We start from the raw sequence: 112,495 nt of genomic DNA on the forward strand, positions 1-112,495 counted from the left end.
GTCAACGGTGAACAGACCAGCAGTGGATCCGTTCCATCACTCGGAGCGGACGCAGCCGCGTGTCTTGACGCTGAGTACATCACGACCGACGGCGACACCGCTAGCGTCTCGTTCACCGTCGAAGAGGGCTGTGAACTCACGTTGAGTCTCGTGAGCTACGAGAAGCCTGGTGCAGGCTTCGACCGAAGTGTCACTCAGGAGATGGTCGATGCATCGACCAGCACCTTCGGTCCAGGTGAGTACACGCTCACCGTTGACGTGCCGACATCGGACGACGATACGGCCTAGTCAGACGCATCCGAGACAGACGCAGTCGAGTCTGCGTCACGTCTCGCACCTTCCACCTCGCTAGATGGACCGTCACAAGCCGAAATGGCGGCTCCAACGAGCTTTTTTAATTGCACGTAGGCGCTTCGCCCCAGTCCAACGAGCGAGCGCAGCGAGGAGAGCGAGGACACAGCACCGTCCTCAATAATGTTCACCCACTGCTCGTATGCGGCCGTGGATATTGACAGCGGTTTCGGTACTGCTGGCGCTCCCCACGTCGTAGTTGCGTTAGAAATCTTTCACACGCCGGACGGTCCTCTTTCCCCATTTCCAGTTGACTTCAGTCGAATAGAGATCGGCAATTACACGTCATACGGCGTTGTCATCCTCCCGCGCCCAAAGTCGCAAGTATTAGCCTAGCAATCGCTATAATTGCCATTATGGCCTGTTGATAGGAACTGCCACACTGCCGCCAGCCCATCTGTCTGTTTCTGAAGAACAAACTTTCATTATAGATTATATTATATTTAGATTAGTAATGCTATTCAGTAACTATCTGTCTGAACCTCCTATCGTTAGTATTACCAACCTTTTCTGTCTGGGTAGGTACTCGCCTGCAATACACTAACCGCCCCAATAATGTAGACCAACCAGAATTTATACATTTCATGGCGTTGTTCGCGTGGCATGGGGGGATACGACCCGAATGAGCTGTCGAAAAGCGCTGCGTACACTATACTTGCCGATGACCGTCGGCGAATTCTCGTCGGGATACTGCTGGAGGATCAGGGCGAATGGGAAGTAGCAGAACTGACGGCAGAATATGTCGCTCGTACGCGCGACACAGCAGTTGATCGCCTCACGGACGAGATGACACGAAGGGGAAGAATCGAACTCGAACACGTTCACCTTCCCCGGCTCAACGATCATGGCGTGATCTCATACTCCCACCGGCAACCCCTCATCGTCACTGAGAACTCGATTGCAGATTTAGAGCCCTTAGTTTGACGTCCTCCCCACGCTGAAGCGCGAGGATTTCCGACCGCACCGCAGTGTGGGAATATTAGGGTCTACGCCGCACGCACTTCTCGCGGGGCGAACGCCCCGCTCTCACGGTCGAAGTGGTACACCGAAGGCTGCGTCAACCAGCCGGTACTCCTATCCTCGCCACGAGGACTCGGAGGTACTTGCTCCAGTTCATGGCGGATATTCTCCGCCCGTCCACATCAGCGTTCGAGACGACACCACACGCGTCACACACGCACAACCCACGCTCGACACCATTCGCCTTCCGCGCTCGGCCAGAACACGCTCATGACCTGGATATGCCGCGCTCAACGACCTTCGTGACCGAGATGCCTGCCATCTCCGCTTTGTACGTGAGAAACCGCGTGACCCCGAGGTTGTGAACTCTTTAGGAGCACCTACGGCGAGAGGGTAATCGTACGGTCCATCGAAATCGTGACATCGTAGCCGCAGTAGCGGAACGTCACACTCCCCTCTAGTAACGGAGCACCCCGAGGGCATCGAAAGAGGCGATTGAGAGCGTCTGGATTGAGAACGTCATACAGGAGTACTGGAAGTCGATGAGGTTCACAGCCTTCTGCGGTCGCTATCACGCGCACGACAGCACAAATAGCTGACTCCCCGTCTCGAATTTCGTCTTCGTGTTCAGCACGCGGTAGCGCGAAGCCTCGGTCCTCAAGCGCGAGCGAAGCGAGCGGTAGGGCCGAGAGGAAGCGCGTTCGACTAGCCTTAATACAGGCCCGTGACGTACCCTGTCGTACTGCCGTCCTCGCACACGCCGGGGTCGCGAGGAGCCACCAGTAGACTGGCTCCTGTGGTGCGATTTCAACGCACCCTGCACTCGGGAACGACGACCGCGAGCGGGTTCGACTCCCGCCCCTCGCTTAAGGGCAGAGCGCGAGGACACCGAGAATTATATCGGCGGGACAATCCATGCGGACGTTCAAAGGCGGGCCTGAAATCCCCCGCCCGAAGCGTGGACGGTAAGAGGAAACCGGGCCGCGCCCACGCATGGGGTCGCGGGACACACAATGTCGTTGCGGCAAAAGCCCCGTCCTCAAGGAGTGACTGACTGCCGCAAGGCGGGAGGGAGCGAGTAGGGCGGGGTAGTTTACGCGATACCTGGTGATTTATACATGAGCATATCCCATTTGAATGGCGAATGTAGTTCTTGTATGAGAGAATAAAAAGGAAAACCGTGCAATGTGAGCAACGACGGCGGTATGCGCACAAGAGCGGTGAACTTCATCACAGTAGAGAGAACCAGAAGATTGCTGAGACTCGCAGAATCTGTTCCCTTACCTCACCGCTGAATCCTGAACTTCTTAGTTCAGTGATTAATTCCGTTTTCTTACTGTCTAATTAGATTAGAAAAATTCAATATCACTTCCGATAAGTATGATCTGTATGTCCGACAACAAGGTTACAGCGTTCCTCGGCAAGAATCCCAAGATGACCGGCGTCCTGTTCACGATTCTCCTCATCCTCAGTACTGGTGAGGCTTCTGCAGCCTTTGGAAACACGATTGCGGGCCCGTAACGCGTCACATTACCTGAACGAGGATGACGCGGAGACATGCGAGTCACCTCGACTTGGAGGCCAGCGAGACGTCAGCGGCCCCGTGTGTTCACTCGACGGAATAGCTGGCTACATCGCGCTCTGAGGATTCCTCGCGCGTCAGCGCGGGGAAGATGTCAATATTGGGGCGTCGTCGACTTCGTAGCGTGTTCCGCGTCCTCGACTGTCACTGACGCACACGAGCTGATGGTGAAGACGAGTCCGCGGAAGTTGAATGACACAGTACCATCGAGAGGAGTGTCGTCCGCGCGAGCCCCAAAGAGTGCGTCAAGCGCGTCTGGATCCACTACGTCGTACAACCGAGGACCATCGGCTCCGAATAGTCGACTCCACTCTTCCATCAATGCCTCACCCGGCGTTTCCTGCCTGCTGCGGTCCGTCACTTGGGTCTGCTGTTGTGCGCTCATGGATGTTCTTCCTCCCTACGCGTGATTGAGGACCACTATCACATATAGTTTTGTGTGACATTCTTTTGGAATTGATGTAAGCACGCAAGAAACGATACTTGAGTGACACGGCGGAACAGCGGCTTCCGACGACTAGAATTGTGGGCACCCCTATCTCCGTTCCCCCGGGAGTAGGAACAACCGTTCTGGGACATTTATTCAGCTTTCCAAGTCTGTATCGACATCTGAACCTAGTGAAGCCACACGACTTCGCGGGTCGGGCTAGAGATTTTGCATGGGGACTCCCCGTTCGCCAGCATCATTCACACGATAAGAAATATACTCTACTCCATTATATAAAACGAGAAATTCTTGCAGTAATGATTATATTGATTGCTACAATAACCTCTGCCATGCAAGTCAGTACTGAAACACTGCTTACAGATCTTAGCCGGCTCGAAGAGTCGCTCGGTCGAACCCCGACTGCGAACGATGTGATTCGAGACAGCGACCATTCGGTGAATACCTACTACAAACGATTCGGCCACCAGTGGAGTGCTGTCGTCCGTTCATACGAGGACTGGAAAGAGTCTGGTGAGCTTCCTCCGGAACCAGAGCCGTTCGACTGGCGCTCACTCCATGGGAATGAATCGACTCACATCCGTTGATGGCCCTATCAGATATGTCGACTGTTGGCCGACTCTACAGGCGGCCCAGGCCGAGTGCCTCGGGCCACACCATCATCCCAACTGGGATCGGGATTTGTCCGCGTTTACGCGGGGAGGATATCAAGCGTCAAGTCGTTCAAAGTTCTCCCATGGGCGAAGAAGGATCCATGATGTCGCATTCGAGACGTTGAGTGCAGACCCACATCCTCTGGCGCGCGGGGGAGTCAACGCTCTGATGCACCTCCCTGTGGGGAACCCCCAAGTAGTGTCTCTGTGTTATAACCACTACGGAGAGTTATAATATCCGAAGAATTATCTATTTTCGCATATATGATTGCATGATCGACTACTATGGGGGAGAAAACGGGATGCAGCGAATGCGGGCAGTTGCGTGGCAGTAGCGATGTTGCGAGCGCGCTTCAGACGCTCAAACGAAACGGATCGACACTCCTGGTGACGGGTGCAGTCAGTGATACCGTTCGCGCAGCTGTGACGCGCAATCTCATGGGCCATCCCGAAGAGAATCGCCGCCGCATTCTCGCATTGATCGATGCGGAGCGGAGCCAACCAGCCGATTATCTCCCAGCAGGCATTGCGACTGAGGACGACGAAACCGAAGTCTTGGACTTTCGGTCGGATATTCGGGCTGCAACTCAGGTTCAGTCGGCGTCCTCTACGGCTCGTCCTCCGCGACGATCGACGGAAGTGATTCGAGCGCATCTCCTAGACGCTATCACGCGAGCTCGGTATGAAGAATCATTAGCACCAGGGGAACTTCGCGTGGGAGTGGTCTCGCTCGGGCCTCTGCTCGATGAAGAATCACTCACAGATGTCCTGGACTTCGTGCGATTATTAGGAAACGAGATTCGCCGCCTGAACGGGATGGGTCACTTCCACCTTCCGAGCGAGGACAGTGAGCTCATTTCGACCCTCATGAGCAGTATCGATGCTCGCATCGAACTCTGCTCACCTGACCGTACCGCGCCGATACACCGCTTTCACCTCTCGGTTATCGGTGAAACGACACCCTGGATGAGGCTCTGAGGAAGACTATGTCGAAAGGGCTCTCTCTCGTTCCGTTGTCCGACCCTGTCGGGGTCCGTATCCTCGATGATATCCAGGGCGTCACGACGGACCTTTGGACCAATACAGCAGTGTCCCTTTCACCCTGTTCTCCTGATGCGTTCTGCTTCCCCGTCGATAGTGCATATGATCTCAATGTTGAGGAGGTCCGTCTCCCGACCGAGGTCAACGTCATCATTCGCGCTCGAGACGCGACTGTTCTTGGAACAGCGATGAACAAAGAGGAGACGTTCATCGGATCGGATCAGCGTGGGCGACGTCCACTCACGGCTGAGGTCGCGTCTCAAAAAGTCAATCTGTACTTTAGCGCTCGCGGTGGGCTGCAAACCACGCTTCGGGATGGCGAGCGTCACATCAGCACCGAGAACGGAGAACCACTGCGTATCGGAATCCGATCGCGCCACGAGTACCCTGAAGCAACGATTACAACCGATTCCTCACCGCGCAGTCTCATGCGAGCTGTCTCAGCATTCGGATCGGCGCTTAAAACAGACTCACCCGAGCGCTCCTGGCCAACGATGCGCGGGTTTCCCCCGCTGGTTGAGGTCCGTGATGGCGGCCAACAGTTCGACGACCCGGCCAATCTGGAGATTACAGCCGCTGAGAGTGACGTTCGAATCGAGGTATTCCCAACGCATGAGGCTGTATTCCACGTCGCGTCGCTCGCGTACTATCTTGGCGTGCCAGTGGTTCCCCTCCCACAGTCCGCTCGGACGGACATCAGTTCACCCGGCCGATTAATCGTTGGGTCCTCAACCGTAGAACTCGGCACGGGCACCCACCCGCATGAGCGAGTCACTGAGGTGCTCCAGCAAGTGTTCACCTTGGACTGTGTCACGCGAACAGAGGGCCTGTACCCGATCGATCTCAATGTTCGAAATGCGCTTGAGGGTCGTGGGATCTGCTTTGACTGGCATGCCCTCTATCACGACCCACTCTCCGAACGGCTCCAGACGTACCTTTCGGTGCCGTATTCACGTCTCGAAGATCTCGTCCCCCGATGGAAGCTCACCGCAGACATTGATTCAACCCCGGAACATGCAGAACAGCTTCCGTTTCTCGTGAGTGAGTTGGCGGAAGTGAGACGGGCAGGGAACGGTGCAGTCACAACAGCTGCGAACACACTGGACGTAGTCGGAGAGTTCTACCGAGAACGGCGATTGGCCGCCCCGATAGACGGGGGACCGTTACGGGCACTGCCATCCCGCGACGTCCGTAACGAAGCCAGCCTGAATGAACAGATCATCACGACAGCACCGACGGAATCGATACAGCATCTGTGGCTGAGTGATGGTGTGCCAGCAGGGGCAGCAAAGCCGACAATCGAGGCGTTCAAACGGCGTATCGATGAACAGCCGTCCGGGGATGTTCGCGTCGCAGTTGTGGTGAACGACGCGGAGATGCACGATGAGTTATCAGTTCAAGATCTTTACGGCCTTCGTGACTTCATCTCGTTCGAGGTCGATATCCACGAGAATCTGACACAACGAGAGTTGGCGATACTGCTCGCCGAGGAACGCGACTTCGTGCATTACGTCGGGCACGTCGACGAGCGAGGCATCCAGTGTGCGGATGGGTGGCTGGACGCTCGGTCGCTCACCACGGTCAATACACGTGCGTTCGTCCTCAACGCGTGTAAATCGTATGATCAGGGGGCTGCACTCATCGAAGCCGGTGCGATTGGTGGTGTCGTGACGCTCCGTCTCGTCCCAAACGAGCCTGCAACCCGCATCGGGCGGACGCTTGCACGACTCCTCAATGCTGGGTTTTCACTCGGGAGTGCACTCGATTTGCTGGTTGATGACACGATCACTGCACAACAGTATACGGTCGTTGGCGATCCGATGGTGTCGGTCGCAGATGGCAAGAGCGGGACACCAATCAGTGGGTCTATTGAACGACGTGGAGAGGATCGATTCGCTCTCACTGTCTCTGCGTATCCTTCTGAGTGGGCGAACCTGGGGGCGACCTACCTGCCGAGTGTGAGTAAAGACGGGGTTCAGTATCTCAACTCAGGGGTCTTAGATACGTTTGAACTCACAGGTGACGAGCTACGTGAGGGATTCAGTCGAGAGCGCTTCCCAGTCATCGTGAATGGGAGAATTCACTGGAGTGACTGCCTCTCCCTTGATGAGATCTTCTGAGGATTGGCATCCTTCCCACCCTGACGGGCGAGGATTCCCGACCGCAGGTAGGATACTATGGTTTACGACGTGACCTGCTCTCGCGGTGCAAAGCAGCCGCTCTCTGAATCGAACAGGTACTTCGATGGCTGTGCCAACCAGCCGGTACTCCTATCCTCAGCAGGACTCGGAGTTACTTTTCGTCGAATGTTCTCCGCACCACCCACATCCGCGTTCGCTACCACGCCGCATGAATCACAGACGTACAACCCGCGCTCCACGCGGCTCCCACCACGGTTCCGACCACACGCAGAACAGGACATCGACGTGGCTCGTTCGGAGACGAGGCTCACCTCGATGCTCTGCGCTTCGGCTTTGTAGTCGAGCATGTCGGTGACCCGGACAACACCCACGAGTGCAAATCGAGGTTGCCGTGAGATCCCCAGTTCTTCGCCAGCCCCGTCTCCTCGTCATCACGGATCCCACCGAGGTCGCCCACGATGAGTTCACCCACGTTCTGCTCGACACATCGGTCGACGGTGTGTTTCGACAGCGCGTGAAAGTAGTGGGTTCGCCGCTCTGAGAGTATGGTGTTCAACCGCGTGGCCTGTTCTGACTCAGCGTCCTCACACCGAGCAATCTCCTTGCGGAAGTAGTAGTCGTCTTCCTTGAGGCAGTTCAACGGGTACAACTCCCCGTGGACGTCTTCATAGGCGAGCGCGGCGAACGTGCAGATGCCGAGGTCGATACCCACAGTGTTCTCGCCGGGGCCCTCCTCAGCGTCGAGGGAGACCTTGCAGACGAAGTGGAGCTCCCACTCATCGCCCGTCCAGACGGCGCGGACCTGCTGGACGCTCTCGACGGTCGAGAGATCGACGTCGGGGCGAGTCTGGTACTCACACCGCACGAAATCAGACCAGTAGTCTTTGGTGTTCTCACCTTTCGAGAGGCGAACGCGTTGATTTGTCGTGTCGAGTTTGAAGCCAGCGGCTTTGAACGTGACCGTTGAACGTGGGTGATAAAGATACGAGCGCATACCCCCGTCTTCAGGCGGGGGTCAAGCGGACCATAGCCTACACACCCACCGACGACGCCACGGCTGGATTTCCCACCGTTCTATCGGTAGTATTAACCCACCGGCGAACTATAGTGTGCAACACGGATGAAGACCACACGGCACGCGACCTACAACCTCAACTACCACATAGTGTGGGTGCCGAAGTACCGCCAGTCGGCACTCGTCAACGAGGTCGCCAGTCGTGTCCGGTCTATCCTTCACGAAATAGCCGACGACAAAGGCGTCGAAATCCTCGACCTCACCGTACAGCCCGACCACGTTCACCTTTTTGTCAGTAGCCCGCCCAAGAACGAACCGGCGCTACTCGCCAACTGGTTCAAGGGTATCTCCTCGCGCAAGTACAACCACCGATACGCCGACCACGACGGCGAGAAAATCGGATGGGCGCGAGGATACTACGCAGGGACCGCCGGGCACGTTTCGAGTGAGACAGTCGAGAACTACATCCAGCAACACAAGGAGGGCGATTCGTGACCGAACTCACGAAGACGCTGGAACTCAAACTTGTGGACCCGAACGCACACAAGCGGAGGAAACTCCGTGAGACGCGAGAGGCATACCAGCAAGCCCTCCAAGACGCTTTCGACGCCCGATGTACCACGCAGACCGAAGCGAACGACGTGGTAGTCAACTACGACCTGAGTGGGTACGCGAAGAACGCGCTCAAGAAGTACGTCCCACAACTCACGACAACCTACAACGCGGGCGAACTTCATGACGACCACCCTGTCCACTTCACCAACGAAGGGCTACGGCTCGACCACAAGCCCGAGAACGCAATTGAGTGGTACGTCAAAATCCCGCACCACGAGGACTACCACCTCTGGATGCCCGCACAACCGAATCCCGAACAGCGGGACTGGTTGGAAGCGTTGCACGCTGACGACGCGACGATGGGAGAGAGTCGGCTGTTCGAGCGGGACGGGACGTGGTATCTCCACGTCACCACCACCCGCGACGTAGAGGAACGCTCCGATGTGTCCGCCGAAGAACGGACGCCCCTTGGAGTGGACATCGGGGAAGCGTCACTCGTCACGGTGTGTCACCGCGACGGCCACGGTTCTCCTACCGCGCCCGAACTGTGGGCCGACGAAGGTAAGACTGTCCGTCGGCTCCGCAAGACCTACTTCACCGCTACGCGCCGACTCCAGACGCGCGGAAGCGAGCATATCGCAGAGTCCTTCGGGGACGATATATGGTGCCAGATAGACGACGTGTTCCACCGCGTCACCCGTGAGGTCGTGGAGTACGCAGAGTCCGTCGAGAACCCGGTTCTCGTTCTGGAAGACCTGACGTACATACGGGAGTCGATAGACTACGGCGACTTCATGAATCGGCGTCTCCACGGATGGGGATTCGCCAAACTCCACGCACAGATACGATACAAGACCATCGAGAAGGGTATCCCCGTCGAGACGGTGAACCCGCGTAACACGTCGAAGGAGTGCCACGCTTGCGGTGAAGTGGGGTATCGCCCGCGACAGGCGACGTTCAAGTGTACGAACGACGCTTGCTGGATGGGTGAGTACCAAGCGGACGTGAACGGCGCGATAAACATCGCAGACCGCTACCTCAGCGGAGAGAGCCATTCAAGAGAACACACGGATGGCAATGACTCGGCTGAGGATGGGGGGCGTTTGACCGCCCCACAAGACACCCAAGCCGATGCTACCACGCAGGAGACGCTTGGGACGTATGCGTCTTGAAACCATAGAGCCACACTCAGCCTGAAATCCCGTGGTGGGATTCCCGCGTCTTTAGGCGCGGGAGGAGGTCAACCTGAGGTACGCCCGTTCAACTCCCGATGGGAAGTATCCCATGTCGTAGTCTGCAACAACCGAGCTTGGGGCATACTCGGGTTGTGATCGCACCACAGAAAATCGAGCACTCCCCTCAAGCCGATGGGCAATCTGGTCGAGTATATCGTAGTCGATTGCACCGCTTTCTGGAGGCTCCCCACTGTCCCTATCTTCCCGTAAGTACTTAGGTACGTACGTACCTAACAAGACTGCCGATGGGGACAATCAAATTCGACGTTCCGGATGAGTTGGAAGATCGCTTCAGAGAGTGGGCGATGAAGCGATTTGGCCACAAACGAGGGTCGCTTGGAAAAGCAGGAGAGGAGGCCGTCTCAGTGTGGGTCGCTGAGCAGGACATCGACCTCGAGATTACACCTGCGCAGAACCCGATTCTGAGCAAACGTGGGGCCCTCAGTCAGGTCGAGGCGTCAAGTACCGACCTCAAACATTCTGTTGGAGAAATGTTGCTTGAGGAACACCGGGCCAAACGAGACACAGACGAATGATTATCGACCAAGGAATCTTTCTCGAGTACTACCTTGATGATACGTATGCGACGGAGTGCGAGACGATTATCGAGGATTTGACCACCGGCGACATTGAGGGATATCTCACCGACTTTCATCTGCACGGCGTGTGTACGATTTTCAACACCTACTTCCAAGAGTCTGCACCAGACGAGATACAGGATTTCGTCTACTCGGTGGCTGCCGCTGAAGGGCTTGAGCTGTATCGGCTCTCGCTTGGTGATAAAATCAACATCTGTGAGTGGCAGCGAGACAGCGCGTTCGATTTCGACGATGCAACGCTCGTGTATGTCGCAGATATCCTCGAAGACGAAACTATCGTCTCGATAGATGAACACTTGGACCGAGACGGCGACATCAGCTTCGAACGGCTTCATCCACGGGACTACTAGCTCCAGAGGGTGGGGCTGCCGTGGCGTCGCCACGGGAGCGGTGGGGGGAGGAGGGGTCGTGGGCACTGGGACTCACAAACAAAAAACAAACCGCGCAGCGAGTGTCTCTCGCGTTCTGAGACGATTAGGGGAACACCACTGCCGACCAGCCCGTCAACGCGACCGAGACGCGCTCACCATACCAGTTCCACGCGACGTTCCGTAGTCTGACTATCTCGCCTTCTGCCAGCCAGGGCTGGTTGCTCTTCGCCCAACTGGTGAACTTGACCGTCCCTGTTTCATCCTCGATCAGGCCGACTTGCGCGATCGATGGGTGTGATGGTGTCCACAATGTCTTCACCCGGCCCTCGATATCGACCTCACTGCGTCCGACCGTTTCGATCTCGTCGAGAGGCACGATCGCTCCGGGAGTCGCGTTCACCTCTTCAAGAGTGTCGAGGACGGCCGTCTGCAGATCCGCTCCGGCGTTCATCCGCGATGCAATCCGGACCTCGATACCCGACTGAGCCATCCCGCCACGCACCCGCTCGGCGATTCGCGCTGCCTGCGTCTCAACCGCTACTCGCGTCTCTTCATCCAGTGCAGCCATCTGGTCAGCCCGTTCAACATCGTCTCGACCACACTGTGTGACCGACATCCCACGACACACCGCCTCGCGCTTGGATGTCTGGGACCGGTCACTCCGTTCACGTGTCTTCCGCACCTCCAACTCACGGGCTTCCCACCGTTCCTGAGCTTCGAGCGTCATCCCGAACGGCCGCTCACGCTCATCCCGCTCAACTGCCGCTGCTGCCTCGATGACGTCCGAATCGATGGTCGCCTGCACCTCCAATGCCACCGTCGCTCTCATCTCGACTCGTTCATCGACTTCCCACCGAACCTCAGAATCCGCAGTTCGTTCACTGGCGTCGCTACCTTCTTCACTCCCGCTGATCTTGCTACTCATGGTCATTAGGACCGACGGCACTCACGCGCCCGACAACCGCGACCCTTACATCGCGGTTTTCTCACCGACTGACCGTCTTCAGTCACAACGTCGTCTGCGCTCGCTCGCGCCGTCGAGCGCCCATCGGGCGCGAGCGAGCGCTTCTCTTAGACTAACCCACCAGCCCCGCGCGCTGGGCCAGCCGACACGAGCGGCCAGCACACAAGCCGGTGGCGTGTCTGCTCTGCAGACCGACAGCGCGCTTGGTGCTGGCGCACCGAGAGGGTGCGAGCGAGTGAGTGAGCGAGTGCAACGAGCGGTGTGGTCGGCTGGCTGAGAAGCGAGCGGGGTGTGCCAGACTGAGAGTGGTTTCCTCCCCGCTGTGTACAGCGGGAGTCGCCTCCTGCTACAGATGGTAGACACACCGAACGCGGGTATCGATCGGAGTCGATGATGGGTCTTCAGAATATCAATGGTGCCAACAGTCCGGAAGATGTACAGAGACTACAAACAGTACTACTGGACAGAGCGACGCTGGGAGGGATATTTCACGTCGTATCGTGCTGGGGAGACGACATCTGGACATTGGTGAAGTCGAAACGGGCACCGCCATCGGATCCTTCTCGTATGTCCACGTCCCAGCCGTGAGCAAGAGCTATCTGATGGATACTCGCCAGTCCTGTCCCGGTTCCATCTTTTTTCGTCGTGTACTCAGGCTCGAAGACTTTTTCGCGCTCCTCTACGGGAATGCCCGGTCCATTATCTTCGACATAGAACCCATCCGCGAGAGAACCGACACGCACCGTTGCCGTGTCTGTTCCGTGTTCGAACGCATTGCGAATGAGATTCTCGAACATCCGCTGTAGTGCCATTTCGTTGGCTTGAATCTGAATTCCTTCCTCGACTTCATCCGTTGCCTTTGCTGTTGCCTGTGACCGCCACGCTTGATCGAATACATCGTCCAGGCGAATCATGGAAACCTCATCCACGAGACGACCAGCCTGCATTGCCGTTGTTAGTTCCCCCAGCATAGCCGCTGCTCTGTCTATCGAGTCATCGACGGCCTCAAAGTGCTCTTCATGGCCCGTCTCGCGAGACAATTCGAGACGCCCTTTCGCAATCTGTAGGATGTTCCCGAGGTCGTGTGAGAGAACACGGCCAAACCCTTCGAGTTGCTTGATAGTCGCTTGGAGTGTCTGGCTCTTCCGCTTTTGAGCAGTGGTATCAGATAAGACCGCGACGACGTTTTCGATTTCGTTCTGCTCGTTCCAGAGTGGAGCGGCGTTTATCGAGACCCAAACGACGTCCCCCTCTGCCCGTCTGATACCATGTTCTACATTGTACACTGGTTCCCCCGTCTCCCGAACGCGGTTAAACGGAAGCGCGTTGTCCGAGATCAGCGTCCCCTCCTCGTCGACAACGTCCCAATGGGCGTCATCGAACGTTCGGTTGAGGAGCTGCGATTCACAGAGACCGAGTATCGTTTCAGCTCGCTCGTTGGCCCGCACAATCCCACCGTATTCATCCAGAACGACGATAGCCGATGGGTTGAGATTTAGTACGCGAGAGAAGAACTCTCGGCTGCGCTCAAGTTCGCGCTCGGTGTAATATCGGTCGACGTTGTTCCGAATTCGGTTCGTTAGTACCTCGCACTGTTCGATGCCACCCGTTTTCTGCAAGTAATCGGTGACACTACGACTGATCGCTGTGCTGGCGGATCTCTTCGCTTCCCTTGCCGGCAAACAGGATAAACGGGATTTCGGGGTACGATTCCTGAACGGCCTCCAGAAATTCTAGGCCGTTCCTTCCCGGCATATCGTAATCGCAGACGACACAGTCGATTCTGCTCTGTTCGAGCCGGTCGAGCCCGTCGGCCACGCACGTCTCGGAGACGACCTCGAAGGTCCCCTCCTCACGTTTGAGGAATATCGATACAAGCTCACCAAAGTCTGCATCATCATCAACGTGAAGGATTCGTGTAGCATCTCTCGCCATAGTAAGTATCACCATTGTTTGGGAAGTCTTGTCTAGATATTTCCATGCCACTTATCGGTACACATAATCATATTAGATAAGATAACATATCCTATTGATACAGAGAGAGGCCACCCCTATCGAGCTGGAGGGCGCGATTTCTCAACGTCAGTCCTCTGTATCGAGCGATTTGCTAGACTACCGTTTTGAGAGCCGTCGGTTGCAGAGACGTGCCGAATTTGCAGTATGCGCTCTCCTACGGCCACTGGTAAGAGGTTGAACCAGACCGAGGATATCGGTTCAAGTAGCGACCGTTCATTCTGTGGTGATTACCATCAGCAGAACACCCAACCCAAGGCTCTCTTGTATCCTCTATTTCTGATAGAACCACGTGTCTTGCGAGCACTACTACAACTACATCATGATTTGATATCGTAACGAAGCTATCAGCCGAACTGCGTCCACAGCGCCACTAGCAACTGAATTGACGGGAATAGCGAGACAACCATGGGCATTATTACCACGCCCTTCTGCGACCCGAATTAGTGGCATCAGACAATACCCAAAATTCAGATATATTCGGCGATTGGAACGAGCGATCCGCCATCGAAATCACGCCAACGACCGATTCATTAGATCCGATACAGGTCGTTCGCCACCTCAAGCGGTGTCACTCGGTTCTCGATGAGGAAATCTTGGAGTGGCAACTCATCCTCGATGGGGGAGGGTGCACCTACCGCATCAGTGCACCTCCGAGGGTTCTCGATGATATTCACCCGATACTCCGCGAGGCGCTCGCTGGGTACGCACTCAGACGGGTCGAGATCATGGAGCCATTGCCAATCGATGAAGCGTCGCTGTGTGGCGTCGAATTCGAGGGCCACGGTGCCCGGAAGAATGACTGGCAGACTGGACTTCGGCCACTCATCACCGATACCACACCTGCCCACAACGCACCCGCTCACAATGCACCCGCACGTGACACGAAGCCGGCGTTCACCTCGCTCGTCAACTCACTTGCAGAGACCGAGGCGACCGTCGTCTATCAGGCGCTTCTCACGGCAAGAGACGACTGGACACATCTCGCCGATGACCGCCGCTATCAGCTGAAACACAACCTCGATACTGTAGCCATGCGCTTGGGGAACTTCCTGTTTCCCCCGGATCCCGAGGCAGACATCGAACCGTATGAGGGACACGAAGACCGCATCGAGCGCATCACATCGATGGACACCAGGTGCTCGTTTACGGTTGCCGCTCGAGCGATTGCGTGGGGACCCGAAAGCGACCATGCACTCAAGAGCCTCACGTCTGCGCTCAACACATCGAGGGGGAAATACTACGAGCCAGTCGGTGTCCACAGCGATCAGCCACTGCAGCTCGCTGAGCGGATGGGCGCGCGCACGATTCCGACCTGCACGATGCTGATGCGACTGTTTATCTGGCTTCTCGGCAGTAGTGTTCGTCCGACGCTGGTTGCAGATGCCCGATCGCTTGCCCATTTCTGTACCATCGATGGTGGCCAACTCACGTCGAACGGACGGCGCAGAATTGCTGCAACACCACCAGAACGAACAGGCCTCCCCCAGCCAGCCGAGAACATCCTCGACCAGTACAAGTCGGGCTTTCCACTCGGAACTGCGCTCTCGAGTGATGGCGAGCCGACCCAACAGATAGCACTCCCACCGTCGATGCAATCACGACATATCCTGATTCTTGGGAAGTCAGGTGCCGGGAAGACGATTTTCGGGGAGTCTGGTATGCTCAATAACCAGCCGCGTCAATCCGACGCGACCGATGGGAGGTCACCTCGCCAACTCGGGGCGTCGATTATCATCGATGGGAAGGGAGATGGGATGCCCCAGGAGTACCTTCAGGCGCATTATGCGAAGCATGGAACGCTCGATGGTGTCTATTACTTCAAGTGTGCGGAGATACTCCCTGCGGTCTCGTTTTTCGATATCGAACCAGCCCTTTCCTCGAACATACCACGAGAGCAAGCCGTCGAGGATATCGCCGACCACTACATCGAGATCCTCGAAATCATTATGGGCACCGAGCGATTCCACCAGGCGGTAAAATCGCCCTCGGCAATCCGCTATCTCATCAAGGCACTGTTCGACCCAGTCCATGGGGGCGATGCGTTCTCACACGATGCCCTGGAGAAGGCAGCAGTGGACATGAAAGCGACAGAGGATGCCCCTCCGGTAAGCGATGAGAATCTCAAGCGAATGCTGGGGAGTATCACCTCCGATACAACCCAGACTATCGAGATGGTGATGGGTGGCGCAGAGACCCGCATCAACAAGATTCCCGAAGACAGCCGACTCAAAAAGCTCTTCACGCACGTTCCGGAGGAGGGTGATGCCCAGTTCGCATTTAGCGATGTCCTCGATGATGAGAACGCCACGATCATCTTCGACACCAGCGGCTTTCGGTCACGGTCACAACGAGCCCTCACGCTCGTCTTGCTCTCGAAGCTCTGGACCGCGCTCAAACACCGGGCAACCAACCAGATGGGGGACAATCCAATCGTCAGCCTCTACATCGAAGAGGCGGCCGACGTCGCCTCCACGCGCCTCATGACCGACCTGCTCAGCAAAGGTCGTGGGTTCGACCTCTCGGTCGTGCTGTCGATGCAGTTTCCCAAACAGGTACGCGCGGCCAGTACCCGCGGCTATGCCGAGCTCCTCAACAACATCTCGACGCTCATCTCGGGGAACGTTGCGGTCGATGCTGACCTCGCTACCCGGTTTGCAACCTCGGATATGTCCGCCACTGAGGCTGGAAACCGACTCCGCTCGCTCAAGCGTGGAGAGTGGCTCGCCAGCCTGCCCAGTGAATTCGGCGTTCCAGAGCCACGGCCATTCACACTCCAGTCGCCCTCACTTCCCGATGGGCATCCCGAGAGCGACCGGCCACTGACGCCAGCGATGCAGGCGGGATTCGATGGCCTGTTCGACTTACTCCGCGAGGATACCCTCGATCAGTACGGTATCGATATCACGGACACTGAGAGAGCCTCCGCAGCCCCCAGCAGCGAGCCAACGGTGACACCTGACCACGCTCACGTGTTAGAATACACGAAGCGCTTCCCGGAGGGCATCGAATACGACGCTACCGCAGAGGTGATCGTCTGCTCACACTGTGAGACGCGCTATAAGACATCACTCGATGGCTTGCTTATGGCTGTCGAGTGCTGCTATGGCCTCGACCGTCTCGACCGTGAGGACGTCCCGCTCTGTTCGCTGTCAACCAAGCTCTCGCCGGATGAGCGGGCAGCAACGGGCTATTCCAACCAGCAGGTGTTCTTCCTCCAGGCGGTCTATGACGCTCACCAACAGCGCGTCGACTCCGACTGGGAGTACAACCTCATCTGGGATTCGATGGTCAGACTTCAGGAGTACACTGGCGTTACGCAGCACCATGTGAATGAGCTCATCGACGACGGTCTTCTATCGAAAGACACGGATTATCCGCACCGACTGTTCACGGTTACTGCTGGGGGCCGCTCCCTACTGAATGAGGCGCATAAATCCGGAATCGCATTCGGTGATGGAGAAGGAGACCTTGGCGAGTCGAGTTTCCATGTCGCGATGGTTCTCCTCGGGATGATGTTGCTCCAGCGCAACTACGTCGAAAGCCCAGATTCGGCGGCAACACACGTCCAGGCATACTACGATATCGGCGGGAGCTCACGACTCGATGCAGTGGCGTTGAACGACGATGGAGAGGTCATCGTCACGTTCGAGGCCGAGCGACTCAACCACGATATCGCCGAAGCCGTTCCAAGCGACTACGATAAGATGGGAGCGTTCGACCCGGAAGAGGCGATCTGGCTCGTCGAAAGCCGGAAAGCCGCCCACAAGCTCCTCAACACCCTCAATGACCCAAACGAGGGGCCACAACGTGTCGAGCAAACCTACAGTGAATCGACGGCGCCGCGAGACTTCATTATCGACACGCCCGGACTGACCCAGGTGTACACGTTCCGTGACGTGCGTGATATGCTCGCCGAGGACACCGAGTAGTCGGGCCCTGCTACCTGATTCAAGGAGAGCGTCCCGGCCTTCAGGTCGGGCGTGATACCAACCGCGTTCAGTCCGAACCACGCGGTCATGCTGGCCGGGGTCGTCTCTCGGGTGACTCAACGCGGAAAACTGGAGGTGGTTTGGCGTTCCTCCCGTCGGCGTGGTCGATAACACACCGTCGACCGGATTCACGTCCACCGACGCACCCGCCGAAAGGCGGGCATCAAAAACGCGAGCCTGCCGCGCCTGAGCCGGTCCACCGTGGCAGAAAGGACAGGCCGGTCGATGGCACGACCCGTGCCCGGACGCGAAGAAATCGACCGCAGAGACATCAACACGTCGAGAGCCACCATGCACGGCTCGCCACAGAGCCCGCCGGGCAACCCCGCGTTCTCTCGGTTGAGACTGCTGAGCGACGAGCAGCTAGCAACCCACGAGGAGCGGCTTCTCAACGACCTGGATTACCTCGAAAAGGGTATCGAGCAGTTCACCAACGAGACGAACTAGTCCTCGCTGGCGGCCAGCGCGGTGTACCCCCCGACGAGATTGCCGACGTCGCTAGTGTGAATCGCCTCGGTCTAGGCCCGAATCACTCGCCTTGGCTTCCTGAAGAAGTGGACATCTGGTCACGTCTCGCCGACCGAGTGAGCACCCACCACTGTCAGCGCACTCCCAAGCGTGCGTCACCATCCTGTCATTCTGCCAGCGCGAAGCCGCCTCACTCTCCATCGCCGAGACTCACACCCACCCCTCAGGAGAGCCCGATAGCTGAAGATGTGTCATGACAGTCCCGACTCGACGGATGCCATCGAGCACCCACTGTTCCACACATGGCCCCAACCCCCGGTAGATAGCGTTACTCTCCAGTGTGTGGGCACTCACCGCCGTCAGGCCAACCGATCGATAGCCACGGGTGACGGCCCGACCAGCGTGGCTCAGTAAGCCCTCCGAAAACAGCGGGTACAGCCACTAACACGACCACCTGCAAAGCCGCTCATGACCATACGCCACAGGCGAAAACCGATAGACTGCGGCCATGTGTGGAACGCTGTATCCCCGTCCAGTCAGCCGGTAGGCGCCGTTCAGTAGTATTCACCAGCACCAGCGATTCACCCGCCAGCGTGCAGTACGACCTCTCAGACAGTGAATTTCGACCCCCACTATGCCACCGTCAGAAACGCAATCCCCAGGTATTCACACATGCATAATCGCACGAGGGCGTCCATGTGTGGAACTACTCTCCCCTCAGGGAACACGAATCGCAGTGGCACTCCACCCAAGCGCAGCACAGTCACGACCCGTACTCGGCCGCAAGACGGCCAGTAGCCCCCATATATCGCTGTTTTCGGACTCACCGGCGACTACTCGGACACACCGGGGGGAGGGCGTCCCACGGACCAGCTACAGACACCAGTCGCCACATACCGCAATAGAGGGCATCTACCGGTCTTTTAGTCCATGTGTGGAGATTCGTTCATCCATGGAAACACGAAGCGGTGCCCGTCCATCCGATCTAGTCAGTGAGCAATCGTGAGTGCTGTCGGTCGAACGGCATTCTGCAACACGACATCAGGGAATAATGTTCGCCAACGCTGGTCATTGCTCGTTCCGCGAAGCGGGCTCGAGTAGGATGGTGCGCATTCACGCCGCAGGTCGAAAGTCTCCATATGTCCACTTTCCCAGGTGGGACTCTGCAGCCGGATTGGCGCTGTCAATCAGCTTGTGCAGAGCATTTCGGAGAGCGCCCCAACGTCAATCGCGGGTGTGCGCACCGTCGTACTCAAGCAGCTGATAGAGACAGCGAAGGAATCTCAGATAGACACGGCGAGAGCCTCAGGGCGTGAACAGCGAGCGTCGAAACGAACCAGTCGGACGCTTTCACCAACGGGAGAGGGTTACGCTAATAACCGCACTAGACCGGTCCAGAACCCTCCTGCAAGCGTGCAGTTCTGAGCCGGTGCCATCACCTTGCGCCACGCGGAGCAGAGACTACTGCGGTACCGCCACATGCACCTACCCTGCAATCCACGGCTGTTTTACTCAAACACAATGGTGGGCTCAGGGAGGCGAGTGACTCGGCGACTGATGGCCACAGGGGTTGTGATAGCCGTCTTTAGCGTCGCTCTCGCAATCCGTGCGCTGTCGCTTTATCAGAGTCCGCTTCCGTTCATCGTCGATGGCGTAGAGTATGCTGGCCAAGCCACTGACACGGTCGTGACCAGTTCGTTTCCACTAGAGGACCTCACGACCGACGAGATTGCCTTCACATAGCTTATTGCCGTCGTCAGCCGGGCGACCGGCATCCCACCACTCTACATAACACAACCACTCAGCGTCGTCATCGGGGCGCTTCCAATCCTCGTCGTCCTCTCGCTCGTCATCCATCTCGGGAAGCGCTGGGGGTGGTCACCTCTCCGGCGAGAGACTGCCGCGGCTGTCTCCGGCTTACTGCTCGGTCTCAACTGCGGGTTTTTACAGCGATCCTATGCCACTGATGAGCAAACGCTCGCCCTGTTTCTTGTACCACTGCTTGGGATTGCAGCGATAACCGCTCTCGAGACTCGTGACTGGCGTTGGGGCGGACTGGCGACGCTTCTACTCCTCGTCTTCCCCACTGCACACCCTTTCGAGTCTGGTCGCTGCACTCCTCCTCACCAGCATCCTGTTCTACACAGTAGTGAACACCGACTCTCCTCCGGCAACTGCGATGGCGACAATCGGGTTAATCGGGGCTGCCATGTTCGTCTGGGTGTATTCACTTGGCTATCATCCGTTTGCAGTACGAGCGATGGGCCTACATATCGTCCAATCAGAGCGGCTGGTTCGAGCACCGGGGTTGTTCGTGGCCTGGGTTGTGCTCATTGGCGTCGGTATTGGCTGGCTGCCGAATACGAACCGGCTGACGCATCTTCTCATCGCAATCGGAACACTGGGGGTTGGGTTCGTTCTGCTCGTTGCCGATACAGCGCAGTCACTCTACCCAGGGACGTCGACGATTCCACCATTGACGATGTACCTCCTCTTGCCCTTGGTGGTTCCAGTAGCCATCGCAGGAGGAGGGCTCGCTCTGGTCAAAAATCGAAGTTGGCCCAAAGTCACGATCCTTTCGCTGTTCGTCGCACCCCTTGTGATCATCGGGTTTTCACTGACGGCTGGCGTGACTATTGACTACTTCTTCACGCTAATTCGAACCCATCTGTTCTTGTACCTGCCAGTGATGGCGCTGGCTGGGGCTGGCGTCGGCTGGTATCTGCTCGGTCCGTCGTCATCGAGATGGCGTGCAGCAAAACGAGGAGCCATCTGTGTCATCGTGCTCTGCGCTGCAATCTCGGCACCGGTCTCATTTCTCGGGCCTGAGACCCGCATCATTGAGGGAACGACGACAACCGCTGAGTTCGAGAGTATCGAGTTCGCCGACGAGCACGTCACCGGCCAGTGGGCAACGGACGGACACCTCGCCCGAGTAGCCTTGTATCAAAATCCTCCGAAGAGTCGGAAGGTCTCTGGAGAGCCACTCCCGCCCCAATCCACGCCGATAGCCATCAGTCACTGGACCCACGCTGGCGAAAAATTCGGGCATATATAGATTAAAAACACCATCTCAAAACGCCAACACATCCGTCACTCTTATGTGACAATTCAATGAAATCCACATAACAATTATGACGAGAGGAGGGTCGGGAATGGCGGCACCAGCGTGTCCAGAGTGTGGGAGCTTTCGAATCAGCGTCTCAATCACACCAGCGGGTGAGGAGGTGCCAGTCAGATGTGGACAGTGTGGCTGGCGGCGACAAACCGAGTGAAGTCCCCCGCACTGAACCACAGGGGACTCTGCTTGACTCTCTGTAGCGGCACTCGCATCCACCGTAGCCAAACCCTCAATATTGTATCATCTATTCACTACTCTCCCGGCCAGAGAGATGAATTTAAGTAGAAACGTGCGCTGGTAACTCACTACTGCCGTACTGGTGGTGTAGCACTACGCCATCGGAGGGCGGCACTATTGGATTCCACCGCGCCTCACGTGGCGGACTCCTCTTCGTAGCGCCGGAATCAACGGCTGTGGCAACTCCGAACTCGCCCAAAGAGTGGGAGATTACCCACTCGGGACGGGGGGTGTCATGGATGTGTCATCGTGGTAATGATACAATCTCGAGGGGCGCCATCAACGGGGCCTGGAGAAATCGAGGGATGGCCGGGACGCCATTACCACCGCGGCGTGACCGGCCTGGGGAGTTTGTGTGCCAGAGAGGGGCGGTCGTCGGAACCGCGTCAGAACCTACTCAGCCACAGATAGTGGGCTTTCAGGTGGGACAAATCCCAGTTGTACTCACGCGACGTTCACGGCGGTGCTAATATACCCCGTTGGACAGTCGCCCACCCCTCCGTCACAGTTCTCGAGGGAAGAGGCAATGTCTGCACAACAGCGTCGATCGAGGATTGACATCCTCCACGCGCCTGAAGGCGAAGGCATGCGCTTGATTATATGTCACCCATCCACCTGGCGACCGCTTCCGACGACGCAGATGCGAACGGTTCTCGCCCAAACGATTCGTCAACCTGGCACGGCCACCAATCACACGCCCCAACAATAGTGTCGCAATCGGTACCTGCGAATCGCACACATCAGATAGCCAGACCTGACTGGCAAATGAGTCCAGACTGCGCCCAGTACCCAATTGAGCGATATCGATGGTACCACTATATCGGGGGTGCTGTCTCCAACACATATTTCACCACAGAACTTATGGTGAAATATACAGTCGGTGGAGCGATTGCAATGCTCCCGCTCGGCTGAGTACCGCTTGCCATGCTAGCACCAGCGAGTGAAAGCCTGCCACTCGCTGGTTCGCGGTACTGTGCACTCTCGAGGGGTGTCTATGTTCTCCCCGAGATCATCGAGCCCCACTCACACTCTCGCGAACTACAGAAGTGAGGAACGCTCAGGTCAGAATCCCCCTTTGCTTGTCACCCGTGAGACGGTCTCTCGTTCACAGATTCACAACTTAAGGTATATATTCACTCAGAGCGGAGTTAAGATATCGCGGCCCGGTTTCGCTTCCTCTCGGTTCGGTGCTCTCTGGGTGCAGCGAGGTTCGATATCAATGTGGCAAGAGTACATTATCACCGCAGTGACGCTCGTTTTGACGGTCTCGGTTCTCCCGACGATTCGCGACCGACACGCACACATCCCGCTTACGACGTTTTGGGTTGACGACGGCAGGCCTCTTCGTGAAGACGCTGACGTTCGGGTCGATGGGGATGACGTATCCAGCAGTCGGCGCTGGGCTGGGCTGTTTGATGTGGGCGCTGCTCGCCTACCTGCGGTCGGGCATCCGTGACCGGCTCGTTCCGTCGTCGTCCGTGACACCAGACTCGTCGGTCGCCGAGTTCGCCGTCGGCGATGACTGACGGCGAGCAAGACACGTCCATCACAGTAGAATTTGGAGTTGGTCAGTCGCCCCCCCCCCTCTTGAGACGCGAACCGCTCCCAGCAGTCCGCATTCGGTAGCCAACGACTGTCTGTGTGACAGCTACTGACCACCACAGAAGTCGTGTGGGTGACAACCCATCAGACACTTCCAGTTAGACAATCTTATCTGTTGTCAGAACGTGCATTTCCGTGGGTGCGGCGAAAGGGAAAACGGCTGTCAGAGGCACTGCTTTCCCAGTAGGCCCACTCGCCCGGGGGCGGGGCAGGAACCGCTTCCACCTTCCACATCCATTTCTGCACACTGACGTGCGAGCAGGCCCACTAACTACGGCGACACCTACCTACTTAACATTTCAGGGTTTATTAAGCAGATTAAAATGTCTGACAAATGATTTTGAGTAGTAATGTATTAGTGGTGTGCGGGAAAAAGGTGGTAAGAAGCAGTAGATGACTGATTCGCTCGCGGCACACCCTAACAGCAGATTGCCCTCCACCAGTACCTGAAGACGCGGGTCTGCGCTTAATTCTCTACTAGACGAGTCGCGGTGAAAGAACGTGCTATACAGAGAAGGTGGTATCCGCACCCAGCCTATCGACACACTTCCACCGCCCACAATGGAATCCGAATTGTCACCTCGAGTCACCCACTACCACCGAATTCTAACGAGGTTCCTGGAGCGACAGGAGAGTCACTAACGGTCAGTCGTGAATTCAAGAGAGGAAACCCTCCCTGACACGAGATTCAGTAACTATTAGCTGGAGACATATCATCACCACTCCGAGCCATTCTCGAGCTGGATACTTTATTACTACCAGATAAGTGTAAGTAGCGAGGCTTCCTGAGTACTCTGCATGGTCGGGAGAGGGCCGAAGCGAGCGCGTGGCAAACGAAATCGCCGTCAGTTCTTACTCGCTACGGGCGCCGGGATTATCACGATAAGCGGGGGCCCTCAAAGCGGTCGGGTTCACCACTGGAAACGTCGATAGGGATGCTGCTATCTCTGTCGCCAATGACTCTTCGGCGGTTATTGGGATTGAACGCGCTGAGTCCGTCGCTGTGGGCCTGAGCGGGCAGCGCCTTGCGACAATTACGAACGGATTTCACTCGCGTGCGACACTACGCGTCACATTCGATGATGAGGCGCAGGGGTACGTTGAGAACACTCCCCTTGAGGTCGAACCGGGGGAAGTCGTCGAGATACAGTGCTCAGTCGACGATGCAGCGACCAGCGGCACGGTCTCATTCACAATCTCGCTGGCAACGATCGACCAGTCGACACGCGCCGAGCTTCAACGCTCGGTCCCAGTAAGTGAGTCCTCTCCCGAATTCTGGTGGACCATCGTAGATCGCACGAAAAACAGCGTGGCGAAGTACACCATTCAGTACGATGCAAGGGGACTTGCCGGCTTCGACTCACTCGATATCGAATTTGTCAACCAGGAACTTGACTACGACTCTGCCAATCCGACTCTCCCGTCCTCGCCCACCACGGACGAGCGTGGGAGCCTCACGCTGCGGGATGGAATTGGCGGTGCTGAGAATACCGAGTACGCCATTACGATACGAGCGTACGATGCCAGTGGGGCCGTGATCTTTGCGGAGACGCGAATGGATGTCGCAGGCGTAGACGACTCTGGTGGGTCTTCACCACCAGCACTGAACGCCGGTACGATTGACTCAGTCACTGTTCGAGATGAATTGGAGCACAACAGCGGATGGCTCTATATCGACTACGACGTCTCGGAGACGAACGACCACTATCAATACGTCGAGGTGGAGTACGAGAATCTCACCAACGATTGGGCCAGCAAGGTCTCGACCAAGCAGAGCGAGTCAGGTACGATTGACGTCGACTTGGGTGGGCAGGAAGGCAATGACGTCGTCATCACCGTTCGCGTCATCGATACTACCGGACTGACGGCTGATTCCGTTCGACTCGAGCATACCATCGGCCAGGCTGACGTCCTGGCTTGGCCATAGCCCCAACGGTTGGTCCAGAGGGCCAACACTGGTGGTTGACATCCTCCCCGCCGTGAATGGCGAGGCGTGCGCCTCGCGACTTTCCGTCACTGGTTGTGTGCCCCGATTCGACAGTCGCTACCCCCGTTCGGACGAGTACACCCTGAACGTTGCAGGACATCACGAACCGCGCCCACACCGCATCCAGCTTATTCCAAACATTCTGTGGCAGTTCCAGCATGCCTTTGGCGTTACGCTCCTCAAGAAACACCGCGTCGTACTCGCGGACGAGCCACCAAGAGAGCTTACTGAAAATCCTCGACTACCACCTCCACTCGCGGACTCGACCGTACCCACCGAGCAGAGACGTTCTTCATGGCCCACTACTCAGCGAGTGCAGCGCTCGTCGCCTCAGCCAGTTCGCACAGGCGGCCCGGCGCAATGGGGAACACTGCTTCGGGCGTGCCGGCCGCCGCCCACACCATCTCGTAGTCCAGCAGCATCTCGTCCATGTAGACAGGTACATCCGCGTCGTGACAGAGCGGCGGGACTCCGCCGATGGACCAGCCGAGCGTCTCACGGATGACGTCGGCGTCGGCCATCCCCACGTCTGCCACGGGGACATCTCGGAGGGCGGCAACGGCGGCCATGTCGACGCGGTTCGCTCCGCTGGTGACGCAGACGATGAGGTCCGACCCGGCCCGTACGGCGATGGCGCTCGCGATCTGGCCGACGTCACAGCCCACCGCGTCGGCCGCCGCGGCGGCCGTCTTGGTCCCGGCTTCGAACTCGTGGACGTCGACCGAGACTCCGTACTGGTCGCTGGCGCGCGCGGCGAACTCCTCGGCACGTGGATGCATACGGGCCGACTGTGACCGGCGGTGACAAAGAGCTACGGGAAGTTCGAGCGAGGCGTTCGGTCGCGTACGTAGCCGGTGCCGGTGATTCCATCAATATCTGGCTGTGGAGGCCTCGAGTCGGTCGTGAGTTGGCGTGGTTCAAACGACTCTCTGTTGCTCCCAAACGGCCTTTTTTTTTTACCAGCTACAAGGGCGTGTATGGACCGACGAACGTTCATCGGTACGGTCGGTGCGGGCATCGCTGCCACGATCGCTGGCTGTACCGACGCCGGGTCAGGCGGCGACGGGGACGGTGGTGGCGACGGTGGTGATGGGCAAACCGGGACCGACGCGACCGGGACGACAACCGGAACCGAACGCACAGAGACACCGACTGACCCCACCGAAACGACGGGAAGTGGTGAGACAACTGACGCTGACGGGACGACCGACGACACCTCGACTGAGTCGACGCCCGACACGACAGCAGAGTCGCCCGGAACGGGCACTGATGAGGGTACCGGCACGGCGAGCGGGTCGCTCGCCGTCGTCGACACCTCCTTCGAAGTGACGAGCAGCGAGTGTGGTGGTGGCGTCAGCGAGGCGACGGTCTCGGTTGACAGCGACACCGTCAGTATCGACGGCACCATCGGTGGCCGGAACGGCTGTGACACCGCCCGAATTGCCGGGACGACGGTAGAGAGTGGCACGCTCACGGTCTCGGTCGAACGGTACACCCCCGAGTCCGAGGACCCGACCGCGTGCGTGGACTGCCTCACCGACATCGAGTACACCTCCTCGGTCACCATCGAAGGGACGCCCGATACCGTCGTCGTGAACCACGGCGACGAACAAGTCGCCAAGACATCGGCCTGAGGGCGAGGTATCGGGGCCAGCCGATCCACTGCCCCGAACGGGAGTCTCTTCTGCCATCCCAACGAATCACCGGCGTGTCTCCGAGTCCGCGCGTCGCCATCGTGCAGTGTCCGGTCGACGACCTCGACATCGACGCGAACCTCGACCGCCTCCATCGACGCGTCGCGGCGCTCCCCAACGACGTCTCGCTGGCCGTCTTCCCCGAGACATCGCTCACGGGCTACGTTCCGGACGAGCGACTCCACGAGGTCGCCCTTCGCAGTGCCGGTCCGACACTCGACGCAGTCCGGTCGGTCGCCGCGGAACACGACCTGGACCTCCTCGTCGGCTACGTCGAACGCAACGGGGAGACACTCTCCAACGCGACGGCATACGTGACGCCGGACCAGACCACCCACGAGACGACCGTCTATCGCAAGCGTCACCTCTGGGGGAGCGAACGAGAGTGGCTCACGCCGGGGGACGAGCGCGTGACCGTTGAGACGCCCGTCGGTCGGGCCGCACTGCTGACCTGCTATGACCTCAACTTCGTCGCGGAGAGCCACGCACACCTCGACGAACGCGTCGTCGCCCTCCTCGTGCCGGGGGCGTGGCCAGCCGAACACGATGCGAACTGGCGACTGCTCGCTCGTGCCCGAGCCCTCGACGGCGTCCGCTGGTGTCTCGCAGCCGGACGGACCGGTTCGCGTGACGTCCCCGACGCCCAGGACACAGTCTACAACGGACGGTCGCTGGTCGTCCGGCCGGACGGCAGTATCTCGATGGCACTCGACCGGAGTGCCCAGAACCTGGTCGCGACGCTCGACAAGGCGGTGCTCGACCGGGCACGGGAGACGGTGGGGGTGTTCGGCGAATGAATGAAACGAAGCCGAAAACGCGAACTCGATTTTAGGTTCTCCAAAGAATTCTTTCTCACATGGAAACGGTTAAGTGGAGGGCGTCCGAACACTGAGACGAGATGAGCCACCAGGAAGAGAGTTCGATACGGCAGCGTGCGGACGAAGTGGAGCCGAACGCGCTCCGTATCGACACCGACCGAGCCGAACAGATTATCGAGGCGCTGAACACGGACCTCGCGAACGCCTATGTTCTCTACCACCAGTTGAAGAAACACCACTGGACCGTCGAGGGTGCGGAGTTCCTCGAACTCCACGTGTTCCTCGAAGAGGCGTACGAACACGTCGAAGTCGGTGCCGACCTCATCGCCGAGCGTGCCCAAGCCCTCGGCGGCGTCCCCGTCTCCGGGATGGAGGCACTCAGTGACCGCGCGACGGTCGAACACGAGGGCGAGGACGTCTACGACGTCCGGACCTCGCTCGAGAGCGACCTCGCCATTTACGGCGACATCATCGAGGACCTCCGCGACCACATCGAACTCGCCGACAACCTCGGTGATTACACGACCAAGGAGATCCTCCAGCACGACGTGCTGAAGAAGGTCGAGGAGGACGCCCACCACATCGAGCACTACCTCGAAGACGATACGCTCGTCCTCGAAGAAGCGACCCACTGAGCGGCTCTCCGCTCTGAACTGAAGGGCAACGCTCTATCTCTCTTCATTCTCCGCGCGCTACGAGCCAAGAGCTATGACCTCGTCGGTACGAGCTCCATAAATCAAGTGACCGGTGGCAGGAAGCGCGTGAGACTGTCCGTTACAGCGCGACCCAGTCGGTAGAGACGTCGGCCTCGTGGAGGTGCCAGCGCTGTTCGACGTGTCGGGCCCCGGCAGGGAGCTGGACCTCGATGGTCCCATCGAACAGGTCGGCGAACCGTGCTGCGGCCTCGCCGCCACGTTCGACTGGGAAGTGGACGTGGCACATCCCGTCAACGTCGCGGACGGCGGTGAGCACGTTGTCGAGGAACCGCTCGACCTCGGCTGGGTCGTGGCCGTCGACCAGCGTCCGGAGCGAGTCGAGACAGACGCGGAGTTCACCGGGGTCGAGCCCACCCGCTTCGCGCTCGATGGACTCGACGGCCGCGATAATCTCGCGTTCGAGCGTCACGAGGTCTGACGGCCCGTCACCAGCGGGCGACGCCGACGCCGTCGCGCCGCGGGTCACGGGCCGACGATCGATGACCCGGACCGACTCGTCGTCGGTGCGGTCTGCTGCGCCTGGGACGCCATCGGTGAGGACGACGAGTCTGTGGCGTAGCTGGTCGCTCCCGTCGCCGAGGAGTCGACGGCAGGCGGCCAGATGCGTCTCCTGGGCGGCCGCCCCGACGACGAGCAAACCGCTCCCGTGGCGCTTCAGAGACGCCAGCGCCTGTGTGAACGTACCGATGGAATCGCCTGCCATACGGATTCTTTCTAATCCTCGGTTGGGGTAGATAATAAGATTTGCGCAAGTAAATAGGGCGGTAGATGTTTTGCCGGGTACCTCCTCGGACGAGACATGAGCAGACGGTCCGACGACGATCTCTCCGCCCTCCTCGACGAGCTGTCGGGGACGCTCGACCGGCTCCAGACGGAGCTCGACGACGACCGTGGCCGACGCGGGCGCGGCGAGCGACGAGGCGACCGGGACGGGAATCGCCGTGACAGGGGCCGCCGTGACAACCCCGAGGAGCGACGAGCGCCACGACGTCGACGGGAGCGGAGCGGTCCCCAGATTCCCCGACCAGGCACGTTCCTCAAGTTCACCGAGGAGTACACGATTCCCGCACTCATCGCGTTCCTCGAAGCGAACGTTCGCGCGCTCGAACTCCTCCAGGGACTGCTCCGCCTCCTTCGCGGGGGCGAGGTCTCCGAGAGCCACGTCGAGTCGGTCGGTCGGCGGACACTCGGACAGGTCGATGGCCTCCTCTCGGACGTGCAGGGCGCACTGGAGGGCCAGCCGTCGAACCCGGAGGCGCGCGACCTCCTCGACGAGGCGCGGTCGCTCCGCGGGGAGATAGACGACCGTATCGCCGGCGGCGCGATTCGCCGTGAAGGAGAGCGAGGCGGACGTACCAGCGGGCGAGACGACGACCGTCCGACCGGGAACGACCGCAGGAGTGACCGGCAGGGTCGCAGCGCTCCGGTCGCTATCGACGTCTCCGACGACGACGGACGGGGGAACGACCGCCGTGGAGACGAGAGTCGGGGGAGCGACCGGCGACCGAGCGACCAAGACCGCGAGGAACGACGGGGCGAGGACCGCCGCGACGGCGAACGCGCCCGCCGCGACGAGGTGGACGTGGATTCGGAACTCGACTCGCTCCGCAGGCAGGTCCGGGGCGACGCGGACGACGACACGAGCAACGACGTCGATGCTGCTGGTAGCGACGACTCGGGAGGCGACGACGCGGACGACGGAGACGGCGAGTAACTGGACGGCGCAGAAGGTAAAGAGTGGTATCGAGACCTGTTCTCAGACCGGGTCGAACCGGTAGCCGTCCCACGACTGGCTAGTCGGTTCGCGGATGCCCGCGTCGGGGTCGCGCAGTTCGCCAGCGAACACCGGTTCGACCTCGTCGCCGATGCTCACGTCGCCGGTCGTGAGCTGGCCGAGCGCGCGGACCGGTTCGCCCTCGACGTCGAACTCGACGATGGCGAGGTGGTTCGGCGAGCGGACGCCCGGCGGCGGCGACGTGGCGGTCGTCCACGTCACTATCGTGGCCGTGTAGTCGCTCAGGTCGACGGTTCCGACCGGTTCGTTCCCGTCCGGGCCGACCGGGTGACCGGGGTAGCCGAGACTGCCGTCGCTGTACCGAACCGCCTCCAGTGGCGGGTAGGCGACATCGCCCTCGCCGTCCGTGGCGTCGTCGTGGGCGGACTCGTCGCTCATCGCTCCGCCTCCAGGATGGTCGTCGTCACGCAGTTCCCGAACCCGCCGACGTTACACGCGAGACCGACGTCGCAGTCGACCTGTCGCGGTCCCGCCTCGCCGCGTAACTGCTGGACGAGTTCGTACACCTGCGCGACCCCGCTCGCGCCGAGCGGGTGGCCCTTCGACTTCAGGCCACCCGAGGTGTTGATGGGTAACTCGCCGTCGCGGTCGGTCTTGCCCTCCTCGACCGCTTCCCACGCCTTCCCTTTCTCGAAGAAGCCGAGGTCTTCGCTCTGGAGGAACTCGAGGATGGTGAACATGTCGTGGAGTTCGGCGACGTCGACGTCCTCCGGGCCGCGGTCGGCCATCGCGTACGCGCGTTCACTGCTCTCGACGACGGCACCCATCGTCGTCGGGTCCGCACGTTCGTGGACGACGTGGGTGTCCGTCGCGCCCGCGACGCCCGTGACGCGGACGTACGGCTCGCCACGCGCTTCGGCCTCCTCGACCGAGCAGAACAGCAGGGCAGCCGACCCGTCGGTGATGGGGCAGAAGTCGTACAGGCGGAGCGGGTCGGCGACGACCGGCGAGTCGAGTGCCGTCTCGACGTCGATCTCCTTCTGGAACTGGGCGTGGGGGTTGTCGACGCCGTTGCGGTGGTTCTTCACGGCGACCTTCGCCAGCGACTCGCGCGGCGCGTCGTACGTGTCCAGGTAGAGGCGAGCCGTGAGGCCCGCGAAACTCGGGAGCGTGACGCCCTGCTTGTACTCGACCGGGTGAGTGAGCGACGCGATGACGTCGGTCGCCTCCGCGGTGGAGCGGTGGGTCATCTTCTCGCCGCCGACGAGCAGCGTCATCTCGCTCGCGCCGCTGGCGACGGACTGCCACGCGGCGAACACGCCCGCGCCACCCGACGAGGAGGTCTGGTCGATGCGCTGGGTGTACGCCGGGACCGCGGCGAGGTCGTGGGCGAGCATGTTCGGGACGCCGGTCTGTCCCTCGAACTCCCCCGACGCCATGTTCGAGACGTAGAGGTGGTCGAGTTCGTGCGGCGCGACGCTGGCGTCGTCCAGACAGTCCTTGCCCGCCTCCGCGAGCAGGTCGCGTATCCACTCGCCCTCTCGCGTGCCGAACTTCGTCATCGACGCGCCGACGATGGCGACGTCGGTCATCCGCGGCCACCGGGCCGTCCGGCCCTCGTGCGATGGTGCATCTCGGGGAGTGGTGCAACCGCGGACGGGTTAAGTGTCGTGGATGGGAGTCACACGCGCGCGTAGCGGTGGGAAGCAACGAGAGTGGACCGGACCAAAGGAGTGCCCCGTTCAGACGCGGTCGACCGACAGGATGCCGAGCGACCCGTCGAGTTCGACGCGCAGGGAGTCTCCCTCGTGGTCGATGGTGACGGTGAGTCGCCACGGGTCGCGGGAGACGACCTCGGTGTGGTCGTCGCGGACGCACCACGACAGCGTCCAGTAGGGGGTGCTGGAGAGGTCCACGTCGTGGTCAGCGTAGAACGCGACGACGGGGGACTTGTCGAGCAGGGAGAGACCGACCGTCGAACAGAGCGTGTGGCCGCACTGCTGGCAGACGTGGTCCGCGCGCAGGCCGTCGCCGAGACAGCAGTTGCCCTCCTCGGCGAGTTCGGTAACCATTCGACCGCTGCACTCGGGGCAGACGCCGTCGGCGGCCAGACAGTGCAGGTGGCGGACGCGCTGGTCGAACGCGCGCGCGATCTCGTCGTCCGTGCGGTCGTTCAGGCCGCCGGGGGGGAACGAGTAGCTGCCGTGCTGGCGGTCGCAGTCCCGACAGACGACGGTGAGCATCTCGTCGTCGTAGCGCGCTTCGAGGGTGCCGTCGCACCACGCGCACGACCCCTCCACGGTGAACGGGTCGAGGCGTGGATGTTCGTTGAACGACCCCGAGATGATGGCCCGGACCACCTTCTCGCCCGCGTGGCGCAGGTCGTATCCGGTCCCGTCGCCGTTCTCGACCTTCACGACGTACTGGTCGGTGAGCTTCGAGAGGTGGTAGTTGAACTGGGCGCTGTCGCGCATCCCGACCGCGCTTCGAAGCTCGGAGAAGCGAACGGGCCGGGCGTCCGCCTGCCAGAGGGCTTCGAGGATCGAGAGTCGCGTCTCGTTGGCGATGAGTGAGAACGCCTCCGCGGGCGCGACACACTCCTCGCACTCCTGGAGACTCGTCTCGGACGCGTCGCTCATATCCGAGCATGTGTTCCCCGGTGGCTAAAGCGTTGGCACCAGAGAGAGCAGTTCTCCCGACAGAACGCCACTACCACCGCCGCGGGTCACTCCGAGCGACGGACCAGGTCGACGGGGTAGCGCTCCCCGTCCTCGTACCAGTACCGTTCGCCCGCCTCCTCGTCGCGCGCCGCCTCGTGGGAGGCGTCACAGAACGGGGGATCCTCGGTGAGCCCGCACCGACAGATGGCGATGTCACCTTTCTCGTCGTCGATGTCGCTCTCGTCCAGACGGACCGGGCCAGTCGCGTCGTGTTCGACCAGTCGTGACATGCGCTACCAGACGAGTCACCGACAGAGATGGTGTAAGGAACCAGAAACATTCGCCGCCTCCTCTGCAGTAGCCCCTCGCATTCGGTATAGCAATATACAATTTACGTGTCCGGATTCGGTCGCAGATATTGTTGCTACAGAGGCAACGTAATACCGGAAGTAGTCAACTGGCTGCCACTACACCGTGAGAGGAGACCCAGGTCGAGAGACCGCCTTGGCCCTTCATGAACGACTCGATAGGACCCGAAGCCCCTAGAACGCCACTCACAGCCACCAGACCACCTGTCCGACGATATCGTGCGGAGTGACGCTCGACGTTCGGCAAGGAGTGAATCAACATGAACATTTATTATAGATAGCGATGTTTGGATGATGTAGAAGCAGGTGGTCGGCTGACGACCGCCGCTCAACAGCTATGATCGACGAAACCAGTCTCTCCGACGACGCGCCGCTCGTTCCCGAACTCGCCGACCGGTCGCGCGCACTCACCGACGGCGGGACGCCACGACGCGCCACCCGCGAACCACGGCGACGACTCGCCGCCCGGCCCGTCGACACCTCGTACGCGGAGGAGTCGACCCGGGGGTTCGAGGAGATCCTCCCCGAGGTCGAGGACCTCTCGGACCGCGACTGAGCGACCCCGTTCTCCGGCCGGAGCGACCCGCATAGCAGTGCGAACGTCACGAGTCAGAACGCTTTTTTCCCGACGCTGACCCCACCGAGTATGCACGCCATCACGCGGAGCGGGTGGGTCGAGGTCATCACCGGGTGCATGTTCTCCGGGAAGACCGAGGAGCTGCTCCGCAGACTCCGTCGCGCGGAGATAGCGGGCCAGGAGGTCGCCGTGTTCACCCCGTCTCTCGACGAACGCTACGGGAAGACGACCATCGGGTCGCACAGCGGCCACAGCTGGGAGGCGCACGTCATCGAGAGCGAGGGCGAGGACGTCTGGACCATCGCGGACGACCTCAACGGCGAACAGGTCGTCGCCATCGACGAGGCGAACTTCTTCGACGACACCCTCGTCGACGTCTGCGAGCACCTCGCGGACGACGGCCGTCGCGTCATCGTCTCGGGCACCGACCAGACGTTCCGCGCCGAACCGTTCGTGCCGCTCCCGCGTCTCACCGCCCTCGCCGAGTACGTCGACAAACTCCAGGCCATCTGCATCGTCTGCGGCGAGCCAGCCACCCGCAACCAGCGCCTCGTCGACGGCGAACCCGCCCACGTCGACGACCCGACCATCGTCGTCGGTGCGGAGGAGTCCTACGAGGCCCGTTGCCGGAACTGCCACACGCTCCGCTCGGACTGAGCCACCACTGGGAGACAGCGCCCGACTGAACACTTTTCACGGTCCAGTCGTCCGGTTCTCGTATGGACGACCTCCTCGCTGCTGGTCTGGTCGTGTTCCTCACCGGCGCGAGCCTCTTCGCCCTCGGGACGCTCGGTCCGCTGGTCCTCGGCGGACTGATGATACTCGCCGCGCTCGTGTTCGAGGAGTCCCCGAAACGCGACGACGACGACGACGAACCGACCGAGAAGACGAACTGCCCCGACTGCGGCGCGCGTAATCCCGCGACGCGCGACGAATGCTACTACTGCGACGCGACGCTCTGAGCGACCTTCGACGGTCGACGCGCCACTACAGCGATTCGCGGACGCGGTCTGCGACGGTGGCCATCGCCTCCTCGGCTCGCTGCACCTCGTCGGTCAGGCTCAGGAAGCCGTGGCACATCGTCGGGTAGTGGTCGTGAACGACCCCGACACCGGCCTCCCGTAACCGCTCTGCGTACGCCGCCCCCTCGTCGCGGAGCGGGTCGTGCCCCGCCGTGACGACGCACGCGGACGGCAGTCCCGAGAGGTCCCGCGCCCGTAGCGGCGAGGCGTAGGGGTTCGCGCCGTCGACCGAACTCCGGAGGTACTGCTCCCAGAACCAGCCCATGTCGGCCCGCGTGAGGAGCGGACCGTCGGCGTTCTCCTCGTAGGAGTCGGTGTCGAACGCGTGGTCCGTGATGGGGTACAGGAGAAGCTGAAAGGCCAGTTCGAGGTCGGCCACCGGTTCCTCACGAAGCCTGAGCGCGGTGACGGCCGCGAGGTTCGCCCCGGCGCTCGTCCCGGCGACGCCGACCCGTTCGGGGTCGCCGCCGAACGACGCCGCGTTCGCAGCGACCCACCGCACGGCGGCGTACGCGTCGTCGACGGCCGCCGGGAAGGGGTGTTCGGGCGCGAGGCGGTAGTCGACGCTGACGACGAGACAGCCAGTCCGGTCGGCGAGTTCGCGGCACGCTCCGTCGATGGAGTCCAGGTTCCCGAGCGTCCAGCCGCCGCCGTGGTAGTACACCAGCACCGGCATCGGTGCGTCGGCGTCCGCATCGGGACGGTAGATACGAACGGGAACGTCGCCACTCGGTCCGTCAAACGCCAGGTCGCGGACGAGGTCCATCGCAGGGCCGTCACCGCCGCCGAACACCTCGTCCTCGACGCGTCTGGCGCAGTCGACGCTCATCGCGTGCCACTCCGGGACGCCCTCGCGGTCGAACCGGTCGACCACGTCGCGGACCGCGGGGTCGAGTTCCTCGCGCATACCGCCACGACGCGCCTCGGGCACCTCACTGCTTGGGTGGGACCGGACGGCACCCGACCGACACACAAGGCTCAATCGGGCGGGATTCGAGAGCCTCGTATGGACGACGCCCCCGTCGACTCGCTCGCCGCCGCACGGGAACGCGACCGCGAGGACCCGCTGGCTTCCTTCGGCGAGCGGTTCCACCTGCCCGAAGAACTCTACATGGACGGCAACTCGCTCGGGCCGATATCGACGGACGCCGAGCGGACGCTCGACCGGGTCGTCGAGGAGTGGCGCGAGCGGGGAATCGAGGGCTGGACGGACGCCGACCCGCCGTGGTTCGGCTACGCGGAGCACCTCGGCGACCGACTCGCGCCGCTCGTGGGGGCACACGAGGACGAGGTGGTCGTCGGCAACTCGACGACGGTCAACATCCACACGCTGATCGGGACGTTTCTGGACAGCGAGGCCGCTGCCTCGGACAGCGAGGCCGCTGCCTCGGACAGCGAGGCCGCCGCCTCGGACAGCGAGGCTGCCCCCGGTGCCGTCCTCGTGAACGACCTGGACTTTCCGACCGACCACTACGCCGTCCGCGCGCAGTTCCGCCAGCGCGGTCTCGACCCCGACGAGCACCTGATAGCGGTCGAGTCGCGCGACGGCCGTACCATCGAGGAGGACGATATCGAGGCGGCGCTCGAATCGCACGACGTGAGCATCGTGTTCATGCCGAGCGTGCTGTACCGCTCGGGGCAGTTGCTCGACGTCGAACGTATCACGCGAGCGGCCCACGACCACGACGCCCTCGCCGGGTTCGACCTCGCGCACTCGGTCGGCGTGGTCCCACACGACCTCTCGGGACTCGGCGTCGACTTCGCCGTCTGGTGTCACTACAAGTACCTCAACGCCGGTCCGGGGGCCGTCGCGGGGCTGTACGTGAACCGCGAGCACTTCGGGACGCCCCCCGCGCTCGCGGGGTGGTGGGGCCACGACAAGGCGACGCAGTTCGAGATGCGCCACGAGTTCACGCCCGCCGACACTGCGGGGGCGTGGCAGATAGGCACGCCACCGTTGCTCGCCGCAGCACCCCTCGACGGGGCACTCGACGTGGTCGAGGACGCGGGTATCTGCGCCATCCGCGAGAAGTCGCTGGCGCTGACCGACGTGCTGGTCGACGTCGTCGACTCGCTCCCGGAGTACGCGGTCGGGACGCCACGCGGACACGAGCGTCGCGGCGGCCACGTCGCCGTCGAACACCCGGAGGGGTATCGCATCGTACAGGCACTCGGGGATCGGGGCGTCGTGGTCGACTTCCGACCGCCGAACGTGGTCCGGGTCTGTCCCTCCCCGCTTTACACCTCCTTCGAGGACGTCTGGCGGGTCGGGGAGCACCTGGAGAGCGTCGTCGCAGACCGCGAGTACGAGCGGTTCGACCCCCGAGGCGACGGCGTGACCTGAGCCGTCGCGTCGGTACGAGACCCATCTCCCGCCCCGGAATCGAGACCGGGAGGGGACACTGCTATGTGTCCCCATCTCTAGTGGCCGGCAAATGAGCGAGCAATCGGAGGTGGGGCCGCCACTCGACGAGGGGTCGCTGGCGGACGTGCTCTCTCGTGTCACCGACGCCGTCTTCGCGCTCGACGAGGAGTGGCGGTTCACCTTCCTCAACGACCGGGCGGAGGACCTCCTCCAGCGTGACCGCGAGGAACTGGTCGGCACGGTCGTCTGGGACGCGTTCCCCGAGGCCGTCGGGTCGCGGTTCCACGACGAGTACCGCGAGGCGATGGCGACCCAGGAGACGACGACGTTCGAGGCGTTCTACCCGCCACTCGACGTCTGGTTCGAGGTCCGCGCCTACCCATCGGAGACCGGCCTCTCCGTGTACTTCCGGGACGTCACCGAGCGTGTCCGCCGCGAAGAGGACCTCCAGGGCCGTGAGCGTGCACTCCAGCGCGCTTACGAGATCGTCGCGGACGCCGACCGGACGTTCGACGAGAAGATCGACGCGCTGCTGGGCGTCGTCCGGGAGGCGGTCGGGACCGACTACGCGACGCTCTCGCGCGTGCAGGACGACCTGTACGTGTTCGAGGCGGTCGACGCACCAGCGGACGCCGATGTCGAAGCGGGCGACACCGTACCGCTGGAGGTGACGAACTGTGAACGGGTGCTATCGACAGCACGGACGCTCGTCCTCGACGACATCGAGCGCGAGGCACCGGACCTCGCTGGCCGGTCGGGCAACGCGGAGTGGGGTATCTCCTGCTACCTCGGTGCGCCGGTCGTCGTCGGTGGCGAACCGTACGGGACGTTCTGCTTCTACGATACGGAGCCACGCACCAGACGGTTCACCGACTGGCAGGTGACGTTCGTCGAACTGCTCAGCAACTGGGTGGGCTACGAACTGGAGCGCAAGCGCCACCTGGACCAGCTCGCCGTCCTCGACGAACTCAACGGCGTCGTGCGGGCGGTCACCGACGCCGTCGTCGACCAGTCCACCCGCGAAGAGATAGAGCGCGTCGTCTGCGAACGACTCGCCGCCACCGACGCCTACGAGTTCGCCTGGATCGGCGGAGTCGGCGAGTCTCCCGACAGCGTGACGCTCCGGACGGAGGCTGGCGTCGAGGGGTACCTCGGTGACGGAGGGATGACGTACGGCGACGACGAGGGGGGTTCGACACCGACCGAACGCGCCATCCAGAGCGAGTGCGTGGCCGTGGCGCGAGACGTCGAACACGCCGCCGAGCAGCGTGACTGGCACGACGAGTCGACCGAGTACGAGTTCGACGCCTGGGCGGCGGCCCCTATCTCGTACGAGGGGGCGCTCTACGGGGTGTTGAACGTCCACTCCGCTCGCCGTGACGCGTTCTCGGCGCAGGAGACGGCCGTGGTCGAACAGCTCGGCGAACTGCTCGGACACGCCATCACGGCGTCGCAGCGCAAGGAGGCGCTCATGAGCGACGACGTGGTGGAACTGGAGTTCGAGATCAGCGACGCGTTCACGGCCGCCGGGGTCCCGCGTGGGGAAGACGGGACGATAACGTTCGACCGGACGGTGACCGTCGGTGACGGGAACTACCACGTCTACGGCCGGACCGACGACAACGGTGTCGAGACGCTCCGCGCGGTCGTCGAGACGTTCGACGCCTGGACCGCCCTCGAACTGCTGAGCGAGCACGGCCAGGAGTACCGGTTCAGGGTTCGACTCACCGAACCGCCCGTCGTCTCGGTCGTCGCCGCACAGGGTGGCCGCGTGAAGTCGGCGAAGATCGAGGACGGTGACTACCGGATGCGGGTGCACCTCCCGCACAGCGTCGACGTCCACGCGCTCGTCGACAGGGTGCGGGCGTCGTACCCCGACGCCCGGGTCATCGCCCAGCGACAGACGCCCGAGCAGGGGGCCTCGAACACACGGTTCTACGCGGCACTGCTCGACGACCTCACCGAGCGCCAGCGTTCGGCACTGGAAGCCGCGTTCTACGCGGGGTTCTTCGAGTGGCCACGGGACAGCAACGGCGAGGAAGTCGCGACGTCCCTGGGCGTCTCGCCGGCCACGTTCCACCAGCACCTGCGGACGGGCGAGCGAAAGCTGCTCCAGTCGCTCCTCGTAGACGACGAGTGACAGGAATCGTCCGCTCTGCGAGAGTCGGCACCTCGGTTCTGGGTATAGCCTCATGCGATTCATCCGTCGGCGTGATACTCATCTTACCACACCAGAAGGCGAACAGTTAGTCGAACACCGCTCGACTTCGACGGCGGTACGCCGACGCCAGTGGCCCGGTCGAACATCTCGCCGGACGAGAAGAAACCGGAGCGCTCTCGCGCCGCTGGTCGAATCCATCGCAGAAATCCGCCCCACGACACACAGCCGAGGTGAAACGTGACAGCGCCCGCCTCAGGACCTCTACGACAGAATCAGCAATATGTTCCGTCTCCGGGTGCACGAGTGACGGCGAGTTCGGAGCCCCCTTCCGAGCGTCGCAAGTCGAGGAGCGAGGGCGCTACCCACCCACGGCCGGTGGTTGCGGAGCGACCAACGGTACGGTTCGAGTCATCTGGCAGTAGTGGCCGAGAAAATCGTTATCCAGGCTGGCGATACTAGCTGGAGAAACCAGCAGTACCATTGAGAGAGATAACGATGATTAGCAGCGTCCAGTAGGGACCCATCACGAGAGATAAGGTGCATTATCCACTCTCGTGGGACAACACCTAAGTCGATACCGTCACAGCGTCGAGTATGGCCGAGGACGACGAGCGGGTCGTCGTGAAGACGTACGTACCCCGCTCACAGAAGGAGGCGTGGGTCGACCACGCCGAGTCGCTGGGGATGAGCCAGAGCGAGTTCCTGCGAACGATGGTGCAGTCCGGTCGCCGGGGGTTCGACCCCGACCCCGTCGACACCGATTCTCGGGACGCCACCCCTGGGGGTGAGGGCCTCGAAGAGCGTGTCCTCGCGATGCTCTCCGAGACGGGCGTGATGGGGTGGGAGGAGCTGACCGACCGACTGACCGAGGGCGTCGAGCGCGACCTCGACGAAGCACTCGGGACGCTCCAGGACCGGGGAGCGGTTCGCTACAACGGACGCCACGGTGGCTACGTCGTCGCTGGCGAACGACCGTCGGACGACGGTCAGAATAGACGCCCCGGCCGTCAGGGGTCCGACCGGACTCCCGAGGAGTCGCGCACACCACGCGATAGTCGGAGTGGCGAGGACAGACGGGAGCCTGCCGAGCGGGTGCGACCCGACCGAGAGCGCGAACGACCGCAGCGCCGGAGTGGTTGGTCGGACGAGCGCGGCCAGACGGCCCGGCGGCCAGCAGAGGGTCGGCGACCGACCGACGGTCGTGCGGACGACCCACCGGCCGACGACTGGGGAGACGACCGACGTGTCCGTGACGACAGGCCCCGGTCCCCCGACCGTCCCCGACGCGACCCACCCCGCCGCGACGACGGACGAGAGAGGCGACCCGACCGTCGACCACGCCCCGAGGACGAACAGCACCGGGTCGACGCCCTCCGGGAGGTACGCGAGTCACTCGACGGGTCCGACGACGGACGGGAGCAGCGCTCACCCTCGGACGACGACCGCCGACGGGAGTCGGTGACCGACGAGGACCGCTACGATGAGTACTGAGGCGGTCGAGGACCCCGTCGCGTACTTCCTGCAGGACCTCCAGTACCACGGCCGCTCGGAACGGACGCGGACCGCCTACGAGCGAGTCCTCCGCCGGTTCGAGCGGTTCGTCGCGGCACGCGACGCTCGACCGGCGACCGCGGGGCAGCGCGACTGTCTCGCGTTCGTCCACGAGTTGCGCGGCGAGTACGCGCCGAGCACCGTCGCGACGTACGCGACGTACGTCCACCGGTTCTACGACTACATGATCCAGACCGAGACGTTCGAAGGGAACCCGATGGCGCTGGTGATGGCCGAGATGGACGAGTCCATCGACACCGACCCGTCGCGCCGCGAGGTGAGCGTCGCCGATATGCAGTCGTTCGTCGCCGGAATCACACACCCGCTCGAACGGGCGCTCGTCGTCACGCTGCTGAAGACGGGGATGCGTGTCGGCGAGTGCGTCAACCTCGACCTCCGCGACCTGGCGCTCGACGCCGAGATGCGCGAACAGTACGGCGTCGCCCCGCGTCCGCAACTCGACACGCGGCCGAACTCGCTGTACGTCGACAGCGAGGTGGCCCGCGGCGCGGTGGTCAACGGCGAGGAGCGCGAGGCGTCGAACAAGCGCAAGCGAGCGACCGTCGTCCCGGTCGACCGGGAGCTACGCGGTGAACTGAACCGCTGGCTCGCGATCCGGCCCGACAGCGCCTCGCCAGCGCTGTTCCTCGACACGGGCGACCGGTGGGGCCACCGACTCACGACCGAACAGGTCCGGACGGTCGTCCGTCGGCACGCGGAGGACCACGGCTGGCACCGCGAGGGAGGAGGGGCGAGCGAGAACGTCACGCCCCACTACTTCCGGCACTTCTTCACCACCCACCTCCGGGACCGCACCGGCGACCGGGGCGTCGTGAAGTACCTCCGCGGCGACGTCGCCACCGACATCATCGACACCTACACCCACAACTGGGGCGACCGCGTGCGCGAGGTGTACGAGGCCAACGTCTACTCCCTCCTGTAGTTCAGGATCCGATTTTCGAGGTTCGTCGGTGGTTTCAGTTGCTACTGTAGCGACAGAACACTGTCGCCGAGCGAACTCGTAAACTGTATGTCGCTGTATCAAATCGGCCGTGGTTTCGGTAGCGAGTGGGTCCACCAGAACGGCTGATTCCAGGCACCTCGCGTCGTCTCTGGGTCGTTCGGTGTTGGCGACACGCGGGAATCCCGCTCGGCGGCCACTGGACATGGACCCAACAGTGAAGAGGTGGACCACCGACCATCACCCATCCATGCGGACCCATACCATCGAGGGTGGCGACGGTGTCGGACTCCACGTCGCCGAAGCGGGGCCGACCGACGCGCCACCGGTGCTGTTGCTCCACGGCTACTCACAGAGCCACCGGTCGTGGAGCGAACAGTTCGACTCCTCGCTCGCCGACGAGTTCCGACTGGTCGGGATGGACAGTCGAGGCCACGGCGAGTCCGAGAAACCCCACGAGGCGTACGACGAGACTGAGTCGTGGGCAGACGACGTGCGAGCGGTCGTGGAGTCGCTCGGACTCGACGACGTCGTCATCGTGGGGTGGTCGTACGCCGGCCTGGTCACCCTCGACTACCTCTCGGTGTACGGCACCGACCGCGTCGCCGGAGTGAACCTCGTCGGCGCGGTGTCGGCCATCGGAACGGAGGCCGCGACGGCACTGCTCGGGGAGACGTACGTCGGCCTCATGGGCGGGATGACGTCGACGGACGCCGAGGAGTCCGTCGAGGCGCTCGGGTCGTTCGTCCGCCTCTGTCGCCACGACGAGATACCGGTCGACGAGTTCTACCGGACCCTGGGGTTCACTGTCGCCACCCCACCTCGCGTGCGCGACGCGCTTCGCGCGCGCACGCTCGACCATCGCGACGTCCTGTCGTCGCTGGACGTTCCCGTCCTCCTCACCCACGGTGTGGAGGACCGGGTTGTGGACGTCGACATCGTCGACCAGCACGCCGAACTCGTCGAGGACGTTCGGGTCTCGCGGTACCCCCAGACCGGTCACTCCCCCTTCGTCGAGAGCCCCGAACGTTTCGACGAGGAACTCCGCGAGTTCGTCCACGCGTGTCGTCGCTGACCGGCGAGCGCCTCAGAGAGCCAGCAACACGGCGGCGTAGCCGACCGTCCCCGCGACGAACGAGCCGAATCGGCTCGTCTCGGGGTCGGGGAGCTCTTCTTTGGTCACGTTGAACACGATACCACCGGCGAGGAACGCCAGCAGGAGCGCGAGCGGCCCCTCGGCGACGGTCGTCAGCGTCCCGACCAGTCCGCCGAGGAGGATGGCACCGGCGAGTAGCCACCGACCCAGGCGATGGTACGTCCGCCCGTGGTGTCTGCGCAGGCCAGCGTCGGTGACGAGGAAGTGCAGGCCCATCGCGACTCCGTACAGGACCAGCGCCGTCGTGCCGGAGCGCTCCTGGTGGAAGACGAGGTAGCCGATGAGCGCGTTGTACACCCCGAACGAGGCGAGGTGTGCCCAGAAGGTGACCGACGTCTGGTCCGTCTCGCCGTCGGTCGTCCGGGACGCGAACACGTGGACGGCGTAGAACGTCAGGAACCCGGTGAGGACGACGACGTACACCTCGACGTCGCGACCGAAGAAGCTCGCCGACCCGGCGTCGCTCTCGACGACGTGGAGCACCGCCTCGTTGATCTCTGGCAGGAGGTAGACGACGACGTACGCGAGCGACGCTCCACCGGCGGCCGACAGGACCCGCGGTCGATAGTCGCTCCCGGCCCAGAGCCGACCCGCCAGCGAGTGGACGACGGCGAGCGCGACCGTAATCGCCGCCGCCACTGTCGGCGAGGCAGCCGACTGCCCGACGACGACCCACGGACCGAGAGCCTGCTCCAGAGACCACATCGCTCTGGTCCTCCCGTCGCGAGCCTGCCGTATCACGGTTCGGCCAGCGAGCGACGACGACGTACCCGAACGACGACCACCGACGACAGCGCTATGTCCACGGCGTGGCAATCGACCCCATGACCGACCGAGTGAGACACCCGCGGCTCTTCTCGGCGTTCCGAGCGGCGCTCTACCTGTCGGCGGGACTCGTCGTGACGCTCCTGTCACTGGCGGGCGTCGTCGCACTCCTCGCGATTCTCGTCTTCGCGGGAGTCGGACTGCTGACGGTGGGCGACGTGAACCTCCTCGCCGTCGGAGGGCTGGCGGGGCTGGTTCTCGCGCTGGTGGCTCTCGCCCTCGGTGCCGTCCGGTTCGCCGTTCGTCACGTGGAGCGTCGGGTGCGTTCGGCCGACAGTATCCCGGACCCCCTCGACCGGGTCAAGGGGGAGTACGTCGCCGACGCCATCGACGAACGAGAACTCGAACGTCGTCTCGACGGCGTGCTCGACCCGAGTGACGGTCGTGGGGCGAACCTGTCGAGTGGCGAATCGAGCGCCCGAAACGTCCCCGCGTCGCCCGACGGAACCGACGTCGGGTCCGGCCGGCGGACCGACGGACGGCAGAAGAGCCGTTGGCTCACGGAGTCCCGTCGATAGCGCGATTCATCAACCAGGAGCACGTACCGTGCTAGCGATGCCCACGACCATCGAACTTCCGGACGACCTGGCGGAGCGCCTGGCGGTCCACCTCGAGGAGGACGAGACGTACGCCGAACTCGTCGAGGAACTGCTCAACATCTACGAGGGCACCCGTTTCGTCCAGGAGGGCTACTCGGAGTGACCGCGGCGGCACGCAGCGGAATCAGGTAGCCTCGACGGCAGACGTCGCGTCGGCGGGCGGTTCCTCGGTGCGCTCCGTGTACCGGCGGACGACTACCCCGACGAGGAGGTAGAGCGGGAGCGACGCGAGGAGCACGCCAGCCAGGACCAGCCAGTCGCCGGACGCGAGCGGGACGGTCCCGAAGTAGTCGGCGAGCGGCGTGTACAGGACCGCGAGGTGGAGGCCGAACGAGGCGAGGACGGCGGCCGCGAGCGCGGGGTTCGAGCGCGTCGGCGTGCGTCGCGTCCAGCGGACGACGTACAGTTTCCCGAACTCGACGACGACGAGCCCGGTGAACACCATCGTCCCGGCGTACGCCGTCACGGACGCACCACCGTCGAGCGTGAACGCGAGGAGGGCGAGCATCAGCAGCGTCGTCACCGTCGCCGTCCCGCCCACGAGTCCGACCATCGCCCGGTCGACGACGCCCGTATCGCGTCGCGGGCGACGCTCCATCACGTCCTCGGCGGTGGGGTCGGTACCCAGTGCGAGCGCCGGTAAGCCGTCGGTGAGCAGGTTGATCCAGAGCAACTGGACGGCGGGGAGGACGAGGAAGCCCGCCAGGGACGCCAGCAACACCAGCGCCACCTCGGCGACGTTCGCACCGAGCAGGTACGCGACGAACTTCCAGACGTTGTCGAAGACGGTCCGCCCCCGGCGCACCGCGTCGCGGATGGTCCCGTAGTCGTCGTCGAGCAGGACGATGTCGCTGGCCTGCTTCGCCACGTCGGTGCCCCGAACCCCCATCGCGATGCCCACGTCGGCGCGTTTCAGCGCGGGCGCGTCGTTGACGCCGTCGCCGGTCATCGCCACCCGGCGACCGCTCGCCTGGAGCAGTTCGAGGATGCGCACCTTCTCCGTCGGCGTGACGCGGGCGAATACGTCCACGTCAGGGAGGCGTTCGCGGAGGTCGTGGTCGTTCATCGCGGCCACCTCGCTGCCGGTCAGCACCCGGTCGCCGATACCGACCTGCCGGGCGATGGCCCGCGCCGTGACGCGGTTGTCGCCGGTCACCATCTTCACGTCGATGCCCGCAGCGCGCGTCTCGGCGATGGCGTCGGCCACCTCCGGGCGCGGCGGGTCGACGAGTCCCTGGAGACCGACCAGGACGAGGTTCTCCTCCAGATCGCCGTCGTCGTCTCGGGGTTTGTAGGCGAACGCGAGGACCCGGAGCGCGTCGTCGGCGAACGACTCGACCCGCGCGGCGACGCGTTCGCGGGCCGCGTCGTCGAGCGGACGGACGCCGTCGGCGGTGAGTAGCCGTGTCGACCGCTGGAGCACCGTCTCGGGAGCGCCCTTCACCAGCACCTCGTCGTCGTGGACGGTCGCCATCCGCTTTCGCTCGGCGGAGAACGGCCGCTCGTCGGACCGAGGTCGTTCCTCGCGGAGTCTAGCCACGTCGAGACCCGCCTCGCTCGCGGCGTCGACGAGCGCCCGCTCGGTCGGGTCGCCACCGTCGCCGTCGGCGGGTCCGTCGTTGCAGAGCGCACCGATTTCGAGCAGTCGGCGGACCCGGTCGTCGCCCGCCTCCGTACCGGTCGTCCGGTTCCCCCTCGGGTCGACCGTCTCGTTGTCTGCCCGGTCGACCGTCTCGTCGTCCACCCAGAGGCGACCAACGCGCATCTCTCCTCTCGTGAGCGTCCCGGTCTTGTCGGTGCAGACCGTGTCGACCGACCCGAGCGCCTCCACCGCGGGGAGCGTCCGGACGAGCGCGTTCTCGTCGGCCATCCGGCGGACCCCGAGCGCCAGCGTCAGGGTGACGACGGCCGGCAGCCCCTCGGGGATGGCCGCGACGGCGAGCGAGACACCGGTCAGCGCGGCCTGCACGAGCTCCGTCCCGCCGAGGACGAGCACCGGAACGAGCACCGCCGCGAGGACGACGACGGCCACCCCGAGACGCCGGGCGAGCACGTCGAGGTCACGTTCCAGAGGCGTCGACCGACGCTCGGCCGTCCGGAGCGAGGTGGCGATGTGGCCCACCTCGGTGTCGAGGCCCGTCGCGACGACGACGGCCACTCCTCGTCCGCGAGTCACGCTCGTCCCGTCGAACACGAGGTTCGAGCGCTCGGCCAGCGCCGTTCCGGGGGACAGGACGCCGAGCGACTTCTCGACGGGCGCGCTCTCACCGGTCAGTGCCGCTTCGTCGACCTGCAGCGTCGACGCCTCCGCCAGACGGGCGTCGGCGGGCACCACGTCGCCTTCCGCGAGCAGTATCACGTCGCCGGGGACGAGGTCGGTCGCCGGTACCATCGTCCGCTCGCCGTCGCGCCTGACGGTCACGGTGGGCGTCGCCAGTTCGCGCAGCGCCCGGAGGCTCCGCTCGGCGCGGTAGTCCTGGACGAAGCCGAACGCGGCGTTGGCGACGACGATTCCAGTGATGAGGACGGCGTCGACCGTCTCGCCGACCGTCGCCGAGAGCACGACGGCGAGGACGAGCACCCACACCAGGGCGCTCCGGAACTGTGCCAGCAGGATGCGGGCCGGTCGACGCTCGTCGTCGTCCGGGAGCTCGTTCGGTCCGAACCGCTCGCGTCGCGCCGCCGCCTCTTCCGGGCTCAGCCCCGACTCGCTGGTGTCGAGACGCTCGAAGACCGCCTCGGCGGGCTGCGCGTGCCAGTCCGCGGCCGACGAAGCTTCGACTCCCGACTCCATCCCGGACCGGTGGGCCCCCGACGGACCGCTCACGGCACGACCACTCCTGACGCGCCCGACGTCCTCACCATACGTCGTCTGCTATCGCCAATCGGGAAAAGTGTCGGCTCGGCACCGGGTTCGGTTACGGGACGACCACCCCGAACTCGCCACCCGGCTCGGCGACGTGTGCCGCTCGCATCGTCGTCTCGTCGGTCATAGACGAACCGGTACTCGCGGCGGCGACGAAATCGGCTATCCAGACGTGACGCGAGAGTCGCCGCTCGCGACCTGTTCGTGACCGTTTCGACCGCCGTGGACGCGACAACGCTCGAGCGTGTCTGTCCCATACCGTTCGGATACACTGAATATCGCGATACGAAATCGGCCGATCGTAGTTCCCGGCCGCGGAACGTTGATGCCCGTATCCGACGTTCTAGCGGCTGTTATGAGCACATCTGGGACGCTCTCCGTTCAGCGGGTCGAGGAGTTCGTGCTGGCGAACCGGGTGATCAGAGCACCCGACTATCGAAAATCTCACGACGAGGGGGTCCAGTTCACGGACCTGGACCGGGGGCTCCAGTGGGGTGCCGACGTGGTCCCGGCCCTGCAGGGGTTGTTCCGGGTCGAACGGGACCCACGGGACGACCGTCCCGACGGCTGGGTGGGGTTCGCTCGCCACTGGCGAGGAGCGACGCTACAGGTCGAGTTCGACGAGTTCTCCGACCCGTCGGGGTCGGACGCGGTCCTGGTCGTGACCGGGGTGTTCGGTCGAGCGGGAACGGAGACCATCACGGACAAGACCGTCGGGGAGGTCGCGTTGCCGGAGCAGGTGCCGACGGAGGGGGAGTGGCGAGACCGGCGAAAGCGGTACGAGGCGGCGCGGCGGTCGGACGACACCGACGGGGCGACGGCGGTTCGGGCGTACGTCGCAGCGCTGCCGGGGTGGAAGCGCGACGTCGCGACGCGGTTCGACGAGATTGTCGGCCAGAACGTCCCCGACGTGCGCCGCGCCGTGCGGTACCACCAACCGTTCTACGGCGTCGAGGGCGAGGGCTGGTTCGCGTCGTTCAGCGCCTTCTCGAAGCACGTGAAGCTGTCGTTCGTGAGCGACTCGTATCTCGAACCGCGGCCTCCCGCCGGTTCCGGGCCGGAACGGCAGGCCCTGGACGTGACGGAGACGGACACGCTGGACGAGGAGCGGGTCGGGTCCTGGGTCCGGCAGGCCGCCGCCCATCCGGGGATGGGATGGTGAAGCTGGGCGGCCGACCGGTCACTACCGCCGGCCGGCCCCCGAGAACCGTGTGACGAGTCGTTCCATCGAGACAGAGCGTCGAGACACAGCGTCGAGTTCGACAGTCGAGCTGTACGGAGGCCTTATTTTTACCTATATTACGAAGAATTAAATCTCGATGGTAGACCCAGATGGCTCGGTCGTACTCACGGACCACCCGCGTCTCGTCGGCGTCGTCTTCACAATCCTGCTCGCGCTCTCTCGGGCAGGCGTCGCGGCCTCGAACACCGGTAGTACCGTCACCGGGCCGTAAGTCGGGACTAGAGCGTCGGGTCGACGTCGTCGGGGAGGTCGTCGCTCCAGCAGACACCGTCGTGGTCGGGCGTCGTCACCGGCAATCGCTCCATCGAACAGAACTCCTGGAACTCCCGCGCGGACATCGTCAGGGTCGTCATCCGACCAGCACCGAGGAACCGCCGCTCGACGCCGTCGACGGTCGGTGCGTAGATGCCCCCCAGGTTCCCACGGGTCGGGAAGCCGTGCACGGTTATCTCGAACCGGCCGTCGTCGGTCCGGACGAGGTCCCAGCGCATCGGGATGCCGCTCCGGTTCTGTGCGACGGTCAGGTTCTGGTCGCCCACGACGAGGTACTGGTCGCCCGCGGCCGTCTCGCTGCCGAGGACGTCGATAGCCCCCCCGAGGGAGAAGCCCGCGTTGAGCAGGCGCGCGACGGTCCGGCCGAGGCCGGTCGCCGCCGCGTTCTCGACGTTCTCGACCGTGGCGACCCCGCCGATGGCCCCGGCGTCGACGAGGTGGTGTGCCTGGACGTACGACCGACACGCGTTGAGCATGAAGGCACGGACGGCCACACGGTCGAGGGTGGCGGCGTCGAGGTAGCCGTCGGCGCACTGGAGGCCCCGCTCGTCGACGTGGCCGACGTAGTGGAGGAAGTCGCAGTCGGTCTGGAGGAGGTCGACGAGTTCCGCACGCGTCACCTCCTCGTAGGTCTCGACGCTGAACGCCACGAGGTCTCGAAGGCCGTAGAGCCCCGAGACGGCGAGCTCCTCGCGCATCTCGGGGTCGTTGGCGACCACCGCCACGTCGACCTCGCCGCTGGCGGTCGCGTCGAGGCGGCGTCGACTCGCGCCGAGGTCGGGTTTCGTCCCGCCGACCGGGTAGCCGTCGCCGACCCAGACCTGTTCGATGCTGTCCGTCGGTCGCGGGACGACGACCGTCTCGTCCGCGAGCGTCGGTGAGGCCGACCCACCGTCCCCGCGCGACGGGGCAGCCGACTCCGGAGTGTCGTCACCTCCACGTTCCGTCGAGTCCCCCGGCAGGCGCCCGTTCGTCGTGTCCGTCGCGGTCGGCAGAGGCCGCTCGCTCGCCCCGCTCGGTCCGGTCGGTCCGCCCGGTTCGGCGTCACCCCCTCGGACGAACGCGTCGAGTGCGGTGGTGCCGCCGCGTTCGTCCGTCTGCGGTGACGGCGACAGGCAGCGAACCACGCCGAGGTCGTCGGCGACGTACGGGAGGTGCTCCAGTCCGTCGTACCGGGGGGCGACGTCGGCCGTGAGCTTCCAGCGCGGGACGGCCGGTGTGACGACGTCGAACGGGACGTCGAGGTAGGCGCGCGTCCGATCGGCGAGCGGCGCGTCGTACAGCGCACCGAAGTCCAGCGACCGACCCGTCTCGGCCAACCGTCGTTCGACGCGGCGGCGCTCGTCCAGGTCGAACGGGTAGAGCCCCTCGGTCCGGGTCACACACTCGAAGGTGAACAGGTGCTGGAGCGTGCGCGCGACGCGTTCCTCGAACGACCGTGACCCGCCGACGTGACGCCGTCCGCGGGCGTCGGTCTGTCCGGCCGCTCCTCCCGATGTGGTGTCGTCGAGCGGGAACGTCCACCCGTGGTCGTCCGTCCGGAGGCGTGGCCGCGCCCCGAGTTCGACGCGCGCGTCGAGGAAGAACGCGAGCGAGGTAACTGGGTAGAGATACCGGAGCGACGGCGGCACCTCGACGACGAGTCGCCGTGTGCGACGGTCGCTCGACAGCGACTCCGGGACGTGGAGTTCGTCGCCGCGTTCGAGGAGGGGTGGGTGCCCCCGGAGCGTGGGCCACGACCGTTCGGGCGACGTCGTCTTGAGCGCCGACCCGAACTGGGAGAGCGCCGCCGCGACACCCTCGGGCGTCTCCGGGACGGTGACGGTCGCCGCCGGGTGGTCGTGGCGGGACCGTGTGCCGATTCGGAAGCGGGTTGCGTCCGCTGCTTCGACGACTCGTCCGTCCTCGTCGGCGTAGGTCGTGAACCCACCTTCGACGTGGAGGTACGTCTTCACCGCCGTCGACGACAGTTCGACGGTCCAGACGCCCGGTCCCAGGCTTCGCGTCTCTCGGCCCGCGACCTCGCAGGCAACCTCGCCGCTACCGTCGCGGACGATCAGGACCGGGAACTTCGGTATCCGGACGGCCCGCGTCCGGAGGACGACGGCGTCGTCGACGGGGAGACAGAACGGCTCGGTCGAACACCCCTTCGGCCGGACGGGCGTCGGCGTTCGGAACTCCGCGCGGACGCCCATGACGTCGTCTGCGACGACGAACCCGGTCGGTGACGACGTGGGCGTGACGTTCAGTCCCGCTCGCATCGGCCCGGTGGATGGGGGGCGGCGGTCACCGGCTGACGGTGCGACGACTCGGCAGGTGAACTCCCGGTCGACATTTCGTGCGCTAGTCCGCCCCCGCATCAAATATAGTTTCGCACTAAAGATATGGAATTAAAGTCGCGCGTTGATGTGGCTCCCGACACCAACACTCCAGCGAGATAGACAATATTTCATGGCTCTCAAAACTATTATTTATAACTGCGATGTAGAGAAAATTGAAATGGTCGAGTTCGCCGACCCGCACGACTCCGCACCACCTCGCCGCCGTCCGACGGCGACGCCCGACGAGGCGTCGCTCAGAACGGACGACACCACGCTCGGCGAGACGTTACGGGACCTCAAGCGGCGGGGGTGCTCGGTGCTCGTGACGGGGGCGGTCCCGTTCGAGACGCGGGCCGCCATGTCCCGCCGCCTGTTCGGTGTCCCCGACGAGCGGCGCTTTCGACTGCTCGCCGTGACCAACAGCGTCGGTCTCCCGGTCGCCCGTTACCTCCCGGACGGTCTCGGGGCGCGGGACGACGCCGTGACCGTGGTCGACTTCGCCGACGAACTCCGGGGAGGAGTCGCGGCGAGTTCGGGCGACACCGGTACCGCCACCGGTTCGTCACCCACCGTCCGCACCGACGACGCGGACCGGGTCGCGTCGCTCGGTACCTCGCTATCGTCGGCGGTCGCGACGGTCGCAGACCGCGTCGATACGTTCGCGCCAGGCGAACTCCGGGTGGGCGTCGCGTCGCTCTCTGGTCCCTACGACGAGGAGGAGGCCGACCGCGTGCGCACGACGCTCGGCTCGATGGTCGAGGACGTCGTCGACCACCGGGGGATGGTCCACTGTCACCTGCTCGGCGAGGCCGACGGCCGGACGGCGAACGGGCTGATGCCGTCGTTCGACGTCCGCATCGAACTCCGCGACCGCGGAACTGGGACCCCCGAACACCGGTGGGTCGTCCCCGAACAGTCGGTGCGGACGGCGTGGGTCCCGCTGTGACAGCGCGACTCGCCATCGAGGCGTCGTCGGACGCCGGCGTCGTCGTCGTCGACGACGTCCAGGGTGTGACCGTACGGTTCGACACGGCGTCTCCCGTGTCGCCGGTCGTCGAGTCGCCGGAGGACACCGCCCTCCCGCTCGACGCCCTGGCGAGCCTCGACACCGCGGCCATCCGCGTGCCGAAGTTCGTCAACGTCATCGTCCACGACGACCACGGGACCGTCGTCAGTCAGGTCACGAACCGCCAGCGGACCCGTCTCCCATCGGGGCAGTACGTCCTGGAACTGGAGAGCCTCGCGGTGAAGACGTACCTCGTCGTCGACGGCACCGTCGAGACGTACACCGACGAGTCGGGCCGCGTCGTCCGGGTGTCGGGGGCCGACACGATACGACTCGGTGCCCGGTCCCTCCACGAGTTCCCGGCCGGGACCATCACCACCACCGACGACCCGGCGGACGTGATGGCGGCCGTCTCCCAGTTCGGGTCGGCGCTCAAGACGACGTCGCCCGAACGGTCGTGGCCCACGCTCCGGGGCCACCCGCCGCTCCTCGAACGCGGCGACGAACTCCGCGTCCCGGAGTCGGTCAGTGGGGACGGCGACCGGCCCGTCACGATTCGGGTCCCGCCCCGTCTCGACGCCGTCTACCCGGTCGCACCGCTCGCGTACTACCTGAACGCCCGCGTCGAACCCGGCGAGTCGCCGGTCCTCCTCGCCGACGGAACCGAACATCCCCTGGACGACCCGAACGTCGAGACGGGCGTCGAGCGGACGCTCCGCCACCTGTTCTTCCTCGACTGCCTCACCCGGACGGAGGGGCTCTACCCCATCGAACTGGCCGAACGCGAGGCCGTCGAGACCGTGGACCTCGGCCTCGACTTCGCAGCGCTGTACGACGCCCCGCTCGCCGACCGGACGAGGGCGTACCTCGACGTCCCGTTCGACGCACTCGACGACCACCGGCCGCGCTGGAAGACGACCGCCGACGTGCGGCCCGTCTCGTCGTCGGTCGAACAGCTACCGTTCCTCGTCAACGACCTCTGTACCATCCGCTGTCCCGGCCCGCGACGGGACAGCGTCACCTCGCCCACGACGAGTACCGTTCGCGAGTTCGCTCGCGGCGACCCGGTCGGTCGGGTCGGTGGCCGGGTCATGAGCGACGGTGGGACGGCCCGGTCGGAGGCCGCCGACACGACGCGGCGCTTCGACGACTGCGAGCGGTCGGACCGCATCGTCGGCCTCCCCCGAACCGGCAGCATCGAGCACGTCTGGGTCGGCGACGGCTACCGCATGGGGTCGGCGAAACCGACCGTCGCCGCCAGGAAGCGTCGGTTGAACGCCGTCACGAGCGGTCCCATCGACGTGGCCGTCGTCGTCAACGACCCCGAGATGCGTGCCGAGGGGAGCGTCCAGAACCGGTACGGCCTCCGCGAACTCGTCCAGTTCGACGTCTCGGTCCACGAGGAGCTCGACCGTACCGGGCTCCGCTCGCTGCTCACCGAGGACCGGGACTTCGTTCACTTCGTCGGCCACGTCGACGAGCGGGGCCTCCAGTGCGCCGACGGCTACCTCGACGCCGCAACGCTCGACCACGTTCGAACGCGCGCGTTCGTCCTCAACGCCTGTCAGTCCTACCGGCAGGGCCAGCACCTCGTCGACGCCGGGGCTATCGCGGGCGTGGTGACGTTCGTGATGATCGGTAACGACGCCGCGACCCGCATCGGACGGTCGCTCGCGCGTCTGCTCAACGCGGGGTTCTCCCTCGGCGGCGCGCTCGACGTGGTCGGTGAGACGGACCTGTTCGCCAAGCACTACGGCATCGTCGGCGACCAGAACCTGACGCTCGCGTCGTCTCGCGGGTCGACCCCCATCAGCGTCGAACTGTGCCGACTCGACGACGACGATGGTGCCGACGGTGACGATGGTACCAATAGTGACGACAGTGACGACGACGAGCGGTTCCGCATCTCCCTCCACGGTCACCCCGCGGGCCGCATGGGGCCGGGAGCGGTGTACTCGCCGAACGTTCCCACGAACACCCGGCGCTACCTCAACGCGGGTCACGTCGACGACTTCGACCTGACTCGCGACCAGCTCGCGACGTTCCTCCGGCTCGAACGGTTCCCGGTCGTCGTCGACGGTGACCTCCACTGGAGCGAGTCGCTCTCGCTCGAAGACGTCGATTGAACGATAACAAATCGCCGAGAAACGGACTGGTGTCGAGAACCGGTCGCCGACTACGGGCCACCCAGCGTCGACCCTGCGGCCGCGGCCGCCGAACCCACCTGTGAGAGTGCGATGAGCGCCACGAAGAGGGCTCCGGTCAGTTTCGGGTGGTTCGCCAGTCGTTCTGCAACCGTGGTCTTCGACATCACGTCTCACCGAACAGGGGTTATATAATTGAATCTAACTTAATAAATTCTAGAGTATATTGTATAAAAAAACGTACTACCGGTTCAGAACAATTCTCGGCTGAGTTGGACGAGTGCCGCGCTGGGAGAGTGCATCGCGAACGGAGAGGAGGTTCGGTCGAAAACGCTGAGACGGTGTGTCCGGAATCAGCGGACGGCGAGTTCGGTCTCGAGGGGCTCCAGAACGCGTTTGAGTCGGTCGTCGGCCGGCCCGGACTCGGAGGCGTTCTCCAGGAGCACCGTCTCGGAGGGGAACAGGCGCTCGCCGAGCACCAGCCCGTGGTCGCGCGCCGTCGACCCGGTGACGGTGACGTAGACGCCCAGTCCGGCGTTCGCGATGGCGGCCTCCTCCTCCACGCCGTCGCCGGGGTAGCAGAACTCGACGCCGTCCAGCGCGTCGGTGCCGACGACCGCCTCGACGAGGCGTTCGTAGCGCGGCGAGATGCAGACGGGGCCAGCGTACTCCTCGACGAACGAGCGGTCGAGGTCGCCGTCGGCGACCGACGGGGTGGCGAGGAGCGTGTGGTACACCGTATCGCCGAGACCGGAGACGAGGCGAACGTCGGTGTCCCGCGGGTCGATGCGGTCGTTGACGTCGGCCATGTCGCGGAGGGGGTCGGGAGCGAGGCCGACGACCTCTTCGAGGACGAGGTCGGCGCTGTCGAAGCCGAGTGCGAACTCGTGTTTCCGGAGCGCTCGGAACGGTTCCTCGCGGCCGACGAGTCGGACCTCGTAGTCGCCGAGCGACCACGTCAGCGCGTCGAACGCGATGCGTCGCGGGAACCCCTCGCGACTGTCCCGGAGGACGGTGTAGTCCGCCGGACCTCGACTGTAGTCGGCGAGGCGGTCGTACACCGAGCGGTCGGTCGACTGCGTGCCCTTCGTGATGGCCTTCTCGTAGCGGAGCGTCGAGATGACCTCGTCGGCGAGGTCCGGCGTTCCCGTATGGGCCGCGAGCCGTTCGAGGACGGCTTCGAGCGGACGACCCTTGCGCGGAACGGCGACGCTGATGGCTGCCATTACGCCGAGAACAGCTTCCGGCGATAAAACGCGACCGATTGCCGACCGGTCTGTCCGCGGTGCGTCCGCGGTGAACTGGGTTCGACTACTCCTCGTCCGCGTCGTCGGCCGTATCGTCGGCAGCGACACCGGGACCGCCACCGCCGAAGACGCCGGCCATCCGCTCCTGGAACGCGTCGAACTGCTCCAGACGCCCCTCGGCGTCGTCGAGGCGGTCCGAGAGGTCGTCGAGGTCCTCCAGCGTCGCCTCGACGTCGTCCAGCGTCTCGGCGAGGTTCTCGACGCGGTCGAGTTCCTCGTCGACTGCGTCGAGTCGCTCGGCGAGGTCGTCCGCACCGTCGAGTGCGTCCTCGACCTCGGCGACCCGACTCTCGGTGTCTTCGACCCGGTCGACGGTCGCCGAGAGTTCCGTACCGGTCTCGTCGAGGTCCGCCGCGACGGCGTCGAGGTCCTCGCTGCTGGCGGCCTCACCGCGGAACGTGTCGAGGTGGTCCTCGACCGCCGAGAGGTCGTCGCGGAGGTCCTCGACGTGGAGTTCGACGTCCACGAGGCCGTCCTCCAGGTCGTCCGTCGACGTGTCGAGGGTCTCGACGGCGTCGGCCGCGTCGTCGGTTCGCTCGTAGAGGTCGTCGATTTCCTCCCGGACCGCGTCGAGTTCCTTCCCGACGGTCTCCGAGCGGTCGTCGACCTCGTCCATCCGGTCGTCGACCGCCTCGAACCGCTCGTCGGTCTCGTCGGCGTGGGCCGCGAGTTCGTCGACGCTCTCGTCGAGGGCGTCGACCCGTCCGTCAACGTCGTCCACGCGGTCGTCCACGTCGGCGACCTCCGTCTCGACCGTCTCGACCCGGTCGTCGACCGCGTCAACGTCCTCGCTCGTGGCGTCGAGTCGCTCGTCCACGTCGTCGACTCGGGTGTCGACCGTCTCCACGTCCTCGTCGACCGAGCCGATGCGGTCGTCGTGCGCGTCGAGCCGCGTCTCCAGCGAGCCGAGTTCACCGCGCAGATCGCGCAGCAGAGTCTGTGCGTCGCCGTTCTCGTCGAGGAACTCCTCGAGCGCGTTCACGTACGCGCGAAGTTTCGTCACGTCCTCGCGGATGGTCGCTAGCTGGGCCGTCTCGCTTCCGGACGGCCCCTCCGCGCCGAGCGCACCCCGGAGCGCGTTCTCGACGGCGGGGTCGACGCTCCCGTCGCGCAGTTCGCGAGCGAGCGCGGCGGCGACGCCGCCAGCCGCGGGGGCGGCGTCCAGAGCGTCGTTCTCCGTCGGTGGAGTGGCGGACGTCGTCGAGGCGGCTCCGGCCGCGTCGGTGGCGTCGTCGCCGTCGGGGGTCTCCGTCGTCTCGTCGGTCGTCGAACCGGCCGTCGCCGAGTCAGTCGTCTTCGAGTCGGCGACGGTCGAACCGGACGATTTCGACTCGGTCGACCCGCCGGCCTCCTCGTTCGGGTCGCTCAGCTGGATGGGTTCTATCTCGTCGTCCTCGTCGGTCTCCGCCTCCTCGACGAGGTCGACGGCTTCGGCCTCCTCTTCGAGACCCGGTACGGTGTCGGCGTCGCCCGAGATGACGTCGCGAACGGGGTCGCCGCTGTTGGTCCCGAGGACCGCCGCCGCGGCGTCGTCGACCTCGAGGGTCGGGTCTTCGAGGAACGTCTCCGCGGCGTCGACGTCCTTGTCCCGCAACGCGTAGACGGTCGTCACCGACTCGCCCGCGGCGAGGTCGCGTTCGAAGACGAGGTCGCCGTCCTCGACCGACCAGAACTCCTCGCCGAAGTCGGGGTGGAACCCCACGTCGTCCGGCGTGACGTCCTCGGGGAGGTGGTCGACGACGCGGCACGTCACGCGCTCCTCGCGCTCCGACGTCACCACGAACGCGATTGCGGGCACCGGGAACTCCTCCGGTTCGAACGACTTCTCGACGGTGACGTCGTTCGCGGCGACGACACCGGTAGCCAATTCACTCATTAGTGGACAGTATTACTTTCCGATAATAAACCTGTCCGTGAACTGTATAGCCCCCGACGCGTCTGCGTCAGACGACCGTGCTGTCGCCGATCTCGAGGAGTTCGAGCCGCCTCGGGTGCTCGAACCCTCGGACGTGGGGGCCGAGCGCCGTCGGGTCGGCGGTCAGTCCCTTCCACATGTCCCAGTGCGTCGGCAGGAACCGGTCGAGGTGCAACTGTCGAGCGGCCTCGACCACGTCGTTCTCCCCGGAGTACCACTGTGTGTCGGTCGGTTCGCCCGTCTCCTTGTCGGGAATCGTCCCCGCGCTCCCGAACGCGAGCGCACCGAGGTCGATGTCGTAGCGCTCCCCCACGTCGGCGAAGTGGTCGCTCGGGCGAGCGTCACCGCCGTGGAAGAACGTCCGACCCGCGTGTTCGACGACGTACGACACCGGGTGCTCGGCGTCGGGGTCGTGAGCGGGTTCGACGTGGACCGTCACCTCGCCGACGTCGATGGTGTCGCCCTCCGCCACCTCGACGAACCGGTCGTCGTCGAGGTCCCACTCCTCGCGCCACCCCTCCTCGTCGACGACGTCCAGCGAGGCGTCCGGCGCGAAGAACGGCGCGTCGGTGTTGGCGAGGATCGGTCCCTGGCTCGGCCCGTTCGCGTGGTCGGTGTGTTCGTGGGTCGCGAAGACGGCGTCCGCCTCCTCGACGTCCGCCGGGTCGAACGGGACCGGAATCATCCGGACGGTCCGCGGGGGGTCGCCCGTCGCGAGATACGGGTCGACGAACAGCGTCGTCCCGTCGCTCGCCTTCACGACGAAGCCGTTACAGCCGAGATACCAGACCGCCAGTCCCTGCGGGTCGCTCCCCTCCACCGCCCGGAGGAGCCAATCGTCCCAGTCGGAGTGCACCTCTTCCATACCGGACGCTTCCGCGCCACGCACGTAACTCCACCTTTCGTACCCGACCGGGAGTTCGTCCTCTGCACTCGGGTCGCCCGGCGATACCGACTCCGCACGAGGAACGGACATCACCCGCAACGGAGACCACGGTCTACCGCACCTCTCACTACCCTGGCGGGTTCGAGACGGCCGTTCCGTCCGAGAACGTCGCGTTGACGACGAAGCCCAGCATGAGCACGACCGCGGCGACGTAGAGGCTCGTGAGGACGAGTATGATTCCGCTGAGGACACCGTAGATAGCGTACGTGGCCGCGTGCGTGACGTAGTATCTGACCACGGCGAGAAGCCCCGTCCAGCCGAAGGCGACCGTGAGCGTCCCGGGGAGTGCGGCCGCCAGCGAGGGAATCTCGGTCGTCGGGACGTAGTACAGCGGTAGAAAGACGAGCGTGAGCGCGACGAACAGGACGACCAGTCCGCCGGCGAAGACGTGCGAAGCGCCGGGCAGGAGTGCGAAGAGAGCGGTCGCGGCGACGACGGAGGCGACCCCCAGTCCGAGCGAACCGAGGACGCTGACCGCGTTGCGGACCCGGGCGGCCAGGGAGTCGTCGGACGAGCCTTCGACGCGCCCGACCATCGTCTCGAAGCCCGCGGTGACGTTCGCCGCACTCCAGACGAGGACGACGACCGCGAACAGCGTCGCACCAGCCTTCCCGGACGCGTCGTCCAGTCCGCTCGACACCGCCTGTTGTGCCTGGGGGGTGAGGAAGTGGAACACCCCGCCTCGGACGGGTTCGGTGACCGGTTCGCCGATCACCGCGACCAGCAACACGAGCAACGGGAGCAACGAGACGAACCCGTAGTACGCGAGCGCGGCCGCTGGATACTGGATCTTCTGGTCGTACGACGACTCGGCGATGGTGAGCGCGGTCTCGGCCGTGTCGTACTGGCGAAACACGTTCGGCCTAGTGGGGTGAGCGTGAAAACCCTGTGTTCCCACTCGGGTACCTGTCCACTGTCGTGAATCGTTCGCCCGGCCGACGGAGGTCGGCGTCGTTACAGTCGAGCGACGAGAGGGTGGCGTTCAGTCCTGACAGCAGCCGCCAGCCTTCTCGCCGAAGTCGACCGAGAGCGGCGCGGAGATCATCTCGTTGAGCTCCTGCAACTGGAGTTCGAGGTCGGACTGCGCGCGGAGGTAGTCGCTCATGACGGGGATGTCGTGGAGCTCCTCCTGTGCGGCCTGCAGGTCGCGGAGGTCCTCGTTCGAGGCGTTACCGGTCTGGCGGGCGAGCATGAACTCCTCGCGCTTCTGTTCGAACGACTGAATCTTCTCCTGGGCATCCTCGCTCTCCTCGACGGCCTGCTTCGCCTCGGCGAACTCCTGGTACGCGGGGAGGTCGCTGATGGCGTCTCCGAGGTCGGTCGCGAGTTCCGTCGCGCGAGCGGCGGGGGGAATCTCGTCGGCCTCGTCGGACTCCGGCGTGGTCTCGATGCTCATGGTCGGGGTTGGGGCTCGGTCGGTTTAGGTCTGCCGAAGGTCCGGGAGGTCGGCGGCGACTGCCTCCGCGAACGCCGTCACCTCCCCCCAGTCCGTGTACTCGTAGTCCCGGGAGGTGTCGGTGTCGCCACCCTCTTTCCGGGCGATACGTCGCATCACGAACCGCTTGAGGGGCCCGTACTGGGAGTAGACGATGGCACCCGCGAAACTGGCGACGTGGTCCGGCGTCCACCCGGTCTCGTCGAGGAACGACTCCTCGATGGCCTCCACCTCCGCGACGCTCTCGGGGCGTTCGCTGGCCGCCGAGAGGCTCACCTGGTAGAACGCCGAGACGCAGTCGTTCAGCACCTCGCGGTTGCGCTCGACGAACTCCCTGACGTAGGCGTGGTGCCGACTCCGGTGGATGGAGTCGCCGACGACGACCGCGTCGTACGCGGGCAGGTCGAGCGAGTCGGGGAGGCGTTCGCCGTGGACCAGTTCCACCGCGTGGCCGCGGCCGGTGAGGACGCCCGCCACGTGGTGGGCGATCTTCTCGGTCTGTCCCTCGGAGGTCCCGTACAGTAGTAGGATGGATGCCACGTGGGACGTAGGACTGCGGGTGGCAAGTGAGTGCGGGGTGGGCCCCAACCCGCGAGAACTGCCAGCAGATTGATGGCCGTTCGTGGTGACCGTTCACCTATGACAGACGACAGTCAGCGGACGACTATCAAACCCGGACAGCGCGTCTACGACGACGACGGGACCGAACTGGGTGTCATCCGTGGGCTGACGGAGACGGGGTTCCAGGTCCGACTCGGCGAGTCGGTCGACCACCTCGACCTGGAGACCGACCCCGGCCACGAGTTCGGTGAGGGGTACCTGATGTGGCGCTGTGACGAGTGCGGCGAGATGGGCGACCTGGAGGACGGCTACCCCGAGGAGTGCCCGAACTGTGGAACGCCGAAACGCAACCTCTACGCGTGGCTGGAAGACTGACCACGCTGAAGGGAGACCGACCGAGAGAAGCGAGTCGGGCGGGCGCGTGAGCACCACCCGCACGGTCGCTGCCGACCGTACACGTTAACCGCGTCCAACCGCTGGCTCTGGTAATGAGCCAGGAATCGCAGCACGACTACTCGGAGGGCGACCTGCGGAAGACCGGGATGGCCCTCAAACACGAGCGAACCTGGGACTACGAACTCGACCGCATCGTCGAGGCCGTCGAGGAACGCGGGGCCGAGAAGGTCGGTCTCCAGTTCCCGGAGGGACTGAAGCGACGCGCACCGCACGTCGCCGACGACCTGCGCGCACTCCTCCCCGACGACACGCGCGTCCTCATCTCCGGGCAGCCCTGTTACGGCGCCTGTGACCTCGACACCTACATGATGCGCCGGACGGACGTGTTCGTCCACTTCGGCCACTCGCCGATGAAGGAGTCGGACAAGATCATCTACGTCCCGCTGTTCTCGAACGTCGAGGTCGAACCCATCATGGAGGAGTCCCTCGAGGAACTCTCCGACCCGGACGAGGACCCCGACGTCGGCCTCGTGACGACCGCCCAGCACATGAACAAGTTCGACGAGATGAAGGCGTGGCTCACCGAGCGCGGCTACGAGGTCCACACCCGTCGGGGCGACGACCGCCTCACCCACGAAGGGCAGGTGCTCGGCTGCAACTACGCCAGCGCCGACATCGACGCGGACCAGGTGCTGTACGTCGGCGGCGGGAAGTTCCACCCGCTCGGACTGGCGATGGAACACCCCGAGAAGAACGTCGTCATCGCCGACCCGGTCAACAACGTCGTCACCATCGCGGACACGGAGAAGTTCCTCAAGCAGCGCTACGGTGCGGTCCACCGCGCGATGGACGCCGAGACGTGGGGCGTCGTCTTCTGTACGAAGATCGGGCAGGGACGCTGGGAGGTCGCCAACGACATCGTCGAGGAGAACGAGAACGCCTACCTGCTGACGATGGACGAGGTGACGCCCGACCGCCTCACGCAGTTCGGCTTCGACGCCTACGTCAACACCGGCTGTCCGCGCATCACCACCGACGACGGCCCGCAGTTCAAACAGCCGATGCTCACCCCCGGCGAGTACCAGATCGCCATCGGCGAGGAGCCGCTCGACTCGCTGTCGTTCGACACGTTCCACGGTACCTGGTAGTCTGGCCTCGTTGTCTACTCCTGCCCCTCGACCTTCTCGGCGCTCATCTCGTAGGTCGTACCGTGATACTCGAACAGCGACGGCTCGCCGAGACCGAATGGCGGTGTCGACCCGGTCACCCCGGTCAACCGTACTGTCTCGACATCGTGGCCGGTTAGCAGGGCGAGGGCATCGCGGAGTGGGCGGGGGCGGACAGAACCGGGCTGGAGTAACTGTTCGGTGATGAGCCGTCGCTCTGTGCTCGCATCGGTGGTTCGGAGCACGAACGCGGCAACGGAGGAGTACTCGTGCTCTCGACCGGCCGTCCACCGAGCCCCGAGTGTCTCGCCGTCGACCGACACGTCGGTCACGTCGCCGGTCGTCGTCAACTCGGCCGGTGGTCCCTGAATCTCGACTGTCGCGACGGCAGCCGTCTGTTCTTCGTGGTCTCCACCAGCGAACCAGCCAAGGTTCCCGAACACGTATCGGCCGCCACCGAGCCCACCGACGATTCTCGTCGTCTCGCTGTCGCCGGGGGCACCGTTCGGTTCATCGATCGGTTCTGAATGAGGGTACACCGTCCAGCTGTGGCGGTCATCACCTGAGAGGGGTGTAAGCGGCTGGGGCCAGGCGGTTGGTGCGACGTGAAACCACTCGTCGTCGACCTGCTTGTGCAGGCGCGCTGCGTAGTGATTGGTCTGGAAGGCGGCATCGGTCTCATTCCGGAGCGTGAACGTGAGACTACCGGAGAGGTCGACAGTTGGCTCGGAGGGCGTCATCCTGAGCGGCACGTCGTCGGGCGCAGCCTCCGAGCAGACGACGGTGGCGACGTTATCACCGTAGGACGGACAGTCGCCGGGGTAGGCCTCGATGTTGGGAGGGGTCGGCGTCGCTGTCGAGTCGTTTACCGTCGTCGACGGGGACATTGTGTCGGTCGTCGTCGCTGTCTTCGTTCCGGTCGTCGAGGTGGTCGTCCCGTTCGCGGTGGTATCCGCTGGCGAGGTGTCGGAGAGACATCCCGTGAAACCGACCGCCGCGAGCGCGAGGACCTGTCGGCGTCGCATACAGTCGGGTTCTGTCACGCCGGTAAAAGCTTTGTAGTCGCCACGGTGCGGGTCGGGGTCGTCGAGACTGCCAGCGTCTCCGAGCGTACTTAAACTCGGCCGACGGTCTCTCGGGCGGCACCGACCGGTGCGAGTCAGTCCGGCGGTGGGTTCTCCCCCGTCGCAGTCTCGTCGGCCGGTTTCGCCAGCCTCCACGCTCGTCTGTCCGGCGACCATCAATTCCAATAGACCCAACAATCATATACTCCAACTCGTAAGGGTCTGCAATGAGCGAGGACGGCAGTATCGAGACGACACTGATCGAGTGGTATCGGCGCTTCATCGGTGAACCCGAGCGTGAGGTCGACGTGTACGCGGGGTTCGCGATGTTCTTCGGTGGTGTGGCGCTGGGGCTGGTCGGCCTCGGACTGTTCGTCGTCGAACAGGTCGTGTTCGGCCCGGGGAAGACGTTCTGGCTGCGCGAGATCGCGTTCGCCATCGGCGCGTCGGGGCTCCCGACGCTGTTCCTCGGCGTCACGGTGCTCCTCCCCGTCGAGAAACGAGCGCGAATCGGCGCGGTGACGGGCGAGGCTATCAGTCTCGCCGCGGTCGCGTTCTTCGTCTGGGCGCACCCGTGGCACTGGAACGTCGACTCGGGCGTGGACTACAGCATGCAGGGCGTCGGCATCTACGCCCTCGGCGTCGTCACGGTCATCGCCGCGACGTTTGCCGCGCTGGTGAGCTACCACGTCGAACGGGCCTCACCCGACCAGGTCGTCGCCGAGGCGAGCGAGGAGGACACCGGCCCGGAAGTGACCGACGAGGACGTCCGTCGAGACATCGACGAGGCGATGGCGAACACCGAGATGACGTGGGGCGGCGTCCCGAAGGACAACACGCGTCGCATCACGGTCAAGGACAACTCCGACGGCCTCGACACGTCCGGCTTCGAGGGCGTCGAGGCGAAGTCCCACCGGTCGTCCGGAAGCGGCGTCGACGCTGCCGTCGCGGGCCTACAGGGGATGCGCGGCGGCGAATCCGCCCGCAAGACCGCTCGCGGGTCGGGCACGGACGACCAGGCGGCGGCGCTCGCACAGCTCCAGGAGAAGAAACGGAAGGACGCCGAGCGAGAGGAGAAGCTATCGGACCTCAACAGCGGCGGTCTCCTCGGGCGGCTGAAGTCGATGCTGAACCTCGGGTAGTCGGTCGTTCGCGGCTCTTCTCGTCGGTACTCCGTCCCGTCGTTTGAATTACCGATAGGTGTAGAGTTTGTTGAATCCGAATCTATACCAGTAGAGAGAAACTTTATATTGGTTTACTCATAGAAGCCGATATGGCGAAAGGCCTAGACGTCGGCACGATGAACATCATTTCGGGAAAACAGGACGACGGCGACACCGTCTTCGTCCAGCAGCGCAACTCCTTCGTCGAGATAGAACACTCCGACATGGCAGAGCAGATGCTCTCCCGTTCGGACGTGCTCCACATCCGCAAGGACGACAAGGTGTACGTGGTTGGTGACGACGCACTCAACTTCGCGAACATCTTCAAGCAGGAGACCCGCCGCCCGATGCAGCGTGGCATCCTCTCGAACGACGAGAAGAGCGCCATCCCCATGATCAAGCTCATCATCGAGCAGGTCGCGGGCGAGCCCGAGTACCCCGGCGAGCGAATCCACTTCTCGACGCCGGCAGACCCCATCGACTCGGACCTCTCGACGCTGTACCACCAGAAGACGTGCGAGTCGTTCCTCTCGGACATGGGCTACGAGCCCGAACCGATCAACGAGGGGATGGCAGTCATCTACAGCGAACTCGCGGACAACAACTTCACCGGCCTCGGCGTGAGCTTCGGTGCGGGCATGACGAACATCTGCCTGGCGTACTACGCGGTGCCGGTCATGACGTTCTCCATCGCCCGCGGTGGCGACTGGATCGACGAGCAGGCCGCCCGCGCGACGGGCAAGCCCGTCGACAAGGTCACCTCCATCAAAGAGGACGACTTCGAACTCGACTTCAAGACGGACGTCGGCGGCGTGGAGGGCGCGCTCGCCATCTACTACGAGAACCTGCTCGACTACGTCATCGAGAACATCGCCCGCGAGGTCGACGACGAGGACGTCGAGGAGGGTCTCGACGTTCCCGTGGTCGTCACCGGCGGCACGTCGTCGCCCAGCGGCTTCGAGAAGCTCTTCGAGGACCACCTCGAGGAGTCCAACCTGCCGTTCTCGGTCAGCGGCGTGAAGAAGGCCTCCGAGCCGCTCTACAGCGTCGCTCGCGGGTCGCTCGTCGCAGCGCGCTCCGAGGAGGACCGCGACAAGCCCAACAAGAGCAAGCCCGTCAAGTCGTCGAGTTCCAGCGGGAACCAGTCGAACAAGGGTAGCTCCTCGTCGTCGAAGGGCAAGTCGAAGAAGAACAAGTCGTCGAAGAAGCAGAGCCAGAAGGCGTCCTCGGACAACTGACGACGCGGACGACTACTCGGTATTGAAGCGGTCCAGCGCGGACTGCCACGACTCGATTTCTTTCGGCTCGCTCCGATGCTCCACCGAGACCCCCAGGTAGCCACAGCGTTCGCACGTCACCGCCTCCTTCCCGTACAGCGTGTAGGTGTCGAGCGTGGCTTCACAGCGCGGACAGTCCATACGCGCCCGTTCGAGTGCGGAGGTATCAATCTAACTTATCGCCCAACGAGTACGTCCGCGGCCCGACCGTCCCGAATCGCTCCCGGAACCCTTTCGCGGAGCGGTCGCGAACGCGCACTCATGAACCGTCGGACGCTCGAACGCCACCTCCAGCGACTCGACGGGTTCGCCGACCCGCGCGTCGAGTTCGAGCAGTACCCGACGCCGGCGGACCTCGCCGCACACCTCGTCCACCTCGCCGCCCTCCAGGGCGACCTCGACCGCCCCGTCGTGGACCTCGGGAGCGGAACGGGTGTCCTCGCACTCGGAGCCTGTCTCGCGGGCGCGCGCACGGTGGTCGGCGTCGAACGCGACGCCGCGGCACTCGACACCGCCCGGGCCAACGCGGCTCGACTCGACCTGCCCCACGACCGCCTCCCCGACTGGGTCCGGGGCGACGCGACCCGACTCCCCCTCTGTGTCGACGGAGCGACCCGACCCGACGGAACTACCCGGTCCGACGATACCACCCAGTCCGACGGTACCGCTCAGGCCGACGGCGTGACGGTCCTCTCGAACCCGCCGTTCGGCGCGCAGCGTGGGAACGAACACGCGGACCGGGCGTTCCTCGCGAGTGCGGCTGAGGTCGCGACCGTCTCCTACTCCATCCACAACGACGACTCCCGCGCGTTCGTGGAGTCGTTCGCGGCCGACCGGGGCGGCGAGGTGACCCACGCGTTCGCCGCCGAGTTCGACGTGGACCGGCAGTTCGCGTTCCACACCGACGACCGCCGGACGCTACAGACCGAACTGTTCAGAGTCGAGTGGTGAGGTGGCCAGCCGGACGTAAACTGGGACCGGGACACTGCTCTGCACTCAGGAGGTATGCGCACGGGTCGCGACGGTGACGCGCGTCCCGTCGTCGGTGGTTGCGACGACCCGACGGTCCTCGCGGACGAACGTCAGGTCGCCAGCGCTCGTCGTGTTGTTGCCGACCGGGATGGCTGCCTCGCCGAGCGTCTCGCCGCCTCGCGTCACGCGGAGCGTGAACTCGGGGCCGGGGACGACGGTCACGTTCCGCTCGGTGATGGTCAGCGCGGCCTGCGACGGTTCGGAGACGTAGGCGAGACGCGCGGCGTCCTGGTGGTAGAGGTAGACGACGTAGGCGGTGCTGTTGCCGACGGGCGACCACCCGGAGTAGTCGGCGACGACGGCGTCGCGCCACCCGATGCCGCCGACGCGGACGAGCGACCGACCGTCGTTGGCGAGGCGGGAAGACGACGTGACGACCCACCATATCTCCCGTTGCTCGCTGACGACGATGACGCCGCTGGCGTTGACCTCGGAACTGACCGCCCCGGAGTCGATGGAGACCGAGGAGATGTACTGGTTGGGCACGTCGTGGGCGTAGAACACGGTGTAGTCGCCCACGTCGATGCTGTTGGCGTCGGTGACGCCCGCGTCCGGGTTGGCGACCGCGAAGAGGTTGAACGGGATGGCGACACCCGCCAGCGCGACGGTGACGGCGAGGACGAGCGCGAACGTCGCCTCGTTGAACCCGACGTCGAACCGACCGAGGAGCGAGCGGTCGACGTGGACGACGGCGCTCGCGAACAGCGTCGCGAGGACGAACAGGAGCGCCGTCCCGGCCGCCCGGTACAGTTCGTAGCGCCCGCCGTTGAGCGGCGTGTACACCGCCCAGAGGTTCTGGGCGACGCAGAACAGCAACACGCCGACGAACAGGCGGACGGCGGGCGGACGCTCCTCGACGCGACGGACGTAGAGGATGCCCAGGGTCGCCCCGAGGAAGAGCCCGAGGGCGTGGCCCTGGATGGCGATGCTGGCCCACCACGGCGTGATGAACGCCGAGCGGCCGCCCTGCTGGAGGATGGGGTTCTGCACCGCCGCGTACAGCAGTGAGATGACGCCGCTCGCGGTCACCGCGACGACCGTCGCCAGCGGGTAGCGCATCAGCGCGAACCCGGCGAAGGCGAAGACGACGCCGGAGAACCCGATGGCGGGGCCGAGCGCGAACACGCCGGTCAGCACGCCGATAGCGAGCGTGACGACGACGAAGAGGGCGATGCGACCGAACGGGTTCGTGAGAGACGAGGTGAACGTCTGGACGCCCCGCTTCCGGGGGTAGTGGCCCCACGCGTACTCCGCCAGGGATGCGAGCGTGAGCGTCGCGAACAGGTTACCGGTGACGTGGCCGAGTCCGGCGTGGGCGAACGGGGAGGTGAGGATGCCGAGCGGGTAGAAGTACGACCACGCCCGGAACGGGACGACCATCGGGCGGCGAGGATACTCCCAGCCGCCCTGCACGAAGAAGTAGACGCAGAGGACGAAGGCGGTGACGAGGAGCGTCCCCCAGGGGACGCCCAGCAGGAGTCGGCGTCGGAGTATCGGCCCGACGCCGCCGTCGGAGAGCGAGCGGACGACCGCCAGCGAGACGAGGACCGTGACGAGGAGTCCGAGGACGTGGAGCGTCTCCATCCCGGGGACCGCGACCATGGCACTCCTCAGCATCCGAGTGCCTTCAGTGCCGTGGTCGCCGTCTCGGCTGTCGGTTTCCTCCGTCGACCGCCGACCACCGACGTCTCACTGGCCCATCGAAGCGCGGGGATGGTCGAACCCTCCACCGTCGCCGTCGCCGTCGCCGTCGTGTGGCAACTGCGTGGAGGAGTGGCGAGCGTCGGTCCCAGCCGCTCAGAGCGGTTCGTCGCCCTCGATGATGCGCACCGCGCGGTCCGCGAGCGCCGGGACCCGCTCCTCCATCGTCGGGTACATCGGGTCGTCGGAGTTGCCCTCCAGGTAGCGCCGGAAGAACATCTCGCCGAGCCCGGCGAGTTTGTACACCGCGAGCGCCCGGTAGAACCGCTCGTTCTCGAACGAGAACCCGGTCCGGTCCTCGTAGCGCTCGACGAGTTCTTCGCGCGTGAGGAAGTCGTCGCCCTCCATGAACTGCGCCGTCAGTTCCGGCACCGACGGCGCGGGGTCCTTCGCGTCGCGCCAGTACGACAGCATCCACCCGAGGTCGGTGAACGGGTCGCCGAGCGTGCTCATCTCCCAGTCGAAGACGGCGACGAGGTCCGGGTCGTGGCCCGGTCCGTACATGACGTTGTCCAGTTTGTAGTCGCCGTGGACGAGCGTCGCGGGCGGGTCCTCGGGGACGTTGTCGTCGAGCCACTCCATCACGTCGTACAGTTTCGGCACCTCCCGCTCCTCGACGGTGACCTCGAACGCCCACATCAGCTGTTTCGTCCAGCGGTCGACCTGACGCTGGGTGAACCCCGGCGGGTAGCCGAACTCCTCCAGACCGACCGCCTCGTAGTCCACCTCGTGGACCGCGACGAGGCCGTCGACGAGTTCCCGGCCGATGGCCTCGCGCGCATCCGGGTTCTCGAAGCGTTCGGGGACGCCCTCGCGGAGGACGTCGCCCTCGGTGCGGTCCATGAGGTAGAAGTCGCTGCCGAGGACCGCGTGGCCCTCGCAGGCGGCGACGGTGTTCGGCAACGGCACGTCGGTGCCCTGGAGCGCGTCCATCACCTCGTACTCGCGGAGGACGTCGTGGGCGCTGTCGGCCACCTCGCCCGGCGGCGGCCGACGGACGACGAGTTCGCGGTCGCCCCACGTCACGAACAGCGTCTCGTTGGAGTGGCCCTCCTGGTGGTGTTCGACGTCGTACGATTCGGCGGCCCCGAGTTCCGATTCGAGGTACTCGGCGAGTCGGTCCACGTCGACGATGCGGTCGAAGTACTCCCCGTCACTCATCGGCACACGAATCGAAAGCGAGCGCCGAATAGCTTCCGGCGGTGGGGCCAGATTTCCGCGTCGTCACGACGGGCCGCTCGGTCAGTTCCAGGGCGCGTCGTCGGGGTCGAACCGTCGGGTGCGCTCGTCGATGTCGTCGAGGCGGTCCAGTGCTTCCTGCGGGAGGTCGAGGTCACGCGCCTCGTAGTTCGCCCGGAGGTGGTCCTCGCCCGTCGCCTTCGGGATGGGGACGACGTTCTCCTTCGAGAGCGACCACGCCAGCGCGACCTGGTGGGCCGTCAGGTCGTGGTCCTCGGCGACCGACTGGATGGTGTCGTCGTCCATGATGGAGCCACGGCCGAACGGGCCGTACGCGACGAGGGAGTGGTCGTCCTCGCGGGCGTACTCGCGGAGTTCGTCCTGCGGGAGCAGCGGGTGGCACTCGACCTGATGGGCGAAGACGGGCGCGTCGAGAACGTCCCGCGCCTCGTCCAGCAGGTCGACGGTGAAGTTCGAGAGGCCGACGTGCTCGACGAGGCCCTCGTCGACCAGTTCGTCGAACGCGGAGAGCGTCCCCTCGGCGTCGTAGGCCCCGTTCGGCCAGTGGACGTACAGCAGGTCGATGCTGTCGACGCCGAGGCGGTCGGCGCTCTCGCGGGCCGTCTCCAGCACGTCGTCGTGCGCGAGGTTCTCGGGGGCGACCTTCGTAGCGACGAACACCTCCTCGGAGTCGACGTCGCTGTCGGCGACCGCCTCGCCGACCGCTCGCTCCGTGTCGTACATCTGGGCGGTGTCGACGTGGCGGTAGCCGACGTCGAGCGCCGTGCGAACGTTCTCGGCGCACTCCTCGTCGTCCTCGTATCCCGACGTGCCGAGGCCGGGGCGGGGCAGTTGGTCCATACGCGAGCCACTCGCGGCGAGCGGAAAAAGGCGAGCGTGCCCGCAATCGACGTGGGACTCGGCGGTGGGTCACGCTCCCGGCGTGCACCTTTACGGTGGTTCGCTCGGTGCGGACACCATGGAGTACGACGACTCGGAGACGGCGCGGGACCTACGAGACCGAGCGCGACAGTTCATGGACGAGGAGGTGCTCCCGACCGAGCGCGAGTACCTCGGCGACGGTCCGGTCCCCCACGACGTGGTCGACGACCTGCGCGAGGAGGCCAGGGAACGCGACGTCTTCTGCCCACAGATAGACGAGGAGTGGGGCGGCGGCGGGTACGCGTTCAGCGACGTCCTCCCGCTGTTCGAGGAGGCCGGTCGGTCGCTGCTCGGCGCGCCGGCGATGCGCGTCGACGCCCCCGACGAGGGCAACATGCACACCATCGAACTCGTCGGTACCGAGGAGCAGAAACAGGAGTACCTGAAGCCGCTCGTCGCCGGCGACATCAACTCGGCGTTCTCGATGACCGAACCCCGCGACGGCGCGGGGAGCGACCCGAAGATGATCAGGACCACCGCCGAGAAGGACGGCGACGAGTGGGTCATCGACGGCCACAAGTGGTGGACGACGCAGGGCAGCGAGGCCGACGTCTTCATCGTCATGGCGAAGACCGACGAGGAGGCCCACCCGTACGCCGGCTGCTCGCTGTTCCTCGTCGACGCCGACGCCGACGGCGTCACTATCGACCGCGACATCCCCCACCTCGGTCCGTCGCTCGTCCACGCCAGCCACGCCGAGATTCACTACGACGACGTCCGCGTCCCCGAGTCCGCGCTCCTCGGCACCGAGAACGAGGGGTTCGCCCACGCGCAACAACGCCTCGGCCCCGCCCGCCTCACCCACTGCATGCGCTTCACGGGGATGGCGACGCGCGCGCTCACCATCGCCAAGGCGTACATGGACGAACGCGACGCGTTCGGCGACTCGCTGTCGGAGAAGCAGTCCCAGCGGTTCGAGGTCGCCGAGGCGGAGACGGAACTCCACGCCGTCCGGACGATGGTCCGCCACGCCGCCGCCCAGATTACGGGTGGCGAGGAGGCGCGCGTCCCCGTCTCGATGTGCAAGGTGTTCGCCGCGAACACCACCCAGGAGACCATCGACTTCGCGGTGCAGGCGTGTGGCGGTAACGGCATCGGCCGCGACCTGCCGCTGGCGGACTTCTACGAGGCCGTCCGCGCCTTCCGCATCGTCGACGGGGCCGACGAGGTCCACAAGCGCGTCATCGCCCGCGACGCCTTCGAGGAGGCCGACGACCCGGCAATCGAGAACACGGTCACGTTCTAGCACCACCTTTTGCTGCACTCGCGTGCTGGCGGCCTCCGGCCGCCAGCGGCTCGCTGGCAAAAGCTCTCCCAGTAAGCGCGCGGGACTCCGTCCCGCTGGCAACCGGCGGCTTCGCCGCCGGTGACGTTCACGAGAGCGAAGCTCTCGTGTGCCAGCCGAAACCAACGGTTTCGGCGACGAAGCTTCTGGGAGCCTGTGAGACGCGAAGCGTCACACAATGGGACCAAAAGCGCTACGCGCTCCCTCCGGTCGCGCTTGCGTTCGCTCGCGGCACAGCAGAAGAGCCAACCGCTAAAGCACAGCACCGATCCGCAATCGCACGGCACCGCGACCGCCCTGCTCACTCGACTGCTTTGAGTGGCGTCGAGTCGCTCCGGTACGCCTCGAACGTCCGTTCCGCCCACTCGCGGGCGGTGCGGTCGTCGGAGTCGACGAACACCCGGAGGGTGCCGGTGTCCTCGTCGTAGCCGCCGATGCCGACGCAGTCGTCCAGAATCAGGAGCCCGTACGGGAACGCCTCGCGGGAGTAGAGCGTCAACTGTCCGGACTCGCGCAGGTCCTCGACGCGGTCCGGGTACGCCGCGGTCAGCGAGTCGATGGACGAGGGGAGACCGATGAGTTCGACGTCCATCGCGCCGAAGAGGCGGTCGTAGAACGCGGTGACGCCGGGCGGGACCATCGCCGTCGCGTTGAACCCCCGGAGCGTCGTCGAGTCGCCGACGAGGTCGAGGATGCGCCGCAGCGGCCGGAACGGGTCGTCCGGGTCGGCGACGGTGACGGTGGCCTCCGCGAACGGTTCGACGACGAACTCCTGGTGGTCCTCGCAGATGCTGTCGAGCAACGGTGCGAGGCGGCGGGCCGCGACGACGTTGTACTCCAGTCGGAGCACCTCCTCGGCGGCCACCTGTCCGGGGCCGGTGAGTTCGTAGCCCCCCGCGACCCGACGGGCGTACCCCTCGTCGTCCAGCCAGCGGGTGAACCGGTGGCTGGTCGCCCGCGAGACGCCGAGGTGCGCTTCGATGTCGCGGTGGTCGAGCGGCGCGTGGACGAACAGCGCTTCGAGCACCGGCCCGTGGCGCACCACCTCGACCAGGTCGTCGGTCGACAGTCGGTCGCCGCGCTCGGCCAACCGCTGGCCGATGGCCCGTCGGGCCACCACCTCCTCGAAGAACTCGTCGAACAGTTGTGATGTCATCAGTGTCGCGGACCCGCCGGTCGGGCCGCGCCTCCGAGTGAGTGGTACGGTAGCGACGCGCATAACGCTATCTCACGCCGTGAGACGGGTCTTATCCGGTGGGAACTGTCTCCGACGGCGGACGCACGGAACCGCCCCGAGCGCCCGCACGGTAGATGACTACAACCGGAGCAGTCGCCTACGAGCGGCCATGGCAATCGACTCACAGGCCACGGCCGAAGCGTTCGCGGAACGACTGTTCGAGGCGGCGGTCGGCACGCTCGACCTCTACGGGGTGTACCTCGGAGACGAACTCGGCTACTACCGGGCGCTCGCCGACGGCGCGCTGACCACCGGCGAACTCGCCGAGCGAACGGGCACCGACCAGCGCTACACCCACGAGTGGTGCGAACAGCAGGTGACGACGGGCATCCTGCGCGTGGACGACCCGAGTGCGCCCCCCGAGGAGCGTCGCTACGAACTCCCGCCGGCACACGTCGAACCGCTGGTCGACGACGAGAGCCTGAACTTCGTCGCCCCGTTCGGTCAGCTCGTCGTCGGGTCGATGGCCCCACGCGAGGCGATTCTCGAGGCGTACCGAACCGGGCAGGGCGTCCCCTACGAGTCCTACGGGCGCGTGTTCCGCGAAGGTCAGTCGCGGATGAACCGCCCGGCGTTCCTCTCCTCGCTCGGCGAGGAGTGGCTGCCCGCGATTCCGGACGTCGACGACCGCCTGCGCTCGGAGTCGCCGTCGCCCGCCCGCGTCGCCGACATCGGCTGTGGCGGCGGCTGGTCGTGTATCGGCATCGCCCGGTCGTATCCGTCGGTCCACGTCGACGGCTACGACCTCGACGAGGCGTCGGTCGAGATGGCGCGCGAGAACGTCCGCGAGGCCGGACTCGACGACCGCATCACCGTCCATCACGCCGACGCGAGCGAGGCCATCGACGGCCGGTACGACCTCGTAGTGGCGTTCGAGTGCGTCCACGACATGTCCGACCCGGTCGGCGCGCTGGAGACGATGGCCGACCTCGCGCGCCCGGACGGGACCGTCCTCGTCGTGGACGAACGCGTCGGCGAGCAGTTCGGCCACCCGACCGACGTCGAGCCGATGATGTACGGCTGGTCCATCGTCCACTGCCTCCCGGTCGGCCTCGTCGACGACCCCTCGGCGGCGACGGGCACGGTGATGCGCGCCGACACGTTCCGCGAGTACGCCGCGGCGGCGGGCGTCGAGGACGTCGACGTGCTACCCATCGAGAACGACTTCTTCCAGTTCTACCGGTTCACGCCCGGTGAGGCGGACGCGTCGACGCGGGAGCGAGCCACCGAGGTGGAGTACGGACGATGAGCACGCGACTCGCCGAGCGGACTGCCAGGATTCCGTGGGACTCCCCGACGGTCAGGGTCGTGCTCGCGAGCACGTTCCTCGCGCCGCTGGGCGTCCCGCTGATAAGCCCCGCGTTGCCGGTCGTCCGGGACGCGTTCGGCGTCGGTGACGCGCAGGCCAGTCTGCTCGTCTCCGCGTACTTCCTGACGGGCATCCTGCTCTCGCCGTTCATCGGCGCGCTCACCGACCGCATCGGGCGGCAGCGCGTCCTCGTCGGGAGCCTGCTCGTGTTCGGCCTGACCGGCGGCGCGATAGCGGCCGCACCATCCTTCGAGTGGGTCGTCGGCCTCCGCGTCGTCCAGGGCACCGCCGCGGCGGGCATCTTCGTGACGACGGTGACGCTCATCGCCGACGCCTACGAGGGCGCACAGCGCAACGCGGTCCTCGGCGCGAACATCGCCGTCCTGTCCGGTGGGGCCGCACTCTTCCCCGTCGTCGGGGGAGCGCTCGTCGCCATCTCGTGGAACACGCCGTTCCTGCTCTACCTCGTGGCGCTCCCGATGGCGCTCGTCGCGTGGACGACGCTCGACGAGTCGGTCGGCGTCAACGACCGCCGCGGGTTCGCGTACGTCCGTGGTGCGCTGTCGTCGCTGCCCGCCGTCGACGCGGTGGCGCTGTACGGTGCGGCGTTCGGCCTCGAACTGCTGCTGTTCGGCTCCATCGTCACGGGCGTGCCGTTCCTGCTGGCCGCCGAGGGCGTGCTTCCAGTGATTATCGGGTTGGTGTTACTCTCGGTGGAGCTCGCCGCGATACCCGTCTCGATGCTCAACGGGCGGTTCGCCGAGCGGTTCACGAACGAGCACCTCATCGCGGCCGGGTTCGCCTGCTTCGGCGTGGGGCTGTCCGTGATGTGGGTTGCGCCCTCCGTCGCCGTCGTCGCCGCGGGTGCGTTCGTCTTCGGCGCGGGCCTCGGACTGTCGATGCCCGCCATCGACGCCGCCGTGAGCGGCCTCGTGACCGCCGAGCACCGCGCGGGCGCGCTCAGCCTGCGCAACAGCGCGACGTTCCTCGGCCGGGCGACCGGTCCCGTCCTGTTCGCGGGCATCGCCGCGACGACCGGCTACGGCCCGCTGCTCCTGACCGGAGCGGCGATAGCGGTGCTGTCGGGTGGACTGGCGCTCCTCGTCGGACGTGTGGTCCGCCGTCGACGGGTGCCCGTCGAGGAGGTCGACCGCCCCGCCCGCGGGGTCTGAGCCTCGACCGTGGATAGGTGGCCGACGGGGTCATCCCCCCGGCCGATAGCGTTTTTCCGTCTCGTGACCTTCCCGGTGGCATGGCATCCGGCACCGGCGAGACGGTCGAGGAGGCGGTCCAGCAGTGGGCGTCCCAGCGCTTCGCGGAACGACACTCGGTCGGCGGCATCGACCCCGGCGGCCCGAACGAGGGCGACCACGAGGTGTCGGTCAAACTCGTCAGGACCGGCGAGACCGAGCAGTTCACCCTCACCGTCACGGAGTCGGCGGGCAACTGGGTCGCGCGGGACGCGTAGTCCGACTCCGTCGACGCTCAGTCGGGCTTTTCTACCGGGGGGTCGAACGCCGCCCATGACCGACGACGCAGTCGACTCGCTCGCCAGCGAGATACGCGACGCCGAGGCCGTCGTCGCGTTCACCGGCGCGGGCGTCTCGACGGCCTCCGGCATCCCCGACTTCCGCGGCGAGGACGGTCTCTGGAACCGCTACGACGTGGACGACTTCCACGTCCGGCGACTCCGGGCGGACCCGGCCGGATTCTGGGCAGACCGCCTCGACCTCGCCGAGGAACTGTACGCCGACGCCGGCCCGAACGCCGCCCACGAGGCGCTCGCCCGACTCGAAGAGGCGGGCCACGTCGAGGCCGTCGTCACGCAGAACGTCGACGGCCTCCACCACGCGGCGGGCAGCGAGTCGGTGATCGAACTACACGGCAACGGGTCGCGCGTCGCCTGTCTCGACTGCGGGGAGCGGTTCGACGCCGAGAGCGTTCGGGAACGAGTCCGCGGGGGTGAGCGACCGCCGACCTGCGACTGCGGCGGCCTGCTGAAACCCGACGTGGTGCTGTTCGGCGAGCAGTTGCCCGAGGCGGCGATGCTCCGGGCGCAGTCGCTCGCCGAGGGCGCGGACGTGTTCCTCGCCGTCGGGTCGTCGCTGTCGGTCGAACCGGCAGCGGGTCTCCCGCGGGCCGCCGAGCGACGCGGCGCGACGCTCGCCGTCGTCAACCTCGACGAGACCCCGCTGTCCGACCGGGCGGCTTACGACCTCCGGGCGGACGTGACCGACGTCCTGCCGCGACTGGCCGACGCCGTGCTCGATTAGGTGAGCTGCGGACTGGCCGACCGAGCTGTCGACCGACCTGTCGGGCGGAGCGTCACCTCGACCAAGCTATTTGAGTGGTGCGCGTGGACGAATCGCATGGACTACGCAATCGTCCACACCGACGACGTCGACGTGGTCGACCTCTCGGCAGTCGAGGAGATACCGCCGGACCACGACATCCGCCCCATCGACGACGCCCTGGGCGCGGAGAACGCGGCCGTGAAACTCTGGTACATCGACCCCGGCGAGGAGATCAGCTACCACGCCCACAGCGAACAGGAGGAACTGTTCTACGTGCTGGAGGGGACGTTCTCGGTGAAGATCGGCAAGTCGGGCGACGAGGAGTTCCGGGAGATCGGGCCGGGAACGTTCTACCGGGCCGGTCCTGGCATCGGCCACGGCCACCGGAACGTGGGTGACGAACAGGGAGTGGTGCTCGCAATCGGTGCCCCCGCCGTCGACGACCCGGGTCAGGACCCACACTCCCTCGACGAGTAGGCGCGCCTCGGGGCGTGGGCCTTTGTCAGGAACCGCGAGAGGGGAGCTACCGACGTTCAGTTGCCGCGCGAGGAGCGCGCTTCACGTATCTCTGCACCGTCTCGGAGTTTGTCTTCACAGTTCGGACAGACCCGGACGGTCTCCATCCCGTCCGGCGCGAACACCCGAACGTACGCCTCCGTGACGAAGGAACTACAGTTCTGGCAGGTAGCCATGCTCGACCGTTGCCAACACGGACGTATATACCTGTGTCACTCGGACTGAAATGACACGCCCGACTCCCCCATACAACCGGCAAGAATCGCTTCTGATGGCTCGGACGCCCCTCGACAGGACCCCCAGACTCGGTGAAGGCTTCAGTTCGCGTAGGACGTGTCGAGGTACTCGACGATGCGTTCGGACTCGGCCATCGTCAGCCCCCGCGAGTCGTCGACGAGGACCGGGACGCCGCGCTGCCCCGAGACGCGTTTCACCTCGTCGCGCTTGGAGTGGAGGCCCTCGACCCAGACGCTCTCGAACTCCTGGTCGAGTTCCTCCAGTCGGTCGACGACGAGTTCGCAGTACGGACAGCCCTCCAGCCGGTACAGCGTGAGGCTCATGTCGGCGACGACGGGCTGCGGGGGCAAAAACCCACGCGCACCGGGTTTTTTGCTCCGACCGGCCGACGGGGAGCCATGCCACCCGAGGTGGGCGACACCGCCCCCGACTTCGAGACGCTACTGTGTGACGGCGAGACGTTCCGGGCCACGCCGTTCTCCGAGGTCTGTTCGGCGACCGACGACGAGCGCGAGGAGCGGCCCGCGGGCGCGGTGCTCGTGTTCTCCGCGTTCGCCTTCTCCGCCATCGCGGAGAACTGGTGGAAGCAGTACGACCGGCAGGGGTGGGACGAGTTCGCCGTCCCCGTCGTCGGCGTCAGTCGAGACGGCCCGTACGCTCAGAACGCGTTCCTCCGGTATCTCGACAGTCCGTTCCGACTCTACGCCGACACCGACGCCGTCGCCGGCGAGGCGTACGATCTTCTGACCGAGCGCCACGGGATGGACGGGGTCACGACCCCGATGCGGGCCACCTTCGTCGTCGGCGAGCGTCGAGAAGTCGTGTATCGGTGGGTCGCCGACGACTGGATCTCCCCAGCGCCGCGCGACGAGGTCGCCGATGCCGTCGCGTCGCTGGGGGAGTAGACGGACGGGCGAATTCGATACGGGGTGAACGTGGACGGAACGGCGAGCGTTCGAAGCCCGCGAAAACGGAGTGGATCGGGCGATTCGGCGAACTCAGATGCCGCCGGTCGCGCCGCTGCCGGGCGTCTGCGGGTCGGCGGCGGGCGCTTCGGGCGACTCCTCGTCGTCGGTGGCGCGCAGCGTGTTGTAGGCGGTGGCGAGCACCGCGAGGCCGAAGACCGTCGAGATGGCGCTGGCGGCCTGCCCGAGCACCAGGGCGATGGTGCCGCCGACGAAGCCGACGATGCCGAACGCGATGCCGATACCGATGCCGACGACGAACATCAGGAGGCCGAGCACGAACAGGCTCAGGCGGTTACCGCGGGTGAGCGCCCAGCTGCTGCGCATCCCGGCGACGAAGCTCTGGTCCTCCACCGCGACGAACACGGTCCAGAACGCGAGCGCCACCAGCAGGAAGAACCCGGGGACGATTAGCGCGACGAACCCGAACGCGACGAGGATTGCGAACACGATGGTCCCGACGAAGACGTTGAGCCACGCCCAGCCCATCCGGTGGGTGAACGCCTCGCGGGGCAGGGTCTCGGTCTCGTCGCTCACGAGGATGCGCGTCGCACCGATGACGACGACCATGCCGAGCACGCTGAGTGCGAGCGACAGCAGGCTAGCGCCCAGTGTCGGTGCGACGAACTCGACGGCTGCCGGGTCGGCGGGGTCAAAGACGACGAGTCGGTCGAGCCCGAGGTCGACCAGCGCCGTCGCCAGCCCGATGACGAACAGGACGGCCATCAGTACGAGGCCGTTGCGGGTCACCGCGCGGCGGATGCCGCGCTCTGCAGTGTCGAGTACTTGAATAGACATTACAGTCGTATATGGGCCGTTCGAGTATATCTCCCTGTCGGCAGTCCTCAGACACCGAGTCGGGGGATTAGCCACTCTGCACACAGAGAGAGCAGACCCGAATTCGACCGCCCGTCCCGACTACTGGACGCCCATCTGCTTGGCGACGGTGTTGAGCTGAATCTCGTCGGCCCCTTCGACGATTCGGAGCAGACGCGCCAGGTGCAGGTGGTCCATGAACGGGTTCTCCTCCGAGAGGCCGTTGCCGCCGTGAACCTGCACGACGTCGTCTGCGACCTGCCAGTACGCGTTCGTCGCGAACCACTTGAACGACGACGCCTCCTGGATGGCGTCCTCCCCGCCGTCCATCTGCCAGGCGAGGCGGAGGCCCAGGGCGTCGGCCGCGTCGACGTTCGCCCGGCCACGGGCGAGTTTGTGCGAGATGCCCTGGAACGTCCCGATGGGGCGGCCGAACGCCTCGCGGTCGTTGGCGTACTCCGTTCCGAGTTCGAGCAGGTGGTTCGCGTGACCGACGGCCTCCGCCCCGAGTTCCAGCCGCCCGAGCGAGAGGAACCCCATCGCCTCGTAGAACGCGTCGTCCACCTCACCGAGGACGCGGTCCTCGCCGACTCGCACGTCGTCGAGGTGGACTTCTGCCTGAAGGCCAACAGAGCCGACGGCGTTGTTGAGCGTGCCGACGTCGTACTCGTCGTCCTCAACGAGGAAGCAGGTGATGCCGCCGTAGCGGCCCGCCTCCTCCTGTGGCGTCGTCCGCGCGAACACCTGCAGGAAGTCGGCGTAGGGAGCGTTCGTTATCCACTGCTTCGTGCCGTTGAGCACCCACTCGTCGCCGTCTGCGTGCCCGCTGGCACGTTCCGCCCGGGTCTGCATGTTCGGCGAGTCGGAACCAGCGCCCGGTTCGGTCTGGGCGAACCCGGTGGACTTCTCGGCGCGAACGACGGGTTTCAGGTACTCCTCGACCTGGTCGCCCTCGGCGTTGGCGAGCAGCGGTTTCGGTCCCTCCGGGCCGGCGAGGACGTGCGACGCGAGGCCCGTCCCGTGGCTGGCGACGTGACGCTTCGCCCGATACCAGGTGACGTTCGAGACGTCCTCGCCGCCGTACTCCTGGGGCAAGTTCATCGCGTAGAACCCCGCCGCCGCGCTCTTGCGACGGACCGTCTCGATGGCCTCCAGCGCCTCGTCGACGTACCGCCCGTCGGCGTCGTGGCGGACGCGAGGGTTCGACCACGACTCGCCGAGGTCGTCTTCGAGCGGGCGGACCTCGCGCTCGACGAACTCGTCGAGCGACGAGCGGACGAGTCGCCACTCCTCTGGCTCCGCGAAGGAGACGCCGTCGGTGGCCGTGTCCTGTGTTGCCATGACGGACGGAGGATACGAGGTGGCTTAATCGCTGGGCCGACCGGTGGGTGTCTGTCGTCCTCAGTCCAGCAGCTCCCGATACCGCCGCAGGAGCGTCGCGTACTGGTCGGTCGTGGTGTCGGCCATCGCAGCCTCTCGGGTCACGGCGACGTCCCTGTACATCGGTGGCTGGTCGAACTGCTCGTCGGTCAGGTCGTGTCGCTCGCCGTCGATGCGGTTGTAGAAGTGCGCCTCGCCGTCGACGATGGTCTGCTCGATGGAGCCACCGTGAATCAACTGGGCGACGAGTGCGGTCGCACCGCACTGCCCTCGAGCTGGCGTCGCCGCGGAGTACCGCGTGCTGGTCTCTTCCGACCAGGCCGTCCGAAAGCGGTCCCGTGCGACGTCGGGGTCGAACGTCTCGAACCTCGATGACATACGACAGTCGACACGGGGAGATGGGTCCTCCCTTGGGCTTGCCTGGGCGTGGTCGGTCACTCGGGACCGAGTCGGACGTCGTCGTACTCCTGGCGGAGCGTCATCTTGTCGAACTTCCCCGTCGAGGTGCGCGGGATGGCCTCGCGGAACTCGTAGGTGTCCGGCAGCCACCAGGACGGGAACCGCTCGCCGAGGTGGTCGTTCAGGTCCTCGCTCGTCACCTCGTGGCCCTCCCGGAGGACGAGGCAGGCCATCGGGCGCTCCTGCCACTTCTCGTGGTCGACGGCGATGACCGTCGCCTCCGCGACGGCCTCGTGAGCCATCAGTTCGTTCTCCAGTTCGACGCTCGATATCCACTCGCCGCCGGACTTGATGACGTCCTTCGTCCGGTCGACGACGTCGACGTACCCCTGCTCGTCCATCGTGGCGATGTCGCCGGTCCGCAGGAACCCGTCGTCGGTGAACGACTCCCGGTTCGCCTCGGGGCGCTGGTGGTACTCGTCGGCGACCCACGGCGCACGAATCTGGAGTTCGCCCATCGCCTCGCCGTCGTGGGGCACCGTCTCTCCGTCCTCGGTGCGGATGCGAATCTGCACGCCGGGGACGGGCATCCCCGCCTTCGCGCGATAGCGGTAGCGCGTCTCGGGGTCGGCGTCCCGCAACTCCGACCGGAGCGTGCTCATCGTCCCGAGCGGTGACGTCTCGGTCATCCCCCAGCCCTGGATGATGGGAGCGCCGTAACGCTCGTCGTACTTCCGGATGAGCGACTCGGGTGGAGCGCTCCCGCCGACGGTGAGACGGTCGATGTTGGAGATGTCCACGTCGGGGTTGTCGTCGAGGAACTGGGCCATCTCCAGCCAGATGGTCGGGACGGCCGCGGACATCGTGACGTCCTCCGCGTCGATGAGTTCCGCCACGGAGCCGGGGTCGGTGTGAACGCCCGGCAACACCTGCTTCGCCCCGACGAACGTCGCGGCGTACGGGATGCCCCAGCCGTTGGCGTGGAACATCGGGACCACCGGGAGTACGGAGTCGGCCTCGCCGATGCCGTTCGTGTCGGTGTGTCCCGACATCATGCTGTGGAGGTAGATGCCCCGGTGGCTGTAGGCGACGCCCTTCGGTTTGCCGGTGGTGCCCGACGTGTAGCACATCCCGCACTCGCGGTCCTCGTCCAGGTCGGGCCAGTCGTACTCGGTGGGCTGTCCCTCGATGAGGTCCTCGTAGGACGTCACGGGGTCGAGGCTGGTGTCGGGCACCTCGTCGGCGAGGACGACGTACTGCTCGACCGAGTCGAGTTCGTCCGCGTTCGCCTCCACCTTCTCCAGGAACGCCGGGTCGACGAACAGCACCCGGTCGCCCGCGTCCTCGACGATGAACTGGAAGTGGTCGTCGGGGAGCCGCATGTTGCACATGTGCATCGACCGCCCGGAGCAGGCGGGCGCGAAGTACAGTTCGAGGTGGCGGTAGTTGTTCGCGGCCACGGTCGCCACGCGGTCGCCCGATTCCAGGCCGAGGTCGTCGAGCGCGCCCGCCAACTGCGCGACGCGCCCCGCCATGTCGGCGTACGTGTAGCGGTGCAGGTCACCACTGGGCGTCTTCGTGACGATCTCGCGGTCGGGAAACAGGTCGACGGCGCGAGCGAGCAGGTCGTCGAGCGTCAGCTGAACGTCCATCATGGTCGATGGCTACACATCGCACACCAGCCCCGAAAGGTGTTCGGGCGGCCGGTCGAGTGGAGGGCCGGAGTCGTCTGCCCAGTCCGGTGCCGTCGGTGTGACGAGCCACCCCTTCCCACGACCATTTGCTGGCAAGCCGGAGCCCGAAACGAGTCGCGGTCGGACCGTCGGAGTATGTTCGAAGACGCGAACCCTGCGGCCTCTCTGCAGCGGCGACTCTATCGGTGGCTCCTCGTCGGCGGCAGTCGGCGGCTGCTCTCCGGGACGTTCGTCCTCGGTTCGATGGTGCTGCTCGCGGCGGCAATCCACACCGGCGTCGTAACGGTCGGGTACAGTAGCTCCATCAGGTCGTGGCTCTCCAGCGGCGTCACCTCCGGACTGCTGACGCTCGTGACGGTGTCGCTCTCCATCAACCAGCTCGTCCTCTCTCGGGTGTTCGCCCCGGTCGACGAACTCGACGACCGGTTCGACGGGATGCTCTCGCTGAAACGGCGGCTCGAAACGCACGCCGACGCCGCCGTCGCCCCCAACGACCCGTCGGCACTGCTGTCGATGGTCGGGCGGACGCTCGGCGACCGGGCCGAGGCGCTCCCCGAGGACGGCGACGTCGGTGACCTCCGGGAACGGGTCCGCTCGTACGGCGACGACAGCGCCAGCATCGAGGAGGGGGCGAGCACGACTGCGGTCCTCGAATCCGTACTCGGCGACGACTACGCGTCGAACTACACCCGGACCCGCGAACTCCGGCGGACGGACGACCACCCGCCCGACACCGAGGAGCGACTGGAGGGGGTCCAGGAACTGCTCCGAGTCGTCGCGCTGGTCCGCCAGTACCTGAAGACCATCGCCATCCAGCAGCAGCTCGCACGCCTGTCGCGACTGGTCGCGTACACCGGATTCCTCGCGCTGCTGACGACGGCGTTGCTGACGTTCGTCTACGAGTCGTCCTCCGGTGCGGTCGTCCCCGAACCCTGGCTCCCGTGGCTGGTGACGCTCGGGTTCGGCGTCCTCCTCTCGCCGCTGGCGCTGCTCGTCAGCTACGTGGTCAGGGCGGCGACCATCGCGCGGTACACCGTCGCGGTCGGGCCGCTCGTCCCACCCGAGGAGACCGTCGGGAGCGGGTCGACGAGTCACTGACGACGAGCGCTCCTCGCTGTGACTGCGGCGGACGGACGCCGTCACGGACGTTTATGCACGTCCCCCGAGACGCGGCCGTATGCAACTCACCGACGTGCGGGTGCTCGACCTCACGCGCCTGTTGCCTGGACCGTACGCGACCCAGCTGCTCGCGGACCTGGGTGCGGACGTGGTGAAGGTCGAGGACACGGGCGCGGGCGACTACGCCCGTCACATGCCGCCGATGGTCGACGGCGTCGGCGCGGTGTTCGACGGCGTGAACCGGGGGAAGCGGAGCGTCGCCATCGACCTCAAGACCGACGCCGGCCGCGAAGCGTTCTACGCGCTCGTCGAGGACGCGGACGCCGTCGTGGAGTCGTTCCGGCCGGGCGTCGTCGAACGACTCGGCGTCGACTACGACACCCTCTCGGACCACAACGACGACCTCGTCTACGTCTCGGTGACGGGCTACGGCCAGACCGGCCCCCTCGCGGACCGTGCGGGCCACGACCTGAACTACGTCGGCCGCGCCGGCCTGCTCGACATGACCCGCGAGGACGAGGAGGCCGCCCCGGCCGTCCCCGGCTACCAGATCGGCGACCTCGGCGGCGGCCTGTTCGCCGCGTTCTCGGTCGTCTCGGGACTGCTCTCCCGCGAGTTCGGAGACGGCGGGAGCTACGTCGACGTCTCGATGGCCGACGTGGTGCTGTCGTTCGGACAGGCGCACGCGGCGGAGGCGTTCCAGGCGGCGCCGAGCGGCGAGAAGGACGGAGGCGAGGCAGGCACGACGAGCAGCGAGGCGGGCGGAGAGCACGCGGGACCGCGTCCCGGCGAGACACCGCTCACGGGCGCGTACCCGTGGTACGACGTCTACGAGGCGGCCGACGGCTACGTGACGCTGGCGGCGCTGGAACCGCAGTTCTGGGAGGCGTTCTGCGAGGCCGTCGACCGGCAGGACCTCGTGGAGTACCACGGGACGGAAGACGACGCCGAACGCACCGCGCTCCGCGAGGAACTCGGCGTCATCTTCGCCGAGCGCACCCGCGATGAGTGGGCCGACCTCGGCCCGCAGACGACGGTCGAACCGGTCCAGTCCATCGCCGAGGCGGTCGACGACGACAGCTTCCGCGAACGAGTCGTCGTCGGGGGCGGCGACGGTGACTCGGGGGCACGACCGCGACTCGGGTTCCCGGCGGTCTGCGACCGCCCCGACACAGACGAGTCCTCGCCCGGACACGGCGAGCACACCGATGCGGTGCTCGAAGCCGTGGGCTACGACACCGGGACACTCACGACCCTCCGCGAAGAAGGGGTGATTCGATGAGCCTCGACCGACTCGGCGTCCTCGTCTCGCCCGGCCTCGACGACCCAACGGCGTTCGCCGTCCGCGCTGAGGAACTCGGCTACGACTCCGCGTGGACGAACGAACTCTGGTTCGAGTCCGGCGTCGTCCGCGCCCAGGACATCGCCGCCCACACCGACGACATCGACCTCGGGACCGCCATCCTCAACGTGTTCTCGCGCTCGCCCGCGGTCCTGGCGATGACCGCCGCGACCATCGACCGCCTCTCGGACGGCCGGTTCACGCTCGGTCTCGGCACCTCGACGCAGAAGGCCGTCGAGGACCTCCACGGGATGGGCTGGGACGACCCGAACCCGGTGCGCAAGGCCCACGAGACCATCGAACTCACGAAGGAGTTCCTGTCGGGCGACGGGCGCGTCGAGTACGAGGGCGAGACGGTGTCGGTCGCCGACTTCCCCGCACTCGGGCGGGACGTGCCCGTCTACCACGCGGCGCTCGGCCCGGCCAACCGCCGGGTCGTCGCCCGTCTCTGTGACGGCTGGATTCCCCACAACGTCCCGTTCCCAGACCTCGACGAGTCGTTCGACTACATCGCCGACCACGCCGAGGAGGCGGGGCGGGACCCCGACGACATCACCGTCGCGCCGTACGTCCCCTGCTGCGTCGCGGACGACGCCGAGACGGCACGCCAGCACGTCCGCGAGCACCTCGCGTACTACGTCGGCAACGGCGAGGGCTACCGGAAGGCGGTCGCCCAGCGGTTCCCCGACGGGGCCGACGAGGTGGCCGACAACTGGCGCGCCGGCGACCGTGGCGACGCCGCGGCGGCCGTCACCGACGAGATGGTCGCGGCGCTCGGCGTCGCCGGGACTCCCGAGGAGGCCCGCGAGCAACTGCGCGAGGTAGCCGAACTCGACGCCATCGACCGACCGCTCGTCGTGATTCCCAACGGTGCCGAAGAGCGCGCCGAGCAGACGATGGAGGAACTGGCCCCCGACAACTTCTGAGCGGGCGCGACGACTCGCTCGCCCAGCGGTTCTCCTTACTCCTCGGCCCGCACCAGCGCCGAGCGGTCGAGGTCGCGGACGCTCGTCCGCCCGAGGTTCGAGAGCGTGATGTCGACGTCCGCCCGGAGGTTCGAACACACCTCGCGGACGCCATCACGGCCGTCGACCGCGAGTCCGCAGGCGAACGGCCGGCCGACCATCACGGCGTCGGCCCCGAGTGCCAGCGCCGTGAGCACGTCCGCCCCGCGTCGAATCCCGGAGTCGAAGGTGACCGGCACGCGGTCCATCGTCGCCTCGACGACGGCCGGGAGCGCGTCGAGCGCGCCGACGGAGTTGTCGACCTGCCGCCCGCCGTGGTTCGAGACCGCGATGGCCTCGGCTCCGCGGTCGATGGCCTCCTCGGCGTCCTCCGGGTGGAGGATACCCTTCACGACCACCGGGAGGTCCGTCATCCCGACGAGGTCCTCGAGGAACTGCCAGTCCATCGACGGGTCGCCGAACACGTCGAGGAACTCCTGGGTCGCCACGTCGGGGTTCTCCTCGGGTTCGACGTCGAGGCGCTCGCGGAAGACGGGGTCAGAGAAGTAGTTCGCCATCCCCTCGCCGTCGAGCATCGGCAGGTAGCCGCCCTGCAGGTCGCGCTCTCGCCAGCCGAGGATGGGGACGTCCGCGGTGAGGACGATGGCGTCGAACCCGGCGTCCTCGGCGCGTTCGACGAAGCTCTCGGTGACCGCCTGGTCGCTGGAGGCGTACAGCTGGAACCACTTCGGCGTGTCACCGAGCACCTCGGCCACCTCCTCCAGCGTGTAGGAGGCGACCGAACTGAGACACATCGGGACGTCGAGGTCGCTGGCGGCCGTCGCCGTCGCTCGCTCGCCCTCCTCGTGCATGATGGTCTGGATGCCGATGGGGGCGAGACAGAACGGAACGTCCCAGCGGTCGCCCAGCAGTTCGACGCTCAGTTCCCGCTCGCTCACGTCGCGCAGCATCCGCGGGAGGAGGCTCCAGTCCTCGAAGGCGTCGGTGTTCGCGCTCATCGTGCGCTCGCCGCCCGCGCCGCCGGCGAGGTAGTTCGCCGCCCGGTCGTCCATCGCGTCGAGCGCCGCGCGTTCGAGGTCCTCGTAGCGCACCGGGAGCGACGGTGGCTGGTCGGCCAGCATCCCCATCGCGTAGATGTCGCGCTGTCGGTCCTGCCCGTAGGGCTCGGATGGCTCCATAGCGGGCGCTCGACCGGGCGACACATAAGCGGTGTGCGGACGCGGCTCATGCCAGACGCCTTCCCTGCGTCACCTCGCGCGAGAATCAGCACTCCGACGCACGCTCCCGGGCGTCCGAGCGGACCGCGGCGTTCCCCAGCGGTCCGGCACCGGGTGTGGCCGTGGGTGACAGGCCTATGTGAATTACCACGGGCCTTAACCACCGTACGACTCGAGAAACTCGGGTGCGACTCCGCCTCACCTCCATCGCCCTGCTCGCCCTGCTGGTCCTCGCGGGCTGTGCTGGAAGCCCGCCCGCACCGCCGGGGACCACGGACGGTCTGGTCGCGAACGAATCGACCGGTGACCGCGTCCCGCCGGTTCCGGACCGACCCGACCGACTGACCGCCGACGCCGTCGCAGCGTACGCGAACGCCACCGAGACGCACCGGCTCTACCGCGACGCGGTCGCCGAGGGAGCGACCGACGTCGACGTGACGTGTTCGGGGAGTCCGGTCGCCCTCGGCGACGCGGCCGGGTACGCGCTGGTCGACTGCGACGGGTCGGTGTACCGCGGTGACTCGGTCGATAGCACCCAGTTCACGGCGTTCTACCGCGTCACGACGGACGGCGAGACCCGCATCGAACGCGTCTCGTCGCGCGACGAGGGCGGCGACGCCGACCGGCGACTCCGCGTCTACAACCTCGGCGACGAGCGACGCTCGCTCTCGGTGAGCCTCTCTCCAGCCGGTTCGACCGGAGCCGACGACTCCACAACCTACGAGTACACTCTCGACCCCGAGTCCGGTGCGACGACGACCGGCCTCCGCCTGAACGCGTCGGCCGACGGCTACGCCGTGACCGCCGCCCTGAACGGCAGTGACAGCATCTCGACGCGGTGGGAGACCGGCGCGTCCGGTGCCGGCGGGACGACGGGCGTCGTGGTCGTCGCGCCCGACGGCGACCTCGTGTGGGGGACGGCCGCCGCGTAGCGTCGCGAGACGGCGATGCGGTCGCCCCGATTCCCCTCCTCAGAAACTGAACAGGTCGATACCGCCCGTGACGCCGACGACCTGCCCGGTGACGTAGTTCGCCTGCTCGCTGGCGAGGTACGCCACCGTGTTCGCCACGTCGCGCTCGCGGCCGAGTTTCCGCATCGGCGTCGCCTTCGCGATGCGCGCGAAGTGCTCGTCGAACTGCTCCAGCTCCTCGATGCTCATGTCGGCGAACTCGTCGACGACGATGTTCGGCGCGATGATGTTGGCGGTGACGCCGCTCTGTGCGCCCTCCAGCGCGAGCGTCTTGCCGAACCCGATGAGTGCGGCTTTCGTCGCGGCGTAAGAGGCCTGCCCGAACCCGCCCTGCCAGCCGGCCATCGAGGACATGTTGATGACGCGACCCCAGCCACGGTCGCACATCGCCGGGAATATCTCGCGCGTGACGTTGTACGTCCCGGTGAGGTTGATGGCGACGTCGCGGTCCCAGATGTCGTCGTCGTAGTCCTGCATCCGGGCGCGGGCGTCGACCATCCCCGCGTTGTTGACGAGGACGTCGACGCCGCCGGTCTCCTCGCGGATGGCCTCGACGGTCGCCCCCACGTCCTCGCGGTCCGTCAGGTCGCACTCGACGGCGAGGCCCTCGCCGCCCGCCTCCTCGACGGTCTCGATGGCGTTCTGCGCCGCGTCCAGGTCCACGTCGAGGGCGACGACCGTCGCTCCCTCCTCGCCCAGCACCTCGCAGTCCTCGCTCCCGATGCGGCCCCCGCCGCCGGTGACGAGCGCCGTCTTGTCGCTCAGTCCGAAGTCCATGACAGCCACACATCGAAGAGGCGTCACAAATAGCTACGCGCCGCAGTGGTCGTGTCGCCCCGACTCGCCGGTCGTCGCGCCCGCCCGGACGGTCGTCGAGACGCGCTCACACTCGCGTCAGCGATTTGCCGTCCCTCGGCGTACGGCCGCACATGAGCGACGCCGACGCGGACTGGCGCGACCGACTGGACCACGACCGCGCGCAGAAGGACGAGTACTTCGCCGACCACCCGCAGTCGCCGCTCCCGCGGACCGAGCGCGACTCGTTCGATGGACTGTCGTACTACGCTCCCGACGAGCGCTACCGGTTCGTCCTCCCGCTCCACGAGTTCGACGAGCGCGAGACGGTCAGCGTCGGGACGACCACCGAGGGTGAACGGGAGTACCTGCGCTGGGGAGCGTTCCGGTTCGACCTCGACGGCGAGGAACGCAGCCTGACCGCCTACAGAGCCGACCCGAACGAGGACCGTCTCTGGGTACCGTTCACCGACGAGACGAACGGCGAGACGACCTACGGTGGTGGGCGCTACCTCGACCTCGACGCCGACGACCGCCGCGGGGACGGAACGTGGCTGCTCGACTTCAACGCCGCCTACAACCCGTTCTGCGTCTACTCCGACGCCTACGAGTGCGCGCTCGTCCCCTTCGAGAACCGCCTCGACGTTCGCATCGAGGCGGGCGAGCGCGTCGACTACTGAGCGAGGTCGCTCGGGTCCGACTGCTCGTCGTCCGAGGTGGGGGACTGGCTCGTGTCCGGGAGTGAAACCGTCGCTCTCCGTACTGGAGCCGTCCCCGACTCACTCCAGCGCCTGTGCGTAGTCGACCTGCTTCGGCCGGAACCCCGCGTCACGGTAGAACCGTCGCGCGCCGTCGTTCTGCCACTCACAGGAGACCGTGAGGTGGTCACACCCCCGGTCGCGGGCTATCTCCTTCACGCGCTCGACGACCGCCGTGCCGTGACCGTGGTTCCGGTGACCGTCGTCGACGGCGAGGTCCACGATGCGGAGCGACCGTGAGTACTCTCGGGACGGGTGGTGGCCGGTTCGGAGCGTGACGTACCCGATAGTCTCGGTCTCGTGGACGACCAGGTAGACACTCACCGCATCGTCGTCGAGCAGTGCACGGAACCCGTCGTCGGAGACCTCGTCGATTCCGTCGTGACGTAGCTCGTTCAGTTCGTCGTACGTCTCCATCGCTCGCGCGAGGGAGTACCAGCGCGCGACGAGTGCGTCGAGGTCCTCGGTGGTGGCTTCGACGAGTTCCATAGGACGACTCCCCGGTGCTCGGTGTTCAAACTACGCACGGTGTGACACAGACTGGCATCCATCAGTGGGCCAGCAGCCTGAACCCGGAACGACCGCTCTACTCGGCGGATGGCGTCATCGTGCGTGGCCCGGACGCGCTGCCTGACCTGCACGCAGAACTCCGGCACACGTGCTCGTGAACCGATTCGTCACTTCAGGGGTCGTCCGACCCTGCCAGGGGACTCAGACGAGTCCGACGATGTCGAGCAGTTCGCGCAGGTCCGAGACGACGTAGTCGACGACGTCGTCCGGGTCCTCGGCCGCTCGCTCCGCGGCCGACCCGCCGTGGGCGACGGTGACGAGTCCGGCCCGCGACCCGCCGCGCATGTCGTGGTCGTAGCGGTCGCCGACGTACAGCGACCGCTCGGGGGCGACCGGCGCGTCGGCCAGCGCCGCCTCGAACATGGCGGGGTCGGGTTTCGTCCGGCCGACGGCCTCGCTCGTCGTGACGCGGTCGAACCGGTCGTAGATACCGAACCCGGAGAGCATGCGTTCCGCCTCCCAGGTGTCGATGTCGGAGACGACGCCGAGGTACCGGTCGGCCTCGTCCAGCGCGCGGACCGTCTCGACCGCTCCCGGCGACGGCCGGACGGTGCGCGTGGTCGTCTCCTCGAACAGCGGTCGCCAGTCGGCGTCCGGGACGGTAGTAGGGTGGTCCTTCCGGCCGTCGAGTACCGCCTCACGGTCCAGCGACGTTGATTTCTGAAGTGCGACGGCGGCGGCGATAGCGTGTCGATAACCGTCGAGTGCGGGCCGGAAGGTGGTGCCGTCGCGGCCCGAGAAGTACGCGCCGAGCGCCGCGCGCCAGTCGTCGACCAGTTGCTCGACGTCGTCGATCCCCTCGCGGTCGGCGAACCGTCCGAGGAACGCCTCGTGACCCGCCCGGACCGACGAGAGGTCGAGCAGGACGCCGCCGATGTCGAAGAAGACGCCCTCGTAGGCCAGGTCGTCCATGCTCAGACGGTGGGCGCGTGGCGGTTGAGTCTGCTGGTCGCTCGCGGTCGAGGAGCGGCCCGGCCGTCAGGACGTCTCGTAGCGACGGACGCCGTCCACGACGGTCGATTCGAGGCGGCCGGTCGCGTCGAGGTGGGTGAGCGCGGCGACCACTTCGGCGACGATGTACTCGATACCCCGGTCGCGGGCTCGTCGGTCGGCGACCTCCTCCACCGTCGTCGCGCCGTCGGCGACGCTCTCGACCGTCCGGTCGAGCATCCGGTCGAGCGAGTCCCGGTCGCGGTCGACGGTCTCGGTGAACCGCTCGTGGACCGGACCGTGGCCGGGGTAGACGGTTCCGACGTCGAGCGCGTCGAGTCGGTCGAGTGCGGTCCGAAACGCGTCGATGGCGTCCTCGACCCCACGGTCGAGACCCGCGTGGAGCACCACCGGCCGGAACGGTTCGATGGCCATGTCGCCCGCGAGGAGGGCGCGCTCGTCGGGCAGGTAGAAACAGCAGTGGTCGGCCTGGTGGCCGGGCGTGTGGGCCGCTTCGACGGTCGTTCCCGCGACGTCGAAGCGGTCGCCGTCTTCGACCCAGGTGTCGACGGCCTCGACGGGGAGCAGGTCGCGACTTCGGTGGAGCGACCCGACGGCCATCTCGACGGCGTGCTCGACCGCCGCGTCGTCGAGTCCGGCGCGGGTCGCGGTGGTTCGAACGGTCGCCGCGAGGTCGTCGGGGTCGCGGTCGAACCGGTCGCGGACGCTCGCGGGCGCGTAGACGTGTGGGTCGGCGGCCTTAACGACGCGTTGAACCTGTCCGACGTGGTCGACGTGCGGGTGCGTGAGCAGGAGGTGGGTGACGTCGGAGAGGTCCTCGTCGAGTGCCCCGAACGCCTCACTGAGCGCGGTTTCACCGCCCTCGTCGGGCGTCACGGCGTCGACGAGTGCGAGCGACGCTCCGCCGGCCCCGTCGGGGTCGAGGAGGTACGCGGCGACGTGGCCCGGTGGCCAGTCGACCGATGCTTCGATGCGGTGGACGCGGCCGGTCATCGAGCGAAGCGTCGGCACGGAGCGCGAAAAGGTCCCTGATGCGGGATGGGAACTGCCGGAAACCACCAACTACCCCGCTGGTTGTGTGCGACTAACTATTGACCGAAGGGAATAGATACGAGACATGCAACGGCGACGGTACCTCGCAGTGTGTGGCACCGCAGCAGCGGGTCTGCTTGCAGGCTGCAATCAGACCGGTGGCTCCTCCCCCGGAAACAACGAGACCGTAGAAGGAGAGGCGCAGTTCAACAACATCATCATCAACGCTCCACAGCAGGCACCCATCGGGAGCGAGGTGACGATGACCATCAGCGCGCGGAACTTCGGCGGCCAGACCGGGACGTACGAAGACCGGATCGTCACCTCCAACGGCGACACCGACTTCGCGCAGGACATCAGCATCACGGACGTCCAGTCCGGGCAGACCGGCGAGGTCGAGGTGAACGCGCCGGTCAACGGGGCTGGCGAGTACCGCTTCACGCTCGAAGAGGCGGAGGTGTCCGCGACGGTGAACGTCACCGCGGAGGCCGTCGAGATCGGCAAGATGGTCGACGTCGGCAACAACCTCCAGCTGACGTTCACCGACGCGTCGTTCCGCGGCGGCGTCTACTACCGGTACGTCGACAACGTCGGCTGGACGACGGACATGTTCGCACCGGGCGAGAGCGGCCGGACGCTCGCCGTCTTCAAGGGGAAGATGAAGAACACCGGCTCGCAGGAGACGGTCATCCGTCCCGAGCGGTTCAGCGTCACGGAAGGCACCGTGTTCAACAACCTGGACGGCAAGCCGCTCTCGACCGTCGAGAGTGTCGAGGGACAGTCCCTCATCGGGTCGCCCATCAAGGGCGGGCAGACCGTCGAGGGGTGGGTGCTGGCGAGCGTCCCGAAGAACCAGGTCCAGCAGAACGGCGTCGGCGTCGGCTGGTCGCTGAACGCGCAGGGCGGCGGCCCCGACCGCGTCTGGTCGTTCCCACCGCGCGCGCTGCCGACGTGGCAGCAACTGGAGTTCCGCCTCTCGGACCGGCCCGACAACGGGCAGATAACCGGCGAGATAACGGTCCGGAACGCCGGACAGGTCGAGTCGACGTTCTACGGCCTCGCCGAGTTCCACTACCAGGGCGTCGGCTGGGTGCCGGCGGCCTACCCCAGCGGCACCGTCGCGCCCGGCGCGACGAAGACGTTCACCTTCGACTACGGCTGGCCGTACATCCAGCAGATGGAGTGGCGCATCCAGCCGTTCCCGGACACCCGACGGATGGTCGAGGCCGGTCCGCTCACGCTCGACTACGGGCAGGAGACCTACGGCATCGACGAGTCGACGGTGACGGTGTCGAACCCGCGGTTCATGCAGCGCTACAGCTACAGCGCGACGCAGTCCTCCGGCGGGGAGAACAACCAGGTGACGAAACAGCGCGAGGCGAGCGGCGGCAAGAAGTTCCTCTTCGTCGACGTGAAAGCGACCGTCGGCAAGGAGGGCGGGCAGGTGCCGCTGCCCGACTCGTTCGTCGTGAAGGCGGGCGAGTCGAACATCAAGCCGTTCGTCGGACCGACGCCGACCAACCCCGACGTGTCGTTCTACTCGGGGGCGAACGGCGGGAAGCAGGGCGACACGTCCACGGGAGTGCTCGTCTTCGAGGTCCCGTCGAGCGTGTCGCGGCCTGCGGTCAACTACCACGAGGAGTTCCGGGAGCTGACGAGCGACATCACCTGGAACTGAGTCGCCGAACGGTCAGCGCTCGAAGGGAAGCGCGCGGGACCCCGTGAGCGAGCGAGTCGGCGACTGCCGACCCGACCACCGCGAACCTGCCGTCGCCTCGTTCCGACCGTCGGAGTAAAGGTGGTCCCGGCGGTTCGAACGGCTACGGATGAACCGGAGTGATTTTTCGTGAACGTCGAGCAGTTCAGCGTCGCCGACCAGACGGTCGTCATCACGGGCTCCTCGCAGGGAATCGGCGAGGCGACAGCGCGTCGGTTCGCCGAGGACGGCGCGAACGTCGTCGTCTCCTCGCGCGACCAGGAGAAAGTCGACGCCGTCGCGGACGCCATCAACGAGGACGACCCGGAGGGTCGGGCCATCGCCGTCGCGTGTGACGTACGCGAACGCGATGCCGTGGAGGCGCTCGTCGAGGCCACCGTCGAGGAGTTCGGCGGGCTCGACACGATGGTCAACAACGCCGGCGCGTCGTTCATGACGGGCTTCGACGACATCTCGGAGAACGGCTGGAAGACCATCGTCGACATCAACCTCCACGGGACGTACCACTGCTGTCAGGTCGCCGGACAGCAGATGCAGGAGCAGGACGACGGCGGGTCCATCGTCAACTTCGCCAGCGTGGCGGGACTGGAGGGGTCGCCGTACATGAGCCACTACGGGTCGGCGAAGGCCGCCGTCGTCAACCTCACGAAGACGCTGGCGTTCGAGTACGCCGATCACGACATCCGCGTCAACTGCGTCGCGCCGGGGTTCGTCGCAACGCCCGGCGTCGAGTCACAGATGGGTGTCAGCGCGGAGAACGTCGAGCGCGACACCGTCAAGCGCCGGATGGGGCTGAGCGAGGAGATAAGCGACATCGTCCAGTTCCTCGCGACTCCCGCGTCCTCGTACATCGTCGGTGAGACCATCCGGGCCGCGGGCGTGCCCGACATCATGGAGTCACCCGAGGTATGAGCGACGACGAGAGTGACGTAGACGACGGCGGACACGCGAGCGATGCAGACCACGCGAGCGACGCCGACCGCGACGTGTTCCTCCCCGTCGCCGCCCAGCCGAGCGTCGACGCACTGGTCGAGCAAGCGGAGCGCGCCGAGTCGCTGGGGTACGACCGTGCCTGGCTCCCCGAGACGTGGGGGCGCAACGCGATGGTCGTGCTGACGAGCATCGCCGAGCGGACCGAGACCATCGGTCTCGGCACCTCCATCGCGCCCATCTACTCGCGCTCCCCGGCGCTGACCGGGATGAGTGCGGCGACGCTTCAGGAGGTGTCGGACGGCCGGTTCCGTCTCGGACTCGGTCCGTCGGGCCCCATCGTCATCGAGAACTGGCACGGCGTCGACTTCGGCAACCCGCTCCGCCGCACCCGCGAGACCGTCGACGTCGTCAGGCAGGTGCTCTCCGGGGAGGAGGTGGAGTACGACGGCGAGTACTTCGACGTGTCGGGCTTCCGCCTGCGCTCGGCGGTGCCCGACCCTGCGCCGTCCATCGACGTGGCCGGGATGGGGCCGAAGTCGGTCGAACTCGCGGGACGCTTCGCCGACGGGTGGCACGCGCTCATGCTCACCCCCGATGGACTGGCGGACCGGATGGAGGACGTCGAACGCGGTGCCGAACTCGGTGACCGCGACCCCGACGACGTTCGCGTGACGCTGTCGCTGACCTGCGCGGCGCTGGAGGACCGCGAACGCGCTCGCGACATCGTCCGCCAGCACAGCGCGTTCTACGTCGGCGGGATGGGGACGTTCTACCGCGACAACCTCGCCCGACAGGGGTACGAGGAGACGGCCAACACCGTCTACGACGAGTGGAACGGCGGCGACCGGCAGCAGGCCATCGACGCCATCGACGACGACCTGCTCGACGACCTCGCGGTCGCCGGAACGCCCGACGAGGCGCGCGAGCGACTCGAACGGTTCGAGTCGCTCGACGCCGTCGACGCGGTGTCGGTGTCGTTCCCGCGCGAGGCGACCATCGAGGAGATCAACGCCACCATCGACGCGCTCGCGCCGTCGTAACACCCTCGTGCTGTTCTAGCACTCTCGTGCCGCCGACCCCCCACGTGCCGTGAAACTCACGCGTGAGAATCGCGTCGGGGCGCGGTAGCGACCGGCTACTCGGTTCAGAAGTGAGACTCCCGTCACCGGGTCTCGACGTGCAGGCCGCACGCAGTTATTTCACCCAGCCACCCCGACCCGTGGTATGAGCGACCAGTACACGGGCGCTGACCTGTTCGTCGACGCGCTCGAACAGTACGGCGTCACGCACCTGTTCGGCAACCCCGGAACGACCGAACTGCCCATCATGGAGGCGCTCGGCGACAGCGACCTCGAGTACGTCCTCGGCCTCCACGAGGACGTCGCCGTCGGGATGGCCGGGGGCTACGCCCAGACCCGCCGGTACCACGCTCACGACGACGAGGACGTGATGCCCGCTGGCGTCGTGAACCTCCACGTCACCCCCGGCCTCGCACACGGCCTCGGCAACGTCTACGCGGCGAGCATGACCGGCGCGCCGCTCGTCGTCACCGCCGGCAACCACGAACTCGACTTCCGCCACGAGGAGCCCATCCTCTCGGGCGACCTGCTCGAACTCGCCGGGCAGTTCTGCAAGTTCAGCGCCGAGGTCACCAGCGTCGAGGCGCTACCGCTGCTCGTCCGCCGGGCGTTCCGTATCGCGCTCACGCCACCGATGGGGCCGGTGTTCCTCGCGCTCCCGGCGGACGTGATGATGACCGAGACCGACGCCGACCCGGAACCGCTGGGCGCGATACCGACCGCCGGGCGCGGCGACGCCGCCCAGATAGACGAGGCGGCGCGACTGCTCGCGGAGGCGGAGAACCCCGTCCTCGTCCTCGGCGACCACGTCGCCCGAGCCGACGGGTCGGAGGCGGCCGTCGCCCTCGCCGAGGCCTCGGGGGCGCGGGTCCACGGCGAGATGCTCGCCTGCGAGGTGAGCTTCCCCGGCGACCACGAGCAGTGGCTCTCGTTCATCCCGCCGCGCGAGCAGTTCGCCTCGATGCTGTTGAACGCGGACACGCTCGCGTTCGTCGGCACCTCGACGAACACCACGCTGCTCCCCCACGAGTCCGACCTCGTCCCCGAGTCGGCGACCTGCATCCACGTCGGGAGCGACCCCGACGAGGTCGGGAAGCTCTACCAGGCCGACGCCGCCGTCGTGGGTGACCCGGGAGAGGTGATGGCCGACATCGCCGACCGCGTCGCCGACCGCGTGGACGAGGACGAACGTCGCCGCCGCATCGAACAGGTCGAGACGCTCAAGGAGTCGATGTCGGGGATGCTCGACGGCGTCGGGATGGGCGACGCCGGCCCGGACGACCCGCGCCCGTCGAAGGCCGAACTCGTCGACGCGCTCCGGTCGGCCGCGCCGGACGCCTACGTCGTCGACGAGGGCGTCACCTCGAAGTACCCGCTCATGCTCCGCTGGCCGCTGCAGGCCGGCCAGTTCGTCTCGAACAAAGGCGGCGGCCTCGGCTACGGGCTCCCCGCGAGCGTCGGCGCGGCACTCGCGGAGGGGATGCGAGACGACCCGCGACAGGTCGTCGGCTTCGTCGGCGACGGGTCGTACCTCTACTACCCCCACAGCCTCTACTCCGCCGCCCGGTACGACCTCGACCTGACGGTGGTCGTCCCGGACAACCGCAACTACCGCATCCTGAAGGACAACACGAACGCCATCTTCGGCGGCGACGACGAGGACCACACGTTCGTCGGCATGGACTTCGACCCGCCGGTCGACATCCCCGCCAACGCGCGGTCTCACGGCGCGAGTGCGGGCCAGGCCGAGACGCCCGACGAACTGGAGGGAGCCATCGAGGAGGCGCTCTCGACGCCCGGCCCGTACGTGCTGGACGTGCTCGTCCACGACTGACGCCAGACGGCCGACTCGGTGGCGAGGCTACCTACCGACTCGTGAGTCGCTCACGAGCGCTACCACCGGCTACGTAGCCCCCATAGCAAGTATAAGAGCCTCCCCCCCGTCTCTCTAGGCAGTGCCAGCAACGGTCGTGGTGATAACCGTGGACTCGCTCCGGGCGGACGCACAGCACGCGATGCCGACCCTGCAACGACTCGCCGACGGCGGAACGCGATTCACCCACGCGTACACCCACGGCAACTGGACACCGTTCTCGTTCCCGAGCGTCCTCGGGTCGGACCCGGTGTTCACCGACGGCCCTCGCGTCGGTCCCTCGGCCCGCGAAACCGTCGCCGAACGCCTCCAGCGAGCGGGCGTGGAGACGGTCGGTCTGAACGCGGCCAACGGCTTCCTCACCGAGCACTGGGGGTACGACCGCGGGTTCGACACCTTCGAGACGTTCCTGGGCGGGTCGCGCTGGCTGGCCGCCCACCCCACGGTGGGCGGCTGGCTACAGTTGGTCGCCGCGCCGGGACGCCGGGCGATGGCCCGCATCAGGGGGACCGAGGACCGCATCGCCGTCGACACCTCCCACCTGAAGGCGCTCGAAGACCACGCGACGGCGGCCGTCGAGTCCGCCGACGGACCGCTGTTCTGCTGGCTGCACTACATGGACACGCACACGCCGTACCTGCCCGCCCCGCGGCACGTCCGCGCGGTCACCGGTGGCACCGGGAGCGGGACGATGCTCCGCGCGCACGTCCGCGCTGGACTGGGTCGCGAGGTGAGCGACCAGGCGCTCGACGACCTCCGGGCGCTCTACCACGGGGCGGCCCACCAGGTCGACGCGAGCATCGCGCGGGTGCTGGCGACGCTCCGCGAGGCGGGCCGTGGCGACGCCACCGTCGTCGTCGCCGGCGACCACGGCGAGGAGTTCCAGGAGCACGGCCACCTCGCGCACTACCCGAAACTCTACCGCGAACTCGTCCACGTCCCGCTGGTGGTCGGCCGACCGGCCGACGTCGAGTCGAGCGAGAACGAGGACGCAGCCGCGGACGCGAGCGAACGCGAGGACCGCGTCGCCACCGCACCGGTCGGTCTGGACGTGATTCCGCCGACGGTCTGCGACGCGTTCGACCTGCCGACCGGCGACCTCGCCGGTCGGAGCCTGCTCCCGACGGTCCGCGACGGTCAACAGGTCGGCGGCGACCCGGTCGTCTCCGTCGCCGTCCGTGGCCCGTCGGTGACGACGCAGCCGATTCCCCGTCGCCTCGACGACGGCGAGTTGCTCGTGAGCGTGCGCGACGAGCGGTTCACCTACATCTCCCACACCGAGTCGGGCGCGGTCGAACTGTACGACCGGTCGTCGGACCCCGGCGAGCAGACCGACGTTGCAGGCGAGGCGCGCTTCTCGACGGTCGAATCGGCCTTCGAGGACGTCGCTGCGGCCCACGCCGCGTCGCTCGGCGGCGACGGGGCAGACGCTCACGGCGAGGAGGAAGGTGGGGTCCCCGAGGACGTCTCCGAGCGGTTGCGGGCGCTCGGCTATCGGTGAGGGTCGGTCGAGAATCGCTGATACGTCGGTCGTCTCGCCCCGCGTCGTCGGGGTGGGAGTCGGTACCGGGCGCTGGCCGGTCCGGTTACGTGTTCTGCTTCGCGTCGTCGAGCCACGACGGCAACTCGGCGGACGCGGTTCCGACGTTCGAGAACCGGACGTCGAGCGAAACGGCCACCGGTTCGCCGTCGGTGGTTCCCTCGACCGTCAGCGAGAACTGTCTGACGACGCCGTCGTCACCTACCAGTAGCGTCGCGTTCGCGCTCTCGGTGGTCTCGACGCGGTTCATCGCGCTCTCCCCGAACGACGTCTCGTCGCGGAACTGCCGGACGCTCTCGGGGCCGGCCGCCTCGTAGCGCGTCACCTCGACGCCGTCGACCGTCGCCGTCCCAACCGCGGTCCACTCGACGCTCGCGGCCGCGTCGACGACGTCCGACCCCACGTCGTTCGCGTCGATGGGCGAGGTGTCGGTGCCCTGGCCGTCGTTCGTGCTGAACACCGTCGCGTAGTTCGTCCCCGTGAGTCGCTCGTAGGTCGTGTCGTTGCCGACGAACGTCACTCGCGAGATGTCGACGGTCGTCGTCCCGTTGGTGTCGTCGAGCGTCGTCGTCTGGACCTCCGTGGCGAGGTCGGCCCCGCGGTCGACCGTCCGGCGCTCAGCGATGCCAGCGGTTCCGTCTGGCAGGTCGACGCTGAACGAGAACCGCGACTCGTAGGACGTCGCCGCGAGCGCGTCCGCGTGGTCCGCGGCGAGCGTCTCGGCGTCGAGCGCCAAATTCTGGTCGGTCGGCACGGCCGTCGTCTCGGTCGACTCTGTCGTCGGTGGCGGCGACGGTGTACGGCCGTCGGTCGTCGACGCGTCTGTCGGAGTCGTCGGTGCGCCGCCGCACCCGGCGAGGACGGCGCAGGCGGCGAGGAGCACCGCGAGGATCCTTCTGGTCTCCATAGCCGACGGGCGGGCTCGACCGGCATTAAATATCTGGTTATGTGTATTACTCGATTTGGATACTTACACGGAGATTCAGTCGTCGGCCTCCTCCAGTCGGACCCGTCGCCCTTCCTCCATGGTTTCGGGGAACATCTTCCCCGGATTCAGCGTGTCGTTGGGGTCCAGCGCGCGCTTGATACGGCGCATCGCGTCGACGCTCGCCGCGCCGTGTTCGAGTTCGAGGTACTCGCGTTTCCCCAGCCCGATACCGTGTTCGCCCGTGCAGGTCCCGCCCACCTCGATGGCGCGTTCGACGACCTCCCGGTACAGCTCCTCGCCCTGCTCGCGGACCTCGGGGTCGTCGGGGACGAGGACGGAGTAGTGGAGGTTGCCGTCGCCCGCGTGGCCGAAGCAGGGAACGGGCAGCCCGTACTCGGCCTCCAGTTCCTTCGCGTAGCGGATGATGTCCGGGTACTCGCTGATGGGGACGGTGATGTCGCCGGGGTGGAGCGGTTGCTGCTCGGGGTCCCAGGCGCGGGCGGCGAACGCGAGTTCGCGGCGGGCCGCCCACAGGTCCTCCATCTCCCCCTCGTCGGCCATCTCGAAGCGTTCGACGCCGTGCTCCTCGAACACGCTCTCGCAGAACGCGATCTCCTCCTCGACGCCGTGGTTCGCGTGGAACTCCAGGAACGTCATCGGCGAGTCGGGGAGACCGGTTCCGAGGTAGTCGTTGGCCATCTCGGCGCTCAGTTCGTCGATGAGTTCTATCTTGGCCACGTCGACGCCCGAGCGGACGACGTCGAAGACGGCCTCCGCGGCGTCGTCGAGCGTCGGGAAGATGGCCCGGCCGCCGCGAATCTGCTGTGGCCTGCCCTGCAGCGAGAGCGTCGCGCGGGTGACGACGGCGAGCGTCCCCTCGCTGCCGACGAGCAGCGACTTCAGGTCGTAGCCGCTGGAGGTCTTGATGGCGCGACTGCCCGTCTCGACGACGCTCCCGTCCGCGAGGACGGCTTCGAGTTCGAGCACCCAGTCGCCCACCTCGCCGTACTTCACCGTCTGCATCCCGCTGGCGCTGTTCGCTATCATCCCGCCGATGGTCGAGAGGTTGCCCGAGGAGGGCAACGGCGGGAAGAACAGACCGTACTCGGCTACCGCGTCGTCGACTGCGGTGCCCATCACGCCCGGTTGTACGTCTATCTGGAAGTCGTCGGGCCGGACGTCGAGCACCTCGTTCATCCCCATCACGTCCATGCTGATGCCGTTGAACGCGGGGACGGCGTTCCCCTCCAGGCTCGTCCCCGCGGCGTAGGGCGTCACGGGGACGCCGCGTTCGTCGGCCGCGGCGAGCACCGCCGACACCTCTTCGGTCGACTCGGGACGGACGACGGCGTCCGGGAGCGTCCGTTTCTCCGTCTCCTGTGTCCCCCAGTCGGCCGCGTGGTTCTCCAGGTCGTCATTCTCGAACGAGACGGCGACGTCGAGGTCCGAGAGGAACGAACAGTCGTGTGGCATGTGCTCACGTCTGTTCGGGGACGAGGTTAACGCTTCCCCGCACGATGGCCGTCCACGGAAAACTCGCGACCCGTCGCCCCGAGTTCCGTCCGGCTTTATGCGCGTCGCGGCCCGACCGGCGGTCATGCAGGCTATCGAGGTGACGGAGTTCGGCGACGCCGACGTGTTGCGAACGACCGAGCGCGACGCGCCCGAACCGGGCGAGGGCCAGGTCCGCATCGAGGTCCGCGCGGCGGGCATCAACTTCGCGGACATCATGCAGCGACGCGGCCACTACCAGGGCGGCCCACAGCCGACCTACGTCCCCGGAATGGAGGTGGCCGGCGTCGTCGACGCCGTCGGCGAGGGCGTCGGCCGCTCCGTCGGCGACGAGGTGGTCGGGATGGTCGGCGAGGGCGGCTACGCGGAGTACGTCCTCGGCGACGCGAACGGGCTGTTCGACGTCCCCGAGAACATGAGCTTCGAGGAGGCCGCCGGCTTCCCCGTCCAGTTCCTCACCGCGCACAACTGCCTCCACGAGTGGGGCGAACTGGAGGAGGGCGAGTCGGTCCTCATCCACGCCGCAGCGGGTGGCGTCGGGACGGCAGCCGTCCAGATAGCTCGCGAGGCTGGTGCGGAGACGTTCGGCACCGCGAGCACGCAGGAGAAACTCGACCTCGCGAGCGACCTCGGACTGGACCACCCCATCAACTACACCGAGACCGACTTCGCGGAGGAGGTGAACGACCTGACCGACGGCGACGGCGTCGACCTCGTGCTGGACGGCATCGGTAGCGACACCACCGAACGGAGCCTCGACTGCCTCACCCACTTCGGGCGGATGGTCAGCTACGGCGCGGCGAGCGGTGAACCGGGTCGTCCCGACACCGCCTCGCTGCTGTTCGCGAACCAGCGCGTCATCGGCTACCACCTCGGTCAGGCGATGTACCGCACGCCACAGAAGGTGATGAGCGCGGTGCCACCGCTGACGGAGATGCTCTCGTCTGGTACGCTGGAGGTGCAGGTCGGCGAGACGTTCGCGCTGGACGAGGCCGCCGACGCCCACCGCTACATCGAGAACCGCGAGTCGAGCGGGAAGGTCCTGCTCGTCCCGTAGAGGCGTGGACCCCCGAACGCGGATCGCCGTCGGCTACGCCCTCCTGTTCGCGCTCCCCGTCGGGGCCGGCGTGGGCGTGGCCGTCGAGGTGATGGGGGAGAGTCGCGGAGTCGCAGCGCTCTCCGCCGTCGTCGTCGCGGTCGTCCTGTTCGCCGTGCTCGTCGGCGTGTTCGCCACGGGAGCGACCGACCGTGAGGCGTGAGGCGGTCGAGACACCGACCAGCGAGAACCCTCACTCGACCGGTAGCGCGGACGTGTCGATATCTTCCCGCCGACCGTCGAGGACGGCGAACCGCTCGCCGCGGCGGCGTTCCAGCCAGTACAGCAGGCGCTCCGCCCACGCGAGTTTCCGACGCTTCTCCGGCGAGACCTCTGGGTCGTCGAACGCCCACCCCGGAAACAGCAGTTCGTCCGCGCCGAAGTGGTCGGCGAGGAACGCTCCGCGGTCGCCGTCGGTGAACCCGCCGAGGTTCTCGACCGGGCCGACCGGTTCGGCCTGCGTCGTCGGGAGCGTCCACTCGCTCGTCGTCTGCGGGACGTACTCCTCGACGAGCGGCCGGTTGTCGCCGTGGGCGTGGACCGCGACGGGCGTCGACTCGTGGGTCAACTCGACCGCTGTCTCCGGGTTCTTGTCGAGGTCGGTCACCATCAGGTCGACCGCGACGCCCTCGGCGCGGCAGACGTCGGCGGCCGTCGAGGCGGCGACGACGAGGTCGGCACGCCGCGCGAGGGCGAGGTCGTCGGCGAGCGACGGAGCCGCGCCACAGACCGCGACGGTCGCGCCCGCGAACGGTGGAAGACGGTCGTGGTCGAACCGTCGGGCGAGTACGGCGAGGCGGTCGCGGACGCGTTCGTCACCGGCCCGGTCGTAGCCGAAGTCGCGGAGTATCGCCTCGTAGACGGGGTTCCAGTCGGTGTATCGCATGCTCTCCCAGTAATAAACCGTAGGTCCCCTGGCCACCAAGTACCCCTACCCGTGTGGCCAGGCGACTCGCATCCGTCGATATTTACGGCGACGCAATAAGTTTTCTCTTACCTGTCGGCCCAGTGGACGACGCGCGTCGGACGCGCTTCCGCCTCCGGGGTGCGGAGTCAGTCGATTTCGCCGGCGACGTCGTCCAGCACCGCCGCCGTCTCGCTCTCCTCCGGGTCGCTCGCCGAGCAGAGTGCCGTGAGCGACCGGTGGGTGCCGACCAGCAGGTCGGCGTTCGACCCCTCGACGTATCGCGCCCCGTGTTCGGCGGCGAGCGTCGAGAGTCGGTCGGCGGTGCGGTCCTCGGCCCGGACCTCGAAGACGCGCACCACCGCGTCTCGCGAGAGGTCGACGTCGGCCTCCAGCCGCTCGGCGTGGCGTTCGGCCTCGCGCACCGTCGTCACGTCGAGTTCCTCGACGCTCGGCGTCCGGACCCGGTCGCGGGTGAACCGGTGGCCGACGAGCGCCGCGTCGCGCGTCTCGGCGACGTCGTGGGTGCGGACGACGTGCGCCCCGCGTTCGACGGCCATCGACGTGGCCGCGAGGCTGACCGGCAGGGCCGCCTCCGTCGAGCGACCCGCGAGGTCGCGGAGGAAGTTCTTGCGGTTGATGGAGACGAGCACCGGCCGCCCGTACCCGCGGAACTCCCGGAGGCGCTCGAACGTCTCGCGGTCGTGGGCGAGCGTCTTCGCCTCCGACCACCCGCCGAACGCCGGGTCGACGATGGTCTTCTCGGTGAAGCCGTTCAGTTCGAGGGCGTCGTAGATATCATCGACCTCCTCGACCGCGCCGGGTCGTTCGAGGTCCGGCGGCGAGGCCATCTTGACGACGGCGGCGTCTCGCTCCTCGCAGACGCGCGGCATCTCCGGGTCGGCGAACCCGCAGACGTCGTTGACCATGTCGAACCCGCGGTCCAGTGCCTCGGCGGCGACCTCGTGGTAGCGCGTCTCGATGGAGAAGACGACGTCGCCGGAGACCGAGTGGATGGCCTCGACGGCCGTGTCGAGACGGTCGAGTTCCTGCTCGGCGGTCAGCACGTCGAGTCGCTTGTTCGCCGATTCGAGGCCCACGTCGACGATGTCGGCCCCCTCGTCGACCAGTTCCTCGTCGACGTACGTGGCCGCCTCGCCGGGGTCGTCGAAGACGCTCGGATCGTACGGCGACTCGCTGGAGACGTTCAACACGCCCATGATGCGCGGCGGGTGGTCGTCGCCGATGGGGAGACCGGCGGCGTCGACGGTTCGCATGGACGGACCTAGCGGCGGACGGGTCAAAGCCGGTGCGGTCGCGGCACGTCGATACGGTCGCACCACGTCGTCTCGGGCGTCTTCACGCCGTGAGAACGCGCCGCAGTACTTTTGGTGGGTTGGAGCCAACGATGTGACATGAACTGGCCCCTCGACCGCGACCTCCAGCGGCGGATGGCACTGACCCTGCTCGCCCTCGGGGTGCTGACCCTCGCGTTCGGCGCGGGACTCTCCGTCCTCGTCGGGTGGGGCCTGCAGTGGCTCGCTCCCTTCGTCGGCGTCTCGCTCACCGACGCGATGGCCGTCGGTCTCGGTGCCGTCGCGACCCTCGTCGCGGGGTGCGCCGTCCTCCACCACGCACTCCAGCAGGACGCCGCGGAGACGTTCGACGCCGAGGAAGTGTCGCCCGCCGACTATCCGAGCCTCCACAGGGCAGTCGCGCAACTGGCGCAGGCCGCCGACCTCCCGATGCCGTCGGTCCACGTCGCCGACCGGGAGCGGCCGTTCGCGATGACGACCGGGCTCTCGACGGACGACGCGAAGCTCGTCGTCTCGACGGGGCTGCTCGACGCCCTCGATGAGCGCCAGCTCGAAGCCGTCGTCGCGCACGAACTCGCGCACGTCAAGAACCGCGACGCCGCCGTGATGACGCTCGTCGAGCTCCCGCTGTCGAGTGCGAGGAACCTCGCCCGCGTGCTCCAGCACAGCGGCGGCGTCCACTTCGTTCTCCTCGCCGTCGCCGCCGGGTCCTACGCGTTCTGGGGGACGGGTCGGACGCTCGTCGCGTCGCTGTCCCGGAGCCGAGAACTCGCGGCAGACCGCGGCGCGACGGCGCTGCTGGGCGACCCCGCCCCGCTCGCCAGCGCGCTCGACACGCTCGCCGACGACGTCAGTTCGACCCCCGACACCGACGCCCGCGACACCGCGCTGGCCGCGCTGTCGGTCGTGCCGGCCCCGAGCGGTGAACCGGGACCGAAGCTCACCTACGACAAGCGTCGGCCCCTGTTCTGGAGCGTCCGCCTCCCGTTCCGTCGCGTTCGTCGTCGGCTGAACGAACGGTACTTCCACCGGGCGCTGGCGACCCACCCCGAGACCGACGAGCGCATCGAGCGGCTCCGCCGTCTCGAACGCGAACGCACCGACGGATGAGCCGAGACGGCGAGACGCCGGGTCGAGTCGACGCGTGAGCCGTCCCCCGGAGCGCGTCGTCCACTGGCCACGAGAGGTCGCACTGACGGCCCGGCTGGTGGTCGTGTTTCCGTTGCTGGGCCTCCTGGGGCTGGTCGTCGGCGTGTTCGGCGTCGCCGCAGCACTCCTGGTGATCGGGCTGACGGTCGGCTGTCTGGCGATGGTCGGCCCGATGCTCGGTATCCTCCTCGCACAGGAGACCGCCTCGCTCCTGACGGGTGCCGAGTCGCCCGAGTCGTGGGGCCCGCTCCCCTGGCTGCTGCTGGTGGCCTGGCACCTCCTGGTCCTGGTCGGACTGGTGAGAGTGGCCCGCGAGTGGGGCGAAACGGCGCGCACAGCAGTCGCGGAGTCCGTCCGGTCGGCGTTCGACACGACCGGGAAGCTGTTTCCGGACACGCCGACGCGACCGGCAGAGGACGACCGACTCCGCTCGACGACGGCCGCGCTCGCCCAGCAGGCGGACCTGCCGCTTCCGGACCTGCTGGTCGCCGAGACGGACGCCCCCGAGATACTCACCGTCGGCTACCGTCCCGCCACGACGACGCTCGTCGTGACCGAGGGGTTGCTGGCGACGCTCGACGACGCGGAACTGGAGGCGGCCGTCGCCCACGAACTCGCCCACGTCAAGAACCGCGACGCCGCCGTGATGACGGCCGCCTCCTCCGTCGTCGCCGGCGCGCGCCTCGTCCGGCAGTACGCGTGGGGGATGGGGCCGAGGAGCAGCCCCCAGAGCGACGGACTCGGACTGTTCGCGATCCCCGTCTCGCTCGTCATGGTTCCGGTCACGCTCCTCGGGCGGGTCCTCGTCGCCGTCCTGTCGCGGACGCGCGAACGCGCCGCCGACCGGGGTGCCGTCGCCATCACCGGGAACCCGAGCGGGCTGGCGAGCGCACTGAAGACGCTCGACGCGACCCTCGACCGACCGCCCGTAGCGGACCTCCGCCACGAGGAGGTGGTCGCGCTCTCCATCGTGCCGCCACCGCGCGAGCCAATCGTCGCGAAGCAGTCGTGGGAGCGTCGACGGCCCATCCTCTGGAGCGTCCAGAAACCGATTCGACGCGGTATCGCGCGGCTCCGTCGCTGGATTCGCCGCGTCTACTCGACCCATCCGACGACCGACGAACGAGTCGAGCGACTCGGAGCACTCGAACGGCGGCGGGGATCACCGTAATCACGGAGTCGGACCAGTTTCTCTGTCGGGACTGTCCCGACCTAACCAATTAGGGAAGATGACTAACCGCTCGGCTGGTGGATTGATGGGTAGATGGCACACCCACAGCCCTCCACCGTCGCGCCCGACACCGCTGGCACCGGCCTCACGACCGTCCTCGACCTCGACGACCTGTTCGAGGTGCTCGGGTCACGCTGGCGGCGGTGCGCGGTCCGCTATCTCGACGACCGTCCGGACGACACCACGACCGAGGCGTTCGTCGACGACCTGTACGCGATGTACGGGACGACGGCCGACGACCGGGAGCAGACGCGCACGGCGTTCCACCACGGGCACCTCCCGAAACTCGCGGCGCTCGACATCGTCGAGTACGACCGCGAGGCGGGCACGGTCGCACCGGGTCGGACCCTCGACGAGGCGGCCGCGTGTCTCACCGCCGTCGAGTCGGCGAGAGCGTAGTCGACACGCGACCCGTGCGGGCGAGACGGCGGAGCTGGTTCTCCCGGTGCGTCTGCTGTCGGTACGATGAGACGTGAGGAGCGCGTCAGTCCTCGACGACCGACGCGAGCAGTTTGCGGAGGCCGACCTGGAGGTGCTGGTGGAACGTCGGCGGCGAGATGTCGAACGACTCGGCGAGGTCGGTCCCCGAGGAGTTGCGCGGCCAGTCGAAGTAGCCCGCGTGGTAGGCGGCTTCGAGGATGGAGCGCTGACGGTCGGTCAGTTGTGCGAGCGGACTCGCGTCGGACCGCGCGTCGACCTGGCGCTCGACGGTCCGTTTCGCGAGGAGTTCGGCGTCGCCGTAGCGCCCCCGGATGGTCGCGACGAACTCCCGGACGTCCGTCTCCGGGGAGACCTCCGCGACGATGCGCCCGGTCCCGTCCTCTGCCACTGCCTCCGTGACGTTCGCTCCGGCGTCGGCGAACGTCACGACGGCCGAGTTCTCGGCGACGACGGCCTCGAACACCTGCTCGCCGTCGCGTTCGGTCACCGCCGAGATGCGGTCGATAGACGGGTGTGCTTCTCCCTCGGAGAGTACCCTGTCGACGTCGCAGTCCGAGGACGCGAGGTAGAGGATGGCGCTCCCCGACGTGAGCGGGACGAACCCGTCGAGACGGATCGTACAGTCGGCCCGGGCCGAGAGGTCGACGACGGCCGACGAATCGACCGAGAGCTGCAGTTCGACGACGCTGTCGGCGTTGAGGAGGCGACGGTTCTCCATCGCGGTGATGGCGTAGCCGACCGTCTCGCCGAGCAGTCCGAGCGCCGTCCGCTCCGCCTCGCCGAACGGGTCCGGGCGCTCGGTGTGGACGACGAGCGACCCGTGGGTCGTCTCGTTGTACGCCATCGGCACGACGACGAACCCGGTGCCACCCGCCTCGAAGACGGCCTGGGAGAGCGGGTCCTCGGCGGTCGGGCTGGCGAGTTCGTGGTGGACGCGGCGCTCGCTCGTGGCGGCCCCGATGGCGCTGTGCGCCCGCACCTCGTGGGAGAGGTCGCCCGCCGCGTCGAGGAACCCGCCGTCGTCGCCGGCGAACGCACGCGGCCGGATGCCGTCGTCGTTCACGTCACGTTCCGTCGTCCACGCGAACGAGTAGAGGTCGTCGTCGGCGACGATACCCACACAGAGGCTCTGTTCGAGCTGTTCGCGACTCTCGGCGTCGAACAGCGTCCGGGTGAGTCCCCGGATGAGTTCGCCGACCCGATTGGTCGTCTCCAGCTTCGCGTTCTGGTCTCTGGCCTGCTGCTCGGCCAGCTTCTGCTCGGTGACGTTCAGGTGCAACACGAGGACGAACCGCTCGCCCTCGTGGACGAACCCAACCGCGCGCATCGTGAACCAGCGCCGTTCGTTCGGGCTATGACACGGGTAGTCGACGGAGAACTCGTCGCGCTCGCCGTCGAGGACTGCGTCGAGTCCCGCCGCGGCCGTGTCACCGGAGTCGCCGCTGCTCGCCGCACAGACCGCGAGGTAGTTGTCCCCGATGGTGTGGGGGTCGCCCTGGATGCCGTTCGCCTCGCCGAACGCACGCCACGCCTCGTTGGTGTAGACGATGGTGCCGTCCCTGTCGAGGATGGCGACCTGCGTCGGCAGGGTGTCGAAACTCGCACTCGCGAGCGGATGGGACCGGAACACCGAGCGCGTCGTGGGCGCGCCCTCGGTCGTCTCCGTCTCGATGTCGTCTCCGGAGTTGCTCACGCTGTGGTCCTCACGCCGTGTAACCGGCTTGAAATATGCAAGGTACTCGGGCGGAAAAGTATGCGCGTTGCACACTCCGAGAACAGACCGTTTTTCTCTCCGGCTCGGGTACCATCCGTATGAGCAAGGTGAGCATCGGCCTCCGCGGGTGGCGCTTCGACGAGGAAGAGATTCTCGGCGACGACGGGTCGCTGAAACCGCTCGCGCAGATTCCGCCCGAGCCGAGGGAGCGCATCGCCCGACTGGCGACGCTCGTCGACAAGCCGTGTGACGCCTGCTGGCTGACCTACGGCGAGGAGGAGCGCCAGCGTTGCAAGCAGGCGAAGGTCGTCTACGGCGAACCGCTCGGCGAGGTGCTGCTCTGCAACGAGCACGAACCCGACTTCCTCTACTGGTTCCGCGAGGAGGGCGGCACCGACCTCGCGGGGGACCGCCTCCTGCAGAACGCGTTCCACCAGTGGTTCGCCGACGGTGGCGAGGCCCCCGAGGGCTACGGCGGGATGGAGCACGTCGACACCGACCCCGACGACGTCGTCCAGCCAGAGCCCGACCCACAGCTCGATGACCTAGAGACCGAACTCGCGGAGATGAGCGACGAGGAACGGGAGGCGCTCGACATCGACCTCTCGGACCTCGACCTGTAGCGCCCGCCCGGCCCGTTCTTCTCGCCGCGACCCCGGAACGCGCCGCTTTTCCCCACCGACCGGCAACCACGGCCAATGAGCATCGCGGTCGCCGTCGTGGACGCGCGCACGCCCGGCAACGTCGGGACCATCGCCAGGGCGATGAAGAACTTCGGCCTCTCGGAGTTGCTGCTGGTCGACCCGCCGGACCTCGACGAGGACGGCGAGGCGTACGGCTTCGCGGGGCAAGCACGCGAGGACATCCTCCCGAACGCTCGCCAGGTGAGCTTCGACCACGTCGTCGAGAACTACCACACCGTCGGGACGACGGCCATCACCAACGACGACGAGCGTCGCCACGTCCGGTACCCGTTCCGGACGCCGCGAGAACTCGCCGACTCGCTGGAGGGCGTCGAGGCGGACACCTGCGTCGTGTTCGGACGCGAACGCGTCGGCCTCCACAACGAGGAGCTCGAACGGATGGACGAGGTCTGTACCATCCCGGCGAGCGCGGACTACCCCGTCCTCAACCTCGGGCAGGCCGCGACAGTCGTCTGCTACGAACTGCGGACGCTGACGGTCGAGGACCACCAGCACCCGACCGAGGTGGACCGCGCGCCCCAGCAGGACGTGGTGGGACTCCACGACCAGTGGGGGTCGTTCGTCGAGGCGGCGGGCATCGTCGAGGAGCGACGGCAGCAGACCCGGCGGATGTTCCGCCGCCTCGTCGGCCGCGCCCACCCCACGACCCGCGAGGTGAGTACGCTCCGTGGAATCCTTCGACGTGCGCAGAGCCGTATCGAGAATCCGGACCGGTACGACTGAGCCGTTGTCCAGACGGCACGGGCGGACGAGCCGGACGGCACCGGCGACAGCACGACAGCGGACGAACTACCCGAACGTGACCGGCCTGACGGCAGAGACCAGTAGCTCGTAGTCCATCCACGCGTCCGTGTCGCGACAGGCCCACGCGCCTTCGACGTCGACACCGTGTCGGTGGGCCGATTCGATGAGTTCGTTGAACTGTTCGACCAGCTCTGCTTCCGTCGTAACGGTCGGGGGTGAGTGTGGTGCGTCCATGGATATCTCGTCGTTCGTCGTGTGACGGCGTCAGCCGACGCTCTCGACTCCGAACGGTCGCCCTCAGATGCTCGGAGACGTACCTACGACGGTCGCCGGAAAACGGTCGTCGCCTGCGAGGTCATGACCACCACTGCGCGAACGCGGCGCTCGATATCGACTCACGGTCGACGGTACTCCGTCTGTTCCGGGGACGTGTGAATCAGTACTCGGCGAACGTCGTTACGAGGTGCTTGCGAAGTGCATCTCGGTGGTCCGCACAGAGCCACCCGTTGACCGGGAGTCCGGACTGCCGGTCGATGCGGTAGCGGCCGACGACGTCGTTCGGACACCCAGGTGCATCGTCCTGCGCGAGCAGTTCGTCGACGGTCGCTGGTCGCTCGCCAGCAGCGTCCGTCGAGCACGCTCGACAGAGATACGGCTCGGTGAACTCGCCCGCGAGAGAACCCCTCGCTGCACCCTCCACGGGAGAGTCGTGCGGTGTCACGTTGTACCATCTGATAGTCCAGGTCCTAAATACGTGTGGGCTTCACCATCGAAATAGAAGTCTATGGTACGAGTAGGTGGTGACGATGGTGCTCTCTCGACGGCGTAGCGTCGGTACTCTCGTGTCCGCGCCCTGCAGAAGCGACCTGCTCACGCTCCCTATCGTTCGGTCCTGTCCAGTCGCACTATCGCCCGCCCACATGGGTCACGCCTCAGGAGCGCGTTCACCAGCGACCAGGGGACTGTGGGCGGGCAAGAGACGAGGAGGGGTACGCCAGAATAACTGCTCACCTCCACTATCGGAATCATTTATCTCGCGCCGTCTCTCGGGTCGCTTCAGTGTCTATCGACAGGTCAGTACGCCAGTGAACCCCCCGTCGTAACGGTGGCGACACTCGGGCCTGCTCGTGGTCGCTACCGACCCGTCGGTCCACCGACGGTCGTCGACGAGGAGAACAGCCCTCGTCAGTTCGTCGCGGCCGTCGACGGCGAGCAGCCACACCTCTCGGTGAAGTGCCCCACTGGCCAGTGAAGGACGATTCGACCACACTGACGACGTTTCGCC

108 protein-coding genes and 2 pseudogenes (1 of these 110 cut by a window edge) are annotated in these 112,495 nt (G+C 65.9%); 63 read left to right on the top strand and 47 right to left on the bottom strand.

The genetic code is table 11. The features are described 5' to 3' along the window. Positions 1 to 288, top strand: partial view of a hypothetical protein gene (locus MX571_RS14515; RefSeq protein ID WP_247418027.1) — the 3' end only. 1,083 nt of this gene lie to the left of the window's left edge; 288 of the gene's 1,371 nt are visible here — the last part of the coding sequence; the start codon falls outside the window, past its left edge; the stop codon is at positions 286 to 288. 666 nt (positions 289 to 954) lie between these two features. Further along, positions 955 to 1,275, top strand: coding sequence for a DUF7344 domain-containing protein (locus tag MX571_RS14520; protein ID WP_247418028.1), 321 nt, complete (start codon positions 955 to 957; stop codon positions 1,273 to 1,275). Between the two features lie 416 nt (positions 1,276 to 1,691). Here the strand turns inward: MX571_RS14520 and MX571_RS22765 are convergent, their stop codons facing one another. Further along, entirely contained in the window at positions 1,692 to 2,117 is a 426-nt protein-coding gene (locus tag MX571_RS22765; RefSeq protein ID WP_368409058.1) for a HalOD1 output domain-containing protein, read from the bottom strand. A 583-nt stretch (positions 2,118 to 2,700) separates the two neighbouring features. Between MX571_RS22765 and MX571_RS22490 the strand changes: the two genes are divergently transcribed. After that, on the top strand, positions 2,701 to 2,832 hold the full coding sequence (locus MX571_RS22490; RefSeq protein ID WP_282594495.1) for a DUF7503 family protein: 132 nt from the start codon (positions 2,701 to 2,703) through the stop codon (positions 2,830 to 2,832). Between the two features lie 155 nt (positions 2,833 to 2,987). On the opposite strand, the gene MX571_RS22770 is transcribed toward MX571_RS22490, so the two are convergent. Then, positions 2,988 to 3,278, bottom strand: coding sequence for a HalOD1 output domain-containing protein (locus MX571_RS22770; protein ID WP_368409030.1), 291 nt, complete (start codon positions 3,276 to 3,278; stop codon positions 2,988 to 2,990). Positions 3,279 to 3,670: 392 nt separating this feature from the next. Between MX571_RS22770 and MX571_RS22775 the strand changes: the two genes are divergently transcribed. From MX571_RS22775 to MX571_RS14525, 3 genes are all read left to right on the top strand, one after another. After that, entirely contained in the window at positions 3,671 to 3,925 is a 255-nt protein-coding gene (locus MX571_RS22775) for a homing endonuclease associated repeat-containing protein (RefSeq protein WP_368409031.1), read from the top strand. 351 nt (positions 3,926 to 4,276) lie between these two features. After that, the gene (locus MX571_RS22920; RefSeq protein ID WP_438267234.1) at positions 4,277 to 4,969 is read left to right on the top strand and encodes a DUF7504 family protein; all 693 of its coding nucleotides are present in this window, start codon (positions 4,277 to 4,279) and stop codon (positions 4,967 to 4,969) included. 8 nt (positions 4,970 to 4,977) lie between these two features. After that, on the top strand, positions 4,978 to 7,152 hold the full coding sequence (locus MX571_RS14525) for a hypothetical protein (protein ID WP_247418029.1): 2,175 nt from the start codon (positions 4,978 to 4,980) through the stop codon (positions 7,150 to 7,152). A gap of 62 nt (positions 7,153 to 7,214) precedes the next feature. Here the strand turns inward: MX571_RS14525 and MX571_RS14530 are convergent. Beyond that, a pseudogene (locus MX571_RS14530) lies at positions 7,215 to 8,149 on the bottom strand (RNA-guided endonuclease TnpB family protein); the annotation flags it as partial. Between the two features lie 144 nt (positions 8,150 to 8,293). On the opposite strand from MX571_RS14530, the gene tnpA reads away from it, so the two are divergent. The 4 genes from tnpA to MX571_RS14550 all read left to right on the top strand — a co-directional run bounded on the left by tnpA (position 8,294) and on the right by MX571_RS14550 (position 10,927). Next, positions 8,294 to 8,683, top strand: coding sequence for an IS200/IS605 family transposase (tnpA, locus tag MX571_RS14535; protein WP_247418030.1), 390 nt, complete (start codon positions 8,294 to 8,296; stop codon positions 8,681 to 8,683). Then, the gene (locus tag MX571_RS14540) at positions 8,680 to 9,915 is read left to right on the top strand and encodes an RNA-guided endonuclease InsQ/TnpB family protein (RefSeq protein ID WP_247418031.1); all 1,236 of its coding nucleotides are present in this window, start codon (positions 8,680 to 8,682) and stop codon (positions 9,913 to 9,915) included. Before tnpA ends, MX571_RS14540 begins: the two co-directional genes overlap by 4 nt. Positions 9,916 to 10,223: 308 nt before the next feature. Then, entirely contained in the window at positions 10,224 to 10,514 is a 291-nt protein-coding gene (locus tag MX571_RS14545) for a hypothetical protein (protein WP_247418032.1), read from the top strand. Beyond that, the gene (locus MX571_RS14550) at positions 10,511 to 10,927 is read left to right on the top strand and encodes a hypothetical protein (protein ID WP_247418033.1); all 417 of its coding nucleotides are present in this window, start codon (positions 10,511 to 10,513) and stop codon (positions 10,925 to 10,927) included. The genes MX571_RS14545 and MX571_RS14550 overlap by 4 nt, the downstream gene beginning before the upstream one ends. 124 nt (positions 10,928 to 11,051) lie before the next feature. Here MX571_RS14550 and MX571_RS14555 read toward each other — a convergent pair whose 3' ends face one another. The 3 genes from MX571_RS14555 to MX571_RS14565 form a co-directional block, all read right to left on the bottom strand. Beyond that, entirely contained in the window at positions 11,052 to 11,873 is an 822-nt protein-coding gene (locus MX571_RS14555) for a DNA-binding protein (protein WP_247418034.1), read from the bottom strand. A gap of 527 nt (positions 11,874 to 12,400) precedes the next feature. After that, positions 12,401 to 13,594, bottom strand: a complete 1,194-nt coding sequence (locus MX571_RS14560; protein WP_368409032.1) for an ATP-binding protein — start codon at positions 13,592 to 13,594, stop codon at positions 12,401 to 12,403. After that, positions 13,545 to 13,847, bottom strand: coding sequence for a response regulator (locus MX571_RS14565; protein ID WP_247418036.1), 303 nt, complete (start codon positions 13,845 to 13,847; stop codon positions 13,545 to 13,547). Before MX571_RS14565 ends, MX571_RS14560 begins: the two co-directional genes overlap by 50 nt. A gap of 524 nt (positions 13,848 to 14,371) precedes the next feature. Here MX571_RS14565 and MX571_RS14570 point away from each other — a divergent pair. The 5 genes from MX571_RS14570 (at position 14,372) to MX571_RS14590 (ending at position 25,272) form a co-directional block, all read left to right on the top strand. Beyond that, a complete protein-coding gene (locus MX571_RS14570; protein ID WP_247418037.1) occupies positions 14,372 to 17,857 on the top strand; it encodes an ATP-binding protein in 3,486 nt (1,161 codons plus the stop codon). A gap of 285 nt (positions 17,858 to 18,142) precedes the next feature. Beyond that, the gene (locus MX571_RS14575; protein ID WP_247418038.1) at positions 18,143 to 18,364 is read left to right on the top strand and encodes a hypothetical protein; all 222 of its coding nucleotides are present in this window, start codon (positions 18,143 to 18,145) and stop codon (positions 18,362 to 18,364) included. A gap of 2,200 nt (positions 18,365 to 20,564) precedes the next feature. Beyond that, entirely contained in the window at positions 20,565 to 21,443 is an 879-nt protein-coding gene (locus MX571_RS14580) for a hypothetical protein (protein WP_247418039.1), read from the top strand. Between the two features lie 1,646 nt (positions 21,444 to 23,089). Continuing rightward, a complete protein-coding gene (locus tag MX571_RS14585; protein ID WP_247418040.1) occupies positions 23,090 to 23,269 on the top strand; it encodes a hypothetical protein in 180 nt (59 codons plus the stop codon). A gap of 1,079 nt (positions 23,270 to 24,348) precedes the next feature. Next, positions 24,349 to 25,272: a hypothetical protein gene (locus MX571_RS14590; RefSeq protein WP_247418041.1), complete on the top strand. Its 924-nt coding sequence runs from the start codon at positions 24,349 to 24,351 to the stop codon at positions 25,270 to 25,272. Between the two features lie 362 nt (positions 25,273 to 25,634). Here MX571_RS14590 and MX571_RS14595 read toward each other — a convergent pair whose 3' ends face one another. Continuing rightward, positions 25,635 to 26,111: a YbaK/EbsC family protein gene (locus MX571_RS14595; protein ID WP_247418042.1), complete on the bottom strand. Its 477-nt coding sequence runs from the start codon at positions 26,109 to 26,111 to the stop codon at positions 25,635 to 25,637. Positions 26,112 to 26,309: 198 nt separating this feature from the next. Between MX571_RS14595 and MX571_RS14600 the strand changes: the two genes are divergently transcribed. The 3 genes from MX571_RS14600 to dpsA all read left to right on the top strand — a co-directional run bounded on the left by MX571_RS14600 (position 26,310) and on the right by dpsA (position 28,479). After that, positions 26,310 to 26,966 carry a hypothetical protein gene (locus tag MX571_RS14600; RefSeq protein WP_247418043.1) on the top strand — a complete coding sequence of 219 codons (657 nt, stop codon included), beginning with the start codon at positions 26,310 to 26,312 and terminating at the stop codon, positions 26,964 to 26,966. 74 nt (positions 26,967 to 27,040) lie between these two features. Continuing rightward, positions 27,041 to 27,823, top strand: coding sequence for a carbon-nitrogen hydrolase family protein (locus MX571_RS14605; protein WP_247418044.1), 783 nt, complete (start codon positions 27,041 to 27,043; stop codon positions 27,821 to 27,823). 101 nt (positions 27,824 to 27,924) lie between these two features. Next, complete coding sequence (dpsA, locus tag MX571_RS14610; RefSeq protein ID WP_247418046.1) at positions 27,925 to 28,479, top strand: DNA starvation/stationary phase protection protein DpsA; 555 nt, start codon at positions 27,925 to 27,927, stop codon at positions 28,477 to 28,479. A 139-nt stretch (positions 28,480 to 28,618) separates the two neighbouring features. On the opposite strand, the gene MX571_RS14615 is transcribed toward dpsA, so the two are convergent. After that, positions 28,619 to 29,263 (bottom strand): DUF7504 family protein, encoded by a 645-nt coding sequence (locus MX571_RS14615; RefSeq protein ID WP_247418047.1) that lies wholly within the window; start codon positions 29,261 to 29,263, stop codon positions 28,619 to 28,621. 96 nt (positions 29,264 to 29,359) lie between these two features. Between MX571_RS14615 and MX571_RS14620 the strand changes: the two genes are divergently transcribed. Next, positions 29,360 to 30,274, top strand: a complete 915-nt coding sequence (locus tag MX571_RS14620; protein ID WP_247418050.1) for a DUF7547 family protein — start codon at positions 29,360 to 29,362, stop codon at positions 30,272 to 30,274. Positions 30,275 to 30,316: 42 nt separating this feature from the next. Here the strand turns inward: MX571_RS14620 and MX571_RS14625 are convergent, their stop codons facing one another. From MX571_RS14625 to MX571_RS14640, 4 genes are all read right to left on the bottom strand, one after another. Beyond that, positions 30,317 to 30,733: an OB-fold domain-containing protein gene (locus MX571_RS14625; protein WP_247418051.1), complete on the bottom strand. Its 417-nt coding sequence runs from the start codon at positions 30,731 to 30,733 to the stop codon at positions 30,317 to 30,319. After that, complete coding sequence (locus tag MX571_RS14630) at positions 30,730 to 31,887, bottom strand: thiolase family protein (protein WP_247418052.1); 1,158 nt, start codon at positions 31,885 to 31,887, stop codon at positions 30,730 to 30,732. Before MX571_RS14630 ends, MX571_RS14625 begins: the two co-directional genes overlap by 4 nt. A gap of 150 nt (positions 31,888 to 32,037) precedes the next feature. Next, a complete protein-coding gene (locus MX571_RS14635) occupies positions 32,038 to 32,934 on the bottom strand; it encodes a winged helix-turn-helix domain-containing protein (RefSeq protein WP_247418053.1) in 897 nt (298 codons plus the stop codon). Between the two features lie 86 nt (positions 32,935 to 33,020). Then, positions 33,021 to 33,245, bottom strand: coding sequence for a CDGSH iron-sulfur domain-containing protein (locus MX571_RS14640; RefSeq protein WP_247418054.1), 225 nt, complete (start codon positions 33,243 to 33,245; stop codon positions 33,021 to 33,023). A 415-nt stretch (positions 33,246 to 33,660) separates the two neighbouring features. Here MX571_RS14640 and MX571_RS14645 point away from each other — a divergent pair, with 415 nt between their 5' ends. The 3 genes from MX571_RS14645 to MX571_RS14655 all read left to right on the top strand — a co-directional run bounded on the left by MX571_RS14645 (position 33,661) and on the right by MX571_RS14655 (position 34,862). After that, positions 33,661 to 33,879, top strand: a complete 219-nt coding sequence (locus tag MX571_RS14645; RefSeq protein WP_247418055.1) for a hypothetical protein — start codon at positions 33,661 to 33,663, stop codon at positions 33,877 to 33,879. Positions 33,880 to 33,969: 90 nt separating this feature from the next. Continuing rightward, positions 33,970 to 34,557, top strand: coding sequence for a thymidine kinase (locus tag MX571_RS14650; RefSeq protein WP_247418056.1), 588 nt, complete (start codon positions 33,970 to 33,972; stop codon positions 34,555 to 34,557). A 62-nt stretch (positions 34,558 to 34,619) separates the two neighbouring features. Beyond that, positions 34,620 to 34,862 carry an MFS transporter gene (locus MX571_RS14655; protein WP_247418057.1) on the top strand — a complete coding sequence of 81 codons (243 nt, stop codon included), beginning with the start codon at positions 34,620 to 34,622 and terminating at the stop codon, positions 34,860 to 34,862. A 25-nt stretch (positions 34,863 to 34,887) separates the two neighbouring features. On the opposite strand, the gene lipP1 is transcribed toward MX571_RS14655, so the two are convergent. After that, positions 34,888 to 35,829: a LipP1 family hormone-sensitive lipase gene (lipP1, locus tag MX571_RS14660; RefSeq protein WP_247418058.1), complete on the bottom strand. Its 942-nt coding sequence runs from the start codon at positions 35,827 to 35,829 to the stop codon at positions 34,888 to 34,890. A gap of 99 nt (positions 35,830 to 35,928) precedes the next feature. Between lipP1 and kynU the strand changes: the two genes are divergently transcribed. From kynU to MX571_RS14685, 5 genes and pseudogenes are all read left to right on the top strand, one after another. Then, positions 35,929 to 37,266 carry a kynureninase gene (gene kynU, locus MX571_RS14665; RefSeq protein ID WP_247418059.1) on the top strand — a complete coding sequence of 446 codons (1,338 nt, stop codon included), beginning with the start codon at positions 35,929 to 35,931 and terminating at the stop codon, positions 37,264 to 37,266. Between the two features lie 91 nt (positions 37,267 to 37,357). Then, a complete protein-coding gene (locus MX571_RS14670; RefSeq protein ID WP_247418060.1) occupies positions 37,358 to 39,427 on the top strand; it encodes a bacterio-opsin activator domain-containing protein in 2,070 nt (689 codons plus the stop codon). A gap of 615 nt (positions 39,428 to 40,042) precedes the next feature. Then, positions 40,043 to 40,417: pseudogene (locus MX571_RS14675) on the top strand (DUF5805 domain-containing protein); the annotation flags it as partial. Between the two features lie 511 nt (positions 40,418 to 40,928). Further along, positions 40,929 to 41,942, top strand: coding sequence for a tyrosine-type recombinase/integrase (locus tag MX571_RS14680; RefSeq protein ID WP_247418061.1), 1,014 nt, complete (start codon positions 40,929 to 40,931; stop codon positions 41,940 to 41,942). A gap of 268 nt (positions 41,943 to 42,210) precedes the next feature. After that, on the top strand, positions 42,211 to 43,035 hold the full coding sequence (locus MX571_RS14685) for an alpha/beta fold hydrolase (RefSeq protein ID WP_247418062.1): 825 nt from the start codon (positions 42,211 to 42,213) through the stop codon (positions 43,033 to 43,035). 12 nt (positions 43,036 to 43,047) lie between these two features. On the opposite strand, the gene MX571_RS14690 is transcribed toward MX571_RS14685, so the two are convergent. Continuing rightward, the gene (locus tag MX571_RS14690; RefSeq protein ID WP_247418063.1) at positions 43,048 to 43,821 is read right to left on the bottom strand and encodes a hypothetical protein; all 774 of its coding nucleotides are present in this window, start codon (positions 43,819 to 43,821) and stop codon (positions 43,048 to 43,050) included. Positions 43,822 to 43,940: 119 nt separating this feature from the next. On the opposite strand from MX571_RS14690, the gene MX571_RS14695 reads away from it, so the two are divergent. Then, on the top strand, positions 43,941 to 44,459 hold the full coding sequence (locus MX571_RS14695) for a hypothetical protein (RefSeq protein ID WP_247418064.1): 519 nt from the start codon (positions 43,941 to 43,943) through the stop codon (positions 44,457 to 44,459). 37 nt (positions 44,460 to 44,496) lie between these two features. Then, the gene (locus tag MX571_RS14700) at positions 44,497 to 44,643 is read left to right on the top strand and encodes a DUF7557 family protein (RefSeq protein ID WP_247418065.1); all 147 of its coding nucleotides are present in this window, start codon (positions 44,497 to 44,499) and stop codon (positions 44,641 to 44,643) included. Positions 44,644 to 44,664: 21 nt separating this feature from the next. Here the strand turns inward: MX571_RS14700 and MX571_RS14705 are convergent, their stop codons facing one another. After that, entirely contained in the window at positions 44,665 to 47,334 is a 2,670-nt protein-coding gene (locus MX571_RS14705; protein ID WP_247418510.1) for a cation-translocating P-type ATPase, read from the bottom strand. Positions 47,335 to 47,761: 427 nt separating this feature from the next. Here MX571_RS14705 and MX571_RS14710 point away from each other — a divergent pair, with 427 nt between their 5' ends. Further along, a complete protein-coding gene (locus MX571_RS14710) occupies positions 47,762 to 48,568 on the top strand; it encodes a DUF1801 domain-containing protein (protein WP_247418066.1) in 807 nt (268 codons plus the stop codon). A gap of 157 nt (positions 48,569 to 48,725) precedes the next feature. Then, a complete protein-coding gene (locus tag MX571_RS22495; protein ID WP_282594496.1) occupies positions 48,726 to 48,860 on the top strand; it encodes a DUF7503 family protein in 135 nt (44 codons plus the stop codon). A gap of 7 nt (positions 48,861 to 48,867) precedes the next feature. Here the strand turns inward: MX571_RS22495 and MX571_RS14715 are convergent, their stop codons facing one another. Next, entirely contained in the window at positions 48,868 to 51,183 is a 2,316-nt protein-coding gene (locus tag MX571_RS14715; RefSeq protein ID WP_247418067.1) for a hypothetical protein, read from the bottom strand. 238 nt (positions 51,184 to 51,421) lie between these two features. Between MX571_RS14715 and MX571_RS14720 the strand changes: the two genes are divergently transcribed. Both MX571_RS14720 and MX571_RS14725 read left to right on the top strand, forming a co-directional pair. Continuing rightward, a complete protein-coding gene (locus MX571_RS14720; RefSeq protein ID WP_247418069.1) occupies positions 51,422 to 52,189 on the top strand; it encodes a DUF7504 family protein in 768 nt (255 codons plus the stop codon). Beyond that, on the top strand, positions 52,186 to 54,375 hold the full coding sequence (locus MX571_RS14725; protein ID WP_247418070.1) for a hypothetical protein: 2,190 nt from the start codon (positions 52,186 to 52,188) through the stop codon (positions 54,373 to 54,375). Before MX571_RS14720 ends, MX571_RS14725 begins: the two co-directional genes overlap by 4 nt. Before the next feature lie 50 nt (positions 54,376 to 54,425). Here MX571_RS14725 and MX571_RS22500 read toward each other — a convergent pair whose 3' ends face one another. The 7 genes from MX571_RS22500 to MX571_RS14755 form a co-directional block, all read right to left on the bottom strand. Further along, positions 54,426 to 54,560, bottom strand: coding sequence for a DUF7503 family protein (locus MX571_RS22500; RefSeq protein ID WP_282594497.1), 135 nt, complete (start codon positions 54,558 to 54,560; stop codon positions 54,426 to 54,428). Between the two features lie 186 nt (positions 54,561 to 54,746). Then, entirely contained in the window at positions 54,747 to 55,619 is an 873-nt protein-coding gene (locus MX571_RS14730; RefSeq protein WP_247418072.1) for a phosphoribosyltransferase HisG-related protein, read from the bottom strand. 85 nt (positions 55,620 to 55,704) lie between these two features. Continuing rightward, positions 55,705 to 57,576 carry a hypothetical protein gene (locus MX571_RS14735; protein WP_247418073.1) on the bottom strand — a complete coding sequence of 624 codons (1,872 nt, stop codon included), beginning with the start codon at positions 57,574 to 57,576 and terminating at the stop codon, positions 55,705 to 55,707. Between the two features lie 67 nt (positions 57,577 to 57,643). After that, on the bottom strand, positions 57,644 to 58,480 hold the full coding sequence (locus MX571_RS14740; RefSeq protein WP_247418074.1) for an MBL fold metallo-hydrolase: 837 nt from the start codon (positions 58,478 to 58,480) through the stop codon (positions 57,644 to 57,646). Between the two features lie 148 nt (positions 58,481 to 58,628). After that, a complete protein-coding gene (locus MX571_RS14745) occupies positions 58,629 to 59,417 on the bottom strand; it encodes a YihY/virulence factor BrkB family protein (RefSeq protein ID WP_247418075.1) in 789 nt (262 codons plus the stop codon). Between the two features lie 126 nt (positions 59,418 to 59,543). Beyond that, positions 59,544 to 59,957, bottom strand: coding sequence for a YlbF/YmcA family competence regulator (locus MX571_RS14750; protein ID WP_247418078.1), 414 nt, complete (start codon positions 59,955 to 59,957; stop codon positions 59,544 to 59,546). A gap of 24 nt (positions 59,958 to 59,981) precedes the next feature. Next, on the bottom strand, positions 59,982 to 60,536 hold the full coding sequence (locus MX571_RS14755; protein WP_247418080.1) for a flavodoxin domain-containing protein: 555 nt from the start codon (positions 60,534 to 60,536) through the stop codon (positions 59,982 to 59,984). 99 nt (positions 60,537 to 60,635) lie between these two features. Between MX571_RS14755 and MX571_RS14760 the strand changes: the two genes are divergently transcribed. Together MX571_RS14760 and dph2 are read left to right on the top strand one after the other, a co-directional pair. Further along, complete coding sequence (locus MX571_RS14760) at positions 60,636 to 60,932, top strand: TFIIB-type zinc ribbon-containing protein (protein ID WP_247418081.1); 297 nt, start codon at positions 60,636 to 60,638, stop codon at positions 60,930 to 60,932. Between the two features lie 113 nt (positions 60,933 to 61,045). Next, the gene (gene dph2, locus MX571_RS14765; protein ID WP_247418082.1) at positions 61,046 to 62,101 is read left to right on the top strand and encodes a diphthamide biosynthesis enzyme Dph2; all 1,056 of its coding nucleotides are present in this window, start codon (positions 61,046 to 61,048) and stop codon (positions 62,099 to 62,101) included. Positions 62,102 to 62,115: 14 nt separating this feature from the next. On the opposite strand, the gene MX571_RS14770 is transcribed toward dph2, so the two are convergent. After that, positions 62,116 to 63,144, bottom strand: coding sequence for a hypothetical protein (locus MX571_RS14770; RefSeq protein WP_247418084.1), 1,029 nt, complete (start codon positions 63,142 to 63,144; stop codon positions 62,116 to 62,118). 266 nt (positions 63,145 to 63,410) lie between these two features. On the opposite strand from MX571_RS14770, the gene MX571_RS14775 reads away from it, so the two are divergent. Together MX571_RS14775 and MX571_RS14780 are read left to right on the top strand one after the other, a co-directional pair. Then, entirely contained in the window at positions 63,411 to 64,325 is a 915-nt protein-coding gene (locus MX571_RS14775; protein WP_247418085.1) for a cell division protein CdpA domain-containing protein, read from the top strand. Positions 64,326 to 64,456: 131 nt separating this feature from the next. Beyond that, positions 64,457 to 65,584 (top strand): cell division protein FtsA, encoded by a 1,128-nt coding sequence (locus tag MX571_RS14780; protein WP_247418086.1) that lies wholly within the window; start codon positions 64,457 to 64,459, stop codon positions 65,582 to 65,584. 12 nt (positions 65,585 to 65,596) lie between these two features. Here MX571_RS14780 and MX571_RS14785 read toward each other — a convergent pair whose 3' ends face one another. After that, complete coding sequence (locus MX571_RS14785) at positions 65,597 to 65,764, bottom strand: TFIIB-type zinc ribbon-containing protein (protein WP_247418087.1); 168 nt, start codon at positions 65,762 to 65,764, stop codon at positions 65,597 to 65,599. 120 nt (positions 65,765 to 65,884) lie between these two features. On the opposite strand from MX571_RS14785, the gene MX571_RS14790 reads away from it, so the two are divergent. Further along, positions 65,885 to 66,574, top strand: a complete 690-nt coding sequence (locus MX571_RS14790; protein WP_247418088.1) for an METTL5 family protein — start codon at positions 65,885 to 65,887, stop codon at positions 66,572 to 66,574. Positions 66,575 to 66,619: 45 nt separating this feature from the next. Here the strand turns inward: MX571_RS14790 and MX571_RS14795 are convergent, their stop codons facing one another. The 3 genes from MX571_RS14795 to MX571_RS14805 all read right to left on the bottom strand — a co-directional run bounded on the left by MX571_RS14795 (position 66,620) and on the right by MX571_RS14805 (position 70,396). After that, complete coding sequence (locus MX571_RS14795) at positions 66,620 to 68,257, bottom strand: rhomboid family intramembrane serine protease (RefSeq protein WP_247418089.1); 1,638 nt, start codon at positions 68,255 to 68,257, stop codon at positions 66,620 to 66,622. A gap of 195 nt (positions 68,258 to 68,452) precedes the next feature. Beyond that, entirely contained in the window at positions 68,453 to 69,517 is a 1,065-nt protein-coding gene (locus tag MX571_RS14800) for a phosphotransferase family protein (protein ID WP_247418090.1), read from the bottom strand. An 81-nt stretch (positions 69,518 to 69,598) separates the two neighbouring features. Next, a complete protein-coding gene (locus tag MX571_RS14805) occupies positions 69,599 to 70,396 on the bottom strand; it encodes an aldo/keto reductase (RefSeq protein ID WP_247418091.1) in 798 nt (265 codons plus the stop codon). Between the two features lie 118 nt (positions 70,397 to 70,514). Here MX571_RS14805 and MX571_RS14810 point away from each other — a divergent pair, with 118 nt between their 5' ends. Continuing rightward, positions 70,515 to 71,723, top strand: a complete 1,209-nt coding sequence (locus MX571_RS14810; protein ID WP_247418092.1) for an acyl-CoA dehydrogenase family protein — start codon at positions 70,515 to 70,517, stop codon at positions 71,721 to 71,723. A 340-nt stretch (positions 71,724 to 72,063) separates the two neighbouring features. Here the strand turns inward: MX571_RS14810 and MX571_RS14815 are convergent, their stop codons facing one another. Further along, positions 72,064 to 72,918 (bottom strand): helix-turn-helix transcriptional regulator, encoded by an 855-nt coding sequence (locus MX571_RS14815; protein WP_247418093.1) that lies wholly within the window; start codon positions 72,916 to 72,918, stop codon positions 72,064 to 72,066. 190 nt (positions 72,919 to 73,108) lie between these two features. Here MX571_RS14815 and MX571_RS14820 point away from each other — a divergent pair, with 190 nt between their 5' ends. From MX571_RS14820 to MX571_RS14840, 5 genes are all read left to right on the top strand, one after another. After that, positions 73,109 to 74,248, top strand: a complete 1,140-nt coding sequence (locus tag MX571_RS14820; protein WP_247418094.1) for a class I SAM-dependent methyltransferase — start codon at positions 73,109 to 73,111, stop codon at positions 74,246 to 74,248. Then, positions 74,245 to 75,480, top strand: a complete 1,236-nt coding sequence (locus MX571_RS14825) for an MFS transporter (protein WP_247418095.1) — start codon at positions 74,245 to 74,247, stop codon at positions 75,478 to 75,480. The genes MX571_RS14820 and MX571_RS14825 overlap by 4 nt, the downstream gene beginning before the upstream one ends. A gap of 80 nt (positions 75,481 to 75,560) precedes the next feature. Beyond that, on the top strand, positions 75,561 to 75,776 hold the full coding sequence (locus MX571_RS14830; protein WP_247418096.1) for a hypothetical protein: 216 nt from the start codon (positions 75,561 to 75,563) through the stop codon (positions 75,774 to 75,776). Positions 75,777 to 75,831: 55 nt separating this feature from the next. After that, positions 75,832 to 76,581, top strand: a complete 750-nt coding sequence (locus MX571_RS14835) for an NAD-dependent deacylase (RefSeq protein WP_247418097.1) — start codon at positions 75,832 to 75,834, stop codon at positions 76,579 to 76,581. A gap of 96 nt (positions 76,582 to 76,677) precedes the next feature. Next, the gene (locus MX571_RS14840) at positions 76,678 to 77,079 is read left to right on the top strand and encodes a cupin domain-containing protein (protein ID WP_247418098.1); all 402 of its coding nucleotides are present in this window, start codon (positions 76,678 to 76,680) and stop codon (positions 77,077 to 77,079) included. A gap of 56 nt (positions 77,080 to 77,135) precedes the next feature. Here MX571_RS14840 and MX571_RS14845 read toward each other — a convergent pair whose 3' ends face one another. Both MX571_RS14845 and MX571_RS14850 read right to left on the bottom strand, forming a co-directional pair. Beyond that, positions 77,136 to 77,294 (bottom strand): DUF7563 family protein, encoded by a 159-nt coding sequence (locus MX571_RS14845; RefSeq protein ID WP_247418100.1) that lies wholly within the window; start codon positions 77,292 to 77,294, stop codon positions 77,136 to 77,138. A 141-nt stretch (positions 77,295 to 77,435) separates the two neighbouring features. Continuing rightward, positions 77,436 to 77,678: a glutaredoxin family protein gene (locus MX571_RS14850; protein WP_247418101.1), complete on the bottom strand. Its 243-nt coding sequence runs from the start codon at positions 77,676 to 77,678 to the stop codon at positions 77,436 to 77,438. Between the two features lie 75 nt (positions 77,679 to 77,753). Here MX571_RS14850 and MX571_RS14855 point away from each other — a divergent pair, with 75 nt between their 5' ends. Next, the gene (locus MX571_RS14855; protein WP_247418102.1) at positions 77,754 to 78,260 is read left to right on the top strand and encodes a redoxin domain-containing protein; all 507 of its coding nucleotides are present in this window, start codon (positions 77,754 to 77,756) and stop codon (positions 78,258 to 78,260) included. A gap of 93 nt (positions 78,261 to 78,353) precedes the next feature. Here MX571_RS14855 and MX571_RS14860 read toward each other — a convergent pair whose 3' ends face one another. The 4 genes from MX571_RS14860 to MX571_RS14875 all read right to left on the bottom strand — a co-directional run bounded on the left by MX571_RS14860 (position 78,354) and on the right by MX571_RS14875 (position 82,567). Beyond that, positions 78,354 to 79,118, bottom strand: a complete 765-nt coding sequence (locus tag MX571_RS14860; protein ID WP_247418104.1) for a DUF7847 domain-containing protein — start codon at positions 79,116 to 79,118, stop codon at positions 78,354 to 78,356. 120 nt (positions 79,119 to 79,238) lie between these two features. Beyond that, positions 79,239 to 80,477: an acyl-CoA dehydrogenase family protein gene (locus MX571_RS14865; protein ID WP_247418106.1), complete on the bottom strand. Its 1,239-nt coding sequence runs from the start codon at positions 80,475 to 80,477 to the stop codon at positions 79,239 to 79,241. A 60-nt stretch (positions 80,478 to 80,537) separates the two neighbouring features. After that, positions 80,538 to 80,894, bottom strand: coding sequence for a YunG family protein (locus tag MX571_RS14870; protein ID WP_247418108.1), 357 nt, complete (start codon positions 80,892 to 80,894; stop codon positions 80,538 to 80,540). Between the two features lie 56 nt (positions 80,895 to 80,950). After that, positions 80,951 to 82,567, bottom strand: coding sequence for a long-chain fatty acid--CoA ligase (locus MX571_RS14875; RefSeq protein WP_368409059.1), 1,617 nt, complete (start codon positions 82,565 to 82,567; stop codon positions 80,951 to 80,953). 177 nt (positions 82,568 to 82,744) lie between these two features. On the opposite strand from MX571_RS14875, the gene MX571_RS14880 reads away from it, so the two are divergent. The 3 genes from MX571_RS14880 (at position 82,745) to MX571_RS14890 (ending at position 85,996) form a co-directional block, all read left to right on the top strand. Then, on the top strand, positions 82,745 to 83,707 hold the full coding sequence (locus MX571_RS14880) for a DUF7972 family membrane protein (RefSeq protein WP_247418110.1): 963 nt from the start codon (positions 82,745 to 82,747) through the stop codon (positions 83,705 to 83,707). Between the two features lie 79 nt (positions 83,708 to 83,786). Further along, positions 83,787 to 85,010, top strand: coding sequence for a CaiB/BaiF CoA transferase family protein (locus tag MX571_RS14885; RefSeq protein WP_247418111.1), 1,224 nt, complete (start codon positions 83,787 to 83,789; stop codon positions 85,008 to 85,010). Then, positions 85,007 to 85,996 (top strand): LLM class flavin-dependent oxidoreductase, encoded by a 990-nt coding sequence (locus tag MX571_RS14890; RefSeq protein ID WP_247418114.1) that lies wholly within the window; start codon positions 85,007 to 85,009, stop codon positions 85,994 to 85,996. Before MX571_RS14885 ends, MX571_RS14890 begins: the two co-directional genes overlap by 4 nt. A gap of 35 nt (positions 85,997 to 86,031) precedes the next feature. Here MX571_RS14890 and MX571_RS14895 read toward each other — a convergent pair whose 3' ends face one another. Next, a complete protein-coding gene (locus MX571_RS14895) occupies positions 86,032 to 87,213 on the bottom strand; it encodes an alpha-hydroxy-acid oxidizing protein (RefSeq protein WP_247418116.1) in 1,182 nt (393 codons plus the stop codon). Between the two features lie 224 nt (positions 87,214 to 87,437). On the opposite strand from MX571_RS14895, the gene MX571_RS14900 reads away from it, so the two are divergent. Beyond that, positions 87,438 to 88,184 carry a hypothetical protein gene (locus MX571_RS14900; protein WP_247418118.1) on the top strand — a complete coding sequence of 249 codons (747 nt, stop codon included), beginning with the start codon at positions 87,438 to 87,440 and terminating at the stop codon, positions 88,182 to 88,184. A 39-nt stretch (positions 88,185 to 88,223) separates the two neighbouring features. Here MX571_RS14900 and MX571_RS14905 read toward each other — a convergent pair whose 3' ends face one another. Further along, complete coding sequence (locus MX571_RS14905; protein ID WP_247418119.1) at positions 88,224 to 89,000, bottom strand: SDR family NAD(P)-dependent oxidoreductase; 777 nt, start codon at positions 88,998 to 89,000, stop codon at positions 88,224 to 88,226. A gap of 152 nt (positions 89,001 to 89,152) precedes the next feature. Between MX571_RS14905 and MX571_RS14910 the strand changes: the two genes are divergently transcribed. Continuing rightward, positions 89,153 to 89,698 carry a DUF1684 domain-containing protein gene (locus MX571_RS14910; RefSeq protein ID WP_247418121.1) on the top strand — a complete coding sequence of 182 codons (546 nt, stop codon included), beginning with the start codon at positions 89,153 to 89,155 and terminating at the stop codon, positions 89,696 to 89,698. 99 nt (positions 89,699 to 89,797) lie between these two features. Here the strand turns inward: MX571_RS14910 and MX571_RS14915 are convergent, their stop codons facing one another. The 3 genes from MX571_RS14915 to MX571_RS14925 form a co-directional block, all read right to left on the bottom strand. Beyond that, complete coding sequence (locus MX571_RS14915; RefSeq protein ID WP_247418123.1) at positions 89,798 to 90,265, bottom strand: GNAT family N-acetyltransferase; 468 nt, start codon at positions 90,263 to 90,265, stop codon at positions 89,798 to 89,800. A gap of 222 nt (positions 90,266 to 90,487) precedes the next feature. Further along, positions 90,488 to 91,258: an HAD family hydrolase gene (locus MX571_RS14920; RefSeq protein ID WP_247418124.1), complete on the bottom strand. Its 771-nt coding sequence runs from the start codon at positions 91,256 to 91,258 to the stop codon at positions 90,488 to 90,490. 66 nt (positions 91,259 to 91,324) lie between these two features. Then, positions 91,325 to 92,290, bottom strand: a complete 966-nt coding sequence (locus MX571_RS14925) for an MBL fold metallo-hydrolase (RefSeq protein WP_247418125.1) — start codon at positions 92,288 to 92,290, stop codon at positions 91,325 to 91,327. Positions 92,291 to 92,414: 124 nt separating this feature from the next. Here MX571_RS14925 and MX571_RS14930 point away from each other — a divergent pair, with 124 nt between their 5' ends. From MX571_RS14930 to MX571_RS14950, 5 genes are all read left to right on the top strand, one after another. Then, positions 92,415 to 94,007: a hypothetical protein gene (locus tag MX571_RS14930; protein ID WP_247418126.1), complete on the top strand. Its 1,593-nt coding sequence runs from the start codon at positions 92,415 to 92,417 to the stop codon at positions 94,005 to 94,007. A 168-nt stretch (positions 94,008 to 94,175) separates the two neighbouring features. Further along, positions 94,176 to 94,958, top strand: a complete 783-nt coding sequence (locus MX571_RS14935) for an SDR family NAD(P)-dependent oxidoreductase (protein ID WP_247418128.1) — start codon at positions 94,176 to 94,178, stop codon at positions 94,956 to 94,958. Beyond that, positions 94,955 to 96,019, top strand: coding sequence for a TIGR04024 family LLM class F420-dependent oxidoreductase (locus MX571_RS14940; RefSeq protein WP_247418129.1), 1,065 nt, complete (start codon positions 94,955 to 94,957; stop codon positions 96,017 to 96,019). The genes MX571_RS14935 and MX571_RS14940 overlap by 4 nt, the downstream gene beginning before the upstream one ends. Before the next feature lie 184 nt (positions 96,020 to 96,203). Beyond that, the gene (locus MX571_RS14945; protein WP_247418130.1) at positions 96,204 to 97,892 is read left to right on the top strand and encodes a thiamine pyrophosphate-binding protein; all 1,689 of its coding nucleotides are present in this window, start codon (positions 96,204 to 96,206) and stop codon (positions 97,890 to 97,892) included. A gap of 121 nt (positions 97,893 to 98,013) precedes the next feature. Then, complete coding sequence (locus tag MX571_RS14950; protein WP_247418131.1) at positions 98,014 to 99,432, top strand: sulfatase; 1,419 nt, start codon at positions 98,014 to 98,016, stop codon at positions 99,430 to 99,432. Between the two features lie 85 nt (positions 99,433 to 99,517). Here the strand turns inward: MX571_RS14950 and MX571_RS14955 are convergent, their stop codons facing one another. Further along, positions 99,518 to 100,378, bottom strand: a complete 861-nt coding sequence (locus tag MX571_RS14955; RefSeq protein ID WP_247418132.1) for a DUF7537 family lipoprotein — start codon at positions 100,376 to 100,378, stop codon at positions 99,518 to 99,520. 75 nt (positions 100,379 to 100,453) lie between these two features. Then, the gene (locus MX571_RS14960) at positions 100,454 to 101,872 is read right to left on the bottom strand and encodes an FAD-binding oxidoreductase (protein ID WP_247418133.1); all 1,419 of its coding nucleotides are present in this window, start codon (positions 101,870 to 101,872) and stop codon (positions 100,454 to 100,456) included. 124 nt (positions 101,873 to 101,996) lie between these two features. Between MX571_RS14960 and MX571_RS14965 the strand changes: the two genes are divergently transcribed. Together MX571_RS14965 and MX571_RS14970 are read left to right on the top strand one after the other, a co-directional pair. Then, a complete protein-coding gene (locus tag MX571_RS14965; protein WP_247418134.1) occupies positions 101,997 to 102,968 on the top strand; it encodes a quinone oxidoreductase family protein in 972 nt (323 codons plus the stop codon). A gap of 4 nt (positions 102,969 to 102,972) precedes the next feature. Next, the gene (locus tag MX571_RS14970) at positions 102,973 to 103,170 is read left to right on the top strand and encodes a hypothetical protein (RefSeq protein WP_247418135.1); all 198 of its coding nucleotides are present in this window, start codon (positions 102,973 to 102,975) and stop codon (positions 103,168 to 103,170) included. A 30-nt stretch (positions 103,171 to 103,200) separates the two neighbouring features. Here the strand turns inward: MX571_RS14970 and MX571_RS14975 are convergent, their stop codons facing one another. Then, positions 103,201 to 103,893 (bottom strand): 6-hydroxymethylpterin diphosphokinase MptE-like protein, encoded by a 693-nt coding sequence (locus MX571_RS14975; RefSeq protein WP_247418136.1) that lies wholly within the window; start codon positions 103,891 to 103,893, stop codon positions 103,201 to 103,203. A gap of 167 nt (positions 103,894 to 104,060) precedes the next feature. Next, a complete protein-coding gene (folP, locus tag MX571_RS14980; RefSeq protein WP_247418137.1) occupies positions 104,061 to 105,188 on the bottom strand; it encodes a dihydropteroate synthase in 1,128 nt (375 codons plus the stop codon). 138 nt (positions 105,189 to 105,326) lie between these two features. Between folP and MX571_RS14985 the strand changes: the two genes are divergently transcribed. The 3 genes from MX571_RS14985 to MX571_RS14995 all read left to right on the top strand — a co-directional run bounded on the left by MX571_RS14985 (position 105,327) and on the right by MX571_RS14995 (position 108,006). Beyond that, positions 105,327 to 106,337 (top strand): M48 family metalloprotease, encoded by a 1,011-nt coding sequence (locus tag MX571_RS14985; RefSeq protein WP_247418138.1) that lies wholly within the window; start codon positions 105,327 to 105,329, stop codon positions 106,335 to 106,337. A gap of 34 nt (positions 106,338 to 106,371) precedes the next feature. Beyond that, positions 106,372 to 107,547 carry a M48 family metalloprotease gene (locus MX571_RS14990; RefSeq protein ID WP_247418140.1) on the top strand — a complete coding sequence of 392 codons (1,176 nt, stop codon included), beginning with the start codon at positions 106,372 to 106,374 and terminating at the stop codon, positions 107,545 to 107,547. Positions 107,548 to 107,640: 93 nt separating this feature from the next. Next, positions 107,641 to 108,006, top strand: coding sequence for a DUF7344 domain-containing protein (locus MX571_RS14995; protein ID WP_247418142.1), 366 nt, complete (start codon positions 107,641 to 107,643; stop codon positions 108,004 to 108,006). An 85-nt stretch (positions 108,007 to 108,091) separates the two neighbouring features. Here the strand turns inward: MX571_RS14995 and MX571_RS15000 are convergent, their stop codons facing one another. Next, a complete protein-coding gene (locus MX571_RS15000; RefSeq protein WP_247418144.1) occupies positions 108,092 to 109,741 on the bottom strand; it encodes a bacterio-opsin activator domain-containing protein in 1,650 nt (549 codons plus the stop codon). A gap of 119 nt (positions 109,742 to 109,860) precedes the next feature. Between MX571_RS15000 and MX571_RS15005 the strand changes: the two genes are divergently transcribed. Both MX571_RS15005 and MX571_RS15010 read left to right on the top strand, forming a co-directional pair. Beyond that, on the top strand, positions 109,861 to 110,385 hold the full coding sequence (locus MX571_RS15005; RefSeq protein WP_247418146.1) for a DUF8114 family protein: 525 nt from the start codon (positions 109,861 to 109,863) through the stop codon (positions 110,383 to 110,385). 75 nt (positions 110,386 to 110,460) lie between these two features. After that, positions 110,461 to 111,189 (top strand): RNA methyltransferase, encoded by a 729-nt coding sequence (locus MX571_RS15010; RefSeq protein WP_247418148.1) that lies wholly within the window; start codon positions 110,461 to 110,463, stop codon positions 111,187 to 111,189. Positions 111,190 to 111,255: 66 nt separating this feature from the next. On the opposite strand, the gene MX571_RS15015 is transcribed toward MX571_RS15010, so the two are convergent. Beyond that, the gene (locus tag MX571_RS15015; RefSeq protein ID WP_247418150.1) at positions 111,256 to 111,444 is read right to left on the bottom strand and encodes a hypothetical protein; all 189 of its coding nucleotides are present in this window, start codon (positions 111,442 to 111,444) and stop codon (positions 111,256 to 111,258) included. Between the two features lie 202 nt (positions 111,445 to 111,646). Beyond that, complete coding sequence (locus MX571_RS15020) at positions 111,647 to 111,931, bottom strand: hypothetical protein (protein ID WP_247418152.1); 285 nt, start codon at positions 111,929 to 111,931, stop codon at positions 111,647 to 111,649. A 384-nt stretch (positions 111,932 to 112,315) separates the two neighbouring features. Between MX571_RS15020 and MX571_RS15025 the strand changes: the two genes are divergently transcribed. Next, entirely contained in the window at positions 112,316 to 112,462 is a 147-nt protein-coding gene (locus MX571_RS15025; RefSeq protein ID WP_247418154.1) for a hypothetical protein, read from the top strand. The last annotated feature ends 33 nt before the right edge of the window (positions 112,463 to 112,495 follow it).

The sequence above is a fragment of the Halomarina salina genome (assembly GCF_023074835.1).
Classification (GTDB): domain Archaea; phylum Halobacteriota; class Halobacteria; order Halobacteriales; family Haloarculaceae; genus Halomarina; species Halomarina salina.

Bases quoted from the DNA above. Each gene is read 5' to 3' on its own strand.
- MX571_RS14520 (WP_247418028.1), top strand. From the start codon at position 955: ATGGGGGGATACGACCCGAATGAGCTGTCGAAAAGCGCTGCGTACACT.
- MX571_RS22490 (WP_282594495.1), top strand. From the start codon at position 2,701: ATGTCCGACAACAAGGTTACAGCGTTCCTCGGCAAGAATCCCAAGATG.
- MX571_RS22770 (WP_368409030.1), bottom strand. From the start codon at position 3,278: ATGAGCGCACAACAGCAGACCCAAGTGACGGACCGCAGCAGGCAGGAA.
- MX571_RS22775 (WP_368409031.1), top strand. From the start codon at position 3,671: ATGCAAGTCAGTACTGAAACACTGCTTACAGATCTTAGCCGGCTCGAA.
- MX571_RS22920 (WP_438267234.1), top strand. From the start codon at position 4,277: ATGGGGGAGAAAACGGGATGCAGCGAATGCGGGCAGTTGCGTGGCAGT.
- MX571_RS14525 (WP_247418029.1), top strand. From the start codon at position 4,978: ATGTCGAAAGGGCTCTCTCTCGTTCCGTTGTCCGACCCTGTCGGGGTC.
- tnpA (WP_247418030.1), top strand. From the start codon at position 8,294: ATGAAGACCACACGGCACGCGACCTACAACCTCAACTACCACATAGTG.
- MX571_RS14545 (WP_247418032.1), top strand. From the start codon at position 10,224: ATGGGGACAATCAAATTCGACGTTCCGGATGAGTTGGAAGATCGCTTC.
- MX571_RS14550 (WP_247418033.1), top strand. From the start codon at position 10,511: ATGATTATCGACCAAGGAATCTTTCTCGAGTACTACCTTGATGATACG.
- MX571_RS14555 (WP_247418034.1), bottom strand. From the start codon at position 11,873: ATGAGTAGCAAGATCAGCGGGAGTGAAGAAGGTAGCGACGCCAGTGAA.
- MX571_RS14565 (WP_247418036.1), bottom strand. From the start codon at position 13,847: ATGGCGAGAGATGCTACACGAATCCTTCACGTTGATGATGATGCAGAC.
- MX571_RS14575 (WP_247418038.1), top strand. From the start codon at position 18,143: ATGGCACGACCCGTGCCCGGACGCGAAGAAATCGACCGCAGAGACATC.
- MX571_RS14580 (WP_247418039.1), top strand. From the start codon at position 20,565: ATGGCGACAATCGGGTTAATCGGGGCTGCCATGTTCGTCTGGGTGTAT.
- MX571_RS14595 (WP_247418042.1), bottom strand. From the start codon at position 26,111: ATGCATCCACGTGCCGAGGAGTTCGCCGCGCGCGCCAGCGACCAGTAC.
- MX571_RS14600 (WP_247418043.1), top strand. From the start codon at position 26,310: ATGGACCGACGAACGTTCATCGGTACGGTCGGTGCGGGCATCGCTGCC.
- dpsA (WP_247418046.1), top strand. From the start codon at position 27,925: ATGAGCCACCAGGAAGAGAGTTCGATACGGCAGCGTGCGGACGAAGTG.
- MX571_RS14615 (WP_247418047.1), bottom strand. From the start codon at position 29,263: ATGGCAGGCGATTCCATCGGTACGTTCACACAGGCGCTGGCGTCTCTG.
- MX571_RS14620 (WP_247418050.1), top strand. From the start codon at position 29,360: ATGAGCAGACGGTCCGACGACGATCTCTCCGCCCTCCTCGACGAGCTG.
- MX571_RS14625 (WP_247418051.1), bottom strand. From the start codon at position 30,733: ATGAGCGACGAGTCCGCCCACGACGACGCCACGGACGGCGAGGGCGAT.
- MX571_RS14630 (WP_247418052.1), bottom strand. From the start codon at position 31,887: ATGACCGACGTCGCCATCGTCGGCGCGTCGATGACGAAGTTCGGCACG.
- MX571_RS14635 (WP_247418053.1), bottom strand. From the start codon at position 32,934: ATGAGCGACGCGTCCGAGACGAGTCTCCAGGAGTGCGAGGAGTGTGTC.
- MX571_RS14640 (WP_247418054.1), bottom strand. From the start codon at position 33,245: ATGTCACGACTGGTCGAACACGACGCGACTGGCCCGGTCCGTCTGGAC.
- MX571_RS14645 (WP_247418055.1), top strand. From the start codon at position 33,661: ATGATCGACGAAACCAGTCTCTCCGACGACGCGCCGCTCGTTCCCGAA.
- MX571_RS14650 (WP_247418056.1), top strand. From the start codon at position 33,970: ATGCACGCCATCACGCGGAGCGGGTGGGTCGAGGTCATCACCGGGTGC.
- MX571_RS14655 (WP_247418057.1), top strand. From the start codon at position 34,620: ATGGACGACCTCCTCGCTGCTGGTCTGGTCGTGTTCCTCACCGGCGCG.
- lipP1 (WP_247418058.1), bottom strand. From the start codon at position 35,829: ATGCGCGAGGAACTCGACCCCGCGGTCCGCGACGTGGTCGACCGGTTC.
- kynU (WP_247418059.1), top strand. From the start codon at position 35,929: ATGGACGACGCCCCCGTCGACTCGCTCGCCGCCGCACGGGAACGCGAC.
- MX571_RS14670 (WP_247418060.1), top strand. From the start codon at position 37,358: ATGAGCGAGCAATCGGAGGTGGGGCCGCCACTCGACGAGGGGTCGCTG.
- MX571_RS14680 (WP_247418061.1), top strand. From the start codon at position 40,929: ATGAGTACTGAGGCGGTCGAGGACCCCGTCGCGTACTTCCTGCAGGAC.
- MX571_RS14685 (WP_247418062.1), top strand. From the start codon at position 42,211: ATGCGGACCCATACCATCGAGGGTGGCGACGGTGTCGGACTCCACGTC.
- MX571_RS14690 (WP_247418063.1), bottom strand. From the start codon at position 43,821: ATGTGGTCTCTGGAGCAGGCTCTCGGTCCGTGGGTCGTCGTCGGGCAG.
- MX571_RS14695 (WP_247418064.1), top strand. From the start codon at position 43,941: ATGACCGACCGAGTGAGACACCCGCGGCTCTTCTCGGCGTTCCGAGCG.
- MX571_RS14700 (WP_247418065.1), top strand. From the start codon at position 44,497: ATGCCCACGACCATCGAACTTCCGGACGACCTGGCGGAGCGCCTGGCG.
- MX571_RS14705 (WP_247418510.1), bottom strand. From the start codon at position 47,334: ATGGAGTCGGGAGTCGAAGCTTCGTCGGCCGCGGACTGGCACGCGCAG.
- MX571_RS14710 (WP_247418066.1), top strand. From the start codon at position 47,762: ATGAGCACATCTGGGACGCTCTCCGTTCAGCGGGTCGAGGAGTTCGTG.
- MX571_RS22495 (WP_282594496.1), top strand. From the start codon at position 48,726: ATGGTAGACCCAGATGGCTCGGTCGTACTCACGGACCACCCGCGTCTC.
- MX571_RS14715 (WP_247418067.1), bottom strand. From the start codon at position 51,183: ATGCGAGCGGGACTGAACGTCACGCCCACGTCGTCACCGACCGGGTTC.
- MX571_RS14720 (WP_247418069.1), top strand. From the start codon at position 51,422: ATGGTCGAGTTCGCCGACCCGCACGACTCCGCACCACCTCGCCGCCGT.
- MX571_RS22500 (WP_282594497.1), bottom strand. From the start codon at position 54,560: ATGTCGAAGACCACGGTTGCAGAACGACTGGCGAACCACCCGAAACTG.
- MX571_RS14730 (WP_247418072.1), bottom strand. From the start codon at position 55,619: ATGGCAGCCATCAGCGTCGCCGTTCCGCGCAAGGGTCGTCCGCTCGAA.
- MX571_RS14735 (WP_247418073.1), bottom strand. From the start codon at position 57,576: ATGAGTGAATTGGCTACCGGTGTCGTCGCCGCGAACGACGTCACCGTC.
- MX571_RS14740 (WP_247418074.1), bottom strand. From the start codon at position 58,480: ATGGAAGAGGTGCACTCCGACTGGGACGATTGGCTCCTCCGGGCGGTG.
- MX571_RS14750 (WP_247418078.1), bottom strand. From the start codon at position 59,957: ATGAGCATCGAGACCACGCCGGAGTCCGACGAGGCCGACGAGATTCCC.
- MX571_RS14760 (WP_247418081.1), top strand. From the start codon at position 60,636: ATGACAGACGACAGTCAGCGGACGACTATCAAACCCGGACAGCGCGTC.
- dph2 (WP_247418082.1), top strand. From the start codon at position 61,046: ATGAGCCAGGAATCGCAGCACGACTACTCGGAGGGCGACCTGCGGAAG.
- MX571_RS14770 (WP_247418084.1), bottom strand. From the start codon at position 63,144: ATGCGACGCCGACAGGTCCTCGCGCTCGCGGCGGTCGGTTTCACGGGA.
- MX571_RS14775 (WP_247418085.1), top strand. From the start codon at position 63,411: ATGAGCGAGGACGGCAGTATCGAGACGACACTGATCGAGTGGTATCGG.
- MX571_RS14780 (WP_247418086.1), top strand. From the start codon at position 64,457: ATGGCGAAAGGCCTAGACGTCGGCACGATGAACATCATTTCGGGAAAA.
- MX571_RS14785 (WP_247418087.1), bottom strand. From the start codon at position 65,764: ATGGACTGTCCGCGCTGTGAAGCCACGCTCGACACCTACACGCTGTAC.
- MX571_RS14790 (WP_247418088.1), top strand. From the start codon at position 65,885: ATGAACCGTCGGACGCTCGAACGCCACCTCCAGCGACTCGACGGGTTC.
- MX571_RS14795 (WP_247418089.1), bottom strand. From the start codon at position 68,257: ATGGTCGCGGTCCCCGGGATGGAGACGCTCCACGTCCTCGGACTCCTC.
- MX571_RS14800 (WP_247418090.1), bottom strand. From the start codon at position 69,517: ATGAGTGACGGGGAGTACTTCGACCGCATCGTCGACGTGGACCGACTC.
- MX571_RS14805 (WP_247418091.1), bottom strand. From the start codon at position 70,396: ATGGACCAACTGCCCCGCCCCGGCCTCGGCACGTCGGGATACGAGGAC.
- MX571_RS14810 (WP_247418092.1), top strand. From the start codon at position 70,515: ATGGAGTACGACGACTCGGAGACGGCGCGGGACCTACGAGACCGAGCG.
- MX571_RS14815 (WP_247418093.1), bottom strand. From the start codon at position 72,918: ATGACATCACAACTGTTCGACGAGTTCTTCGAGGAGGTGGTGGCCCGA.
- MX571_RS14820 (WP_247418094.1), top strand. From the start codon at position 73,109: ATGGCAATCGACTCACAGGCCACGGCCGAAGCGTTCGCGGAACGACTG.
- MX571_RS14825 (WP_247418095.1), top strand. From the start codon at position 74,245: ATGAGCACGCGACTCGCCGAGCGGACTGCCAGGATTCCGTGGGACTCC.
- MX571_RS14830 (WP_247418096.1), top strand. From the start codon at position 75,561: ATGGCATCCGGCACCGGCGAGACGGTCGAGGAGGCGGTCCAGCAGTGG.
- MX571_RS14835 (WP_247418097.1), top strand. From the start codon at position 75,832: ATGACCGACGACGCAGTCGACTCGCTCGCCAGCGAGATACGCGACGCC.
- MX571_RS14840 (WP_247418098.1), top strand. From the start codon at position 76,678: ATGGACTACGCAATCGTCCACACCGACGACGTCGACGTGGTCGACCTC.
- MX571_RS14845 (WP_247418100.1), bottom strand. From the start codon at position 77,294: ATGGCTACCTGCCAGAACTGTAGTTCCTTCGTCACGGAGGCGTACGTT.
- MX571_RS14850 (WP_247418101.1), bottom strand. From the start codon at position 77,678: ATGAGCCTCACGCTGTACCGGCTGGAGGGCTGTCCGTACTGCGAACTC.
- MX571_RS14855 (WP_247418102.1), top strand. From the start codon at position 77,754: ATGCCACCCGAGGTGGGCGACACCGCCCCCGACTTCGAGACGCTACTG.
- MX571_RS14860 (WP_247418104.1), bottom strand. From the start codon at position 79,118: ATGTCTATTCAAGTACTCGACACTGCAGAGCGCGGCATCCGCCGCGCG.
- MX571_RS14865 (WP_247418106.1), bottom strand. From the start codon at position 80,477: ATGGCAACACAGGACACGGCCACCGACGGCGTCTCCTTCGCGGAGCCA.
- MX571_RS14870 (WP_247418108.1), bottom strand. From the start codon at position 80,894: ATGTCATCGAGGTTCGAGACGTTCGACCCCGACGTCGCACGGGACCGC.
- MX571_RS14875 (WP_368409059.1), bottom strand. From the start codon at position 82,567: ATGGACGTTCAGCTGACGCTCGACGACCTGCTCGCTCGCGCCGTCGAC.
- MX571_RS14880 (WP_247418110.1), top strand. From the start codon at position 82,745: ATGTTCGAAGACGCGAACCCTGCGGCCTCTCTGCAGCGGCGACTCTAT.
- MX571_RS14885 (WP_247418111.1), top strand. From the start codon at position 83,787: ATGCAACTCACCGACGTGCGGGTGCTCGACCTCACGCGCCTGTTGCCT.
- MX571_RS14890 (WP_247418114.1), top strand. From the start codon at position 85,007: ATGAGCCTCGACCGACTCGGCGTCCTCGTCTCGCCCGGCCTCGACGAC.
- MX571_RS14895 (WP_247418116.1), bottom strand. From the start codon at position 87,213: ATGGAGCCATCCGAGCCCTACGGGCAGGACCGACAGCGCGACATCTAC.
- MX571_RS14905 (WP_247418119.1), bottom strand. From the start codon at position 89,000: ATGGACTTCGGACTGAGCGACAAGACGGCGCTCGTCACCGGCGGCGGG.
- MX571_RS14910 (WP_247418121.1), top strand. From the start codon at position 89,153: ATGAGCGACGCCGACGCGGACTGGCGCGACCGACTGGACCACGACCGC.
- MX571_RS14915 (WP_247418123.1), bottom strand. From the start codon at position 90,265: ATGGAACTCGTCGAAGCCACCACCGAGGACCTCGACGCACTCGTCGCG.
- MX571_RS14920 (WP_247418124.1), bottom strand. From the start codon at position 91,258: ATGGACGACCTGGCCTACGAGGGCGTCTTCTTCGACATCGGCGGCGTC.
- MX571_RS14925 (WP_247418125.1), bottom strand. From the start codon at position 92,290: ATGACCGGCCGCGTCCACCGCATCGAAGCATCGGTCGACTGGCCACCG.
- MX571_RS14930 (WP_247418126.1), top strand. From the start codon at position 92,415: ATGCAACGGCGACGGTACCTCGCAGTGTGTGGCACCGCAGCAGCGGGT.
- MX571_RS14940 (WP_247418129.1), top strand. From the start codon at position 94,955: ATGAGCGACGACGAGAGTGACGTAGACGACGGCGGACACGCGAGCGAT.
- MX571_RS14945 (WP_247418130.1), top strand. From the start codon at position 96,204: ATGAGCGACCAGTACACGGGCGCTGACCTGTTCGTCGACGCGCTCGAA.
- MX571_RS14955 (WP_247418132.1), bottom strand. From the start codon at position 100,378: ATGGAGACCAGAAGGATCCTCGCGGTGCTCCTCGCCGCCTGCGCCGTC.
- MX571_RS14960 (WP_247418133.1), bottom strand. From the start codon at position 101,872: ATGCCACACGACTGTTCGTTCCTCTCGGACCTCGACGTCGCCGTCTCG.
- MX571_RS14965 (WP_247418134.1), top strand. From the start codon at position 101,997: ATGCAGGCTATCGAGGTGACGGAGTTCGGCGACGCCGACGTGTTGCGA.
- MX571_RS14975 (WP_247418136.1), bottom strand. From the start codon at position 103,893: ATGCGATACACCGACTGGAACCCCGTCTACGAGGCGATACTCCGCGAC.
- folP (WP_247418137.1), bottom strand. From the start codon at position 105,188: ATGCGAACCGTCGACGCCGCCGGTCTCCCCATCGGCGACGACCACCCG.
- MX571_RS14985 (WP_247418138.1), top strand. From the start codon at position 105,327: ATGAACTGGCCCCTCGACCGCGACCTCCAGCGGCGGATGGCACTGACC.
- MX571_RS14995 (WP_247418142.1), top strand. From the start codon at position 107,641: ATGGCACACCCACAGCCCTCCACCGTCGCGCCCGACACCGCTGGCACC.
- MX571_RS15005 (WP_247418146.1), top strand. From the start codon at position 109,861: ATGAGCAAGGTGAGCATCGGCCTCCGCGGGTGGCGCTTCGACGAGGAA.
- MX571_RS15010 (WP_247418148.1), top strand. From the start codon at position 110,461: ATGAGCATCGCGGTCGCCGTCGTGGACGCGCGCACGCCCGGCAACGTC.
- MX571_RS15015 (WP_247418150.1), bottom strand. From the start codon at position 111,444: ATGGACGCACCACACTCACCCCCGACCGTTACGACGGAAGCAGAGCTG.